The sequence below is a fragment of the Citrobacter youngae genome, from assembly GCF_003818115.1.
GTDB classification, from domain to species: Bacteria; Pseudomonadota; Gammaproteobacteria; order Enterobacterales; family Enterobacteriaceae; genus Citrobacter; species Citrobacter youngae.
In genome coordinates, this window is the sequence record NZ_RPOI01000005.1 from 57672 (window position 1) to 168909 (window position 111238).

130 protein-coding genes, 2 pseudogenes and 1 riboswitch (2 of these 133 only partly in view) are annotated in these 111238 nt (G+C 48.7%); of the genes and pseudogenes, 39 read left to right on the top strand and 93 right to left on the bottom strand.

Features of this window, described 5'->3' with window-relative positions; translation table 11 throughout:
- Together sdaA and EHN13_RS04200 are read left to right on the top strand one after the other, a co-directional pair.
- On the top strand, window positions 1–383 hold the 3' end of the coding sequence (gene sdaA / locus EHN13_RS04195) for an L-serine ammonia-lyase (RefSeq protein ID WP_048211407.1). Its footprint begins 982 nt before the window's first position; only the last 383 of its 1365 coding nucleotides appear in the window; the start codon falls outside the window, past its left edge; its stop codon occupies window positions 381–383.
- Window positions 384–513: 130 nt separating this feature from the next.
- Complete coding sequence (locus EHN13_RS04200; RefSeq protein WP_048211406.1) at window positions 514–2115, top strand: EAL domain-containing protein; 1602 nt, start codon at window positions 514–516, stop codon at window positions 2113–2115.
- Between the two features lie 6 nt (window positions 2116–2121).
- On the opposite strand, the gene yoaE is transcribed toward EHN13_RS04200, so the two are convergent.
- Window positions 2122–3681 carry a CNNM family cation transport protein YoaE gene (gene yoaE, locus EHN13_RS04205; protein ID WP_048211405.1) on the bottom strand — a complete coding sequence of 520 codons (1560 nt, stop codon included), beginning with the start codon at window positions 3679–3681 and terminating at the stop codon, window positions 2122–2124.
- Window positions 3669–3878, bottom strand: coding sequence for a protein YoaL (locus tag EHN13_RS24520; protein WP_071887353.1), 210 nt, complete (start codon window positions 3876–3878; stop codon window positions 3669–3671). Before EHN13_RS24520 ends, yoaE begins: the two co-directional genes overlap by 13 nt.
- 263 nt (window positions 3879–4141) lie before the next feature.
- On the opposite strand from EHN13_RS24520, the gene manX reads away from it, so the two are divergent.
- The 5 genes from manX (at window position 4142) to mntP (ending at window position 8344) form a co-directional block, all read left to right on the top strand.
- The gene (gene manX, locus EHN13_RS04210; RefSeq protein WP_005122176.1) at window positions 4142–5104 is read left to right on the top strand and encodes a PTS mannose transporter subunit IIAB; all 963 of its coding nucleotides are present in this window, start codon (window positions 4142–4144) and stop codon (window positions 5102–5104) included.
- A gap of 58 nt (window positions 5105–5162) precedes the next feature.
- The gene (locus tag EHN13_RS04215; RefSeq protein ID WP_003021004.1) at window positions 5163–5963 is read left to right on the top strand and encodes a PTS mannose/fructose/sorbose transporter subunit IIC; all 801 of its coding nucleotides are present in this window, start codon (window positions 5163–5165) and stop codon (window positions 5961–5963) included.
- 12 nt (window positions 5964–5975) lie between these two features.
- Complete coding sequence (locus EHN13_RS04220; RefSeq protein WP_003833769.1) at window positions 5976–6827, top strand: PTS mannose transporter subunit IID; 852 nt, start codon at window positions 5976–5978, stop codon at window positions 6825–6827.
- 60 nt (window positions 6828–6887) lie between these two features.
- Window positions 6888–7346 carry a DUF986 family protein gene (locus tag EHN13_RS04225; RefSeq protein WP_124020945.1) on the top strand — a complete coding sequence of 153 codons (459 nt, stop codon included), beginning with the start codon at window positions 6888–6890 and terminating at the stop codon, window positions 7344–7346.
- A 196-nt stretch (window positions 7347–7542) separates the two neighbouring features.
- A riboswitch (yybP-ykoY riboswitch) is annotated at window positions 7543–7646 on the top strand.
- 131 nt (window positions 7647–7777) lie between these two features.
- Window positions 7778–8344: a manganese efflux pump MntP gene (gene mntP, locus EHN13_RS04230; protein ID WP_115602405.1), complete on the top strand. Its 567-nt coding sequence runs from the start codon at window positions 7778–7780 to the stop codon at window positions 8342–8344.
- Here the strand turns inward: mntP and rlmA are convergent.
- The 6 genes from rlmA to mgrB all read right to left on the bottom strand — a co-directional run bounded on the left by rlmA (window position 8341) and on the right by mgrB (window position 12684).
- Entirely contained in the window at window positions 8341–9150 is an 810-nt protein-coding gene (gene rlmA, locus EHN13_RS04235; RefSeq protein WP_124020946.1) for a 23S rRNA (guanine(745)-N(1))-methyltransferase, read from the bottom strand. The two genes, mntP and rlmA, sit on opposite strands and share 4 nt — an antisense overlap.
- A gap of 63 nt (window positions 9151–9213) precedes the next feature.
- Entirely contained in the window at window positions 9214–10959 is a 1746-nt protein-coding gene (ftsI, locus tag EHN13_RS04240; protein ID WP_101742622.1) for a peptidoglycan glycosyltransferase FtsI, read from the bottom strand.
- A 219-nt stretch (window positions 10960–11178) separates the two neighbouring features.
- The gene (cspE, locus tag EHN13_RS04245) at window positions 11179–11388 is read right to left on the bottom strand and encodes a transcription antiterminator/RNA stability regulator CspE (protein ID WP_001062678.1); all 210 of its coding nucleotides are present in this window, start codon (window positions 11386–11388) and stop codon (window positions 11179–11181) included.
- 12 nt (window positions 11389–11400) lie between these two features.
- The gene (locus EHN13_RS04250) at window positions 11401–11544 is read right to left on the bottom strand and encodes a DUF2627 domain-containing protein (RefSeq protein ID WP_003034983.1); all 144 of its coding nucleotides are present in this window, start codon (window positions 11542–11544) and stop codon (window positions 11401–11403) included.
- Between the two features lie 637 nt (window positions 11545–12181).
- Entirely contained in the window at window positions 12182–12466 is a 285-nt protein-coding gene (locus tag EHN13_RS04255; RefSeq protein WP_101742621.1) for a YebO family protein, read from the bottom strand.
- A 74-nt stretch (window positions 12467–12540) separates the two neighbouring features.
- Window positions 12541–12684, bottom strand: a complete 144-nt coding sequence (mgrB, locus tag EHN13_RS04260) for a PhoP/PhoQ regulatory lipoprotein MgrB (RefSeq protein ID WP_003034977.1) — start codon at window positions 12682–12684, stop codon at window positions 12541–12543.
- 164 nt (window positions 12685–12848) lie between these two features.
- Between mgrB and EHN13_RS04265 the strand changes: the two genes are divergently transcribed.
- Entirely contained in the window at window positions 12849–13088 is a 240-nt protein-coding gene (locus tag EHN13_RS04265; protein WP_061068061.1) for a YobH family protein, read from the top strand.
- A gap of 106 nt (window positions 13089–13194) precedes the next feature.
- Here the strand turns inward: EHN13_RS04265 and kdgR are convergent, their stop codons facing one another.
- Window positions 13195–13986: a DNA-binding transcriptional regulator KdgR gene (gene kdgR / locus EHN13_RS04270; protein WP_005120190.1), complete on the bottom strand. Its 792-nt coding sequence runs from the start codon at window positions 13984–13986 to the stop codon at window positions 13195–13197.
- A 175-nt stretch (window positions 13987–14161) separates the two neighbouring features.
- Between kdgR and EHN13_RS04275 the strand changes: the two genes are divergently transcribed.
- Window positions 14162–15529, top strand: coding sequence for an MFS transporter (locus EHN13_RS04275; protein ID WP_124020947.1), 1368 nt, complete (start codon window positions 14162–14164; stop codon window positions 15527–15529).
- A gap of 65 nt (window positions 15530–15594) precedes the next feature.
- Here EHN13_RS04275 and EHN13_RS04280 read toward each other — a convergent pair whose 3' ends face one another.
- The 19 genes from EHN13_RS04280 to EHN13_RS04370 all read right to left on the bottom strand — a co-directional run bounded on the left by EHN13_RS04280 (window position 15595) and on the right by EHN13_RS04370 (window position 32537).
- Window positions 15595–15801 carry a hypothetical protein gene (locus tag EHN13_RS04280; RefSeq protein ID WP_101742618.1) on the bottom strand — a complete coding sequence of 69 codons (207 nt, stop codon included), beginning with the start codon at window positions 15799–15801 and terminating at the stop codon, window positions 15595–15597.
- A 9-nt stretch (window positions 15802–15810) separates the two neighbouring features.
- Window positions 15811–17526 carry an IpaD/SipD/SspD family type III secretion system needle tip protein gene (locus EHN13_RS04285; protein ID WP_124020948.1) on the bottom strand — a complete coding sequence of 572 codons (1716 nt, stop codon included), beginning with the start codon at window positions 17524–17526 and terminating at the stop codon, window positions 15811–15813.
- 30 nt (window positions 17527–17556) lie between these two features.
- Window positions 17557–18237 (bottom strand): LuxR C-terminal-related transcriptional regulator, encoded by a 681-nt coding sequence (locus EHN13_RS04290; RefSeq protein ID WP_101742616.1) that lies wholly within the window; start codon window positions 18235–18237, stop codon window positions 17557–17559.
- 138 nt (window positions 18238–18375) lie between these two features.
- Window positions 18376–19032, bottom strand: coding sequence for a lytic transglycosylase domain-containing protein (locus EHN13_RS04295; RefSeq protein ID WP_232034698.1), 657 nt, complete (start codon window positions 19030–19032; stop codon window positions 18376–18378).
- Window positions 19016–20152, bottom strand: coding sequence for an EscU/YscU/HrcU family type III secretion system export apparatus switch protein (locus EHN13_RS04300; protein ID WP_124020949.1), 1137 nt, complete (start codon window positions 20150–20152; stop codon window positions 19016–19018). Before EHN13_RS04300 ends, EHN13_RS04295 begins: the two co-directional genes overlap by 17 nt.
- Before the next feature lie 5 nt (window positions 20153–20157).
- A complete protein-coding gene (sctT, locus tag EHN13_RS04305) occupies window positions 20158–20919 on the bottom strand; it encodes a type III secretion system export apparatus subunit SctT (RefSeq protein WP_101742614.1) in 762 nt (253 codons plus the stop codon).
- 10 nt (window positions 20920–20929) lie between these two features.
- Complete coding sequence (gene sctS / locus EHN13_RS04310) at window positions 20930–21190, bottom strand: type III secretion system export apparatus subunit SctS (protein WP_101742613.1); 261 nt, start codon at window positions 21188–21190, stop codon at window positions 20930–20932.
- A gap of 2 nt (window positions 21191–21192) precedes the next feature.
- Window positions 21193–21882, bottom strand: coding sequence for an EscR/YscR/HrcR family type III secretion system export apparatus protein (locus EHN13_RS04315; protein WP_101742612.1), 690 nt, complete (start codon window positions 21880–21882; stop codon window positions 21193–21195).
- 9 nt (window positions 21883–21891) lie between these two features.
- Entirely contained in the window at window positions 21892–22812 is a 921-nt protein-coding gene (locus EHN13_RS04320) for a FliM/FliN family flagellar motor switch protein (protein ID WP_124020950.1), read from the bottom strand.
- Window positions 22809–23084: a hypothetical protein gene (locus tag EHN13_RS24210; RefSeq protein ID WP_232034695.1), complete on the bottom strand. Its 276-nt coding sequence runs from the start codon at window positions 23082–23084 to the stop codon at window positions 22809–22811. The genes EHN13_RS04320 and EHN13_RS24210 overlap by 4 nt, the downstream gene beginning before the upstream one ends.
- Window positions 23085–23189: 105 nt before the next feature.
- Window positions 23190–23732 (bottom strand): hypothetical protein, encoded by a 543-nt coding sequence (locus tag EHN13_RS24215; RefSeq protein WP_249039289.1) that lies wholly within the window; start codon window positions 23730–23732, stop codon window positions 23190–23192.
- Window positions 23720–24169: a hypothetical protein gene (locus EHN13_RS04330; protein ID WP_124020951.1), complete on the bottom strand. Its 450-nt coding sequence runs from the start codon at window positions 24167–24169 to the stop codon at window positions 23720–23722. The genes EHN13_RS24215 and EHN13_RS04330 overlap by 13 nt, the downstream gene beginning before the upstream one ends.
- Window positions 24159–25460: a type III secretion system ATPase SctN gene (gene sctN / locus EHN13_RS04335; RefSeq protein ID WP_101743314.1), complete on the bottom strand. Its 1302-nt coding sequence runs from the start codon at window positions 25458–25460 to the stop codon at window positions 24159–24161. The genes EHN13_RS04330 and sctN overlap by 11 nt, the downstream gene beginning before the upstream one ends.
- Window positions 25460–25864, bottom strand: coding sequence for an InvB/SpaK family type III secretion system chaperone (locus EHN13_RS04340; protein WP_115643296.1), 405 nt, complete (start codon window positions 25862–25864; stop codon window positions 25460–25462). Before EHN13_RS04340 ends, sctN begins: the two co-directional genes overlap by 1 nt.
- A 4-nt stretch (window positions 25865–25868) precedes the next feature.
- A complete protein-coding gene (locus EHN13_RS04345) occupies window positions 25869–27899 on the bottom strand; it encodes an EscV/YscV/HrcV family type III secretion system export apparatus protein (protein ID WP_124020952.1) in 2031 nt (676 codons plus the stop codon).
- A 317-nt stretch (window positions 27900–28216) separates the two neighbouring features.
- Window positions 28217–29344, bottom strand: a complete 1128-nt coding sequence (locus EHN13_RS04350) for an HrpJ domain-containing protein (protein ID WP_124020953.1) — start codon at window positions 29342–29344, stop codon at window positions 28217–28219.
- A 3-nt stretch (window positions 29345–29347) separates the two neighbouring features.
- The gene (gene sctC, locus EHN13_RS04355; protein WP_124020954.1) at window positions 29348–31096 is read right to left on the bottom strand and encodes a type III secretion system outer membrane ring subunit SctC; all 1749 of its coding nucleotides are present in this window, start codon (window positions 31094–31096) and stop codon (window positions 29348–29350) included.
- A 203-nt stretch (window positions 31097–31299) separates the two neighbouring features.
- Window positions 31300–32082 (bottom strand): helix-turn-helix domain-containing protein, encoded by a 783-nt coding sequence (locus EHN13_RS04365; RefSeq protein WP_124020956.1) that lies wholly within the window; start codon window positions 32080–32082, stop codon window positions 31300–31302.
- Window positions 32083–32096: 14 nt separating this feature from the next.
- Complete coding sequence (locus EHN13_RS04370) at window positions 32097–32537, bottom strand: hypothetical protein (protein WP_232034693.1); 441 nt, start codon at window positions 32535–32537, stop codon at window positions 32097–32099.
- Between the two features lie 173 nt (window positions 32538–32710).
- On the opposite strand from EHN13_RS04370, the gene EHN13_RS04375 reads away from it, so the two are divergent.
- The 6 genes from EHN13_RS04375 (at window position 32711) to EHN13_RS04400 (ending at window position 36667) form a co-directional block, all read left to right on the top strand.
- On the top strand, window positions 32711–33988 hold the full coding sequence (locus tag EHN13_RS04375; protein ID WP_101743352.1) for a PrgH/EprH family type III secretion apparatus protein: 1278 nt from the start codon (window positions 32711–32713) through the stop codon (window positions 33986–33988).
- Window positions 33989–34014: 26 nt separating this feature from the next.
- Window positions 34015–34302 (top strand): type III secretion system needle filament subunit SctF, encoded by a 288-nt coding sequence (gene sctF, locus EHN13_RS04380; protein ID WP_101743353.1) that lies wholly within the window; start codon window positions 34015–34017, stop codon window positions 34300–34302.
- A 78-nt stretch (window positions 34303–34380) separates the two neighbouring features.
- Window positions 34381–34692 (top strand): type III secretion system inner rod subunit SctI, encoded by a 312-nt coding sequence (gene sctI, locus EHN13_RS04385; RefSeq protein ID WP_217438228.1) that lies wholly within the window; start codon window positions 34381–34383, stop codon window positions 34690–34692.
- A complete protein-coding gene (gene sctJ / locus EHN13_RS04390) occupies window positions 34689–35420 on the top strand; it encodes a type III secretion system inner membrane ring lipoprotein SctJ (RefSeq protein WP_124020957.1) in 732 nt (243 codons plus the stop codon). Before sctI ends, sctJ begins: the two co-directional genes overlap by 4 nt.
- Before the next feature lie 58 nt (window positions 35421–35478).
- Window positions 35479–36015 (top strand): hypothetical protein, encoded by a 537-nt coding sequence (locus tag EHN13_RS04395; protein WP_124020958.1) that lies wholly within the window; start codon window positions 35479–35481, stop codon window positions 36013–36015.
- Window positions 36008–36667, top strand: coding sequence for a type III secretion protein HrpE (locus tag EHN13_RS04400; RefSeq protein ID WP_101742242.1), 660 nt, complete (start codon window positions 36008–36010; stop codon window positions 36665–36667). The genes EHN13_RS04395 and EHN13_RS04400 overlap by 8 nt, the downstream gene beginning before the upstream one ends.
- A 77-nt stretch (window positions 36668–36744) precedes the next feature.
- Here EHN13_RS04400 and EHN13_RS04405 read toward each other — a convergent pair whose 3' ends face one another.
- Genes EHN13_RS04405 through EHN13_RS04415 form a run of 3 tightly spaced genes read right to left on the bottom strand, consistent with a single transcriptional unit; the run spans window position 36745 to window position 39876 of the window.
- Window positions 36745–37536 carry an IpaC/SipC family type III secretion system effector gene (locus EHN13_RS04405; protein WP_124020959.1) on the bottom strand — a complete coding sequence of 264 codons (792 nt, stop codon included), beginning with the start codon at window positions 37534–37536 and terminating at the stop codon, window positions 36745–36747.
- Between the two features lie 26 nt (window positions 37537–37562).
- Window positions 37563–39362 (bottom strand): type III secretion system translocon subunit SseC family protein, encoded by a 1800-nt coding sequence (sctE, locus tag EHN13_RS04410; protein ID WP_124020960.1) that lies wholly within the window; start codon window positions 39360–39362, stop codon window positions 37563–37565.
- Complete coding sequence (locus EHN13_RS04415; protein WP_101742239.1) at window positions 39343–39876, bottom strand: SycD/LcrH family type III secretion system chaperone; 534 nt, start codon at window positions 39874–39876, stop codon at window positions 39343–39345. The genes sctE and EHN13_RS04415 overlap by 20 nt, the downstream gene beginning before the upstream one ends.
- A 207-nt stretch (window positions 39877–40083) precedes the next feature.
- Between EHN13_RS04415 and EHN13_RS04420 the strand changes: the two genes are divergently transcribed.
- The gene (locus EHN13_RS04420) at window positions 40084–41133 is read left to right on the top strand and encodes a hypothetical protein (protein WP_101742238.1); all 1050 of its coding nucleotides are present in this window, start codon (window positions 40084–40086) and stop codon (window positions 41131–41133) included.
- Window positions 41134–41231: 98 nt separating this feature from the next.
- Here the strand turns inward: EHN13_RS04420 and htpX are convergent, their stop codons facing one another.
- The 4 genes from htpX to EHN13_RS04440 all read right to left on the bottom strand — a co-directional run bounded on the left by htpX (window position 41232) and on the right by EHN13_RS04440 (window position 45654).
- Window positions 41232–42113 (bottom strand): protease HtpX, encoded by an 882-nt coding sequence (gene htpX / locus EHN13_RS04425; RefSeq protein ID WP_003034964.1) that lies wholly within the window; start codon window positions 42111–42113, stop codon window positions 41232–41234.
- 192 nt (window positions 42114–42305) lie between these two features.
- The gene (gene prc / locus EHN13_RS04430; protein WP_115601881.1) at window positions 42306–44354 is read right to left on the bottom strand and encodes a carboxy terminal-processing peptidase; all 2049 of its coding nucleotides are present in this window, start codon (window positions 44352–44354) and stop codon (window positions 42306–42308) included.
- 19 nt (window positions 44355–44373) lie between these two features.
- Entirely contained in the window at window positions 44374–45060 is a 687-nt protein-coding gene (gene proQ / locus EHN13_RS04435; RefSeq protein WP_003833781.1) for an RNA chaperone ProQ, read from the bottom strand.
- Between the two features lie 96 nt (window positions 45061–45156).
- Window positions 45157–45654, bottom strand: coding sequence for a GAF domain-containing protein (locus EHN13_RS04440; protein WP_048211393.1), 498 nt, complete (start codon window positions 45652–45654; stop codon window positions 45157–45159).
- A 127-nt stretch (window positions 45655–45781) separates the two neighbouring features.
- Between EHN13_RS04440 and yebS the strand changes: the two genes are divergently transcribed.
- The 4 genes from yebS to EHN13_RS04460 all read left to right on the top strand — a co-directional run bounded on the left by yebS (window position 45782) and on the right by EHN13_RS04460 (window position 51564).
- The gene (gene yebS / locus EHN13_RS04445; RefSeq protein WP_124020961.1) at window positions 45782–47065 is read left to right on the top strand and encodes a membrane integrity lipid transport subunit YebS; all 1284 of its coding nucleotides are present in this window, start codon (window positions 45782–45784) and stop codon (window positions 47063–47065) included.
- Entirely contained in the window at window positions 47034–49667 is a 2634-nt protein-coding gene (locus EHN13_RS04450) for a PqiB family protein (RefSeq protein ID WP_167469979.1), read from the top strand. Before yebS ends, EHN13_RS04450 begins: the two co-directional genes overlap by 32 nt.
- 138 nt (window positions 49668–49805) lie before the next feature.
- Window positions 49806–51227, top strand: a complete 1422-nt coding sequence (rsmF, locus tag EHN13_RS04455) for a 16S rRNA (cytosine(1407)-C(5))-methyltransferase RsmF (RefSeq protein WP_269149345.1) — start codon at window positions 49806–49808, stop codon at window positions 51225–51227.
- 100 nt (window positions 51228–51327) lie between these two features.
- Window positions 51328–51564 (top strand): YebV family protein, encoded by a 237-nt coding sequence (locus EHN13_RS04460; protein ID WP_101742234.1) that lies wholly within the window; start codon window positions 51328–51330, stop codon window positions 51562–51564.
- Window positions 51565–51591: 27 nt separating this feature from the next.
- Here the strand turns inward: EHN13_RS04460 and EHN13_RS04465 are convergent, their stop codons facing one another.
- Complete coding sequence (locus EHN13_RS04465; protein WP_124020964.1) at window positions 51592–52830, bottom strand: MFS transporter; 1239 nt, start codon at window positions 52828–52830, stop codon at window positions 51592–51594.
- 69 nt (window positions 52831–52899) lie between these two features.
- On the opposite strand from EHN13_RS04465, the gene EHN13_RS04470 reads away from it, so the two are divergent.
- Together EHN13_RS04470 and EHN13_RS04475 are read left to right on the top strand one after the other, a co-directional pair.
- Window positions 52900–53817 carry a LysR substrate-binding domain-containing protein gene (locus tag EHN13_RS04470; protein WP_124020965.1) on the top strand — a complete coding sequence of 306 codons (918 nt, stop codon included), beginning with the start codon at window positions 52900–52902 and terminating at the stop codon, window positions 53815–53817.
- Window positions 53818–53889: 72 nt separating this feature from the next.
- On the top strand, window positions 53890–54081 hold the full coding sequence (locus EHN13_RS04475) for a YdfD/YebW family protein (RefSeq protein ID WP_048211387.1): 192 nt from the start codon (window positions 53890–53892) through the stop codon (window positions 54079–54081).
- On the opposite strand, the gene pphA is transcribed toward EHN13_RS04475, so the two are convergent.
- From pphA to yobA, 5 genes are all read right to left on the bottom strand, one after another.
- A complete protein-coding gene (pphA, locus tag EHN13_RS04480) occupies window positions 54082–54723 on the bottom strand; it encodes a protein-serine/threonine phosphatase (RefSeq protein WP_061068066.1) in 642 nt (213 codons plus the stop codon). It lies immediately after the preceding gene.
- A 245-nt stretch (window positions 54724–54968) separates the two neighbouring features.
- Entirely contained in the window at window positions 54969–55751 is a 783-nt protein-coding gene (locus tag EHN13_RS04485) for an HNH endonuclease (protein ID WP_124020966.1), read from the bottom strand.
- 623 nt (window positions 55752–56374) lie between these two features.
- On the bottom strand, window positions 56375–56713 hold the full coding sequence (locus EHN13_RS04495) for a YebY family protein (RefSeq protein WP_124020967.1): 339 nt from the start codon (window positions 56711–56713) through the stop codon (window positions 56375–56377).
- Between the two features lie 16 nt (window positions 56714–56729).
- Window positions 56730–57602, bottom strand: coding sequence for a copper homeostasis membrane protein CopD (gene copD, locus EHN13_RS04500; RefSeq protein ID WP_124020968.1), 873 nt, complete (start codon window positions 57600–57602; stop codon window positions 56730–56732).
- A 3-nt stretch (window positions 57603–57605) separates the two neighbouring features.
- Window positions 57606–57980 (bottom strand): CopC domain-containing protein YobA, encoded by a 375-nt coding sequence (yobA, locus tag EHN13_RS04505; RefSeq protein ID WP_044711069.1) that lies wholly within the window; start codon window positions 57978–57980, stop codon window positions 57606–57608.
- A gap of 142 nt (window positions 57981–58122) precedes the next feature.
- Here yobA and EHN13_RS04510 point away from each other — a divergent pair, with 142 nt between their 5' ends.
- From EHN13_RS04510 to exoX, 3 genes are all read left to right on the top strand, one after another.
- The gene (locus EHN13_RS04510) at window positions 58123–58353 is read left to right on the top strand and encodes a DNA polymerase III subunit theta (protein WP_005120732.1); all 231 of its coding nucleotides are present in this window, start codon (window positions 58123–58125) and stop codon (window positions 58351–58353) included.
- A 106-nt stretch (window positions 58354–58459) separates the two neighbouring features.
- On the top strand, window positions 58460–59116 hold the full coding sequence (locus EHN13_RS04515; protein ID WP_124020969.1) for a carbon-nitrogen hydrolase family protein: 657 nt from the start codon (window positions 58460–58462) through the stop codon (window positions 59114–59116).
- Window positions 59117–59138: 22 nt separating this feature from the next.
- Window positions 59139–59801 carry an exodeoxyribonuclease X gene (gene exoX, locus EHN13_RS04520; protein WP_061068071.1) on the top strand — a complete coding sequence of 221 codons (663 nt, stop codon included), beginning with the start codon at window positions 59139–59141 and terminating at the stop codon, window positions 59799–59801.
- Between the two features lie 2 nt (window positions 59802–59803).
- Here exoX and ptrB read toward each other — a convergent pair whose 3' ends face one another.
- The 4 genes from ptrB to yebG form a co-directional block, all read right to left on the bottom strand.
- Window positions 59804–61858 (bottom strand): oligopeptidase B, encoded by a 2055-nt coding sequence (gene ptrB / locus EHN13_RS04525; protein ID WP_197724093.1) that lies wholly within the window; start codon window positions 61856–61858, stop codon window positions 59804–59806.
- An 86-nt stretch (window positions 61859–61944) separates the two neighbouring features.
- Window positions 61945–62604, bottom strand: coding sequence for a tellurite resistance TerB family protein (locus EHN13_RS04530; protein ID WP_124020971.1), 660 nt, complete (start codon window positions 62602–62604; stop codon window positions 61945–61947).
- A 94-nt stretch (window positions 62605–62698) separates the two neighbouring features.
- Entirely contained in the window at window positions 62699–63052 is a 354-nt protein-coding gene (gene yebF, locus EHN13_RS04535) for a protein YebF (protein ID WP_003034909.1), read from the bottom strand.
- Between the two features lie 121 nt (window positions 63053–63173).
- On the bottom strand, window positions 63174–63464 hold the full coding sequence (yebG, locus tag EHN13_RS04540) for a DNA damage-inducible protein YebG (RefSeq protein WP_048211378.1): 291 nt from the start codon (window positions 63462–63464) through the stop codon (window positions 63174–63176).
- Window positions 63465–63595: 131 nt separating this feature from the next.
- Here yebG and purT point away from each other — a divergent pair, with 131 nt between their 5' ends.
- Window positions 63596–64774: a formate-dependent phosphoribosylglycinamide formyltransferase gene (purT, locus tag EHN13_RS04545; RefSeq protein ID WP_124020972.1), complete on the top strand. Its 1179-nt coding sequence runs from the start codon at window positions 63596–63598 to the stop codon at window positions 64772–64774.
- 102 nt (window positions 64775–64876) lie between these two features.
- Here purT and kdgA read toward each other — a convergent pair whose 3' ends face one another.
- The 3 genes from kdgA to zwf form a co-directional block, all read right to left on the bottom strand.
- Entirely contained in the window at window positions 64877–65518 is a 642-nt protein-coding gene (gene kdgA, locus EHN13_RS04550) for a bifunctional 4-hydroxy-2-oxoglutarate aldolase/2-dehydro-3-deoxy-phosphogluconate aldolase (RefSeq protein ID WP_003034901.1), read from the bottom strand.
- A gap of 34 nt (window positions 65519–65552) precedes the next feature.
- Window positions 65553–67364, bottom strand: a complete 1812-nt coding sequence (gene edd, locus EHN13_RS04555) for a phosphogluconate dehydratase (RefSeq protein ID WP_124020973.1) — start codon at window positions 67362–67364, stop codon at window positions 65553–65555.
- Window positions 67365–67597: 233 nt separating this feature from the next.
- On the bottom strand, window positions 67598–69073 hold the full coding sequence (gene zwf / locus EHN13_RS04560) for a glucose-6-phosphate dehydrogenase (protein ID WP_061068076.1): 1476 nt from the start codon (window positions 69071–69073) through the stop codon (window positions 67598–67600).
- 367 nt (window positions 69074–69440) lie between these two features.
- Between zwf and EHN13_RS04570 the strand changes: the two genes are divergently transcribed.
- Both EHN13_RS04570 and pyk read left to right on the top strand, forming a co-directional pair.
- Window positions 69441–70310, top strand: coding sequence for a MurR/RpiR family transcriptional regulator (locus EHN13_RS04570; RefSeq protein ID WP_003034893.1), 870 nt, complete (start codon window positions 69441–69443; stop codon window positions 70308–70310).
- Window positions 70311–70429: 119 nt separating this feature from the next.
- Complete coding sequence (gene pyk, locus EHN13_RS04575) at window positions 70430–71872, top strand: pyruvate kinase (protein WP_048211374.1); 1443 nt, start codon at window positions 70430–70432, stop codon at window positions 71870–71872.
- An 86-nt stretch (window positions 71873–71958) separates the two neighbouring features.
- Here pyk and lpxM read toward each other — a convergent pair whose 3' ends face one another.
- The 3 genes from lpxM to znuA all read right to left on the bottom strand — a co-directional run bounded on the left by lpxM (window position 71959) and on the right by znuA (window position 75331).
- Entirely contained in the window at window positions 71959–72930 is a 972-nt protein-coding gene (gene lpxM, locus EHN13_RS04580) for a lauroyl-Kdo(2)-lipid IV(A) myristoyltransferase (protein WP_124020974.1), read from the bottom strand.
- Window positions 72931–73051: 121 nt separating this feature from the next.
- Window positions 73052–74371 (bottom strand): murein DD-endopeptidase MepM, encoded by a 1320-nt coding sequence (gene mepM, locus EHN13_RS04585; protein WP_071887356.1) that lies wholly within the window; start codon window positions 74369–74371, stop codon window positions 73052–73054.
- 15 nt (window positions 74372–74386) lie between these two features.
- The gene (znuA, locus tag EHN13_RS04590) at window positions 74387–75331 is read right to left on the bottom strand and encodes a zinc ABC transporter substrate-binding protein ZnuA (RefSeq protein ID WP_005120703.1); all 945 of its coding nucleotides are present in this window, start codon (window positions 75329–75331) and stop codon (window positions 74387–74389) included.
- Window positions 75332–75409: 78 nt separating this feature from the next.
- Here znuA and znuC point away from each other — a divergent pair, with 78 nt between their 5' ends.
- Window positions 75410–76165 carry a zinc ABC transporter ATP-binding protein ZnuC gene (gene znuC, locus EHN13_RS04595; protein ID WP_048211371.1) on the top strand — a complete coding sequence of 252 codons (756 nt, stop codon included), beginning with the start codon at window positions 75410–75412 and terminating at the stop codon, window positions 76163–76165.
- The gene (znuB, locus tag EHN13_RS04600; protein ID WP_048211370.1) at window positions 76162–76947 is read left to right on the top strand and encodes a zinc ABC transporter permease subunit ZnuB; all 786 of its coding nucleotides are present in this window, start codon (window positions 76162–76164) and stop codon (window positions 76945–76947) included. The genes znuC and znuB overlap by 4 nt, the downstream gene beginning before the upstream one ends.
- Window positions 76948–77038: 91 nt before the next feature.
- Here the strand turns inward: znuB and ruvB are convergent, their stop codons facing one another.
- From ruvB to aspS, 6 genes are all read right to left on the bottom strand, one after another.
- Entirely contained in the window at window positions 77039–78049 is a 1011-nt protein-coding gene (gene ruvB / locus EHN13_RS04605; protein WP_048211369.1) for a Holliday junction branch migration DNA helicase RuvB, read from the bottom strand.
- 8 nt (window positions 78050–78057) lie between these two features.
- Window positions 78058–78669: a Holliday junction branch migration protein RuvA gene (gene ruvA, locus EHN13_RS04610; protein ID WP_124020975.1), complete on the bottom strand. Its 612-nt coding sequence runs from the start codon at window positions 78667–78669 to the stop codon at window positions 78058–78060.
- 80 nt (window positions 78670–78749) lie between these two features.
- A complete protein-coding gene (gene ruvC / locus EHN13_RS04615) occupies window positions 78750–79271 on the bottom strand; it encodes a crossover junction endodeoxyribonuclease RuvC (protein ID WP_003034867.1) in 522 nt (173 codons plus the stop codon).
- A gap of 34 nt (window positions 79272–79305) precedes the next feature.
- Complete coding sequence (locus EHN13_RS04620; RefSeq protein WP_003833836.1) at window positions 79306–80049, bottom strand: YebC/PmpR family DNA-binding transcriptional regulator; 744 nt, start codon at window positions 80047–80049, stop codon at window positions 79306–79308.
- 28 nt (window positions 80050–80077) lie between these two features.
- Window positions 80078–80521, bottom strand: coding sequence for a dihydroneopterin triphosphate diphosphatase (nudB, locus tag EHN13_RS04625; protein WP_040232398.1), 444 nt, complete (start codon window positions 80519–80521; stop codon window positions 80078–80080).
- 1 nt (window position 80522) lies between these two features.
- A complete protein-coding gene (gene aspS, locus EHN13_RS04630; protein ID WP_048211367.1) occupies window positions 80523–82295 on the bottom strand; it encodes an aspartate--tRNA ligase in 1773 nt (590 codons plus the stop codon).
- A gap of 287 nt (window positions 82296–82582) precedes the next feature.
- Between aspS and EHN13_RS04635 the strand changes: the two genes are divergently transcribed.
- From EHN13_RS04635 to EHN13_RS04645, 3 genes and pseudogenes are all read left to right on the top strand, one after another.
- Window positions 82583–83149 (top strand): hydrolase, encoded by a 567-nt coding sequence (locus EHN13_RS04635; protein WP_061068080.1) that lies wholly within the window; start codon window positions 82583–82585, stop codon window positions 83147–83149.
- Window positions 83146–83241: pseudogene (locus EHN13_RS24220) on the top strand (hypothetical protein); the annotation flags it as partial. The gene EHN13_RS04635 and the pseudogene EHN13_RS24220, both read left to right, overlap by 4 nt.
- Window positions 83242–83502: 261 nt before the next feature.
- Window positions 83503–83742, top strand: coding sequence for a DinI family protein (locus tag EHN13_RS04645; RefSeq protein WP_000497460.1), 240 nt, complete (start codon window positions 83503–83505; stop codon window positions 83740–83742).
- An 85-nt stretch (window positions 83743–83827) separates the two neighbouring features.
- Here EHN13_RS04645 and EHN13_RS04650 read toward each other — a convergent pair whose 3' ends face one another.
- Together EHN13_RS04650 and EHN13_RS04655 are read right to left on the bottom strand one after the other, a co-directional pair.
- Window positions 83828–84238: a hemerythrin domain-containing protein gene (locus EHN13_RS04650; protein ID WP_124020976.1), complete on the bottom strand. Its 411-nt coding sequence runs from the start codon at window positions 84236–84238 to the stop codon at window positions 83828–83830.
- Between the two features lie 191 nt (window positions 84239–84429).
- Window positions 84430–84762, bottom strand: a complete 333-nt coding sequence (locus EHN13_RS04655) for a hypothetical protein (RefSeq protein WP_003841689.1) — start codon at window positions 84760–84762, stop codon at window positions 84430–84432.
- Between the two features lie 78 nt (window positions 84763–84840).
- Between EHN13_RS04655 and EHN13_RS04660 the strand changes: the two genes are divergently transcribed.
- From EHN13_RS04660 to EHN13_RS04670, 3 genes are read left to right on the top strand one after another with little or no spacing between them, the layout of a single operon-like run.
- Entirely contained in the window at window positions 84841–85083 is a 243-nt protein-coding gene (locus tag EHN13_RS04660; protein WP_072667354.1) for a DinI-like family protein, read from the top strand.
- A 29-nt stretch (window positions 85084–85112) separates the two neighbouring features.
- Entirely contained in the window at window positions 85113–85454 is a 342-nt protein-coding gene (locus EHN13_RS23985; protein ID WP_124020977.1) for a gp53-like domain-containing protein, read from the top strand.
- Window positions 85451–85852, top strand: coding sequence for a tail fiber assembly protein (locus EHN13_RS04670; protein ID WP_124020978.1), 402 nt, complete (start codon window positions 85451–85453; stop codon window positions 85850–85852). Before EHN13_RS23985 ends, EHN13_RS04670 begins: the two co-directional genes overlap by 4 nt.
- On the opposite strand, the gene EHN13_RS04675 is transcribed toward EHN13_RS04670, so the two are convergent.
- The 24 genes from EHN13_RS04675 to EHN13_RS04790 form a co-directional block, all read right to left on the bottom strand.
- Entirely contained in the window at window positions 85824–86228 is a 405-nt protein-coding gene (locus EHN13_RS04675; protein ID WP_124020979.1) for a tail fiber assembly protein, read from the bottom strand. The genes EHN13_RS04670 and EHN13_RS04675 overlap by 29 nt on opposite strands.
- Window positions 86229–86232: 4 nt before the next feature.
- The gene (locus EHN13_RS24630) at window positions 86233–87186 is read right to left on the bottom strand and encodes a glycine-rich domain-containing protein (protein WP_249039290.1); all 954 of its coding nucleotides are present in this window, start codon (window positions 87184–87186) and stop codon (window positions 86233–86235) included.
- Window positions 87187–87237: 51 nt separating this feature from the next.
- The gene (locus tag EHN13_RS04685; RefSeq protein ID WP_124020980.1) at window positions 87238–87831 is read right to left on the bottom strand and encodes a YmfQ family protein; all 594 of its coding nucleotides are present in this window, start codon (window positions 87829–87831) and stop codon (window positions 87238–87240) included.
- The gene (locus EHN13_RS04690) at window positions 87828–88970 is read right to left on the bottom strand and encodes a baseplate J/gp47 family protein (RefSeq protein WP_124020981.1); all 1143 of its coding nucleotides are present in this window, start codon (window positions 88968–88970) and stop codon (window positions 87828–87830) included. The genes EHN13_RS04685 and EHN13_RS04690 overlap by 4 nt, the downstream gene beginning before the upstream one ends.
- A 1-nt stretch (window position 88971) precedes the next feature.
- The gene (locus EHN13_RS04695) at window positions 88972–89409 is read right to left on the bottom strand and encodes a phage GP46 family protein (protein ID WP_001279799.1); all 438 of its coding nucleotides are present in this window, start codon (window positions 89407–89409) and stop codon (window positions 88972–88974) included.
- Entirely contained in the window at window positions 89406–89990 is a 585-nt protein-coding gene (locus tag EHN13_RS04700; protein WP_023568807.1) for a phage baseplate assembly protein domain-containing protein, read from the bottom strand. Before EHN13_RS04700 ends, EHN13_RS04695 begins: the two co-directional genes overlap by 4 nt.
- Window positions 89987–91072 carry a phage baseplate assembly protein gene (locus EHN13_RS04705; RefSeq protein ID WP_001548480.1) on the bottom strand — a complete coding sequence of 362 codons (1086 nt, stop codon included), beginning with the start codon at window positions 91070–91072 and terminating at the stop codon, window positions 89987–89989. Before EHN13_RS04705 ends, EHN13_RS04700 begins: the two co-directional genes overlap by 4 nt.
- On the bottom strand, window positions 91069–92472 hold the full coding sequence (locus tag EHN13_RS04710; RefSeq protein ID WP_001139208.1) for a DNA circularization protein: 1404 nt from the start codon (window positions 92470–92472) through the stop codon (window positions 91069–91071). The genes EHN13_RS04705 and EHN13_RS04710 overlap by 4 nt, the downstream gene beginning before the upstream one ends.
- Before the next feature lie 343 nt (window positions 92473–92815).
- Window positions 92816–94744 carry a hypothetical protein gene (locus tag EHN13_RS04715; RefSeq protein ID WP_124020982.1) on the bottom strand — a complete coding sequence of 643 codons (1929 nt, stop codon included), beginning with the start codon at window positions 94742–94744 and terminating at the stop codon, window positions 92816–92818.
- Window positions 94745–94885: 141 nt separating this feature from the next.
- Window positions 94886–95164: a phage tail assembly protein gene (locus EHN13_RS04720; RefSeq protein ID WP_000807719.1), complete on the bottom strand. Its 279-nt coding sequence runs from the start codon at window positions 95162–95164 to the stop codon at window positions 94886–94888.
- A 1-nt stretch (window position 95165) separates the two neighbouring features.
- Window positions 95166–95537: a phage tail tube protein gene (locus EHN13_RS04725; RefSeq protein WP_000896638.1), complete on the bottom strand. Its 372-nt coding sequence runs from the start codon at window positions 95535–95537 to the stop codon at window positions 95166–95168.
- A 3-nt stretch (window positions 95538–95540) separates the two neighbouring features.
- Entirely contained in the window at window positions 95541–97043 is a 1503-nt protein-coding gene (locus EHN13_RS04730; protein ID WP_124020983.1) for a phage tail sheath subtilisin-like domain-containing protein, read from the bottom strand.
- The gene (locus tag EHN13_RS04735) at window positions 97040–97237 is read right to left on the bottom strand and encodes a DUF2635 domain-containing protein (RefSeq protein ID WP_000497745.1); all 198 of its coding nucleotides are present in this window, start codon (window positions 97235–97237) and stop codon (window positions 97040–97042) included. Before EHN13_RS04735 ends, EHN13_RS04730 begins: the two co-directional genes overlap by 4 nt.
- A gap of 3 nt (window positions 97238–97240) precedes the next feature.
- Window positions 97241–97786: an ATP-binding protein gene (locus EHN13_RS04740; protein WP_124020984.1), complete on the bottom strand. Its 546-nt coding sequence runs from the start codon at window positions 97784–97786 to the stop codon at window positions 97241–97243.
- Complete coding sequence (locus tag EHN13_RS04745; protein ID WP_000537794.1) at window positions 97783–98142, bottom strand: head-tail joining protein; 360 nt, start codon at window positions 98140–98142, stop codon at window positions 97783–97785. Before EHN13_RS04745 ends, EHN13_RS04740 begins: the two co-directional genes overlap by 4 nt.
- Window positions 98143–98146: 4 nt before the next feature.
- Complete coding sequence (locus EHN13_RS04750; protein ID WP_001118869.1) at window positions 98147–98527, bottom strand: hypothetical protein; 381 nt, start codon at window positions 98525–98527, stop codon at window positions 98147–98149.
- Window position 98528: 1 nt separating this feature from the next.
- Window positions 98529–99578, bottom strand: a complete 1050-nt coding sequence (locus EHN13_RS04755) for a major capsid protein (RefSeq protein ID WP_001472190.1) — start codon at window positions 99576–99578, stop codon at window positions 98529–98531.
- 97 nt (window positions 99579–99675) lie between these two features.
- On the bottom strand, window positions 99676–100080 hold the full coding sequence (locus tag EHN13_RS04760) for a head decoration protein (RefSeq protein ID WP_001472189.1): 405 nt from the start codon (window positions 100078–100080) through the stop codon (window positions 99676–99678).
- Window positions 100080–100670 carry a hypothetical protein gene (locus tag EHN13_RS04765; protein ID WP_124020985.1) on the bottom strand — a complete coding sequence of 197 codons (591 nt, stop codon included), beginning with the start codon at window positions 100668–100670 and terminating at the stop codon, window positions 100080–100082. The genes EHN13_RS04760 and EHN13_RS04765 overlap by 1 nt, the downstream gene beginning before the upstream one ends.
- Before the next feature lies 1 nt (window position 100671).
- On the bottom strand, window positions 100672–101538 hold the full coding sequence (locus EHN13_RS04770) for a S49 family peptidase (protein ID WP_001052909.1): 867 nt from the start codon (window positions 101536–101538) through the stop codon (window positions 100672–100674).
- The gene (locus EHN13_RS04775; RefSeq protein WP_001045359.1) at window positions 101535–103172 is read right to left on the bottom strand and encodes a phage portal protein; all 1638 of its coding nucleotides are present in this window, start codon (window positions 103170–103172) and stop codon (window positions 101535–101537) included. Before EHN13_RS04775 ends, EHN13_RS04770 begins: the two co-directional genes overlap by 4 nt.
- The gene (gpW, locus tag EHN13_RS04780) at window positions 103172–103435 is read right to left on the bottom strand and encodes a gpW family head-tail joining protein (RefSeq protein ID WP_000483309.1); all 264 of its coding nucleotides are present in this window, start codon (window positions 103433–103435) and stop codon (window positions 103172–103174) included. The genes EHN13_RS04775 and gpW overlap by 1 nt, the downstream gene beginning before the upstream one ends.
- Before the next feature lie 8 nt (window positions 103436–103443).
- Entirely contained in the window at window positions 103444–105567 is a 2124-nt protein-coding gene (locus EHN13_RS04785) for a phage terminase large subunit family protein (RefSeq protein WP_072667360.1), read from the bottom strand.
- Window positions 105509–106078: a hypothetical protein gene (locus EHN13_RS04790; protein WP_000210383.1), complete on the bottom strand. Its 570-nt coding sequence runs from the start codon at window positions 106076–106078 to the stop codon at window positions 105509–105511. Before EHN13_RS04790 ends, EHN13_RS04785 begins: the two co-directional genes overlap by 59 nt.
- Before the next feature lie 290 nt (window positions 106079–106368).
- On the opposite strand from EHN13_RS04790, the gene EHN13_RS04795 reads away from it, so the two are divergent.
- Window positions 106369–106872 (top strand): hypothetical protein, encoded by a 504-nt coding sequence (locus EHN13_RS04795; RefSeq protein WP_032652440.1) that lies wholly within the window; start codon window positions 106369–106371, stop codon window positions 106870–106872.
- 10 nt (window positions 106873–106882) lie between these two features.
- Here EHN13_RS04795 and EHN13_RS04800 read toward each other — a convergent pair whose 3' ends face one another.
- A complete protein-coding gene (locus tag EHN13_RS04800; protein ID WP_072667361.1) occupies window positions 106883–107521 on the bottom strand; it encodes a hypothetical protein in 639 nt (212 codons plus the stop codon).
- Between the two features lie 198 nt (window positions 107522–107719).
- On the opposite strand from EHN13_RS04800, the gene EHN13_RS04805 reads away from it, so the two are divergent.
- Complete coding sequence (locus EHN13_RS04805) at window positions 107720–107938, top strand: DUF1883 domain-containing protein (protein ID WP_232034713.1); 219 nt, start codon at window positions 107720–107722, stop codon at window positions 107936–107938.
- Here EHN13_RS04805 and EHN13_RS04810 read toward each other — a convergent pair.
- The 8 genes and pseudogenes from EHN13_RS04810 to EHN13_RS04840 all read right to left on the bottom strand — a co-directional run bounded on the left by EHN13_RS04810 (window position 107919) and on the right by EHN13_RS04840 (window position 110733).
- Window positions 107919–108146, bottom strand: coding sequence for a hypothetical protein (locus EHN13_RS04810; RefSeq protein WP_088902172.1), 228 nt, complete (start codon window positions 108144–108146; stop codon window positions 107919–107921). The genes EHN13_RS04805 and EHN13_RS04810 overlap by 20 nt on opposite strands.
- Window positions 108147–108263: 117 nt before the next feature.
- Window positions 108264–108428 carry a YnfU family zinc-binding protein gene (locus EHN13_RS24530; protein WP_213090494.1) on the bottom strand — a complete coding sequence of 55 codons (165 nt, stop codon included), beginning with the start codon at window positions 108426–108428 and terminating at the stop codon, window positions 108264–108266.
- 441 nt (window positions 108429–108869) lie between these two features.
- The gene (locus tag EHN13_RS04815) at window positions 108870–109043 is read right to left on the bottom strand and encodes a GnsA/GnsB family addiction module toxin (protein WP_001100119.1); all 174 of its coding nucleotides are present in this window, start codon (window positions 109041–109043) and stop codon (window positions 108870–108872) included.
- 204 nt (window positions 109044–109247) lie between these two features.
- A complete protein-coding gene (locus tag EHN13_RS04820; protein ID WP_000756041.1) occupies window positions 109248–109478 on the bottom strand; it encodes a hypothetical protein in 231 nt (76 codons plus the stop codon).
- A gap of 73 nt (window positions 109479–109551) precedes the next feature.
- Window positions 109552–109740 carry a cold shock small protein YmcF gene (gene ymcF / locus EHN13_RS04825; protein ID WP_057069020.1) on the bottom strand — a complete coding sequence of 63 codons (189 nt, stop codon included), beginning with the start codon at window positions 109738–109740 and terminating at the stop codon, window positions 109552–109554.
- Between the two features lie 10 nt (window positions 109741–109750).
- Window positions 109751–109963, bottom strand: a complete 213-nt coding sequence (gene cspG / locus EHN13_RS04830) for a cold shock protein CspG (protein ID WP_000066494.1) — start codon at window positions 109961–109963, stop codon at window positions 109751–109753.
- A gap of 379 nt (window positions 109964–110342) precedes the next feature.
- Window positions 110343–110507 (bottom strand): annotated as a pseudogene (locus EHN13_RS04835) (DUF2514 family protein); the annotation flags it as partial.
- Between the two features lie 28 nt (window positions 110508–110535).
- Window positions 110536–110733 (bottom strand): hypothetical protein, encoded by a 198-nt coding sequence (locus EHN13_RS04840; protein ID WP_024174517.1) that lies wholly within the window; start codon window positions 110731–110733, stop codon window positions 110536–110538.
- A gap of 141 nt (window positions 110734–110874) precedes the next feature.
- Between EHN13_RS04840 and EHN13_RS24230 the strand changes: the two genes are divergently transcribed.
- Window positions 110875–111048 (top strand): YnfU family zinc-binding protein, encoded by a 174-nt coding sequence (locus EHN13_RS24230; RefSeq protein ID WP_213083834.1) that lies wholly within the window; start codon window positions 110875–110877, stop codon window positions 111046–111048.
- Between the two features lie 75 nt (window positions 111049–111123).
- On the opposite strand, the gene EHN13_RS04845 is transcribed toward EHN13_RS24230, so the two are convergent.
- A protein-coding gene (locus EHN13_RS04845) for a hypothetical protein (RefSeq protein WP_000990801.1) crosses the window boundary here: on the bottom strand, window positions 111124–111238 show its 3' end. The gene runs 116 nt beyond the window's last position; only the last 115 of its 231 coding nucleotides appear in the window; its start codon lies beyond the right edge, outside the window — the gene reads right to left on this strand; it ends in the stop codon at window positions 111124–111126.

The following is a 111238-nucleotide window of genomic DNA, read 5'->3' on the forward strand; positions in this document are numbered from 1 at the left end:
TGAACGCCTCTATCTCTGGCGCCGAAGTAGGCTGTCAGGGTGAAGTCGGTGTGGCATGCTCCATGGCTGCTGCAGGTCTGGCTGAGCTACTGGGCGCGAGCCCTGAGCAAGTGTGTGTTGCTGCCGAGATCGGTATGGAGCACAACCTGGGCTTAACCTGCGATCCGGTTGCCGGACAGGTGCAGGTTCCGTGCATCGAACGTAACGCTATTGCGTCCGTGAAGGCGATTAACGCCGCACGTATGGCGATGCGCCGCACCAGCGCGCCACGCGTCTCGCTGGATAAAGTCATTGAGACCATGTACGAAACAGGTAAAGACATGAACGCCAAATACCGCGAAACGTCACGCGGTGGTTTGGCAATCAAAGTTCAATGTGACTAATACTTAATTTTCGCCCATCTGCGACGGATGGGCGAATTTGCCCCTTCTCGCTCGTCTACTGTAATTTTCCCCACTACACTTGCTCTGTTGCTGTTGGCTTCTGTGACCAACGGCTTATCGGGCGGCCCGCATGCAAACAGCACAACGGATCATTCAAAACTATCGCCGTAATCGCTTAATCGTCTGCACAATATGTGCACTACTGACGCTCATCCTCACATTAACGGTCCGATTTATTTCGGAGCGTAATATAAATCACCGTTACACCGTCACCTTTGCTAATCATGCCGTAGAGGCACTGGATGATGTGCTGCTCCCACTGCAGGCCGGGCGCGATATACTGCTCCCGTTGATTGGTCTTCCCTGCTCTGTGGCGCGTTTACCTTTGAGCAAGCATGCTGCCAGGCTACAAACAGTGCGCTCTATCAGTCTGATTCAGGGGGGGATTCTTTATTGCTCCAGTATCTTTGGCTATCGCAATGTGCCTATCCGCCAAATTCAACCTGAATTACCGAGCCGGGAGGCGCAACTGCTGTTGTCCACCGACCATTCGCTGATTAAAGGTAGTCCCATTCTGACGCAGTGGTATCCGGCCTCCGCGGATGGCGAAAATGGGGTGCTGGAAATCGTCAATATTGATTTATTATCGACCATGCTGCTGGAACCCCAGCCACCGCAAATCACCAACGCCAGTTTAACCGTCGGCAACCGCCACCTGCTCTACGGACAAGGTGTTGTCGAGACCTTGCCTGCACTGAACGATGAAAAACGTTATCAGCTTTCATCGCAACATTTTCCCTTCACGATCAGCGTCACCGGCCCTGGCGCCAGTGAATTGGCGATAAAACATCTGCCGACACAACTGCCGCTGGCGGTGATCCTGAGCCTGTTGGTGGGATACCTTGCCTGGCTGGCAACCGCCAGCAGAATGAGTTTTTCCTGGGAGATTAATCTGGCTCTCGCGGCACACGAGTTCGAGTTGTTTTGTCAGCCACTGCTGAACGCGCAGACCCAGCAATGTATGGGTGTAGAAATTCTGTTGCGCTGGAACAACCCACGTCAGGGCTGGATTTCGCCGGAAGTGTTTATTCCTATCGCCGAAGAGCACAACCTGATTGTCCCTCTTACCCGTCATGTCATCGCAGAAACCATTCAGCAACGACACGTTTTTCCGATGAGTAGCCAGTTTCATATCGGTATCAATGTTGCCGCCAGCCATTTCCGCCACGGTACGCTGTTAAAAGACCTTAATCAGTACTGGTTCAGCCAGCATCCCATCCAGCAACTGGTTATAGAACTGACCGAACGCGATGCCTTACTGGATGTGGATTATCGGATCGTGCGCGAGTTGAATCGCCTCGGCGTTAAGCTGGCGATTGACGATTTTGGTACCGGAAACAGCTCGCTTTCCTGGCTGGAAAAATTGCGCCCGGATGTGCTGAAAATTGATAAATCATTTACTTCGGCGATCGGAACCGACGCCGTGAATTCAACCGTCACAGACATCATTATCGCGCTGGGAAAAAGGCTGAATATCGAACTGGTGGCTGAAGGCGTAGAAACGCAGGCACAGGCGCAGCATTTACGCCGTCATGGCGTACATATCTTGCAGGGTTTTTTGTATGCCAAGCCGATGCCGCTTCGTGATTTTCCCAAATGGCTGGCGGGCAGCACGCCGCCACCCGCCAGGCATAACGGGCACCATATCATGCCCATTATGCCATTTCGCTAACCCCGTTTACTCGTCTTCGTCGTGAGCGGGTTGTTCTTTAACAATGCGAACTAAATCCACACGATAGTCATTGGCTTCGACAATCGTAATGCTCAGCGGTGCAACCTCAATAACATCACCTACACGCGGGATGTGACCGTTAGCCGCAATCACCAGCCCTGCTACGGTGGCGATGTCTTCGTCCTCATCCACCAGCGTATCCACGTCCAGCGCCTGTTGCAGCGCGTGCAGATCGGTTCCCCCTTTCACCAACCAGCCACCGGCGTCAGCAATGATTTCAGGGGTTTCGTCGGCGTCCGGGAATTCACCTGCGATCGCTTCTAATACGTCCAGCGGTGTTACCAGCCCCTGCACCACACCAAATTCGTTAGTGACGATGACAAAGCTACCGCGGGCACGACGCAGCACGCCTAGCAGATTAATCGGGTCGAGCGTTTCCGGGACGACAATTGCCGGCGAGGCAGACGCAATCGCTGCAACATCCACACCGTCTTCCAGCGCCACCAGCAGCTCTTTAGCACGCACGATACCGATAATTTCATCAAGTTCACCGCGACACACCGGGAACAGGCTGTGTGGAGAAGAAAGCAACTGTTCACGAATTTCCGCTACGCTCAGATCGGCGTCGACCCAACTAATTTCACCACGAGGTGTCATGATGCCGCGTAATGAACGGGATGCCAGTGAGAGAACACCGTTGATCATATAGCGTTCTTCTTCCACAAACGCGCCTTCCGGGACCGGAACAGGAACCGGATTGTCGGATTCCATCTGCACGCTGGCCTGACGTTTACCCCCCATCAGACGCAAGATTGCATCCGCAGTCCGCGCACGCAGCGGCAGAGTCGACTGGTGGCGAATAAAGTTACGACGGGCAATCTGGTTAAACAGTTCGATGATAATTGAAAAGCCAATCGCCGCATACAGATAGCCTTTCGGAATGTGGAAGCCAAACCCTTCGGCAACCAGGCTCAAACCGATCATCAGCAGGAAGCTCAGACACAGCACCACCACCGTCGGATGTTGGTTCACAAATCGCGTCAGCGGCTTCGATGCCAGCAGCATCACCGCCATCGCAATAACCACCGCCGCCATCATCACCGGCAGATGGTTGACCATACCGACTGCAGTAATGACCGCATCCAGTGAGAACACCGCATCGAGGATAACAATCTGCGTCACCACGACCCAGAAGCTCGCATAGCCTTTTGACTGCCCGGTATCATGTTCACGGTTTTCCAGCCGCTCATGCAGCTCTGTCGTAGCCTTGAACAAGAGGAAGATACCCCCCAGCAGCATAATCAGATCTCGCCCGGAAAACGCGTAGTCCATGACCGTAAACAGCGGTTTTGTCAGCGTCACCATCCACGAAATCACGGACAACAAGCCCAGACGCATAATCAGCGCCAGTGACAAACCAATGAGGCGCGCTTTATCTCGCTGTTTCGGTGGCAGCTTATCGGCAAGAATTGCAATGAAGACCAGGTTATCGATACCCAGAACAATTTCGAGAACAACAAGCGTGAGCAAACCCACCCAAATCTGCGGGTCCATTAAGAGTTCCATGACAAGCTCCTGCTTAAGGAATGATCAAACTGCGCCCTGAACATCTCAGGCGTTAAAGCAATATGCAGATAAAGTTTGTGGCAAAAAGTGCCAAACTGACAGGCTTGATACGGCCTAAAGGTGAAATGACGTCGGTGACGATCCATATGGTGGGCTACTGCCCTATACTCCTGAGTAATTAAACAGATGCTAAACATAACAGAGACAACCGGTTTTTAGCAAAGATTTACCTTCCTTTGCAATAAGTTGTTTCGGAGATATTTCACCCTTCGAAATTTCTTCTGATCGGAAGTTAAATTACGGATCTTCATCACATAAAATATTTTTTCGATATCTAAAATAATTCACGAAAATCATAGGTTTTTCTTTGTAACCCTTATCTGAATCGATTCGATTGCGGACGAGCGATTCAAAATGCATCTTCACGTTGATGTGTTAACGATAATAAAGGAGGTAGCAAGTGACCATTGCTATTGTAATAGGCACACATGGTTGGGCTGCAGAGCAGTTACTTAAAACAGCAGAGATGTTGTTAGGCGAGCAGGAAAACGTCGGCTGGATCGATTTCGTTCCAGGCGAAAATGCCGAAACGCTGATTGAAAAGTATAACGCTCAGTTGGCAAAACTGGATACCAGTAAAGGCGTGCTGTTTCTCGTTGACACATGGGGAGGCAGCCCGTTTAACGCTGCGAGCCGCATTGTTGTCGATAAAGAGCATTATGAAGTTATCGCAGGCGTGAACATTCCCATGCTGGTAGAAACCTTCATGGCGCGTGACGACAACCCCAGCTTCGATGAATTAGTCGCACTGGCCGTTGAAACCGGTAGCGAAGGCGTAAAAGCGCTGAAAGCTAAACCTGTTGAAAAAGCCGCACCTGCCCCCGTCGCAGCACCTAAGGCAGCGGCACCCGCGAAACCGATGGGCCCGAACGACTATATGCAGATCGGCCTCGCACGTATCGATGACCGTTTAATCCATGGTCAGGTGGCAACTCGCTGGACCAAAGAAACAAACGTAACGCGCATTATCGTCGTCAGTGATGAAGTTGCTGCTGATACCGTGCGTAAGACGTTGCTGACTCAGGTCGCACCGCCAGGCGTTACCGCACATGTGGTTGATGTCGCGAAAATGATCCGCGTCTATAACAACCCGAAATACGCCGGTGAGCGTGTAATGCTGCTGTTCACCAACCCGACCGATGTAGAACGCATCGTTGAAGGTGGCGTAAAAATTACCTCTGTTAACATTGGCGGCATGGCATTCCGCCAGGGGAAAACGCAGGTAAACAACGCGATTTCGGTGGATGAAAAAGACATCGAAGCCTTCAAGAAACTCAACGAACGCGGTATTGAGCTCGAAGCCCGTAAGGTTTCTACCGATCAGAAACTGAAAATGATGGATTTGATTGCCAAGGCGAAATAACCACCTGGCATTTACTTAGTTTTCACACTTAAGTCTGTATAGCAATAGGAGAAGTACAATGGAGATTACCACTCTTCAGATTGTGCTGGTGTTCATCGTCGCATGTATCGCGGGTATGGAGTCGGTACTCGATGAATTTCAGTTCCACCGTCCATTGGTGGCCTGTACGCTGATTGGTGCCGTTCTCGGGGATATGAAAACCGGTATTATCATCGGTGGTACCCTGGAAATGATCGCTCTGGGCTGGATGAACATCGGTGCTGCGGTTGCGCCTGATGCTGCACTGGCTTCCATTATCTCTACCGTTCTGGTTATTGCGGGTCACCAAAGTATCGGTGCAGGTATCGCGCTGGCGATACCACTGGCAGCAGCAGGCCAGGTTCTGACCATTATCGTTCGTACCATCACCGTAGCATTCCAGCACGCGGCGGATAAGGCGGCCGAAAACGGCAACCTGACGGCGCTCTCCTGGCTGCACGTTTCCTCCCTGTTCCTGCAGGCTATGCGTATCGCTATCCCGGCGGTAATCGTAGCGATTTCTGTTGGTACCAGTGAAGTTCAGAGCATGCTTAATGCCATTCCGGAAGTCGTGACCGGCGGCCTGAACATCGCAGGCGGTATGATCGTGGTGGTTGGTTATGCGATGGTCATCAACATGATGCGCGCAGGCTACCTGATGCCATTCTTCTACCTCGGTTTCGTCACCGCGGCATTTACTAACTTCAACCTGGTTGCTCTGGGTGTGATTGGCGCAGTAATGGCGATCCTCTACATTCAGCTGAGCCCGAAATATAACCGCGTAGCCGGTGCGCCTGCTGCGGCGGCTGGCAATAACGATCTCGATAACGAACTGGACTAGCAGGTGAGCGAAATGGTTGATATGACTAAAACTACCACCGAGAAAAAACTCACTCCGAGTGACATTCGTGGCGTGTTCATTCGTTCTAACCTGTTTCAGGGTTCATGGAACTTCGAACGTATGCAGGCGCTGGGCTTCTGTTTCTCCATGGTACCGGCTATTCGCCGCTTGTATCCGGAAAACAACGACGCCCGTAAGCAAGCTATCAAGCGTCACCTGGAATTCTTTAACACCCATCCCTATGTAGCGGCACCGGTTCTGGGCGTTACACTGGCAATGGAAGAACAGCGTGCGAATGGCGCAGAGATTGACGATGGTGCTATCAACGGTATCAAAGTTGGTCTGATGGGACCGCTGGCAGGCGTGGGCGACCCGATTTTCTGGGGTACCGTACGCCCGGTATTCGCCGCGCTGGGTGCAGGTATCGCGATGAGCGGTAGCCTGCTTGGGCCACTGCTGTTCTTTATCCTGTTCAACCTGGTACGTCTGGCAACCCGTTACTACGGCGTGGCATACGGCTACCGTAAAGGCGTAGATATCGTTAAAGATATGGGCGGCGGCTTCCTGCAGAAACTGACTGAGGGAGCGTCAATCCTCGGCCTGTTTGTCATGGGTGCCTTGGTTAACAAGTGGACGCACGTGAATATCCCACTGGTGGTCTCCACCATCACCGGTCAGGATGGCCAAACGCGCGTGACCACTGTGCAGACAATCCTTGATCAGCTGATGCCGGGCCTGGTTCCTCTGCTACTGACCTTCGCCTGTATGTGGCTTCTGCGTAAGAAAGTGAACCCACTGTGGATCATCGTTGGCTTTTTCGTCATCGGTATCGCGGGCTACGCTGTCGGCCTGCTCGGCCTGTAAGACTGTTGTACATCACCGGGGGCTTGCCCCCGGTTTTTCTATTTAGAGGGTTGAGGATTCATGACTATCACGGACCTGGTGCTGGTTCTATTTATCTTTTCGCTGCTGGCGTATGCCATTTACGATCAGTTCATCATGCCCCGCCGTAATGGCCCCACTCTACTTACTGTTGCCCTGCTTCCACGCAGTCGAGTCGACAGCGTTATCTTCATCGGTTTGATTGTTATTCTGATCTACAACAACATCACCAGCCACGGCGCGCAATTTACCACATGGTTATTATGTGCACTGGTGTTAATGGGGTTGTATCTGTTCTGGATCCGTACGCCTAAAATTATTTTCAAACAAAAAGGTTTTTTCTTCGCCAATGTCTGGATTGAATATGACCGGATTAAAGAGATGAATTTATCAGAAGACGGTGTGCTGGTGATGCAATTAGCGCAAAGACGATTGCTTATTCGCGTACGAAATATAGACGACCTGGAGAAGATATATAAACTTCTCATTTCAAACCAATAAGTTACAAATATAGCCTGAACTATGTTTTTTATATCTCAGTGAAAAACAAACATAGCTAAGGCTATATTTCTCCGCCCATATGTTATTTAATTTAACGTTTTATCTATAAATAAATCTAAATGAAAATTATTTTCATTTAGAAGTCAAATAATATTTCTGCGTTTCTTGTTTTATATTCCAAAAATATGTTAAGGTTGCGCCCGTCGTTGGGGAGTAGCCGATTTCCAGACTCCGGAAATGTACGTGTCAACATACTCGTTGAAAAACGTGGCACGTACGGACTGAACATCACGTTTAGTCAGGCGAGACCATAGGCACATCAACTGCAATGCATATTTGAATGGCTCTGTATAGACAATGGGTCCGCTCATTGTGCATGGTTACTGGGGGCAGTGATGTGTTTTATGGAATACCCCGGTCAGGACGCTGTTATGAATATCACCGCAACTGTTCTTCTCGCTTTCGGCATGTCGATGGATGCTTTCGCAGCATCAATTGGCAAAGGCGCCACCTTACATAAACCTAAATTCTCTGAAGCTCTGCGTACCGGCCTTATCTTTGGCGCAGTCGAGACCCTTACGCCACTGATTGGCTGGGGAATGGGGATGCTTGCCAGCAAATTCGTGCTGGAGTGGAACCACTGGATCGCCTTCATTTTGCTGATCTTTTTAGGCGGCCGAATGATAATCGAAGGCTTTCGTGACAACGATGATGAAGATGAAGAGCCGCAGCGCCGCCACGGTTTCTGGCTGCTGGTCACCACTGCCATTGCGACCAGTCTCGACGCGATGGCCGTCGGGGTGGGTCTGGCCTTCCTGCAGGTCAACATTATTGCCACTGCGCTGGCCATTGGCTGCGCCACGTTAATTATGTCCACGCTTGGCATGATGATCGGTCGTTTTATTGGCCCGATGTTGGGCAAGCGAGCTGAAATTCTGGGTGGGGTAGTCCTGATTGGTATCGGCGCCCAGATCCTCTGGGCACACTTCCACGGTTAATTCAGACGCTGCCAGATATGAATACTAAAGTCAGTCTGGCAGTCAAACTTCGTTTTCCCCGCTAACGTTTCCCACACTTCCGGCTTTGCCCGCCAGGCGAACGGCGTCATTTGCAATAACGCAATGGCCTCGCTGCCCTTAAGCTGCATCTGATACCCCAGCGCAATACTCTGTTGCAGAACAAAACCGTCCAGTTGCTCTGTGTGTGGCGCATGTAAACGCACCTCATCATAAATCAGCCCTTTAAGTTCCATTAAATGACGCGGACCCGGCGTGGCGGTGATTACCCATCCACCCGGTTTCACCACGCGGGCCAACTCTTCGGCTTTGCAAGGCGCGTAGATCCTGATAATGGCGTCCATTGACGCATCGGCAAACGGCAGACGATGGCTGGAGGCAACGCAAAAGGTCACCTGCGAATAACGTCGGGCCGCGGCCTTAATCGCCACTTTAGAAACATCAAGCCCAAAGGTTGTACTGCCCGCCAGCACATCGGCAAACGCGTGAGTGTAGTACCCTTCCCCACAGCCGATATCCAGGATCGTCGCATCGTCTGAAATCAGCATCTGCTTGAGCGTATCCACAATCGCATCGCGTAGCGGCTGATAGTGACCAGCATCAAGAAATTCCCGGCGCGCCTGCATCATTTCCGCACTGTCACCCGGATCGCGCGACCGCTTATGCTGAACCGGCATCAGGTTAACATATCCCTCTTTCGCCACGTCAAACTGGTGTCGCTCCGGGCAGACAAAACTGTTATTCGCTTGAGTAAGAGGCTGGTGGCAAAGAGGACAGGAAAACGACATGACAACTCCGGCAGGTGGCTTAAGGGCGCAAGTGTAACGCGAATTGCGCCCAGGGAAAATAACTTACAGCGACGGCGAGGATACGCTGCTGCCGTGCATCACCAGCAGATGATCGGAGTCAGCAGGCATGCCGTCCGGTTTGACGTTTTCCAGACGCAGGACATCGCCCATAATCTGGCTGAAGACCGGCGCGGAGACGGCTCCCCCATAGTAAGCACCGTTTTGCGGGTTATTAATCACCACGACCAGCGCGAATTTTGGATCGCTCGCTGGCGCAACCCCTGCCGTATAAGCCACGTATTTATCGACATATTTACCATCATCACCAATTTTCTTTGCCGTCCCGGTTTTCACCGCAACACGGTAATCCCTCACCGCAGCCTTGGTCCCACCGCCGCCGGGTAGCGCGACGCTTTCCATCATATGTTCAACCTGATGCACCAACGCCTCCGGCATCACCCGCGTACCTATCACTGGCGGATCGATACGCGTAATAGAAAGGGGGCGGTAAATACCAAAACTGCCGATGGTGGCATAGACATGCGCCAACTGGAGCGGCGTCACCATTAACCCGTAACCGAATGCAAAGGTCGCCCGGTCCAGATCGCTCCAGTAACGTCGCTGAGGCATTAAACCGCTACTTTCTCCGGTTAGCCCCAGCCCGGTTGGGTCGCCAAAACCAAAGCGTTTATAGGTATCCAGCAGTTTCTGTACCGGCATTGCCAGCGAAAGGTGCGACACACCGGTATCGCTTGATTTCTGCAAAATACCGGTAAGCGATAGCTCCGGGTAAAATCCGACATCTCGGATGCGATGTCCATCGAGATTAAAAGGATGGGTATCAATGACGCTATCAGGCTGCACAATCCCTTGCTGCAGAGCAGTCATGATCACCAGCGGTTTAACGGTTGAACCGGGTTCAAAGGTGTCGCTAATTGCACGGTTGCGAAAATCATCCAGCACCGCGCCATCACGGTTATTGGGATTGAAGTCGGGAAAGCTTGCCATCGACAGGATTTCGCCGGTGGCAATATTGACCAGCACCGCGGCTCCAGATTCCGCTTTATTCCATGTTACGGCATTATCCAGCGCATCTTCAGTCACCGTCTGCAAGCGCTCATCAATACTGAGCTGCAATTCGTGCGCGGGGACCGGCATCACTTCCGTGATATTTTCAATCACATGCCCGAACTTGTCTTTGCGCACAAGGCGAGAGCCGGGTTTACCCATCAACTGGCTGTTGAAACTTTTCTCCAGGCCTTCAATACCTTGTCCATCAATGTTCGTAAAGCCGATAAGATTTGCCGCCACATGACCTGCGGGATAGAAACGGCGGGATTCTTCGCGCAGATTAATCCCCGGGAGATTAAGATCATCGACCCACTGCGCCTGCTGAGGAGAGATCTGGCGCGCCAGATAAATAAAGCGGCCAGCTGGATTGCTGTTAACACGTTCAGCCAGCGTGCTGAGTGAAATATGCAGGGTCTTCGCCAATGCCTGCCAGCGTTCGTTATAGCCAACGCCACCTTTGCTGACAATCGTCTTCGGATCGGCCCAAACTGCATTCACCGGCACGCTTACTGCGAGAGGACGTCCTTCTCTGTCGGTAATCATCCCACGCGGTGAGGCGATTGTGACTTCACGTAACGAACGCATATCCTCCTGCTTGACCAGGCTCGTTGGGGTGACAATTTGTAACCACGCAACCCGACCAAGCAACAATCCCAGACTCAACAGTATTGCCACACAAAGCAGGGCAAAACGTACGGGAGTAAAATTGCGCGCATCGCCGTCGTTTTTCTTTTTCACCGGGGCTCCAGCAAGATAGTTTTTCAGGTGACTGATTTAACGGGAATTGCCGGGAGAAAGCGGGAAAAACAATGCTACGAACATCGCGCCTTTGCAACAAAGCGCTAATGGAGAGGCATTCAGAAATATTTTGACGTAATTTGAATTAAAAAGCCCCGCATAAGCGAGGCTTTATATCTGAATTGGTTGCGCCTGAGCGCTTCAAATCAGTGGTATCGATCAGATAGCTGTTACGTTAACAGCAGCCGGACCTTTCTGGCCGTCCTGAATTTCGAACTCAACGTTCTGGCCTTCAGCCAGAGTTTTGAAGCCGTTACCCTGGATAGCGGAGAAGTGTACGAACACATCTTTGCTGCCATCAGCCGGGGTAATGAAACCAAAACCTTTAGACTCGTTGAACCACTTAACTTGACCTTTAATCTTTGCCATTTGCAAAATTCCTTAGAGTATTTTCTTCGCCCGCAGGCATAACATAGATAAAACTGAGACATTACTGCTTGAGGCACTAATATAAGGTTCGGCAGAGAAGCGGTATTCAACGTCAACGTGTTTACTCAGGACTTCTTTACTGAAAATGCCACACATAAACAGAACTGTACCTCGTTTAACCCAAACCGTGTTATCACATACAACGTTAATAATGGCAAGCCATTTTTAAACGTGTCTCGATCGGTCGCACAAATCCCGCAGTTCATCAAACAACAACTGCACAGTTATGCGCCAGGCCGAGTAGAGATATATCCTCGCCTCTCTCCCCTTGCCCCGGCTGGCCTGCGCCGTAGCATGGACTTTCTACCATAGCTCATCAGGTTCAACTGTTCCAGATTATCTGTCACAGCCTCTGCCAGATATCATTTTTTATGCTTAGTAATGCATAAAATATCACAAGCGTAAAAATGAGATCGGCATTCTGGTTTTGCACCAAAATAATGAAAGAATGATGACAATGCACAAAAAAAGTAAGAGAAACGTTTCGCTGATAATAAAACGATCGGTATCACAAAAATGACACAATCATATTATTAATCTATGGATAATTATATTTATGTCAAACCAGAGATAAGATATTAATTGGTCAGAGCATCTGGAAAAATGCAGGTTCCACGTGTGTCGGCGCAGTAATTGCCGGATTGTTGCAGAAGAAAATAATCTGATATCGTTGACGACAGGATGAAGCATCTGAGAATAGCATCTACAGACTCTCACCCTGTCTTTCTGTTTACTACCGTTCGGCTACCAGACGAATGATGTCATCATCTTCATCCTGAGTTTGCACCGCGGTAGGCTCTTCTGCTTTTTCCGGTTCGTTAGCTTCACAAAGACGACGGAGCAATGCGTTCTGTCGTTTTTGCTGATCCAACAACGCCTCAAGCAGTTCAATCTGCTCGTTAGTACGCGAACTTGCCCGATTGATGAAAAACCACAATACAAGCCCGATTACCAGAACCACCACCGATACCACTAAAGACGCAAAACTCAACGCGCCAGAATTCAAAACTTCGTTCATTTCACCACCTCAATGTAGACAGCGTAGTTTACCATTGCCGCACAAGAAGGTAATCAACTGTTACTGAAATGCGCTTACCAGGGAATAAATTTATTGATGGCGCAAATTCCGCTGAAAAATTGTACGTCCTGATCGCACATGATGTTGAACACCTGCGCCCACATCAGTATGCATACCAGCACGACAACTATCAGGACCACCCATCGAATTTTTTTCACTCCAACTCCACTCTCCGAATCTACAGCCTATGTTGATAAATTATCATGAGTTACCTAAACCCTAAGTTAACTGTAACGGCATTAAATGTTTTTAGGAATGATTCACTTGTTTCATCCCATGTACAGGCTAATCTAATAATAACGAGAAAAGATAAGAGGTTGTAATGCGTTTGATTATCCGCGCTATTGTGTTGCTCGCTCTGGTTTGGATCGGTTTATTACTGAGTGGCTACGGCGTTTTGATAGGAAGTAAGGAGACTGCGGCAGGTCTGGGCCTGCAATGTCAATATCTGACCGCCCGCGGGACCAGCACCGCGCAATACGTCCATACCAACAGCGGCATCATTGGCCTGTCAGATTGCCCCCTGTTGAGGAAAAGCACCGTCGTTATCGATAATGGTTAATATAGCAGCAAAAAAATCAGTACGTTATTCGCTCCGGCGACGACGGCAGATCGTAAAAAACCCGATACGCCGTATCGGGTTTTCTGTGTATCGCAACACGTCAAAATTAGAACGGGTAATCGTTATAACCCATTTGCTCTGAAATCTTACGCGCTGCGGTGTGCAGCATTTCGACATATTCGTGCAAACGTTCTTCAGAAAAACGCAGCGTCGGGAATGAGATGCTCAGACCCGCAATGACCACGCCGAAACGATCAAACACCGGTACCCCGATACAGCGCAGTCCTTCTTCCTGCTCTTCGTTGTCTTCGCCATAGCCCTGCTCACGGACTTTATCGAGTAATACCAGCAATTCATCAGTGTTAGTGATTGTCCGATCTGTACTGCGTTTGTACTCAATACCATCCAGAATTTGCTTCACTTCATCGCGGTCGCGCCATGCCAGCAGCACTTTACCAATGGCGGTGCTGTACAGCGGATTACGACGACCCACGCGGGAATACATGCGCAAATTGTACATCGAGTCGATTTTATGGATGTAGACAATGCTGTCTTCATCCAGCGCACCGAGGTGTACTGTTTCCTTGGTCAGACGTGAAAGTTCGCGCATCTGGATGTCAGCGCTACGGATCAGATCAACGTTCTGTAATGCACGCGCACCCAGTTCAAATAATTTCAGGGTCAGGGAATACTTCTCAGACTCGCCTTCTTGTGCCACATAGCCCAGCGTTTTCATGGTCTGCAAAAAGCGATAAACGGTGCTTTTTGACATCATGACGCGTTGTGACAATTCGGTAATACCAATTTCGCGCTCTTCACCCAGCGCCTGCAGGATGCCAAAAACCTTCAGCACGGAAGATACAGAATCGGGTTGTTTATCCAGATCTGCGATAGCCATTTACCACCTCATTGCGAGTGTTTTATAAAAATCAGAACCGGTTTTTATTATAATTTCACGTACCTGCCGTCGCAATCTGTCTTTGCTCACTTAGTTACAAATCTGCGACCTAACGCCTGAATATCAATGCTAAAATTATTATTCTCATCATATTTTCCGACAAAATTGACTTCCTATGGAAAAAATTCAGGCCGATGGCCTGCCATTGCCCCAGCGATACGGTGCAATTTTAACCATTGTTATTGGCATCTCTATGGCAGTACTGGACGGCGCAATTGCTAACGTTGCCCTGCCGACGATTGCCACCGATCTTCAGGCCTCCGCGGCCAGTTCAATCTGGGTCGTTAACGCCTACCAAATTGCGATTGTCGTATCACTCCTGTCTCTCTCATTTCTGGGTGATATGTTTGGCTACCGACGCATATACAAGTGCGGACTGGTGGTATTTCTGCTCGCATCACTTTTCTGTGCCCTCTCCGATTCGCTTCACATGCTAACACTGGCGCGTGTGGCTCAGGGTTTCGGCGGAGCGGCATTGATGAGCGTGAATACAGCACTCATTCGCCTGATTTATCCGCAGCGTCAGCTTGGACGAGGCATGGGAATCAACTCCTTTATCGTGGCGGTTTCCTCAGCAGCAGGCCCGACGATTGCGGCAGCGATCCTGTCAATTGCCTCGTGGAAATGGTTGTTTCTGATTAACGTGCCACTGGGTATTATCGCATTGCTGCTGGCCATGCGCTTCCTGCCACCTAATACACCGCGTAGCAACAAGCCACGTTTTGATCTTCTCAGCGCGATGATGAATGCGTTAACGTTTGGCTTGCTAATCATCGCACTTAGCGGTTTTGCACAAGGACAATCGCTTAAGTTAATTGGTGCCGAGCTCGTAGGGCTCATCGTGGTCGGTTTCTTCTTTATCCGCCGTCAGCTCGCGCTACCGGTACCATTATTACCGGTTGACCTGCTGCGCATTCCGCTGTTTTCACTCTCGATTTGCACGTCAATCTGTTCATTTAGCGCGCAAATGCTGGCGATGGTTTCCCTGCCCTTCTTTCTACAAACGGTGCTCGGTCGTAACGAAGTAGAAACGGGCCTGCTATTGACCCCATGGCCGCTGGCAACCATGGTGATGGCGCCACTGGCCGGGTATCTTATCGAACGCGTCCACGCGGGGTTATTGGGTGCGCTGGGTATGACCGTGATGGCAAGCGGGTTGTTTTCGCTGGTGCTGCTGCCCGCTTCGCCCTCCGATTATAATATCATCTGGCCGATGATATTGTGCGGCGCAGGCTTTGGTCTATTCCAGTCACCGAATAACCACACCATTATCACCTCTGCGCCGCGTGAGCGCAGCGGCGGGGCGAGCGGTATGCTGGGAACGGCGCGCCTGTTAGGGCAAAGTACCGGCGCAGCGCTGGTGGCATTGATGCTCAATCAGTTTGGCGATAACGGAACACATATATCTCTGATAACTGCGGGTATACTGGCAACGGTTGCTGCCATAGTGAGCGGCCTGCGTATCACGCAGCCGCGTGCATAAACGCCAGGGCCGGCAACACTTCGCCGGGCCTGGCGTCATTTATTATTCGCGTAACGATTCCGATGTCACCACTCCGGCTGGTACATAGGATTGGACGGATCGTCGGTATCTCCCATTATACAATCTGAAAAAAACTCCAGACTAAATCCTGAAGTGGCTAACTGCATCAATTTACGCTGCTCATCCGTTAAATTCGCTGTTGGGTCGAGTTCTTCTGCTGAAACAGCATCATCTGCAGAAACTGGCGTTGAGCTGATGTTCATGTCGCTCATGATAAATACCTATTTCAGGAACTCTTTTTGGGTTTCCAGTAGAGCTTCTATCGTCGACGACAATACCTTGGTCAGGTTATTGAAGATGGTATTAGCCTGGCTTAATTTTTCTGACATAACTTGTGACTGGCTTTCTACTGTACTGGACATCGTGTTCATCGAGTTTTCCCACTCGTTAAACATTCCGCTGCTGATAGTGGCAGATTCATCCGCGCCGTGTCCTTCAAAATCCCAGGTCGATGCGGGAGAAACATAAATATTCGCTTTATCTCCTCCCGTCCCATTCATATCATATGCCTGATCTATAACAACAACACTTTCTGTAACATGCACACTAGTATTACTATCACCAGCATCACTATTAGTTTTTGCTGGATCCAACATTGACGTTGGAATCAAAAAACAATCATATTCATGATAATCTTCAGTGGCCGTTGATGTTATGAGTGTATAGCCCTCCGGGATATAAAATCCTTTATCGCCTATTTTGCCTTCAGGGACAATAACCATCTCCTTAGACGTTGGAATAATAGAATATGATTTATTCCCCCCTGTATTTCCAGAATATCTTGGATCGACAAGAGGTAAACCAATCTCAGCTGCAGTGGGAGCTTCAGCCGAAGTCGATGATCCGGCGTCTGAGAGATACCCCAACAGGCTAAACGTTGCCTCTTCGGCATCTCGTACTGGCTGGAGATCAGGGTAGACATACAGGGTATAAGTACCATCAGCCTCCATTACCAAATAAAGTCGACAGTCCTCTTCTGGAGGTTCATTAAGATTAGCAACCGAATCGGCTACCGTAATATTATCTATATCATCTCCAGGGTTACCTGTATTCATTTTCCCATCAGATCCTGCCTCTTCATGCGTTGCAATAACAATCTGATCGGTTAACTCCAGTTGTGTAGCCCAATAATAGACTCCCTGGGCATCTAATCCGCGGATAGCCACAGGTCCGCGTTCAGGATAGGGTCCGGAAGTCGTTTCAGGGTTAATGGGCGTCAGGTTGATATTACCGTTAGCATCATATATTCCCCACCCAGCAATAATAGCGTCAAGTTCATCTAGCACGCCACCGACATCGATTTTCATTTTATCTTCATCGCTGGAGATATATGTCACCATCCGCGCTTTAAAGCTGTTAACATCATTGAGAAATTCAACGCTTTGATTAGCAAGATCGGTATATACATCCATATAATCCGTTTGCAGCCCAGCAAGCTCAGTACTAACATCCGCATAAATTTCCCAGTCACTCTCGGGATAATTCACCCCATTGCCATGATCGTTATCATTTGACCAGATAGAGGTGCTGAAATCGATATCATCATCAATCTTGCCATCACCGTCCTTATCCATGTTTTTGTCGAAAGTGATGTCCCAGAGTGCCCCCCCAGCAGCGGAGTCCTCTAAAGATTCTCCCACGCTCTTTTCGCTTGAAACACCAGTGCTCATGAACCGAGAGAGAGACGATTTCAATACGGCCTGTGCAGGAGCCGTATCGATAAGGATCCCTTTGTTGAGCAGCTGATGATACTGTTCAGAATAGACTGCCAGTTTTTCTGTCAATATATCAATTACCTGCTGGCGTCGCGTACCCGTTTCTGCAGTGTTGGCAGTTGTCGAAGCTTGTACCACCTCAGGCGATGAAGAAACCGCATCCGTGGTTGTACATAGAGTTGAAAATGAAATTTGTCCTGCTGTTGTGATACTTGTAGACATCGTATCTTTCCCTGAAAGGTGTGCAACGTTTTAGCTACCTGACATCCCGGCAAGCGTATCCTGAGATTGCACATAATGAAGCAATTGTATGTTGCTGGTAATTGCAAGTTTCTGCATCGCGTTGTGCTTATGTACCGCAACCGTACAGACTGAACGCTTGAGAAGGTTTGCAATCTCCTTTACCCGCATGCCTCGTGCATACAGGCGAATAATTTCGAGTTCTCTCGAAGTTAACTGGGACTGCTGTTGAGCATAACCAGTAGTTATATCCGTCTGTTGGATCCGCGGAGAAGAATAAAAGCGCTTTGCCACCAAATCAGATAATGCTTTTGGCAGACAACGTTCCAAATCATCTTTCTTGCTGATTAACGCGTGTACCCCTGACGCCCGGAGACGGCGGAGCGTGGGAGTAAACGTGTAGTTTTCACTTACCAGCGCAATCAGCTTGAGTTCCGGTGCTACCTTTTGAATTCTCGAGATATAGTGACTGGCATCATTATTATTTTGACAGTCAAAAGATACATCAACAATCAACACTAAATTTTTATCATCGCACTTGCCTGATAACGCGTGAATCAATTCATTTCGCGAATGAGTTACAAATGCAATATCCGCATACCCGGCAAGCAAGCTGCGTAATCCTGTAATAACAATCGGTTCATCACTGGCAACCGCAACGGAGAGTCGGGAATGTAGGAATTTATGGGACATACTCGATTCCTTCTTATGCAAACGCTAATCAATCCTTAATTAGCTAAAAATAAATTATTTACGATAATTTCATGCAGTGCAACGCAACTCAAATTATTTATTCTAACTTTAGAATTAAAAACACATTAAATCATTTCATTAATGAATAGCTTTATACTCATTTATCACATTTTTAATATATTTATGTGTCTCATTAAACGGAGGGATTTGATTGTTATACTTTGAAACGTTCCCCTCTCCCGCATTATATGCGGCCAGAACCAGTTTGGGATTACTTCTATAGCGTTTCGTCAATTCCGAGAGCAAATAAGTGCCAAGATGAATATTCATCTCAGGATCAGATAATCTATGCTTTTCGAGAGAATAGCCCAATGCTAAAGACAGGCGATTCGCTGTATCAGGCATCAATTGCATTAAACCCACAGCGCCTTTTGCCGAGATAATGTCCGGATTAAATCCGGACTCAACGGCCATAACCGCCTTAACGAGATACGGATCGACACCATACTGCCTGGCATAGTGGCCGATAACCTTATCGTAACGACCATTTGCCATCTGTGTCGTAAACTGACGCCGCGGTGAGGAACGTGATATGCGAATGGCGGAATTGGCTTTCGTGGCCTGCCAGCGTTGCACGGCATCATTTTTAGCGATAGCGCAACGCCGCCCCTTGTTTGATGTTCGTTGCTGTTCGACATACATGATTCCCTGAGCATCTTCATAACACCACTGCGCTGCCATCGCAGGAGGCATGCAACAACACAGTAAAACAAATATACTATGGCGCATTTCCATCCCCTTCCTTGTTTATTTCCGCATTTTCTTTATCGCATTTAACATCAACCGCCATCTCTCCTGGCGCGTCATTCTGAGGAATATCATCTTTCCATGCTTGTTCCATCTGCTCTAGCCAGGTCAGTAAGCGCATTATTTCATCAATACTGCTGCTATCAATAAAAGTATAAATTTTTGCCGTCTTAAAAATTCTTCGTGCCAGCGAAATATTGCGAATAACAGGGATATTGTTTTTTTCCGCGAAAGCAATAACCGCAACAGCACGAGAGTTTTTCTCGACAACTGAAATAAAAGGCAAGCCAATTACCGTGGGATTAAAATAAATTCCCAATGCGATATGCGTCGGGTTAGCCAACACCATTTTTGAAGTCAATATATTTGCTTTAGTCTGTTCAGAAAGCAATTCACGATGCAACTGCTTACGCGCGCTTTTAATGTGTTGATCACCTTCATTATTTTTATACTCTTGCTTTATTTCTTGTTTGGTCATCATCAAATCTTTAATATATAAATAAAAATCAACCAAAGCATCAAACGCCATAATAATTAAAAACGGCAACAAGGTATAACAAAAAAGCAATGGCATCAGCCCACGCCACACATTAATAAAATGCTGGATCCCGCCAGTCGGTATAGTAAATAATCGAGCATGATATTTTATAATATAAACACTAAACCCAGTGAGTGCTACCCCAAGATACAAAATAGCTTTTACACTGTCTTTCAGCCCCCTGATACTGAATATTTCTTTAAATCCTTTTATTGGATTAATAGCATTCAGATCCAATCGAATCGCCTCCGACGCCATTTTAAAACGTGTTTGTATCAATGTCATCAGTGCCGAAGTGAAAACAGAAATCAGGGCAATACCAGAGATAATTTTAAACGCTGTTGTAAATACCAGTCGCGCATATTCTCCCGTTGATAGCATGAAACCACTACTGACGAATAAATCAAAATAAAATGTCAACTCCCTCGCATTGATGGTCATCCATACAAAAGATGAGACCGCAATTAACGTAAGTAGCCCTACAAAATCTCGGCTAAGAAACATCTGTCCCTTTTTAGCAGAATCCTCTTTCTTCTTATGTGTTGGCTGTTCTGTTTTTTCTTCACTCATTATACTTAACTCTTCGGTAAAAAATCACTCAGTCGTAATCCTGCCAACTGGGTGATAAGTAATGGTGTTAAATAAATCAACAGAACAAAAATGGCGATAACACTCTTTAACGTTAATGCGACAGAAAAAGCATTCAATTGTGATGCGAAACGTGAAAGTAAACCAAGCGCGCATTCTGTGACAAATAAAGCGACGACGATAGGCCCTACCAAAATTAAAGCCTTCAGCATTAACTCATTAACAAGATGAACCACTTGCAATGCTAATGCTTTATCAAAGTGAAAGGATTGTGCTACCGGAAATATTTGATAACTTTTTTTTATCGCCTCACAAAGCGTAACCATTCCGCCACTTAGCATAAAAGTCGCGCCATAGAAATAGTTCATAAAACTGGCGAAAACAGAAGTTTCAACCCCTATACCTGGATTCATAGTACTACTAATAGTTGCTCCGCGTTGGTTGTCAATGACCTCACCTACCACCAAAGCAATCCAGAATGGCACTGACAGGCAAATACCGCATAGTAAACCAATAATCGCTTCCCGAACGATAATTACCATTGGTGCCGCCGCCGGCGCCAGTGGAAACTGTACACTCAGCAGAGGCAAAAAACCAAGAAGCATAAAGCACGTAATCACATTTTTGGCTAACATGCCCCCTAGCACCTGGCTGTTAAACCAGGGTAAGAAAAATGTTATTGGCAGAAGTCTGGCCATCCCGATAACAATCAACAGGATATATTCATGGTAGAGCACATAAACATTCATAGGCGACTCATTAGGGTATCTGGAATGCCAGGGCCAACACTTCGGCAGAGAAATTTTTCAGGCTGGAAACAAACCAGGGTGCAGTCATAAAAAGCGCGGCACATACTGCCAGCAATTTAATACCAAATGGCAAGGTCTGTTCCTGAATATGAGTAATTGCCTGAAGAATGGCCACAACTATCCCCACCACCGTTGCGACAATAACCGGAACTGAAGATAATATTAAGACCATATATAGTGCTTTATTGCCTATATAAAAGATACCATCCATTGTTATCCCGCCGTTTTCCATAACGTTGCGTACTGCATGACCATGCCGGTCGCAATCTTAGACCAGCCATCAATGGCAACAAAAAGTACCAATTTTATTGGTAATGATATTGTTACAGGGCTCATCATCATCATGCCGAGAGCCAGTAATACGTTGGAAACTAACAGATCCACTACAATAAAAGGAAGATAAACATAGAAGCCTAAAACAAAGGCGCTTTTTATTTCACTCAGCGAATAAGCCGCTAACAGCGTAAATAACGAGCTATTTTCAACTGTTGGTTTAACCCCAACAACCTGATGATCATCAGTTACGGGATATTGCTGCTGATAGATATTACTAAAAAATGTAAGGAGTTCTTTATCAGAAAATCGGTATAAATAATTTTTATACCCAGAAATGCCGTTATCGATGAAGTTTTGCACTGACTCAACATTGTCGAAAGAGACACCTTCCTGGCGATAATATTCATAGCCCTGCAGGGCAACTGGCGACATGACAAAAGCAGTTAATAGTAGTGATATACCATTCAAGGTCATATTGGATGGCGCCTGCTGTAAGCCTATGGCGTTGCGTATCAATGAAAAAACAATAGAGAATTTAATAAAACACGTTCCGCCCGCAATGAAAAATGGCAAAAGTGTCGCAAGACTCAGAATCCCTACCAAACCAATGCTGTTATAATCCGTCATAATTTCATCTCACAATGTGTTGTAAACTTCCTCTATTTCCACCGCCAGGCGATCATTCAGTAAAACAAGTTCTCCCTTTGCTAACGTTTGTCCCTGAACCCGGAGTTCAACATCAACTTTATTGTCTCCCAGACCAATCTGGGCATCTAATACATCGCCGGTTTGTATTTTACTAATTTCTGCTAATGTCATGGTTGTTTCACTGAGTACAAACTCAATGTTTAGTTTGAGTCCATCTGCCGTCCATAACTTATCAACAAGAGCATTATTTGTTTGACTATCCATAATATCCTCACTTACAGTAAAACTGTGTTGTTCATATTGAATCGCACAATATTCTATGTTTCCGACATAAAGGTAAATCTGAACATTTGTAATCCACAAGGCATCACCAATGGTCAAATTTTCGATATCACTCACAGGTAACGATGTGAATCCGAGAGATACTTTGATGGGACAAAGCAAATGCTGGCAATCGTTTACTGTTTCCGTAACCAGCACATCTAATGAGGTTAGGGATGTTTTTGGAAACCAAACAAAACCAGCATCATCACCGGCACTGTAGAATTTTTCATGCAGAGGAATCTGACATTCTGGGTCCTCAATAACAACTTCAGCAATAGGTGCTGAAAACCACTCAGTCCCCAAGGAGAGATTAAATAACAGCTCACCGTACAATGTAGAAATAAATTTGTTTCCCATCTGCTGAACAGAAAATCGAGCATCCTGCATGCCATATTTCTGCAAAAGCGTTTCTGCAGAGACAAAAAAACATATCTCCGTTCCGGCGTGAACACCGCTACAGCGAATGAATGCTCCCTGCATTCGTTTCTGATTTGTCAGCAACGCGATAGAATTGCGTGCGCAGTACTGCATGATCAGGTTTTCTGTGACATCCAGGTGCCGTAAACACGAAAGAATGGTATTCACGTCTCCTCCTCTTCGTCATTTAAAACATCCTGGTTTGCCTCATTCTGCTGCTGTGAGTTTTGCTGATTCTGTAGATAGTCATTCGCCGTCGACACGGCACCATCTACACGCAATCCGTGCAAAGGATATTGCTGTTGGAAATTTACCAGCTGTTGTTCAGTTTCAATGTCCGATGGCATAATTTGTATTTGCGTATCAGATTTATTCTGTGCGTGTTCTATGCGTACCTGGGCCGTTTGTTGAGTAGGAAAGGTCCAGCTCACTTCGGTCACATTCGATTTCGTGTTTACTGCAAGCGCTACATCTTTGGCAGACTTTAATTGCTGCTGAATAACTGTCTCCTTTCCGTGTTCTCCAGATAATAGCTTTTCCGTTACCTATCCAGATTCAACGATAGCCTTGTCAGGGACTGGCATTGCAGACAGAACTGTTACCTCTGAAGATTCATTTTTTTTCTTATCAGATTTCTGAGTATTCTCTTGATGTTGCGGAACCGCTGCGGTAAAAATTGCTGCCGATCCACTGTGGATCAGGGCTTGTTCCTTTAATCGCCCTACATCAACGCTGGCATGTTGGCTAATATTCCCGGCAGAAATACGTGTCGGCACATTAGATACAGACTTATTGCCCGTACTATTCGCTTGTAGCTGCTGCACGAATCTGGCCGACAGAGACGATGATAGCGTTTCCCCAGCTAATATTACCGATACCGCAATCTGATCAGTTTGCTCGGTGCCCTTATCTCCTTTTTTCTCATCTTTGTTACCGTCAAAATCCTCAATCTTAGTATTCTTTTTCCACTTGGTATCAGTATCATTCAATAATTTCTGAATAATAAAATCAATAGATTGCACACTGTCACAAGAACCTATGTTTTCTGATAAATGCGCTTCTACTGATGATGATCTTATATTTTCCATGCAATACATTCCTCTATAGAATATTCTTCCAGAGCAATTTTTTTGACACTACGCAGGCGTTTAACTTTTTGTTGGCATAAAGACCACTTACGCTTTTTTCGTTCATAGCTGGCGCGTAATTGCAACAGACGCGACTTTTCATCTTCTTGTTCATGCTGACTTGCAATTAATTCATCTTTTTCCGCATCCAGACGATATAAAACTGAGAGCAGCAATGATTCTTTTCTTTTAATAGCATATATATTGTCTTTCGCTACTTCACTTTCGGTAACTCCATGCCATAAAGTGATGATACAGTCATTAGTCTCCTTATGACCTTCAGCATTAGCAATCAGCAAATTTTTTAATCGTTCAATTTCGCGTTCAATACGTGTCACTTTCAGAACAAGGCTATCGCAGTACGTTGAATACAGATTTTCCATACTTTTATATGGCATACAGTGACTCCAACATTTGTGTAAATGATGTTTTATCTTCCATCTTTTGCTGGAGAAAATTCTTTATAATGTCAGTTTTCCCAACAATTTTATCTGTGGCTGGATTTTCACCTGGTTGGTATTCACCTAATTCAATCATCAGCTTCAACTCGTCCAGTTTTGACAAGTAATTTCGAAATAAAGATGCAGCTTCACGCTGCTCATCAGATGATACTGCACGCGTTACACGACTGACGCTACGTAATACGTCAATTGCCGGATAATGCCCTGTACCAGCCAGTTTTCTGGAAAGATAAATATGCCCATCGAGAATCGAGCGCACTTCATCACCGATGGGGTCTACTTCCTCTTCTTCTTCAAGCAGTACCGTATAGAACGCTGTAATGCTGCCGAATTGAGTTTTACCACTTCTTTCCAGGATTCGTGGCAAATTATCAAAAACAGATGATGGGTAACCGCGTCTTGCAGGCATTTCTCCAGCGGAAAGCGCGACGTCACGAAGCGCACGGGCATAGCGTGTCATTGAATCAATCATCAGCACAACATTCTTGCCGGCATCACGAAAATATTCAGCAATAGTGGTGGCAATAAGCGCTGCATTCCGCCTTTCGACAGCGGGCCGATCAGAAGTAGAATAGACGACAATAATTTTATCACGCTTATCCTCCGGGATCCCTTCAGCTAAAAACTCGGTAACCTCCCTGCCTCGTTCACCAACCAGTCCAATAACGTAAACATCTGCAGATGAATGGCTAATGATCATTGTCATTAAGGACGTTTTTCCGGCTCCAGCCCCAGCAAAGATCCCTACACGTTGACCTATACCGCAAGTTAATAACCCGTCGATAGCTCTGACACCTGTCGCAAATAAGCTATCGATTGGCCGCCGCTCACTGTAATCTGGCGGAGATTGCATAATGGTTCGAAACATCGGTAAAGATGCGTTGTCAGGGGGTGGTGACGCAAAACGTTCACAAATCTCGCCTTGTGCATTAATAACTGTACCCAGCGTGTCCATCGATACTGAAAGAGAAAAAGCAGTACCGCCCGGAACAATAATATTGGAACATGAAATACCATCAGATCCGCCCAGCAGGCACAGCACAGCATTGCCCTGGCTAAAACCGATAGTCTCTGCTTGTCCAATGACACGAGGATCGCTCAGAGAGCGATAAATACGACATCGTTCCCCAATAAAAGTATGGCGCAACGGTGCAGTAATGATCGTCCCCTGAATCGATGTTATCCTGGCGTTACAATCAAAAATATCACTAAGCAAGATTTCCTGCATTATTTTAGCGCCTGGCTAAATTCATCTACGCGCTCATAAAACTGGTTCAATACATCCGCCAATGACTCACCTTGTTCAATTACATTTTCACTTAAAAATACTCTTAAAACAAAACTTCCATCATCTTCAACTAGCTGTAGCTGGCCTGTAATGCTCCAATCACAAGTTGCAACTAATGATTCGATAAGTTGTGGAGCAGCATTTAATAAGGCATGACTATCATATTTTGCAACAGCACTCCAAAGAACCACAACACCGTTAACAGTACTAAACATAATTGACGGTTTTTCACCAAAACTAAGCTCGATTGTGGAATGATGATCTATATCAGAGATCAACGATGGATCGCATCCCATTACCTCAAGCGCCTGTTTGAGAATATCTACAATTTTTGAAACATCCATTTAATTAATCCACCATTTTGATTACGTTAACTTTAACACTTTCTGATATTTCGCCAAATGAAATGACATCCAGATCAGTAAATTGCGACATTATCAAACGTTTAGTATAGCGTCTGATATCAACTGCAGTTAGAAATACAACATCCTTTCGTGAAAGGTTCAATAAATGATGCTCAAACCTGTCAATAACAAACTCATTATCTGCCGGTTCCATATTAATAAATGATCCAGAAGCAGATGTTTTAATTCCCTTACGGATTTTATTTTCAATCTCAGGTGATAACACCATAACTGACAATACATTTTCAGTAGAAAACTTATCTGAAATATAGCGAGCTAACGCACTGCGCACATGCTCTACCAACTGGATCGTATCTCTCTCTTTCCCGCCCCACATCGCCAACGCTTCCAGCACTGCTTTCATATTTCTTACTGAAATACGTTCACTTAACAAACGCTGTAAGACTTCAGATACTCGCTGGACAGTACAATGCCTGTAAGTTTCCTTTAATAACTCAGGATACTGGCGTTCAAATTTATCCATAATATTTTTGGTTTCCTGGATACCAAACAGCTCAGGGATCTGTGCGGTCACCAGCAACTGAAAAGAAAGCATCATTTCATCTTCTGCCGAACGCAACGTAAATCCCAAAGATGAACATAACTCCTGGCTCTGTTCGGCGACCCAGTATTCTTTTTCATTTCCATATTCAGTGGTGATTACATCAATGCCGGGTAAATCAATAATACCGTCAAGATTCAAAAGTTTGAAATGCCCAAAGTTAATTGGAAATACACCTGCAGTAACTTCATTGATCAGGACAACAACATGGTTCAACTGTACGTTTGGGCTCATTACCACACTGACTTTCGGGAGTTCAATGCCATAGTTAAGGTAAAAATCCTGTGAAAAACGCATGCCAAAATGTTCAAGATCCAGATTGTTAAAATCTTGCTCTGGAAGCATTACCATCAACGGTACAGTTTCAGGTATAATACTTGCTGTGGGTAAAAGAGTATTTCCTTCACTACCAAAACTTCCCCCTGAATTCGTTTTTATACTCCCCGAAGACGTTGCCTGCTTTTTAGCTTTCATCATACGATTAATATAAACCGCAAGAATAATACCAGCTATAAACATAAAAATTATCAATGGAAATCCCGGAAGGCAACCAATTAAAATGGCTACAATTACCGTAACAATCAAAACAAAATCACGCTGGAAAATCTGATCAATGATATTGTTACCCAGATTTTTTCCATCCTCACTAACCCTTGTTACCACAAAGCCGGTACCAATGGAAATAAGCAAAGCCGGAATCTGAGCGACCAAGGCATCACCAATTGTTAAAATCGTATAGACATCGGTAGCCCCACTAAAGGACATACCATGACGCCCCATGCCAATAGATACGCCACCAATGAAATTGACAAAGATAATCACAATGCTGGCAATTGCATCACCCTTGATAAATTTCATTGTGCCATCTAATGCACCATACAGTTGGCTCTCCTTTTCCAGCATGGAGCGTCGCCGTTGGGCATCATCAGCATCAATATTTCCCGCTCGCAGGTCGGCATCAATACTCATCTGTTTACCGGGCATGGCGTCCAGAGAAAAACGTGCACTAACTTCTGCGACACGCTCTGAACCTTTTGTTATAACAATAAATTGAAAAAGTGTAACAATTGAAAAAATGATAAAACCAACAATAATATCCCCAGCAATAACGAAGTTACCAAATGTTGTAATAATGTGTCCTGCATCAGCTTGCACCAGTATCATACGGCTGGTACTGATAGATAACGCAAGACGAAAGAGCGTTGTAATGAGCAAAAGTGAAGGCAATGCAGAAAATTCCAACACTTTCTGTATATAAAATGTGCCAATAAAAATTAAAATAGAAAATGTAATATTAAAAGCTAATAGTATATCAATAAGCCATGTTGGTAGTGGTATAATCAACATGGCTAATATTAATATCATCAACACAACCAAAAATAATTCTGGTCTCTGCGCTATTTTTTGCCACATATGTATCTCAGACTACGCTATAATGTTAATTACACTCTATATACTTTATAAATCTCTCGTATATAAGAGCTATATCTATTTTTTTCTGCAATACACAATAATAGACTTTATCGTGATGCGATAGAACTTGCTCATTGTGACTAAGCATTTCACTGTTATTATATATCCATGCAGAAAGATCGATCACACCTATGGGCATTTCCACCATTACAAAGTACCATACTCCATATCGACAGCAGCGGAATAAACTTCCCTTGAATGTAACAGAGATTTCTTCTCCGGCTAGCAAATTGCATACCTCATCTTCCAGTCCGCTATTAACCATATGTCCTTCTGATATGAGTAAAACGAGAAAACCCGTCGATAATCATTGCAAGAGTATTCTCAACACTCATTTTCATTTTTTCAGCATCGGCCAGATCATCTGCAAAGATCCCGAATGGAAGTGGCTTAATAGCAGAATAAACTTGTTGGACAAAGTTGGTTTTATCGCTACCTGCATAATATTTCATACAGTTGTTAATCAGTTCAAGCGTTAAATTCTTAGTTTCATCAGGTTGCAAAACAATATGAAAGAAGAAATCAAGCAATCTGAAATCTCTTTCATTTGTTGATGGAATATACTCACCTTCATTCATCTTCGACATAAACATCTTATCGGCAGAACGAAGTATATTCATTCTAAAATTTGCTTCAAGCAAAGTGCCAAATTCAAGTGCGCTGCATGAAGGGTCGTAACTATTAATATCACAATGCAGTGCCTGGGAATAGTAATCCAGCACAGCGTAGCGATTTTCAATGCCAAATTTCTCAATCGACATCTGGTATATTTCTAGTGGATCAAGGTCCTGCGTAAGAAACCCCTCATAAGCTTTACGCAATGACTGTTCGTTTTGTTTTAGTTGCAAACTAAATTTTCTTGCTGTATTTGCACTGTTAATGCCTGCTTTTATCTTTTTCCTGTCAGGTCCCTTCATTAGATTTTCAAGAGCAGACTCCAGAATATCCAAAGAAATATCAGGCAACTCATCATTTTCTTTTTTCTTCTTTTTCATCAAGATAAACGTGTGAAGAAGTAAAGCAATTTCTGTCGGGTCGGCGAGTAACTGATGCAGATAATTTAATAATTGTTTTGCCGTCATTGCTCCGCCTTTGGCAAAATCATTGATTTTCATCACACAGTTTGGCGTTTTCTCCTTTATTGAGGCTTCACACTCTTCAGCAATACTTTCTGGTGATGAAGGTTTTGCCTTCGCCGCACGATTATTCTGCAGAAAAGAACTCAATAACGCTGACATATCATCGGCCATAGTCATCGCAACTGAAAAAGAACCTTTCTCCACCTTCACTTCAGCATCATCCTGCATCTTAACAAGGACGTTGCTTAAATCGCCAATCCCTCCCGCACTTCGGACACTGGCCATTGGCAAAGATTCTAATGCCATATTCTACCCCTGATGAGTTGGTGTTATAAAAGCATCTTGATTAATTTTTTGCGTCTTATTCTGATAATTTTTAATGGCATCCCATCCATCATTAATGTAACCATCAAGCGCATCTTTGTGGCTAAAATCATCTTCTAGTATCCTGGGCTGAATCAAAAAGAGTCTTACCGCCTTCGAGGAATTGTTTGTCTTTGTTTTAAATAAATTACCGATAAATTGAATATCGCCAAGCAATGGGATTTTAGTAACACCATCAGACAACTGATCGCGTGTATAGCCACCAATTAAAAGATTCTGACCGGCAGTCACCCGAGCCATGGTGCTGATAGCAGTATTTCCCACAACCGGTAACTGATCTACCGTTGCAGTATCACCTTGATCATCTTCCACAGTATTTCCATCTGTAATGTCAATATTCATCTCAACGAGTTTATTATCATCTGAAATCATTGGAATAACGTTGATGGAAGTACCATAGGTTACTGTCTGGAGCGAAACTTCTCTTTCCCCCATCAATTTGACATAAAAACTACGCGAATTATCAAAGATAGCCGGAATATTATCCTGAGCCAGGATGATGGGGCGTGATACAATATTCGCCTTATTCCTCTGACTTAACGCATTAACGGTTGCCAAAAACATATCACTTTGCGAGCTTGTTAAGATACTTGTGGCATTAAAAAATGTCTGGATGCTCGAACCGACTTTATATTGCCCTTGCCAATTTACGCCTATTTGTTCTAAATCATCCTTATTAATATCAATAATCCAAAGTGAAAACTCGACTTGTTTACGAGGAACATCAAGGCGTGCAATAAGATCTTTTATCATGTTAACTTGATCTTGCGTGCCTTTAATAAGCAAACTGTTACGACCTGAAAATGGCAATACTTTAATTTCACTGCCAGAAAATCTGCTATTATCGTTAAATTCTGCACGCACGCCAAATTCAGATTCTTCGAGAATCTCTGTTTCAGCTGTAGACTCTGGCTTAATTTGCTTTTTGACTGCAACATTACTTTTTCCTTGAACTCCATTATCAGAAAACAAGTTGTTGATTGTGGTGGCAATGCCTTGCATCGTTTTCGTTTGCCCGCGATAGCTATAAGTACGATCATCCACGAACACATGCCGCAGTTTTACTTTATCAATGACTAATTCGCTGTTAGATGATGAATATCCCTCTCCCATAAAACCAGCTATACCAACTACGATTTCAATATATTTTGGTGGCCCTGAGATATAAAGTGTATTGGATGGCATATTCATTTTAAGTGGATATCGAGAATTATACATACCATTGCTGTGCAAGAAATCCTCCAGATCTCTATAGCTTCTGGCTGGAAAATGAATGATTGCAGTTTTAGCTTCTGAGGCTTCATATATATAATATATTGAACCATCAAAGTACCAAATTAACCCTAAGTCATGCGTAATGCGCTCGACCATTTCCATTGGTCTGTTAAGATCGAAACGGCCTGTCACCGAATATTTTTTTGCGCGTGAACTTACAATGAATGGTTTATTAGTTTGTGATGATATCGCTTTAAAAACAAAATCAACACTCTTATTATTGGCAGTAAAACTATTAATTGGTGCCGTTAAAGTGACATCGTTACTGGGGATCGATTGGCGAATGCCATTACTTGTCAAATTATCCTCAACAGCAGAAACCGCTCCACTATAGCTTAGTACACCCAATACAATGAGTGTACTTAAATTTTTTATTGCGGCTTCAGTCCTGAAAAACATTGATATATCCATCCATGAAAGACGTGAGAAATTCCATATTCGAGCATTCAAGTGGAAACAAACAAACCCAGCCGTCATTAATACTAATTCCACACGCAAAAAATTGATTCAATTTCATCACTAACATTGAGAGAACGGCATACTTATCAATAAAATATTCGTCGGTTAGCTGGAACAACACATACTGTTCAGAATGGCAGATACTATAATTTTTCATTTATCTTCCTCAATGAGGACGGTGTCATACCGAAAGAGGATAAGATAACCTGGTTCAAATGAGACTGTGAGCTAAATCCATTGCTCATTGCTATATGAGTAAGGCTTTCTTTTGTCTCTACAATATCCAGCATTGTTTTTGTCAATCGCCATGCCTGCATTCTGGTTTTTACTGTATCACCGAAATATAGTTGTGTTTTTTTTCTGAAATTCGAGTATGACAAACCGTAACGTTCACTCAAGTTAGTAACATTGCTAATATCATTATTGATATAATTTCCTATAAGATAGTTTGCGATCATATAAGACTCTTGCTGTCGTATAAATTCACATAATGAAGCAAAGTCAAAATCTTCAATTCTTTGAATATATCTAATAATAAATAATTGTTCTAGTTCTGAATATCTTAAGCATATATTGCCATTATGCTTATGTTGAGTATTAGAATTCCAGTACGTATTTATGTCAGAATAAACCTGATACGCAGCATCAAGAAATGCAAGCAATTCAGAAAAATACCCTACATTTACAGTACCCGTTAAAATCCGTGACTGCTGGTGATAATCTCTGATCTGGCGGCCGTAGATTAAATGCTGTGAAAATCTTCCCTGTTCGCCAATCGTCCAGATATGGTTTTCACACCGCACATTCCCTGGGCATTGATTCAATTTATTTTCAGTGTTTAGTGAAACGCATAGCAAAAATTTTTCAGATAACTGTCTGCGGCTAATTTTATTCCCTGGATACCATTTAATTCCTTTAACATTCATGGCCTACATCCGTTTTATTCAAAACTCTGGTTGGCAGAAATTGTCATACTTCCACTATCGTTAACATCAGCCATCATTGCCACGGTGTCCGTTACACAGATTTTTAAGAAATGTTCCAGATTTTGGTCAGCGCTATTGATCGTTAAGGTTTTTGACTGAAGATTCCATTGAATTTCAGCATCTGGATGTTGAGTCTCGGCAAGATACTGCGTTGCACAGTATACAAGCTGTTGCCTGAATAAACGCGTAGAATGCGTAATATGTCCATCAGGCACCAATGCGATGTCTCTTTCTAACGGTTTTTTAACTGTGCAGCCGAACAGCACAGTTGATAAAATCATTACAGCAATAAATGATAAAGGCCCCTTATACATATAATGTTTATTCATATTTAAGTTCCCTTCCTTGGGAGAAAACGCCTCTGCCGTTTTGCTATTGAATGCCCCTTTAATCATCAGGAACCTTAGCTTTGACATAGGCTAGTGTCTTTCATAAGAATATTACATAAATTTTTATTTATTTTTTCTATTTTCTTTTTTGTTGAATAAATAAATATTTATTCTTTTCATTTTTTATATCCCCTAGACTACTTAGGTGCATAGTAACCTTGTTTTTGTACGGGATTTTTATGGAAGAGAATTCGCAGCGTGCAGGTATGGATTGCCTGCCCCACTATGTCATGAAGGTGCTTTCTGGCTCGATGTATGGAGTAGACATTCCATTACCTCACAGCGAAAACGTGCATGTCCGCTTCATGTCACAGGAACAGTTATTAACTGCGGAACAAAGTGAACAGCAGTCTATTTTTAGCAGCGTCAACACTGTTGTCGTCCCAGCCCCTACAGACCAGAGCACCTGCTTTCTGTTGTCGTTTATAACCTCTGCTGAAAGTGAAACAGTGGCTGTATCTTGCCAGGTACTGTCCCTCGCCGGAGAAGACCCCCTTTCTTCGGAAAATGACGGAGAGACTTCAGTTCGAGCTTTAAACCTGAACAGCCCAGTTAAGATTGGCCTGATAACTATTGCCTTAAAAATCAAGGGTGAATACTGGAATCAGGCCGTTGTAAACTATTCCAGAGAGCCGCTTTCTTCTCTGAATCAGGATGAAAGCATTACCGATCCTTCATTTGCTAAAGTATCAACCGATAGATCATACTTTCGTCGCCAACTTTTTTGGCTGATTTTTCTCAGCACCGTTATCCTTTCTGTCGCCGCCACTTCTTTCATCGGTTATTACGCTAAGGTGGATAACAGTGCTTCCGTACTGTCTTTATTGTCTCCTGTTGATCCTGATATCGTTAAACTTAAGGATGGCAGTATTTATGTCATTGTGAGGAACGATACCGACGCCGGCTGGGGCTGGCAGGAACTCAATAAAAGTAATGTTAATACAGAAAAAATTCACATTGTATCTCTTGAATCGGCTCGCCTTGATCTTTCGGCAATGCTCCACGAACTGAAGATCCCATTCCATAAAATTGAACTCGCTGATTCTTCAACTTTAGCAATAATATTTAGTACAGAACGTTGTACTAAAGATACGTGCAACAAACCCTTTAACACGTTGATTGTTAAAGATTATCCGTGGATAAAAAATACAGTCATTGGTTCATTTGCCGATCAAGAAATCATTGCATCTGCTAAGCATAAACTCAATGAATTAGGATTTCAGTTTACAACAGACATTACACCTTTAAGAGCGAGTTTTATTATTCATGGTGTTATCGATAGAGAACAGTATTCTGTTATCCAGAATTCGATAGACAGTTTTAGACAAAGGTTTGGCGGTGAATATGTTCAGTTTGATTTTGGACTGGACGAACCGGGGTTACGGCCATTGACCTATCGGAACGGTGATGACAGTTATGCCATCATCTCTGATTACCACTGGCTTTATCCCTATTAAATTAAATGGAATAAGAGGCAATTAGAATGGTCACATTTGATAATAAATCGCATGATGCAAGTACTGTAACCGACCTGGAGTTTGGTTCGGGATATATTAGCAATATGGCTTTAGGATTTGAGCAAGGTACACAAGACCTCAGACAATCGCTGGATGATGCATTAACGGTTTTACAAAAGGATCCAAGTAACCCCGCTAATCTGGCGGCATACCAATCTGCATTATCTGAGTATACTCTTTATAAAAATGCGCAATCGAACGTTGTTAAATCATTCCGTGATATTGACCAGGGCATTATTGCTAACTTTAAGTAAAAATGATGTGCGGCAAGGTAGGTCCACTGCTTTTGCCGCTATCGATTTATCCTAAGGACAGGGAGTACTAACGTGAGCATGTCTATTAATCAGATATCATTGCAGTCATTACAGACACCCACTTTTTCAGAATCACAACCCTCTTTAGTCACGGGTGATTTGGTTGATCTGGATACACGATTAGCTGAAGAAGTCTCCAGACTGGCAGCAGGTACCCAGGTTGAAAAAGACAAAATTACCGCCGCATTGAATAACCCAGCTGTCACTTCCGACCCTGAGCAACTCGTAATATGGCAAAACAAGCTGAGCGCTTATACTATAGATACCAGTTTATATAGTACGCTGGCTCGTAAGGGTGTTTCCGCAATCGAAACATTAATAAAAACATGATGAAATCATTGAATATAAAGACTGCGCTGATGCTACTTATGTTTCTACTTTGCGGATGTAATGAAAAATTAGCTGACCAATTATCTGAAAGGCAAGCTAACGAAATAATTACACTTCTGGAGTCGAATAATATCGATGCGTTCAAGGTTGACGGTGGCAAAGGAAAATATTCCATTCAGGTTTCCTCAGAAAGCCTGGCTTCAGCGACGGTATTACTGACTGCTTATAACCTTCCATCTGCTGAGGATATTGAAATATCGCAACAATTTCCTGCGGATGCTATGGTGTCGACCCCCCTTGGTGAAAAAGCACGACTGATCTCAGCTATTGAACAGAGACTGGGTCAGTCACTGCAAGAACTGGAGCATATTACCAACGCCCGAGTGCACTTGAGTTATCCTGGTATTAGCCCTGAAAATAATGATTCATCTTCAATGGTGGCATCAGTATTGATAACCTATCAGGGAACAATTGATGAGGCAGCATATTCAGATAAGATACGTCTATTTATAAAGAACGGATTGCAGGATATGCACTATGAAAATATATCTGTGGTTATGTTCCGCCAATCCGCGCCGCTTAAGTTAGTGAGTATCAGACCTTCACATCCGCTATGGGGATACACCGTTATCATTGCATGTTCAGTTCTACTATTATTTCTGATTTTGCTAGGTGTGTTCTGGCCCCGTATATCTCAACGTTTTATTTATAAGAAAGAGACAGAGTAATCAATCACAATATTTCATTAGCGACGATTTCTTTTCGTCGCTAATTATTGGATAAGCTATGAATGAGATAATTATGCTTAGCAAAATTGTGCTAATGCCGGCTGACTGGGCAAATATTACCAGAGTAGCTAAATTGCGCAATGTGCCACGTACTATTGTAAACAGACTTCTGTTGCCACATAACACTATTGATATTGACCTATTACAACTCTCTGAACAAAATATGTTTTTTATTTCTCGCTGGGACAAAATCTATAGTGCAGCGATGATGGCCGCATCACGGCAACTGGCTCCTATGTTCGTACGGTTTCCCGCCGCCCTCACGCTTTTAACGGCCAAACAGCGCGCTTTCCTTTATATTCCCTGGTTTTCATCTTTACCCATAAACGAGGAATATCGCCAACCTGATCTCGCTATGCTTGAACAGTATGCATGCACATTGTTGATAAAAGCAATGCACAATCGATTTCCCTCTCCTCTTGTCCCTCTACTGGCCTTATTTTTCTCTGATGAATGTCAAGAGCCTGATATCAGAGATGACCAAATCTATTCTGAAGAATACTTTCTTTTTTTGCAGGCCTTAGAATATGCTTAGACAAATCTCACTTCCGAAGCAGTATCATTTGCCAGATACCCCACTTATCAAAGCGAAATGGCTGAATTCAGCGACCAGTGCATCCAGACTTGAGCTGCTTGCCAGAAAGCATGCTCAACATATTCTCCGTGATGCAAGAAACGAGGCTGATGAATTGCGTTCTCTTGCCTGGATAGAAGGTTATACTCAGGGAATACAGAAGGCATCACAAACTGTAGTCGATTACGTCAGCAATGTTGAATCTGCAACATCACAGTTGTTGCAACGTTCGCAACTGCAACTGGAGAAACAGTTGCAGCAATTATTTGCCAGTGAGGCCGGTATAGAAAATATACTCGCACTTTTAGCTCATTATCTATCACGTGATGCTATTACGGACTACAAAGCTATCGTTTCATTCCCTGCTTATGCCATTCGCTCAGCCAAATCCATCAGTGACCATTTTAAGCAGTCCGGAATTGATGTTGAACTTCGAACATGTCAAGCTGAAGAGTTACGGGTAGAATATGGACAGGAAATATGGTGCTGTAATTTTCAGCGCCAGCCATCCCAGCTGGCTAAATTAGCTATTGCCGCGTCTTTTGCTACGCTGAATATTTCTGAACGCCTTGAAGAATATCGTCAGCAGGCAGTAGAGTCTGTTTTGGAATAATCGATTTAGCTCTCTGATTTTTAAGCACGTATAACGGCCCGAAACATATCGGGCCTTTTTTATATTTCGGTTAGCAATCAGGCTTTCAGATTGCTACTGACTGTAGAAACCAGATCTGCTGACGAGTGGCGTACATCAGCCATCAGAGAAAGAAGACTACTCATCACTTGCGCCGCTTTTTGAGCTGTTTCTTTGCTCATCTCCATAGTTTGATCCATCATTTTACTACTTGCCTGCAGGGATGTCTGCTCGGCTTCAGAATTTTTCGTCTCCATACCAAACGAGCCTTGTTCTGCCTCAGAAAGACCTCGTCCCAATCCCATAGCCCCTTGGCTAACAGCAGAAGCGTGCACCTGATTTTTTAAGAAACCCGTCCCACACCCCACTCCCGAAGCAACCATCTGGGTAGTACCGCTAGTAATACCCGATGACAAAGCCAATATCCCCTGCTCGCGTAATTCATCTGCCGCAGCATTGGTGAAATCCTGACTGATGACACCGAGCTCACCAGACATCTTATAACCCGCAATTGAAGATTCATTTTCTGATTCTATCATGGCAATCAACAGCGTCAGAAGCGAACTGGCTTTTGGCATTGAAACTGTTATCACATTACCTGTGCTGGTATCGCTGCTGCCTAAACCACTATGTAACTGACTAAGAAGTTGCTGAGCCTCATTACGTACTGCGGCTTTGTCTTCTTTAGTCCCGCCCACACCTTTGTAGCCATCGCTAACCAATTTCACTAACGTCTGGTAGACCTGCGTATCTTTAACGTTCTGCGTAGTTTCCTTCAGAACAATATCCGCATCATCACCCGCATTAAGATATACATTGCCCGTTACTACTGAATTAATCGATCCAACCATGCTATTTATCTCCGTTTCTATGATAATTACGCACGGGTATGTGCCAGAATTTGCTTACCCGCCTGCATAGACATACCCGTTGCTTCCGTTTCATTTTTGATAATCGCATTCATGGTTTTCATTGTATTGCTGTAGTTTTCCACGACCATATCCATAAATTTTTTGACAAAGTCATTATCTTTCATAATTTCGATCAGCTTTGCTGAAATATCATCGCGTTGTTGTTCATAAACACCGCTGGTAATTGAATAAGCGCCATTATTAATGCCGCTGGCTGCTAGCGAAGTTCTGAATGTATGTTTTGACACTATTTTTACAATGCGTCCAGCACCTGATTCTCCGTGATTTGACAAGCCTCGCAACACCGAGTTTGTCATATTGCTTGCGAATTTATTACCCAAGAATTTTGCCCCGCCCCCCAGCACTACCATAGCGACAATTGTTGTTAATAACATCGTTATTGATGCAAGAATAGAGGCAACAAGCTCATCCGCTCCCATAGCTTCAAACATTTTAGCAAATTCGCTCACAACGGCATTCATCGCTTTCGCCATAAAGGACTCACCCGTTGCTGCTTTCGTAATTTGATCCGATATCATGAGGGCCGTGCTGGCAACAAACAAAATTGCCATAACACCACCGGTAAATAGTGCTGAAATGGCACCGGCTATCATCGTCACACACATAATTATTTTACTGATAGCACCAAAAATCTTATGCATCCTTTTTTGTTTTTCCGCGATTTTATCTGATTTCTCAGTTTCCTTTGCCAGTTCAGCCTGTTTGGCTGACTGCTGACTTTTTGCCAGCTCCATATTCGTCTTTAAGGATTCTTCGTTACATTTACCTAAAATAGTCACTAACTGTGCCATCATAAGGTCAACTGAATTAATCCCGCCGGTATCACTGGCGTTGTTAACTTTACTGGTGTTGTTCATGTTCTGAATTTTAGCCGTCAGGGTGTTTAAGCGATCCTCCGCCGCAGCTGACGTCTGATTTGCCGCCACCAGCACTTGCTGCTTTTGCTCCATATTTGCGGTGGCAGATTTTACCGCCTCTCGCGCATTGTCTCTGGTATTCAGCGCCGTTTGGTACCCCTCCGAAGCCTTATCCACAGCCTGTTGCGCTTTCTTCACGCGGTCCTGGGCCTCGCTCAATTCATTGGGATCAATGGTAAAGCCCTTGACCGCCACCTGATAAATCCTCTCAGCATCTTCTTTCGCGTCAGCAAGCTCGCTATTTGCAGACTTCAGGGTCTGATCGGCACTTTCCAGCGCCTTTTCAGCTGCAGTCAACTTACTGTCAGCCTTTTCTTTCTCCCTGGCGGCCTCAGTGTAATCTGAGTTTGCCTGTGTAACTGCCTGCTGTGCATTCTCAACATCTTGTGAAGCCTGATTAAGTGCTGCGGAGGATCCTTTTCCCATCAACTGTGTCGCCGTAGCGCGAAACAGCTGCCCTACCACAGCTGAATCACCCAGTTTTACCGCTAACGTGGCCAAAACAACGGCGAGGGAATAGGTCGATGATTGTGCGCTCCCTCCAGTCATCGCACTATTGGTCTCACCTGACTGCGATTCAGCTTGCAGGGATGATCGCAGCGTCACACTTTCAGGGGAACGCAACGTTGGTTTCCATGATTCACTGGTCATAACCGATTTCTCTGCGCGCGTAACCAATTTTTCCTGGACTATTTTCTGCGCCGCATTTCCATCGCTGCTGCTTGTAGAACTAATGTCCTTTTTCGCGGTAGTTGCTCTTTCGACATCACCTTCACTGGTTACCTGCTGGGTAACCAGCGTGACAGGCTTATTTGTTATTCCGTACATGGTTATGATCCTCATCACTGTCGTTAATCTTTGTTAGCGCTTTAAGATACACTTCGGCACGCTTGACCAGCTCAGGATCCTTTTCGTGAGCCACGACCTCTTCAAATGAATCGCGTGCTTTCGAATAGTTATGCAAGTGCATATAGCATTGCCCTGCTTCAAAAATGGCGCGCAGATTGTCATCATCAAGCGCATAGGCAATTGCATAGATATCCAGTGCATGTTTGTAGTCCTGCTTTAGCTGATAAACGGCGGCCAGGCCAAATGCGTAATCAGGATTATAGAAGTCATACATCATTAAAAATTTAAAAAAGTGCTCCGCTTTATCAATTTCTCCTTTTTGGTAATACTCGTATGCACAGGCGTAGAAACCGTTCATCAGGCTATCTGGAATGCCATACAGTTGTTTGCGGGTAGCGCCAGACTCAAATAAATCTTCAATAAACTGTTCGCGATTTTCTTCAGAGATCTTGCTGAGAAGATCCTCCATCAACACATCATTTTCATTGTCCATAATAAATTCAGATCCATACAAATAATAGATAATTGTTTTCCTATAATTATCACCGCATTTATTGTTGAAATAAATAAATAAAAATTTAGAAGATTAGCACTCAGGTTGCCAAATAAAAATTGAGGCACTTTTTGAAAGAAATCCGTCAACAGTGATACCATCATACACGTGAAACTTGATGATTAACAAAATCATATGGAGATGTATATGCCAAGTGCAGTTAAAACATACTCACACAATGTTTATAGCCATTATAAAAGTGATTTTAACAGGCAAAGAGAAGTTAAGAACCATAATTTACTGTCCGCATGTTTATCAGCTATCGCTAATGTCCCTAAAAATATTAGCATTAGCAAAACCCTTCAAAAAACAACAGCAGATTTGGCGCGTAGTAATGCTAATCGTGTAGATATTCCGATACATTCGTTCAATAATAGAGGTATCATGACTCTAAATGAAAATCGTGTAAAATTTGAGGTAAACACAGCCTCAAATATGAATAGAGCCATAATAACCTTTGAAAATCGATACAAAACTGATTCCCTTAGCGGGAAAAATTTAGAGGCTTATAATGTTCTAAAAGACAAAATAAAGGAATTTAAAACCAATTTTGTTGCTCAGGTCGAAAATGGTAAAGCAGTTATTAACAGCGTAGAAACCTGTGCAGAAATGGTCGATGCTGATACAATAAATCCTGTTTTCAATGCAATGCTTAATAAATATACTAAATTGAATGAGTCACCGGTCAGACAGACTACAAATCTTGATGTTGATACTATCAGGACCTCTTTAGCTAACATATTGAACACCGAATATAGTACATCTGACATTAATATGGCAATTAGTGAGCAAGGTAATGCAGCAGGCCAAATTATCAAAAGATTTCTGTCGTCCTCTCGATCAGTGCATATCAGTGACGCTAGCATCGCCAGGCTTGAGCAACCTGCTTTTAATGAATATATGAATCAACGGCTTCAGGAGTTACCAGTAAGTGACCGCGAGCTGACATTATCCTTATATAAGGCTTTCACTACAAACTTAAATAAGAATATTTTGTTTGATAAGGATTTTACTTCTACTTTTTTCGGACAGGCTATTATAGTTGCAAATGATTTTGTAAAATCCTGTCATACTGAGACGGGCAGTTTTAAGGGGGAGGGCCGCGATAATTCAGTTAGAGTGGCTATTAATTCCACATATGAAAAATTTATTACATACGTTAAAACCACCTTCCCTGAAATTAATCCACCTGCATAGCATTTTCCTCGGGATATGACCATACTCCCACTATCGGCGGTAGTTTGGGGCTAATAAATAAAGGGTCACGATGTGACCCTTTTATCAATACAGGTAACTTACTTCAGGTATTCCCCACTGCGCAGCGCTTCAATACGTTTGTCCAACGGGGGGTGAGTCATAAACAGCTCACTCAACGATTTGGATTTACCGTTGATGCAGAACGCCATCATACTGGTCGCTTCCTGCGGCTCATAGCTGGTTTTCAGGCGCTGCAGCGCGGCGATCATTTTTTCACGCCCTACCAGTTTTGCAGAACCGGCATCCGCATGGAATTCACGATGACGAGAGAACCACATCGTAATAATGCTCGCCAGAATACCAAATACCAGCTCCAGTACCGTCGCTACCGCAAAGTAGATTAACGGGTTACCGTTGCTACCCTCTCCTTCATCGCGGTTACCGCCCATAAACCCAGCGGCAATCTGCGCCAGAATACGCGAGATAAAGATAACAAAGGTGTTCACCACACCCTGAATTAACGTCATGGTCACCATATCGCCATTAGCAATGTGGCTGATCTCATGCGCGATAACGGCTTCGGCTTCATCCGGGCTCATATTTTGCAACAGGCCAGTACTTACAGCCACCAGCGAGGCATCCCGGCGGGCACCGGTCGCAAACGCGTTAATATCTGGCGCGTGGTAGATTGCAACCTGCGGCATAGCGATCCCGGCCTGGCGGGCCTGATTCGCGACTGTATTCATCAGCCAGCGTTCTCTTTCATTACGCGGCTGCTCAATAACTTCCCCGCCAACGGACTTTAACGCCATCCATTTGGACATCAGCAGCGAAATGAAGGAACCACCAAAACCAAACAGCAGTGCCATGATCAACAAGCCTTGAACGCTGCTTGACTGGATCCCTGTCAGGCTCAATACCAGCCCGAAAACGACCATCACAGCCAGGTTCGTCAGCAGGAAGAGCGCGATTCGCATCATAATTTTCTTTTAACCTCAATTTAACAAAACGCACTATGCGATTACCCATATCGTATGGGTCTTACGGCTATTTTCAAGCATCCATAGGTGCTAAGTCACCAGAAAGACACAACTTTACATTTTATCGTATCAGACTGACGTCTTCATGCACTTGTTAAAAAAACAGGCACAATTTCTTGTGCCTGTTCGAGGTTATTGACTGGTTGCGGGCTGTTCCGCTGGCTTCTCTTTCTCAAGATGCGCCAGGTCGAGCGCGATTTTTACCGTTTCATCCAGGTACGGATCCGGCTCCTGGTAATCCTTCGGCAGATCGTCCAGTTTCTTCAATGGTGGTTTGCCTTCACGTTTAAACCGATCGTTGATACGCGCCAGACGCATTGCGTCATCTTCGTTATTCTCTTTTTCACGCTGAGCGTAATTCAGAGAAGCGATGTTGCGCTTATCCTTCATCGCATTGAAACGCGCAATGTCCTTCATGATGTACTGGAACTCAGGATCGTTCGCAATACGTGCATTGTGCTCTTTCAGCAATTCAGGTCCGAACGGCGTCAGATTATCTGACTTAGTGTAGGTCGCAGCATCAATGCTGTCCCACGGCAGTGCGTTATCTTCAAACTTCTCGCCAGTTTCAGTTTCTTCATTACCTGTCGGCATGATGATATCCGGCGTAACGCCCTTACGCTGCGTGCTGCCACCGTTTACGCGGTAGAATTTCTGGATCGTGTACTGAACAGAACCCAGCGCCGGCCATTCCGGACGCAGCATCTGATCGTAAATACGGTTCAGAGAACGATACTGCTGTACGGTCCCCTTACCAAACGTCGGTTCACCGACAATCAGTGCACGGCCGTAATCCTGCATTGCCGCAGCGAAAATCTCTGATGCCGAAGCACTGAAGCGGTCAACCAGTACCACCAGCGGACCTTTGTAGTAAACAACGCCATCAGTATCGCTGTCTTCGCGCACCTTGCCGTTGTTATCACGAACCTGAACCACCGGACCAGAAGGGATAAACAGACCGGAAAGCGAGACCGCTTCGGTCAGTGCGCCACCACCATTGGTACGCAGGTCGATAATCACGCTGCTGACATTCTGTTTTTCCAGTTTCTGCAGCTGAACTTTGACGTCATCCGTCAGGCCAACATAGAAACCAGGAATATCCAGTACGCCGACTTTTTCTTTACCAACGGTTTTCACCGACATTTTAACAGCGCGGTCTTCGAGACGAATGCGTTCACGCGTTAACGTGACGATGCGCGTCTTGGTTCCCTTACCGGCAGGCAGGATTTCGAGGCGAACTTTACTGCCTTTTGGTCCTTTGATCAGCGCGACAACATCATCCAGACGCCAGCCAATCACGTCGACCATACCTTTTCCGGTCTGGCCTACGCCGACAATACGGTCGCCAACACTTATCGCTTTGCTCTTGGCTGCCGGGCCGCCCGCAACCATGGAGTTAATGACGGTGTAGTCATCATCCATTTGCAGCACTGCGCCAATACCTTCAAGAGACAAGCTCATTTCCGTATTGAACTGTTCGGTATTGCGTGGAGAAAGATAGTTAGTATGCGGGTCGATTTCACGGGCAAAAGCCGTCATCGCCAGAGAAAACACATCTTCGCTATTGGTCTGCGCCAGACGGCGAATCGCAAACTTGTAGCGGCGCGTCAGCGTTTCGCGAATTTCAGCGTCGGTTTTACCGGTCAGCTTCAGGCTGAGTTCGTCAAATTTAACCTTGCCGTCCCACAGCGCATTTAGCTCTGCTTCGCTTTTCGGCCACGGAGCTTTACTCCGGTCGAGGTTAAAGTTGTCGTTACCGGTGAAATCCATTGGACGTGCCAGTACGCCTAATGCGTACTGATAACGTTCAAACCGGCGCTTTTGCGCCAGATTATAGAGATCGTAAAAGACATCCAGCTTACCGCTACGCAGTTCATCACCGAGGACGGTTTTCTTTTTTGCAAACTGTTCGATATCGCTCGCCAACAGCACGTTGTGGCTGTAGTCGAGCAGATTCAAATAGCGGTCAAAAATTTTCGCCGAAAACGCCTGATCCAGATCGAACTGGCGATAGTGTGAACGCGTAAAACGCGATGTCACACGTTCGCTTACCGTCGCATGCTGGGTTTCTTCCTTTAAAACGGGGATTTGATCGGCACGCGTGATGTCTTCCACAGCAAGTGCCTGGCCTGCAAATGCAAGCAGACCAGCTAACGCAGTAAGCCTAAAAAAAGTGTTCATGCCAGGCCTGGCCTCCGTTTCAGAACACCAGGTGTTCTGCGCGTACAATCAAAGACATACCCGAATTCAGCTGTACACGGACGCCATCTTTGGTGATTTCTAATACGGTGGCATCCATCGCATTATTACCTGCTTTCACCTTCAGAGACTGCCCTACCGTCAGCACTGAAATATCAGATACCGGAGTATGCTGTTCTTCACGAGGAGCACGCGGTGCTTTTGCTGCTGGTTTTTCAGCGCGAGGTTTACGCTCTGCGCCTTCCTTACGACGCGGAGCAGGACGCGGCTTGCGCTCGCGACGCGGTGCGTCTTCTTTTTCACCGGCAGCAGCGGCCGCTTCGCGTTTTTTCGCCTGTTGCTCTGCACGTTGCGCCTGAACGCGGGCTTTAGCTTCTTCCAGCTGTTTGCGTGCATGTTCAACGTGCTGCTCATCCAGCTCACCACAAGGGTTGCCGTCAAGATCGACACGCGTTGCGCCCAATTTAACGCCATACAGATAGCGCCAGCTTGAAGTATAGAGACGTAAGGCAGAGCGGAGCTGTGTCTTGCTGAGGTTCATTTCGCCCTCAACACGCTCTACCAGATCCTGAAAAATGCCAATTTTCAGTGGGCGCGCTTCGCCTTCCGCACTAAAACACTGCGGGAAGCGTTCGGCCAGAAACGCGATGACTTCTTTACTGCTATTCAACTTAGGTTGATTTTCCATGAAATTTCCTGATTACAACGGACGTAGCCAACAAGCGCAGGCATGAACAGGCGTCATTATAATGACGTCATCAGTAATTGCTACGTTATCCGTTGATTATCCTGCGACGGTCGCAAAGAATTTTTTGTAATCCGTCGTTGCAAGCACGGTTTCAAGCTGTGCCACAAGCGTCCGCAGACCCTGTTCATCTTCTTCTGTAAAGCGACCAAACGCTGTGCTATCAATGTCCAGCACGCCGATAATTTGATTCTCAACCGTAATCGGCAGAACGATTTCCGCATTGCTGGCGGCATCGCAAGCGATATGGCCATCAAAGGCATGCACGTCCTCTATACGCTGAACCTGGTTCTGCGCCACCGCAGTACCGCACACGCCGCGCCCTACCGGGATGCGTACGCAGGCGATTTTCCCCTGGAAGGGACCGAGCACCAGCGTAGTGTTCTCAAGCAGGTAAAAACCTGCCCAGTTCACTTCTGCAAGACGTTCGTACAATAACGCGCTGGTATTCGCCAACGTTGCCAGAAAACTGGTTTCACCTGCCATTAATGCCTGAAAATCACGGTTCAGATCCGTGTATAGCTCTATTTTGTTCATTATGTAATCACTTAGTTGTCTTACTTAAAACTGCAGCCTACTAAAATAAACATTAAATGCGTAAATGCTCAAGATCATTCCCATCATGGGTTAAGATAACATTACTTCAACACTTAATTCGCGATACATGGCCCTTACTCATCCACGCATCACGCCGACTAAAAAAATAGCGATCAGATCCATTGGTGAAGCGCTACCCCGTGCGCATTACCAACGATGCCCTGAATGTGACCTGCTGTTTAGCTTGCCGAAAATGCGTTCGCACCAAAGTGCATTCTGCCCACGCTGTGAGGCCAAAATTCGTGACGGCCGTGACTGGTCGTTAACGCGACTGGCAGCAATGGCTTTCACCATGCTGTTACTGATGCCCTTTGCGTGGGGAGAGCCGCTGCTGCACATCTATCTATTAGGCATACGCATTGACGCGAATGTGGTACAGGGCATCTGGCAGATGACCCGGCAAGGCGATCCGCTGACGGCATCCTTCGTGATGTTTTGCGTCATTGGCGCTCCCGTAATACTCGTTTCATCAATCGCTTATTTATGGTTTGGCAATATTCTCGGTATGAACCTGCGCCCAGTATTATTGATGCTGGAAAGGCTTAAAGAGTGGGTCATGCTTGATATCTATCTTGTCGGTATCGGCGTCGCCTCGATCAAAGTGCAGGACTACGCTTTTCTGCTGCCTGGAGTGGGACTCTATGCTTTTATTGCGCTGGTGATCCTGAGCATTTTGACGCTGTTGCACCTCAATGTTGAGCAATTATGGGAACGCTTTTATCCACAAAGGCCCGCACGCCGCCCCGACGGACAGCTTCGTGTTTGCCTCGGTTGTCACTTTACAGGTTATCCTGATGCCCGAGGCCGCTGTCCCCGTTGCCATATTCCATTACGCTGGCGCAGAAATCAGAGCATCCAAAAGTGCTGGGCAGCTCTGCTGGCCTCGATTGTCCTGTTGCTGCCTGCTAATCTGCTGCCCATCTCGGTAATTTATGTTAACGGTGCCCGCCAGGAAGACACTATCCTGACAGGCATCATGTCCCTGGCGAACAGCAACGTTGGTGTAGCAGCCATTGTTTTTATCGCCAGTATCCTGGTGCCCTTCACCAAAGTGATTGTGATGTTTACGTTGTTGTTCAGTATCCAGTTTAAATGTGAACAAGGGTTGCGCACCCGCATCCTGCTACTCCGTATGGTGACCTGGATTGGTCGCTGGTCGATGCTGGACTTGTTTGTTATCGCCTTAACCATGTCGCTGATAAATCGCGATCAGATACTTGCTTTTACTATGGGACCGGCTGCGTTTTATTTCGGTGCAGCGGTAATATTGACTATTCTTGCAGTGGAATGGCTGGACAGCCGCTTACTTTGGGATGCACATGAGTCAGGAAACGCCCGCTTCGCAGATTGAAGCGCAGATTAAAACAAAACGCCGTATCTCTCCGTTCTGGCTGCTGCCGTTCATCGCGCTGATGATTGCAGGATGGCTCATCTGGGGCAGCTATGAAGATCGTGGCAATACCGTGACCATCGACTTTATGTCCGCGGACGGTATTGTCCCAGGACGCACGCCCGTGCGCTATCAGGGTGTCGAAGTTGGCACGGTGCAGGATATCAGCCTGAGTAAAGATCTGCGCAAAATTGAAGTTCGAGTCAGCATTAAGTCCACCATGAAAGATGCCCTGCGCAAAGACACACAATTCTGGCTGGTCACGCCGAAGGCATCACTGGCGGGCGTTTCTGGTCTCGATGCACTGGTTGGTGGGAACTATATCGGGATGATGCCGGGCACCGGCGAGCCGGAAGATCATTTCGTCGCGCTCGACACGCAGCCAAAATATCGGCTGAATAATGGCGATTTGATGTTGCACCTGCAAGCATCCGACCTCGGTTCTCTCAACAGCGGTTCGTTGGTTTATTTCCGCAAGATCCCGGTAGGCCGGGTCTATGACTACACCATCAACCCCAATCATCAGGGTGTAACCATCGATGTACTGATTGAGCGCCGCTTTACCAATCTGGTGAAAAAAGGCAGTCGTTTCTGGAATGTGTCCGGCGTGAATGCGGATGTCAGCCTGAGCGGCGCAAAGGTAAAACTGGAAAGTCTGGCCGCGCTGGTCAATGGCGCCATAGCCTTTGACTCCCCAGAAGATTCACAACCTGCTGCCGCCGACGACACGTTTGGGTTATATCAGGATCTCGCCCACAGCCAACGTGGCGTGATCGTCAAACTGGAACTAACCAGCGGCGATGGCCTGAAGGCTGGATCAACCCCGCTGATGTATCAGGGCCTGGAAGTCGGTCAACTGACCAGGCTGGATTTGAATCCAGGCGGTAAAGTCACTGGTGAAATGACCGTCGACCCCAGCGTTGTAACGCTGCTGCGCGACGGCACGCGCATTGAGTTACAAAGCCCCAAATTATCATTAAACGATATGAGCCTGAGCTCGCTGTTAACAGGGAAAACGTTTGAACTGGTGCCCGGCGAAGGCGAGCCACGTAGCCAGTTTGTGGTGATCCCCGGTGAACAGTCCCTGCTTCATGATCCCGGCGTTATGACACTTACGCTGACCGCCCCGGAAAGTTACGGCATCGATGCTGGCCAGCCGCTGATCCTTCATGGCGTGCAGGTCGGTCAGGTTATCGAGCGTAAGCTATCAAGCGATGGCGTTTCATTTATCGTGGCTATCGAGCCGCAGCATCGTGCACTGGTGCAAGGTGACAGCAAATTCGTGGTTAATAGTCGTGTGGATGTCAAAGTGGGCATTGATGGCGTTGAGTTCCTTGGCGCCAGCGCCAGCGAATGGATAAGCGGCGGTATTCGCATTTTGCCTGGTACCAAAGGTGAAATGAAAAAAAGCTATCCACTGTATGCAAACCTCGAAAAAGCAATTGAGAACAGCCTGAGCGATCTGCCCACCACCACCGTCAGCCTGAGCGCCGAGACACTACCGGATGTGCAGGCCGGGTCAGTGGTGCTATACCGTAAATTCGACGTCGGTGAAGTCATTAGCGTACGCCCTCGTGCCGACGCGTTTGATATCGATCTGCATATCAAACCGGAATACCGCAATCTGTTAACCAGCAACAGCGTGTTCTGGGCTGAAGGTGGCGCAAAAGTTCAGCTTAACGGCAGCGGCCTGACCGTACAGGCATCTCCCCTGTCGCGGGCGCTAAAAGGGGCGATTAGCTTCGATAACCTGAGCGGTGCCAGCGCCAGCCAGCGCAAAGGCGACAAGCGTATTTTGTACGCGTCAGAGACCGCTGCACGTGCGGTAGGTGGACAGATTACTCTGCACGCATTCGACGCCGGGAAACTCGCCGCAGGGATGCCAATTCGCTACCTGGGGATTGATATTGGTCAGATCCAGACCCTTGAACTGCTCACCAGCCGTAACGAAGTGCAAGCCAAAGCGGTGTTGTACCCGGAATACGTACAGACCTTCGCGCGAAGCGGTACACGATTCTCGGTAATTACCCCGCAAATTTCGGCGGCAGGTGTAGAGCATCTGGATACTATCTTACAGCCATACATTAACGTGGAACCAGGGCGCGGTAACCCGCGCCGTGATTTTGAACTGCAGGAAGCGACGATTACTGATTCACGCTACCTTGATGGTCTGAGTATTGTGGTAGAAGCGCCAGAAGCAGGATCACTCAATATCGGTACTCCGGTTCTGTTCAGAGGTATTGAAGTGGGGACCGTCACGGGTCTGACGCTGGGTTCACTGTCCGATCGCGTGATGGTAGCCATGCGCATCAGTCAGCGCTACCAGCACCTGGTGCGCAATAACTCCGTGTTCTGGCTGGCATCCGGCTACAATCTCGATTTCGGCCTCACTGGCGGCGTCGTGAAGACCGGTACCTTCAATCAGTTCATTCGCGGTGGTATCGCGTTTGCCACCCCACCAGGTACGCCACTGGCGCCGAAAGCGCAGGCGGGTAAACACTTCCTGCTACTGGAGAGTGAGCCGAAAGAATGGCGTCAGTGGGGAACCGCCCTGCCACGCTAATCTTTTCCCTGCTCCGGCGTACTCGCGCCGGAGCGGTTAGCCTCGTCATACTTCAAGTAGGCGCGTAGTTGTCCTGCAACTCGAATTATTGAGGGTATATGCTACACTGCGCACCTGTTTTTTTGCCGGTGGTACCAAGTGGCTTATTTTCCTGACGCCTTTCTGACACAAATGCGTGAAGCAATGCCTTCCACGCTCTCTTTTGAAGATTTTCTCGCAGCCTGCCAGCGTCCATTACGCCGCAGTATCCGCATCAATACGCTGAAAATCTCCGTTGCTGATTTTCTCGACTTAACCGCGCCTTATGGCTGGTCACTCACTCCGGTTCCCTGGTGTGCTGAAGGCTTTTGGATTGAGCGCAACGATGAAGAGTCTGTACCGCTCGGCAGTACTGCTGAGCATTTAAGCGGTCTGTTTTATATTCAGGAAGCCAGCTCAATGCTGCCAGTCGCCGCGTTGTTTGCCGAAGGTAATACCCCGCAACGTGTCATGGATGTTGCGGCTGCCCCCGGTTCTAAAACCACGCAAATTGCCGCAAAAATGAATAATCAGGGCGCGATTCTGGCGAATGAGTTTTCCGCCAGTCGCGTCAAAGTTCTGCATGCCAATATCAGCCGTTGCGGGATAGCCAATGTCGCGCTCACCCATTTTGACGGCCGGGTATTTGGCGCAGCGTTGCCTGAATCCTTCGATGCCATTTTGCTGGACGCCCCATGTTCCGGCGAAGGCGTGATGCGTAAAGACCCCGATGCGCTAAAAAACTGGTCGCCAGAAAGTAATCTGGAAATAGCCGCAACTCAGCGCGAACTGCTCGACAGCGCCTTTCACGCTCTGCGCCCCGGCGGCACGTTGGTTTACTCGACCTGTACGCTTAACCGTGACGAAAATGAAAACGTCATGCAGTGGTTGATTGAGACTTACCCGGACGCCGTCGAGTTTCTTCCTCTGGGTGATTTATTTCCGGAGGCCGGACGCGCCCTGACACCTGAGGGATTCCTGCACGTGTTCCCACAAATTTATGACTGTGAAGGATTCTTTGTCGCGCGTTTGCGAAAAACAGCCCCTATCCCTGCACTGCCTGCGCCGAAATATAAGGTGGGAAATTTCCCCTTCAGCCCGCTGAAAAGCCGGGAAGCCGCACAAATCACCCAGGCTGCTACCGCCTGTGGATTGCAATGGCAAGACAATCTGCGCCTTTGGCAGCGTGATAAAGAAATTTGGTTATTCCCGACAGACATTGAACCGCTGATTGGTAAAGTCCGTTTTTCCCGCCTCGGGATTAAACTCGCTGAAACCCACAATAAGGGTTACCGCTGGCAGCATGAGGCAGTTATCGCCCTTGCTAACCCGGAACATCACAATGCGTTTGAACTGACGCTTGAAGAAGCGGAAGAGTGGTATCGTGGCAGAGATGTCTACCCACAAACCTCACCAACAACCGACGATGTACTGGTCACGTTCCAGCGTCAGCCGATTGGACTGGCAAAACGTATTGGATCACGGTTAAAGAACAGTTATCCACGCGATCTTGTCCGGGATGGAAAACTCTTTACAGGATAACGCACGTTTTTACTGGCGCTTTTGCCCACGTTGACTACGCTGAAAAATGGGCGGCTTAACTGGTCGTACCACAACCCGCAAATCAACGGAGAGCACGATGATGAAAACCAGTGTGCGCATTGGCGCTTTTGAAATCGACGACGCCGAGTTACATGGCGAATCGCCGGGGGACCGAACGTTAACCATTCCTTGTAAATCCGATCCGGATTTATGTATGCAACTGGACGCCTGGGATGCCGACACCAGCGTCCCGGCCCTTCTCAATGGAGAACATTCCGTTCTATTCCGCGAGCACTACGATCGTAAGTCAGATGCCTGGGTCATGCGCTTTGCCTGATTCAAAAAGAACCCGTCGCCAGACGGGTTATTTATTAGCGTTAAAACAATTGAATCTAAGTACGCAGGCGGAGAAGAAAGCGATGGTTCCCCCCGCAGCCAGCACGCTATAAGCGAGTTCCCAGCTTTGCGTTGAATCCATCACCACACCAAATGTTAAAGGCGCAAGAGACCCCACGCCAAATCCAAGCAGCGACCGCAATCCCATCACACTCCCCAGCTTTGCCTGAGGCACATTATCGGCAATCGCGGCAGATAAGACGCCTGAATCACCAAGAATGAAGAAACTCCCCATAAACGCGAACAATAATGTCCACCCCGCCCCCCAGGAAACCGATAATCCCATCAGGAGTGAACTCAACGCGCCAGCAGCGCCCATAAAAATCAACACCGATGCGCGATTAAAATAATCGGAGATTGCCCCTACAATCAGCGTCGAGAACATCCCCGATAAATGTACAGCACAGGCGACGATCAACCCGGTGGCCATCGGCTCCATCTGCCAGGCTTGCAGCGCATTCGTCACCAGGCTGGGGGTCCATGCCCAGCTCCCCAGTAACTCCCAGCAATGCGCAATATAACCTACCATCAGCAGTATTGCGCCGACCGACAGAACATGGCTCTTTGCCGATCCCCCCTGCTTCTGCGTCCTGTACATGTCTTCCTGATAGCCGGATAACGTCACTGAACCGGATACCGCGCCAACCAATGCGCCAGCGGCACATAAAGAGAACGCAAAGGAAGCTCCCCAGCGCAATGCTCCCCAGGCGGAGATAAATACAGACAGCAGGTAGCCAAACGAACCTGCGGCCAGGATCATCCCAACGGCAAGTCCACGTTTGGGCACGCTGTTCATGCCCATAGCCAACATCATCGCTGGCGTGTAGGCCCCACCCTGGGTCAATCCGACAAAGGCCATCATGACCAGAGCGGAGGAATAAGAGCGGGCAAAACAGGCAAAAAGCAATAAAGCGAGCACACCGAACCACGAGAAAATGAGATACACCTTGCGAGCCCCCAGATAGTCGCACAGCCAGGAGGCAGCAAATAAGGCGCAGGCGTTTGAAATACTAAATACCGTCTGTATTGTTCCCGCAGCGGCGGCGTCTATATGCCACTCTTCGCGTATTACCGGAAGTGCACCAGCAAAAGCCATTGTCCCCAGGCATGTTCCCGCCCGTCCAAGGCAAAACAAATTGAATGCTTTCACTAAAATTGCCTTCAGAAAAAGTGAATATCGATAATGAACCAGAGCGTTACGGGCCATGTTATGAGCAAGGGGAAGACGCTGACAAACGATCTTTATTGCGTCAATTGGTTGAGTTAAACTCAACCAATGACACGATTACTCTCGCTCCCCCATTTGCCGGCATTCGAAGCTGCTGCGCGTAGAAGCAGCTTCAGTGCGGCAGCTGATGAACTGTTTATCACCACAGGAGCAGTCAGCCGACATATCCGCGCACTGGAAGCACAACTGGGCGTACAACTGTTTTATCGTGCACACAAATCTGTCAGGCTGACGAGTGCCGGCGAGACCTTTTCCCGCGTTGCAACACGGTTACTCGATGAACTTGCGCAGGCAGAAAAAGAGGTCAGCGCTAACACCTTTTCGGGAAGGTTAACCATCCAGTGCCTGCCCACATTCGCCATGCACTGGCTAATGCCAAGACTGGCTGAGCTGAATGAAATCCACCCTGAACTCACCGTCGATGTCACCACCAGCATTGGTCCCGTTAGCTTCGCTTCTCCCTTTGATGTCGCGATTCGCCGGGATCCGGCACATTTTTCCGGGCTTAAACCTGTTCCATTTCTTCGGGAATCAAGCCTGCTGGTTTGTAGCCAGCAGTACCTGCACAGCCGACCTCTGGTCTCGCCAGATCAACTGGACGATCATATAAAAATTCAAATTCGTGCGCGTAACGATCTCTGGAAACGCTGGCATAGCCATTTCCCAAATGATCATAATGAAAGTAACCAGATTATCACGCTGGATCATACATTTGCGGCAATACAGGCGGCTGAAGATGGCTTGGGTTTGGCCGTAATGCCCTATTTATTCTGTGAAAAACACCTGAAAACAGGAAGGCTGGTTGCGCCATTTGGCGATTTGACTATCGATACCGGAACCTATTCTCTGCTGTGGAATGACAGGCAAGATGGGGCCGTAAGAAAATTTACCCACTGGTTACAATCTTTCGAATTGCCCGGTGAAACGTACCTGCCCTTCACGAATGAGTACACAGTGACGCGTTAACTTATTTCTCCCCGCCCCATTAACTGCAATTTCTTCTACACTATTGATACGGCAATACAATTTGAGGATGGAATGTTCACGCTGATTCTTTTTGTTTGCTACCTGGATGGCGGTTGTGAAGATATCGTGGTTGATGTCTACAATACAGAACGGCAGTGCTTAATTTCGATGGACGATCAGCGCATTCGCAACGGCGGATGCTTGCCGGCCGAAGACTATATCGACAGCTTCTGGCGTCCTGCTCAGGAATATAGTGATTTCTAATTATTGTAACTGCACCAACGTTAGCTCACCGCCAAATACCGCGCCAGTATCAATATAGTGCAGATTATCGCGATCAAGCCGATGGCGCAGGGGAGTATGGCCAAACCAAAAGTGATCTGCGCCATGAATTCCACTGCCTTTATTCATTAATCGCGCACGATCCCACAACACCCGTTGCAAATCGACCTCTTTTCGCCACAGATAAATATCATCCGGGTAATCGGCATGGGCAATCACGTGTACGCCATTCTGACAATGCAGTTCCAGAATCCACGGTAATTGCTGACAGGCTTCAAGAGCAAATCTTGCCGCGGGTTGTGCTGCCTGCGCAAACCACGAGCCCCCATTCATAAACCACAGCTGCAGATCCCCCGTTACCAGCGCATCCAACGCCATCTGCTCGTGATTCCCCCTGACCGCTATCATCCAGTTTCGGCGAAGCAACTGTAGACAGCGCAGACTATCAGGCCCACGATCGGTAACATCGCCGACAGAAACCAACAGATCGCGCCACGGATCAAACCGACACTGGCGCAATTTATCCATCAGCATAGAAAAACAGCCGTGAAGATCTCCCACGACCCAGATGTGACGCCAGTTTGTTCCTTCGACCCTCTGGTAGACGTTGTCAGACAGCCCCATATGACCTTCTACTCTCGGATATTGCCTGCCTATAACTTTAGCAATAGCGGCATGAAACGAGGAGTAAACCGCATACGACACGCGATGATTTGCGCAGGGTACGATTTGACATCACTACAAACTCTCTGCTGTCGATGTCATGCAGCCCAGAATAACTACGCTGTGGATGCTACCCACAATTCGCCTTTGCGATAGGGCTTTTTCACGTTTTAATAGTGTTACTATTATTCTGCCTGGTTGATCCGTTATTTCACTGATAGATCAACTGGTTTCAGTGGCTTCCGCAGTTCAGTATCATGAAAATCTTTATATCGTGGTTCGAGACGGGCAGATTCTGAAAGAATAACTCGATTATCCCGAAAGCTCAGATGGTCACTATCAAATAACTTATGAAAATCAGCAGCAAGTGCAATGCCATTTTCTACACTCGGTAAGCCTTTATTGGCATGGCTAATTATGTGGCAAGCTTCAACTGCCAAAGTACTGCCGGTAATTGCGCATTTATTGCCCCAATTCGACATCACCACTTTACGAAATTTTGCCTGCTCCCGGCGAATTTTAACCATGCGTAGACCGTCTTCCCTGCGAGCATATGTCCCCATTTGATAATCAGGTATTGCAATCAATAAACTGAGAACCGACACAATTTCTTCGCACAAAGGCGCTTCAAATGAAGCTCCCTGATGACAAAAATGTCGTTTAAAATTAGTCCATTCCTCTTTTCGCTTGCTGGGAGGGAGTTGTTCACCAACGAGCAATTCATCCACCGGAAGGAAAGTATCAAGAGTGGATAGGTCTTTCAGTTGAACTCGATATGGATAAGCGTTGTTTGGGTCCACAAAAGTATCAATAATTTCGAATAAGCCACACAACTGGAAGTCTCGCTTTCCAGAGAGTTTTTGAATAACAAAAAGGCGGTCACCAGGGGTCACTTGACGGGTTTTCCATTCCTGCCCAACCCCATACCCATTACTGTAGTCAAAATCTTTTGTATTTTTGGGTCCATGGTAAGCATAGAAATATTTCATCTTTTATTCCTTTTGAAATGCCAATAAAGAGTAATATCGACAATCCCACGATAAAACTTAACGTATAAATGCGGTACTGTGGACTGCTGCTGATGGCCGTCAACACCAGGGACATATCGACTGTTCTGGAAGGTTACGTACTCTGTCTGCAGGAAAGCATGGTCTCAAGTCTTCGCGCCAGAAAAGAGAACACAGAGGTTTTTGCTCAGAGACTGCTGGGGCAAAAAATTTAACAATAACCCAAAAATACCTGGACGCACGCGGTGCAGAATATGTTATGGTTTAGACAGGATATGGAAATTTCGAGTAATTTTCGTGGGATTTCGTGAAAGCACAGAAAAAACCCAACGAAAAACAAGCACATAAAAAGAGACCGAATACGATTCCTGTATTCGGTCCAGGGAAATGGCTCTTGGGAGAGAGCCGTGCGCTAAAAGTTGGCATTAATGCAGGCTAAGTTACCCTGCCATTTAAGAATAGATGACAGCGCCAGGTTTTCCAGTCCGCGACTAAAGTGGTCTGAAAAAAAGGGAGATTGTCACTCGCTACAATGTAAAAACCGCAAGTTCTCCTGTGAGATCCTTGCGGTTTTTTATTGGAAATCAGAGCACTACATCTGACAATTAACAGAGTTTTTCTGCGCGCTCGATAAACGGCGCAAGGCTCATTTTTTCGTCAGGTTTAGTCGGATCGTCAATCTGGATAACGTCGATCGGTTTTGCCGTGGTTTTACCGCTCTCAACCTGCTGTCTGGCAACATCATTCAGCGGGTATTGCACCAGCGTGCTGGGGTTGATGACATACAGCGCGTTGCCCGGACGGCAGGTCAGCATCACCTCTTCACGATTAAACGCCCATTTATCTTTGCCAACCTCAAAACGACTGACGGTAATAACCTGCGGCGCAGCCAGTGCCGCTCCCGAACTTGCCAGTAGCAATAAAGAGATAATGATTTTTTTCATACGTTTTGCCAGTCCATCAGAACGGTTCGAGGGTTGCAAACAGGCTGACAATTGCCAGCACAACAGCGCCTATACCCCATTCCAGCTTCGTCATCCAAATAAAATAGAGGGTCATGCAGCGGTTATCCTGCTGCATACGTGGAACAAGAACATACCGATTCACCAGCGCAATCGCCACCATTAGCATGACCAGGGCACATTTTAACAACAGCAGTCTCCCATAAGCCGCATGCCAGGGAACAGAAAAACCGACAATAAACAGCGCATTCATGATGCCGGTAAGCAACACGCCAATCACAAAAAGATGCCCATAGCGGGAGAAACGCATCATGGTGCTGATGGCCTGTTCTCGCCAGCGGCCATGCGCCATTCGCATACAGTAAAGTACGGGTAGCAGGCCACCGAACCAGGCGGCGGCGCATATCAGATGCAAGGCATGGTTAACCTGCTGGATTGCCCCAGTAATACCAGTATGCAGCGTCGCATGCCCGACGCCAGCCAGCAAAATAAACTGCGCAATCGTCAGCATTAACAGCCGTCGCGGCATGCTACGCGGTACGATAATAACCACCACCAGAGTGACCAGCGCGAGGATAATCTGCCATAACCAGACGCCGCCAAACTGCGTTTGCAACACCGCGCCCCATACATCTGTAGAGATAACATCCCGCCAGCCTGAGCCCATTAACCCACCCTGGATCGCCAGCATCAGCGTCGCGCTGATAAAGCTCCACGTTGCGGCATGCCGTTGCAGACGCAAAAAACGACGCATCATTAAACGGCGAACCGAAACGGGAGCCAGCCATGCGCCGTAAAGCGCACAACCAAACACCAGCATCAAAGTGGTAAAATGGATAAACCGTAATGCAACCCAGGTAAATGCCAGCATCGGTTATTTCACGCTAAAGGTATATTGCCCCTTCGTCTTGTGACCATCCACGGAAACAACGTGCCAGTCGACCGTATATTTTCCTGCTTCAAGTGTTTGATCAAGCGGAACAATCAGCTGTGTTTTGTCCTGCTCACTGCGTGACGCCTTGCCCGTTTTGATCTGCTCTTTGTTTGGACCTGTCAGCGTTGCACCGCTAAATCCTGGTTCCACGCCTTCAGAAAAATTCAGCGTCAACGCCTGAGGAGATGCCGCAACCTCGGCATTAGCCGCCGGGCTTTGTTTTGTGAGGTGGGCATGCGCCAGGGCGGCGGGCGTTGCCAGCACGCTGGCGAGTACGATGAGAGCGCTGCGAAGCATAGATGCAGATGAAGCCATTTCAACTATTCCTTTTTGTTATGTCTAATCTATAGAGAATAACCTTCTACAATGATCGAGTCGAGAATCATCATTTCAGGCTTGCCATTAATGCGCACTCTTAGTAACTTTTGCGCGCTAATGGAGAGATGAGGAAAAACGTATGAATATTAATCTGGCCAAACTTGAGCAAGCAGAAATGGATAAGGTTAACGTCGATCTCGCTGCGGCAGGTGTCGCATTTAAAGAGCGCTACAACATGCCTGTCGTTGCTGAAGTAGTCGAGCGTGAACAGCCTGCACATTTACGCGACTGGTTCCGTGAACGCCTGATCGCGCACCGTTTAGCTTCTGTTTCCCTGTCACGTTTACCTTACGAGCCTAAAGTTAAATAAACCTTATATTAAGTTACAATTCCTTACATGATGCCTGCTACAGTATAAGTACATTCTTAATCTACTATTTAAGGATGGTTGTAGACACTATGAAAAGGAAATCATTATGTCACACTGGAAAATTGCTGCAGCGCAGTACGAACCACTTCAACGATCATTAAGCGAACACGTCGCCCATCATTTGCAGTTCATTCAGGCAGCGGCTAAATGCCAATGCGAATTGTTGGTTTTTCCATCATTGTCCCTGTTGGGATGTGTGGACGAAGACGACGCTCTCCCAGCCCCACCTGATGAAGAGTTATTGCACCCCCTCGCCCACGCTGCGGCCACGTATCGTATGACCATCATTGCCGGGTTGTCGGTAGAGCATCACGATCGCTTTGTGAAGGGAATAGCGCTTTTCTCTCCCTGGATGACCTCGCCGTTAATGTTTCATCAAAGCCATGGCGCCTGTATCGCCAGGCAACAAAATGCCATCAGCGTTGTCGACAGTCAGCCGGAAGGTATTGATATCGACCCGACATTTTCGCTATTCACAACCTGTCAGTCCGTCAGCGAACCAGAACTGCTCTCTTCCGCTTCGCGCCTGCAAAGTTTTTCACATAAATTCGCCATTGCGGTGCTGATGGCCAATGCACGTGGCAGCAGCGCGTTGTGGGATGAAGGGGGTCGGTTAATTGTACGCGCAGACAGCGGTTCGTTACTGTTAACCGGACAACGCACGCCACGGGGTTGGCAAGGTGATATCATTCCATTACGCTAGTCGTTTTGGTCTGGAGCCCGGCATGTTGCGCATAATAGATACAGAAACCTGTGGTCTGCAGGGAGGCATTGTTGAGATTGCGTCTGTCGATGTCGTTGACGGAACGATCGTCAATCCCATGAGCCATCTGGTGCGTCCTGACCGTCCCATCAGTCCACAAGCCATGGCTATCCATCACATCACTGAAGCGATGGTAGCGGATAAACCGTGGATTGAAGACATCATCCCGCAGTATTACGGCAGCGAGTGGTACGTGGCGCATAACGCCAGTTTTGATCGGCGTGTGCTGCCCGAAATGCCAGGAGAATGGATTTGCACCATGAAGCTTTCCCGCCGTCTGTGGCCGGGGATCAAATACAGCAATATGGCGCTCTATAAATCCCGCAAGCTGAGCGTCCAGACGCCGTCTGGTCTGCACCACCACCGCGCGCTTTATGACTGCTACATCACAGCGGCACTGCTGATCGACATTATGAAGACGTCCGGCTGGACCCCGGAGCAAATGGCCGATGTCACCGGTCGTCCTGCGTTGCTAACCACATTTACCTTCGGAAAATACCGCGGGAAACCGGTATCTGAAGTCGCTGAACGCGATCCGGGCTATTTGCGCTGGCTGTTTAACAACCTTGACAATATGAGCCCGGAATTGCGCCTAACGCTGAAACACTATCTGGATAACGCCTGAGTTTACGCTTGTCCAGGCAGTGTTCCCTGCGCCAGCCCAATCAAAAACGCGTATTCCAGGGCCACACCTTCGTAAGATTTATAACGTCCGGATTTACCGCCGTGCCCGGAATCCATATCCGTGCAGAGTAACAGCAGATGGTCGTCCGTTTTCAGCTCACGCAGTTTTGCCACCCACTTTGCCGGTTCCCAGTATTGCACCTGGGAGTCGTGCAAGCCCGTTGTCACCAGCAGATGCGGATAAGCCTGCGCGGTAACATTGTCATACGGACTGTAGCTTTTCATGTAGGTGTAATACTCTTCCTCCTGCGGATTACCCCACTCTTCAAACTCACCAGTCGTCAGTGGAATTGACTCATCCAGCATTGTGGTCAGCACATCGACAAATGGCACCTGTGCAATGACGCCATGAAACAGTTCGGGGCGCTCATTGATGGCAACACCCATTAACATTCCTCCGGCGCTTCCTCCCATGCCATAACATAGCGAAGGCGCGCCATAGCCCATTTTTAGCAGTGCATCGCAGACGTCGAGATAATCATTGAAGGTATTTTTCTTATGCAGAAACTTACCGTCTTCGTACCACTGTTGCCCTAACTCACCGCCGCCACGGACATGGGCAATGGCATAAACAAAGCCGCGATCCAGCAGGCTCAAGCGGCTGCTGCTGAAATCGGCGTCCATGCTGGCGCCATACGAGCCATAGCCGTAAACCAGTAACGGATTTTTTCCTTTCAGGAAGTACTTTTGATGGTAAACCAGCGAAACCGGAACCTCGGTACCATCCCGCGCGGTGATCCATACGTGTTCGCTGCGGTAGTTCGCCGCATCAAATCCGGGAACCTCCGTCTGCTTGAGCACGCGACGCTCTCCGGTGTCCATATCCAGTTCAAACAGCGTATCCGGGGTGGTCATGGAGGAATAGCCATAACGCAGGCGCGAGGTCTCCGGCTCAGGGTTATAGGCAAGCCATGTCACATACGCCGGATCGTCAAAGGCGATACCGACCACTTCGCGCGTTTTACGATTGATCTGACGCAGACTGGTTAAGCCCCGCTGGCGCTCTTCCACCACCAGCCAGTCTGTGAACAGCGTAAACCCCTCCAGCATCACGTTGTCACGCGGAGGGATCAGCGTCTCCCAGACTTGCTCATCACGAACACGGGTACGGTACAGGCCGAAATTTTTCCCCTGACGGTTGGAGCGCAGATAAAAATTGTGCTGATAGTGATCGAGACTGTATTCGTGGTCTTTGCGTCGCGCTAAAAAGACCAGTGGCTCTGCATCAGCCAGTTCTGCATCAATGAGCAGAACCTCACTGGTGGTTGCACTCGCAATATGAATAACAACATAGTGCTGTGAGGTGGTTTTATGCAGACTGACATAAAACATATCATCGGCTTCTTCATATACCAGCTCATCCAGTGATGATGGCGAGCCTACGGTATGCCGCCAGACCTGATACGGCAGCAATGTGGTTTCATGCTTGCGGACATAATAGAAAGTCTGCGAGTCGTTGGCCCAGACTAATTCCGGCTCGACGTTTTCAAGTACCTCCGGGTACCAGTTACCCGTTTGTAAGTTGCGAAAACGCACGCCATATTGCCGGCGGGACAGATAATCCTCAGCCAGCGCCATAATGGTGTTATCCGGGGATATCGCCAGTCCTCCCAGCGTATAAAACTCACTGTGGGCCGCGCGCTGGTTACCATCCAACAAGGTGTCCCATTCATCCCACTCTTCACTGAAGGCAGACTGACGTTGATAAATGGCATATTCGCACCCCGGTTCATAGAGATGGCGATAGCGGTACCCATTTTTCACATACGGTGCAGACACATCCTGAGGGGGAATACGGTCGATAATCTCTTTCAGAACACGATCCTGCAAAGCTTGCTGCGAAGCCATCACCTGGCGGCCATATGCATTTTCTTGTTGCAGGTAATTCAGTACTTCTGGTTGCGAGCGGGTGTCATCTCGCAACCAGTAATAATTATCAACGCGGGTGTCGCCATGCTGCGTCATGGCGTGGGGAATACGAGGAGCTTTAGGTAGCATGTCATTGTTCTTTTGCTTAATCATCCTATAAGGGTGGCAAAAGTCAGCAATGATGCAAGCGAAACATGCGCCTTGGCGGTAACTATTTAACCCGGCAGGGCCTGTTTTTGTTCCTTAAGATCCTGCTCAATCCCTTCACGAACATCCTGCGGGATCTTCAACGCATCACCCAGCGCATTGAGATAACTGCGTTCCATAAAGTGGTCGATATCAATCGCCGTACAGCTCAGGAAGTAAATTTCTAGCGCTTCTTCTTCGTTACGGATCCCCTGAGCCAGACGCTGAGGATCGAGTGGTTGTTCAATCGCACGTTCAATCAGAATGCGGCCCTGCTCTTCCACGCCCGCTTCACGGAGCTGCTGCTCAATAGCGCTACGTTCTTTGGCATCAATATGGCCATCGCTTTTCGCCGCAAAAACCAGCGCCAGAATCAGGCGTTCGGTTCGCTCATCCAGCGGCGAGCTCTGCGCGCCAAACTGCGGCTCATCCTGATGCGCTGCGCGAACTTTATCCTTGTACTTGTTCCATAACACAGTCCCGGCAACCGCACCGCCGCCCACCAGAAGCGCGCTGGTGCCGTATTTACTCAGTAATTTACGAGAAGATTTGTTGGCAACCAGTAATCCTGCCAGACCGCCTAACGCGCCTGGAACGAGAAGTTTACTCAGCCCTTGCTCGCCAGAAGATGACGCGGAGGAACCCTTTTGCCCAAGAAGAGATTGTAGTTGATTTAGCCAGTTAGCCATTTTGCCCCTCAAGTACAGACGAATAATCATCAAAGCGTACCCGAGGGGATGTCAGGAAGTGTTCAGGTCATCAAAAGATGTGCAAATACCTCCGTTACTGCGGCTGATACTCCGCTGTTCCGGCTTTGCAGTCGACTTTTACCTGATAGTGAATATCCGCACTTTTACCGCGAACAGTCAGGGGTACTGACCATTTCCCGTCTTTGCCCGTAATATCGGGCGTGTTTACCCAGGCGACAGGATCGGCTTGCCCGACGCGCTTTTGATCGTCAGCCCAGCGCGCGATGCGATTTTGTTGATAATCACGTTTCACGCTCGCCGCAATACCGTTAGCGTCCAGTCCCTCACACTTGGGGAACTGGACGTTTTTGCTTTCCATATTTGCCGCAAATACAGATACGCTGGCAGACAGCAGCAGCAGGCTCAATAACGTTCTTTTTTTATACATTCTTTTCTCCTTAATCTCCCCTTCGTCATTCAGATTGCCTGTAGCAACGGGAAATAACGTCAGGGATTGCACAATGATTCAGGGAAAAGCATGGTACAAAATATCAGGAGCGCAAGTCGCTTCAGGCCGCCTGGGTATCATCCTCAGCGTGCGCGTCGTTGTCGACCACCTGTGGAGAAGGCAGCTTGCCGTTTTTGAGGATGGCGCTTAGCACATCTTTTTGCTCAGCCAGCCACAGGGAAAGCGCTTCGCGCTGCTCGTCTTCAAGCGCTACCGGCGATTGCTCCAGCCATGTATCGAGCAAATCCGCTGTATCCAGCATTTTGTCATACGCATCGGCTTCCTTTTTGCTGGTAAACGACATTTTTTCCTCACCTTCCCGAATGACTACGTATTTAACTTCAACCGCCATTTTGCAGCCTCTTAAATTACCTGTATTTATGTACAGTATATTCTTTTTAAGCCCTGAAATCAACCTGGTAATAAAGACAGACGCAAACGTTTTCGTATATACTGCACCCAGATAAAACAGGGGATTAATTTATGACGTTATTAGGCACAGCGCTGCGTCCAGCAGCAACGCGAGTGATGTTATTAGGTTCGGGAGAACTGGGTAAAGAGGTGGCAATTGAATGTCAACGCCTGGGTGTGGAAGTCATTGCCGTGGATCGTTACCCCGACGCGCCAGCGATGCACGTTGCTCATCGTTCCTACGTCATCAACATGTTGGATGGCGAAGCATTACGCCAGCTCGTCGAGCGTGAAAAACCACATTATATCGTGCCGGAAATTGAGGCGATCGCCACGGATATGCTGGTAAAACTGGAGCAGGAAGGCCAGCGTGTTGTGCCATGTGCAAGAGCAACGCAACTGACCATGAACCGGGAAGGAATCCGTCGCCTCGCCGCCGAAGAATTGTCTCTACCGACCTCTTCTTACCGCTTTGCTGACAGTGAAGTCCGCTTTCGCGAAGCCGTCGCTGAAATCGGCTATCCCTGCATCGTGAAACCGGTAATGAGTTCATCCGGTAAAGGCCAGAGCTTTATCCGTTCAGCCGAACAGCTCGCTGCAGCCTGGGACTATGCTCAACAGGGCGGTCGGGCTGGTGCCGGACGCGTTATCGTCGAAGGCGTAGTGAATTTTGATTTTGAAATCACACTGCTTACCGTCAGCGCCATTGACGGCGTACATTTCTGCGCACCGGTTGGACATCGTCAAGAAGATGGCGATTATCGTGAATCCTGGCAACCGCAGCAAATGAGTGAACTGGCACTGGCGCGCGCGCAGGAGATTGCCCGTAAGGTGGTGCTGGCGCTGGGAGGCCACGGACTGTTTGGGGTCGAACTGTTTGTCTGCGGTGATGAAGTGATTTTCAGCGAAGTCTCCCCTCGCCCTCACGACACGGGTATGGTGACGCTGATTTCTCAGGATCTGTCCGAGTTTGCCCTGCACGTGCGTGCATTCCTTGGTCTTCCCGTTGGCGCAATCCGCCAGTATGGGCCGTCAGCATCAGCGGTGATCCTGCCGCAGCTAAGCAGCCAAAACGTTACCTTTGATAATGTGGATGCTGCCGTTGGCGCGGGTTTGCAGATACGTCTGTTTGGTAAACCCGAAATCGACGGTACGCGTCGTTTAGGTGTCGTACTGGCAACTGCAGAAAGTGTTGAAGAAGCTGTTGATCGCGCAAAAAACGCGTCTTCACAGGTAAAAGTGACAGGTTAAAACCGGAGCCGTAGACCGGATGAGGCAGTAAAACCCCATCCGGCAAAGCCCGATATCGGCGCTAACGCCTCTTATCGGGCCTTCGGTTTACACGTTGATAGCTTACTGCTTCGCGCCTTCAACCGCTTCGCGAGCCAGTTTGGTGATACGATCGTAATCACCCGCTTCCAGCGCATCCGCCGGAACCAGCCAGGAACCGCCAATGCACAGTACGCTTTTCAGTGCCAGGTAGTCGCGGTAATTCGCTGGAGAGATACCACCGGTTGGGCAGAAACGGACCTGTGAGAACGGACCTGCAATCGCCTGCAGCGCTTTCGTACCGCCGTTCGCTTCAGCCGGGAAGAATTTGAACTCTTTCAAACCGTAGTCCATACCCAGCATCAGTTCAGAAACGGTGCTGATACCCGGGATCAACGGAATAGTGCCTTCAGTTGCGGCTTTCAGCAGCGGCTCGGTCAGACCCGGGCTGATGGCGAACTGTGCACCCGCTTCGGTGACTTCAGCCAGCTGTTGTGGATTCAGTACGGTACCCGCACCAACGATAGCATCCGGAACTTCTTTGGCGATCGCGCGAATGGCATCCATCGCACACGCGGTACGTAACGTCACTTCCAGAACGCGCACGCCCCCTGCAACTAACGCTTTTGCCATCGGCACAGCGTGTTCCAGTTTGTTAACCACAATAACCGGTACAACCGGGCCAGTGGTCAGGATTGCTTCTGCACTTGTCTTCCAGTTTTTCATCAGAGTTTTCTCTCGCCTGATTACAAATTAAGTCTTAAAAAGTGATACAGGTTGCGCCCTGCTCCGCACCGGACAGCTTTTCACGCAACGCGCTGAACATTTCACGCCCGGTACCCACGCGCGAAGCGCTAAGGTCAGGGATGTGAGGCTGACGGGAAGCAAGTTCCTCTTCATCAACCAGCAGCGTTAATTCACCTGTCTGTCCATTCACACGAATGATGTCGCCATCGCGCACTTTCGCCAGCAGCCCGCCATCGTAAGCTTCTGGAGTTACATGGATTGCTGAAGGCACTTTACCTGAAGCACCTGAAAGTCGTCCATCGGTAACTAACGCAATTTTGAAACAACGGTCCAATAATACACCAAGTGGCGGCATGAGTTTATGTAATTCTGGCATTCCGTTCGCTTTTGGTCCCTGATGGCGCACAACGACCACACAATCCCGGTCAAGCAGACCCGCATCAAACGCCGGTAACACATCATGTTGACTTTCGAAGACCACGGCAGGCGCTTCAATCGCCTGATTTTCAACTGGAACAGCTGAGGTTTTCATCACCGCACGCCCCAGGTTACCACTCAGTACTTTAGTGCCGCCGTGATGGGAGAATGGCTGATCAAAGGCGGCAATCACATTGCTGTCCAGTGATTTTTCCGCACCTTCGCGCCAGTCCAGTTCACCATTGTTGAGCCACGGCTCCAGGGTGTAGCGCGATAAACCGAATCCAGCGACAGTGTTCACATCTTCATGTAACAGACCCGCATTCAGCAGTTCACGCATTAATACAGGCACACCGCCAGCAGCCTGGAAATGGTTAATGTCTGCCGGGCCATTCGGGTACAGACGCGCCATCAGCGGCACGATATCGGATAGATCGGAGAAGTCGTCCCAGTTAATCAGAATACCGGCTGCACGCGCCATGGCTACCAGGTGCATCGTATGGTTGGTTGAACCGCCGGTCGCCAGCAGTGCCACAATACCGTTCACAACCACTTTTTCATCGATCATTTTCCCGATCGGCATCCACTCATTACCGTTACCGGTCAGACGTGTTACCTGACGGGCCGCCGCTGCGGTCAATGCTTCACGCAGTGGTGCATCCGGGTGAACAAAAGAGGAGCCTGGCAACTGCATGCCCATGAACTCCACTACCATCTGGTTGGTGTTAGCGGTGCCGTAGAACGTACAGGTACCCGGCGCATGATAAGACGCAGCCTCGGATTCGAGCAGTGCCATACGATCCACTTTGCCTTCGGCATACAGTTGACGAATACGCACTTTCTCTTTGTTCGCCAGACCACTCGTCATCGGGCCTGAAGGGATGAAGATTGAAGGCAGATGACCGAAGGAAAGCGCCGCCATGACCAGGCCCGGGACAATCTTGTCACATACACCGAGGAACAACGCACCGTCGAACATATTGTGTGAGAGCCCCACAGCCGCTGACATCGCAATGACTTCACGACTTAGCAGAGAAAGCTCCATACCGTCCTGGCCCTGGGTCACACCGTCGCACATCGCAGGTACGCCACCAGCAACCTGGCCCACCGCATTGGCTTCATGTAGTGCTTTGCGAATGATGGCCGGATAGTGTTCATACGGCTGGTGTGCGGAAAGCATGTCGTTATAGGAGGTAATGATCGCGATATTGTTACGCAACATGCTTTTGAGCGAGGCTTTATCCTCCGGCTGACAGGCGGCAAAACCATGCGCCAGATTGCCGCATGCCAGCTGTGAGCGATGGACGGTAGTCGTTTTAGCCTGTTCGATTCGAGCGAGGTAGGCGGAACGCGTGTCCCGGGAACGTTCGACGATACGTTGTGTTACGCGTAACAAATTCGGATTCATAGAGGCTCCTAAAATTTATCTGTCAGAGCGGTTGGGTAAACAATGTATTCAGCATTACTAAATATAGCTGAATCGCTTGTTAGCCGTAGCTCAGGGGCAAAATCGTTTCAGGCAGTGTAATAAAAAAAACCTCGCGGGTGAATCCACGCGAGGTTTAAAAGTGCAAAAATTATTCTACAATCTGTGTTAGATCATGTTACCGGTAAAATAACACCTAATGGCTAGATGATCTTTTACTCGAATTCGTTCCAGGAACGACCGTCACGGGTAATCATGGCCACAGACGCAACCGGTCCCCAGGTTCCTGCCTGATAAGGCTTCGGCGACTCGTTATCCATCGCCCAGGCTTCAGTAATTGAATCCACCCACTTCCAGGCCTCTTCGACTTCATCGCGACGCACAAACAGAGCCTGAATACCGCGCATGGTTTCCAACAGCAGGCGCTCATAGGCGTCGGCCAGGTGCGTTTGGTTGAAGGTTTCTGAGTAGCTCAGATCCAGCTTAGTGATCTGCAGATTATGTTTGTGGTCCAGACCCGGCACTTTGTTCAGTACCTGGATATCAACCCCTTCATCAGGCTGCAAACGAATAGTCAACTTGTTCTGCGGCAGATCCTGCCAGGATTCTTTAAACAGATTCAGCTCAGGTGTTTTGAAGTAAACCACCACTTCAGAGCACTTGGTTGGTAAACGTTTACCGGTACGCAGGTAGAACGGTACACCCGTCCAACGCCAGTTATCGATATCGACGCGGATCGCCACAAACGTTTCCGTATTGCTGCTCTTATTCGCGCCCTCTTCTTCCAGGTAACCCGGTACCTTTTTACCCTGGGCAAAACCAGTGGTGTACTGGCCGCGAACCGTTTTTTCACGCACGTTCGAGCGATCGATGCGACGCAGCGATTTCAGGACCTTCACTTTCTCATCGCGAATGCTGTCGGCGCTCAGATCAGCCGGAGGGGACATTGCGATCATGCAGAGGATTTGCAGCAAGTGGTTCTGGATCATATCGCGCATTTGACCGGCCTGGTCAAAATAGCCCCAGCGGCCTTCAATACCGACCTCTTCAGCCACGGTAATTTCTACGTGATCGATAGTGCGGTTATCCCAGTTGTTCACAAACAGGGAGTTGGCAAAACGCAGTGCCAACAGGTTCAGGACCGTCTCTTTCCCGAGATAGTGGTCAATACGATAAACCTGACACTCTTCGAAGTACTCGCCAACCTGATCGTTGATTTCACGGGATGTCGCCAGAGACGTGCCCAGCGGTTTTTCCATCACCACGCGAGCGGGTTTAGCATTCAGCTTTGCTTCACCCAAGCCTTTGCAGATCGCGCCAAAGGTGCTTGGCGGCATAGCGAAATAGTTAATCGTGGTACGTGATTTTTGATCCAGCATCTCGCCCAGACGGCTAAATGCGGCGGTGTCATTGACGTCCAGGTTACAAAACTCCAGACGGCCACTGAGAGTTTCCCATAAACTTTCATCAATTTTTTCTTTCATGAAAGTTTCGAGCGCTTCGCGTACAACCTTGGTATAGGCAGCTTTGTCCCAATCAGCACGCCCAACCCCAATGATACGGGTTTCCGGGTTAATCTGACCGGCCTTTTCCAGTTGATACAGGGAAGGCAGCAATTTCCGTCGCGCCAGGTCACCCTTCGCACCGAAAATGACCAGGTCACATGCCTGGGCTGTTTGCGTTACCGCCATGTCATTCTCCTCAATTAAGTGCCTGGTGCTTTTGCCAGACACTGGTTGTAATTTTATTACAGTGCACTGTACTGCTTTTACGTGAATCCGGAAACCGTAAACGCTTATCCAGCCGTGCTGTTACCGCGAACAGCCGCTTTATTGGCGTATAACCCATCAAAATGGATAAAAAAGTCGTATTTTTCGTACCCATGACGAAGTATGAAAATCCGACTCCGATCATGTAATGAAAAAAAACAACAACTATTCTGTCCATTTTGCCCCGTTGCTGCATTAGCAGGGGTAATATCTATACACTAAATTGTGTATCGGTTTCCCCGTATCGCTGAAATCGTTTTTGCCCATGACCCATGAGTCTACCTACATCATGAATATGCTGGAAAAAATCCAGTTAAAACTGGAACATTTGAGCAAGTCAGAGCGTAAAGTCGCCGACATTATTCTTGCCTCTCCCGAGCGGGCAATCCATTCAAGTATCGCCGCACTTGCTGTAGAAGCGAATGTCAGCGAGCCAACGGTGAACCGTTTCTGTCGCAGCATGGACACCCGCGGCTTTCCTGATTTTAAACTGCATCTGGCGCAAAGTCTGGCAAATGGTACCCCTTATGTTAATCGCAATGTAGATGAGGATGACAGCGTTGAATCTTACACGGGGAAAATCTTCGAGTCAGCGATGGCAAGCCTCGACCACGTTCGCCAGTCGCTGGATAACGCGGCGGTAAACCGGGCAGTAGATTTATTAACCCAGGCGAAGAAAATTGCCTTCTTTGGTTTAGGTTCTTCCGCCGCGGTAGCACATGACGCGATGAATAAATTTTTCCGCTTTAACGTTCCGGTTATCTATTCCGACGACATCGTACTGCAACGCATGAGCTGTATGAATTGTAGTGATGACGATGTCATTGTGCTCATTTCACACACCGGAAGAACCAAAAGTCTGGTGGAACTGGCACAACTGGCAAGAGAAAACGATGCCATGGTGATTGCCCTGACATCTCCTGGTACTCCGCTGGCACGTGAAGCAACGCTGGCAATTACCCTCGATGTACCGGAAGATACTGACATTTATATGCCTATGGTCTCTCGACTTGCTCAACTTACCGTGATAGATGTGCTGGCTACGGGATTTACTTTGCGCCGTGGGGCAAAATTTAGAGATAACTTGAAGCGTGTCAAGGAAGCGCTCAAGGAATCGCGTTTTGATAAAGAATTACTCATCAAGAGTGATGACCGCTAAAAGCAATAACAATGTTCTACCCTTTTATCATCCGGGTCGTTCATTTTACCGTTTATGTTCGAGAACGGCCGGATTAATGTTCACGCAACACCAAGTTGTTTCAGTCAACGGAGTATTACATGTCCAGAAGGCTTCGCAGAACCAAAATCGTTACCACCTTAGGCCCGGCAACTGACCGCGATAACAACCTTGAAAAAATTATCGCCGCTGGGGCGAACGTTGTACGTATGAACTTTTCGCACGGCTCTCCAGAAGATCACAAATTGCGGGCGGATAAAGTCCGTGAGATTGCCGCCAAACTGGGACGTCATGTAGCTATTTTGGGTGACCTGCAGGGACCTAAAATCCGCGTATCGACCTTTAAAGAAGGTAAAGTATTTCTCAATGTTGGCGACAAATTCCTGTTAGACGCCAACCTCGGTAAAGGTGAAGGCGACAAAGAAAAAGTCGGCATCGATTACAAAGGCCTGCCTGCTGACGTTGTGCCGGGCGATATCCTGCTGCTGGATGATGGTCGCGTACAGCTCAAAGTGCTGGAAGTTCAGGGTATGAAAGTCTTCACCGAAGTCACTGTCGGTGGCCCGCTCTCCAACAACAAAGGCATCAACAAACTTGGCGGTGGCCTTTCTGCTGAAGCTCTGACGGAAAAAGACAAAGCAGACATCATTACTGCAGCGCAAATCAGCGTTGACTATCTGGCGGTTTCTTTCCCTCGCTGTGGCGAAGATCTGAATTATGCCCGCCGCCTGGCGCGCGACGCTGGCTGCGATGCGAAAATTGTTGCCAAGGTAGAGCGTGCTGAAGCCGTCTGCGACCAGAATGCGATGGATGACATCATCCTTGCCTCTGACGTGGTAATGGTTGCGCGTGGTGACCTGGGCGTGGAAATCGGTGACCCGGAGCTGGTTGGTATTCAGAAAGCGTTGATCCGTCGCGCACGTCAGCTGAACCGTGCGGTTATTACCGCAACGCAGATGATGGAATCAATGATCACTAACCCAATGCCGACGCGTGCGGAAGTCATGGACGTGGCAAACGCCGTGCTGGATGGGACTGATGCCGTCATGCTGTCTGCCGAAACTGCGGCAGGCCAGTACCCGGCGGAAACCGTCGCAGCTATGGCTCGCGTATGTCTGGGTGCAGAGAAAATCCCGAGCATCAACGTTTCTAAACACCGTCTCGACGTACAGTTTGATAATGTCGAAGAAGCTATCGCCATGTCAGCGATGTATGCCGCGAACCATCTGAAAGGCGTTACCGCTATCATCGCCATGACCGAGTCCGGTCGTACTGCGCTGATGACATCACGCATCAGTTCTGGCCTGCCAATTTTCGCGATGTCTCGTCATGAGCGTACGCTGAATCTGACCTCTCTGTATCGTGGCGTTACGCCGGTCCACTTTGACAGCGAAACTGACGGTGTAATGGCTGCCAACGAAGCGGTCAATCTGCTGCGCGACAAAGGCTACCTGGTGTCAGGCGATCTGGTGATTGTGACCCAGGGTGATGTCATGAGCACCATCGGCTCCACCAACACCACACGTATTCTGACTGTAGAATAACGACTCTGCTGACTGCCTGATATTACTCGCTTATCAGGCGCACAGGTCGCCTGATACAAAAAAGCCTCTCGAACGAGAGGCTTTTTTTATTTCTTCGGATAGAGATCTTTGCGCTTATAGGGCTCAATCTCGCCGGGTTTGCGGGTCTTTAGCAGTTTCAGAATCCAGGTGTATTGTTCAAGATGTGGGGTGACAAAAATCTCCACTTCTTCATTCATCCGTCTGGCAATTGTATGGTCATCGGCCGTCAGAATGTCATCCATGGGGGGGCATACCTGAATCGTCAGGCGATGCGTTTTACCATCATACACCGGGAATAGCGGTATTACGCGTGCATGACAAACCTTCATCAGGCGGCCAATCGCCGGTAACGTTGCCTTATAGGTCGCGAAGAAATCGACAAACTCGCTGTGCTCCGGGCCGTGGTCCTGATCCGGTAAGTAATATCCCCAGTATCCCTGCCGTACCGACTGAATAAAAGGTTTAATACCGTCGTTACGTGCATGTAAACGACCGCCGAAACGTCGACGTACCGTATTCCAGACATAGTCAAATACCGGATTGCCCTGGTTATGGAACATCGCTGCCATTTTCTGGCCTTGAGCTGCCATCAGCATTGCCGGAATATCAACACCCCAGCCGTGAGGGACGAGAAAAATCACCTTTTCCTCATTACGTCGCATCTCATCGATAATTTCCAGGCTCTGCCAGTCAACGCGGTGCTGGATTTTCTCCGGACCGCGCATGGCTAATTCTGCCATCATAACCATCGCCTGAGGCGCAGTCGCAAACATCTCATCAACGATGGCCTCACGCTCGGTTTCGCTGCGCTCTGGAAAACAGAGGGATAAATTAATAAGCGCTCTACGACGCGAACTTTTCCCCAGCCGTCCGGCAAGCCGCCCCAGTTTCGCCAGAACGGGATCGCGAAATGACGCGGGCGTTAATGCAATCCCTGCAATCGCTGCCACGCCAAGCCAGGCGCCCCAGTAGCGCGGGTGACGGAATGATTTTTGAAACTCAGGGATATACTCAATACTCTTTTTTTTCGTTTCCATGCTCTTCCAGTATCGGGGGCCGCGAAAAAGTAAATCTGCTGATAGTGTAGCGGCGCACCGTGTCCCGTACAAAATAAAAAAAGCCGGCACGCTTAGCGTACCGGCTCTGTCAGTGTATTTATTAATCGAAGCGTAACTGAGGCAGAACCTCTTTCACCTGAGCCAGGTACTCGGTACGATCCGAACCGCTCAGCCCTTCCGTACGCGGCAGTTTTGCCGTCAACGGGTTCACAGCCTGCTGGTTGACCCATACTTCGTAGTGCAGGTGCGGGCCCGTAGAACGCCCGGTGTTACCTGACAGCGCAATGCGATCGCCACGTTTCACTTTTTGCCCCGGTTTAACCAGCAGCTTACGCAGGTGCATGTAACGGGTGGTGTAAGTACGACCGTGACGAACAGCAACATAGTATCCGGCCGCGCCACTCCGTTTCGCGACAACCACCTCACCATCACCGACTGACAGCACTGGCGTACCTTGCGGCATCGCAAAGTCGACACCTTTGTGCGGTGCAACGCGCCCGGTTACCGGATTCAGGCGACGCGGATTGAAGTTTGACGAAATACGGAACTGCTTCGCCGTAGGGAAACGCATAAACCCTTTAGCAAGCCCGGTCCCGTTACGGTCATAGAATTTACCGTCTTCAGCACGGATCGCGTAATAATCCTTGCCTTCAGAGCGCAAACGAACGCCCAGCAGTTGGCTTTGTTCGCGTTTACCGTCCAGCATCTCGCGAGACATCAAAACGGAGAACTCATCGCCTTTCTTCAGCTTGCGAAAGTCCATCTGCCATTGCATTGCTTTAATCACTGCGCTGATTTCAGAGCTGGTGAGGCCGGCATCTCTTGCACTGGCGACGAAACTACCGCCCACCGTACCGTTGATTCGGCTGTTGACCCAGTCGCCCTGCTGCATTTCGCTGCTCATTTTGAAACCCGTTGCTGTACGATCATAAGTACGAGTTTCACGGCGGGAGACTTCCCAGGTCAGGCGCTGCAAATCACCTTCCGAAGACAGTGTCCAGGAAAGTTGCTGGCCAATTTTCAGATTACGTAGATCTTTATCAGATGCGGCAAGCTGGCTGATATCGCCCATATCAATGCCGTACTGGTTCAGAATACTGCTCAGCGTATCGCCGGTAGAGACAACATACTCGTGAACCCCGGCCTCGCCAGAGGTCTTGTCATCAAGTTCGTCCTGAGGGATAGCTTCATCTTCCTGAGCGGCTTGATCGATAGGTTCGCTGGCCTCTGGCAACAGTGAACGTATCTCGCTTTTTTCCAGCTCAATGGTTTTAACGATGGGTGCAGAGTCGGGATGGTATACATAAGGCCGCCAGACTGCGACGGCCAATGTCAGAACAGTAAGCGACCCCAACATAACACGATGGGGTCGCGGCAAATTATTAAACGCCAGAGCGACAGAGCGGGCTATCTGTTGCACGTATTCACTTCCTCATTAATCTCCTTTCAGGCAGCTCGCATACTGGTTGGCTAATTGGTTCAGAAACGCTGAATAGCTTGTTTTACCCAGTTTGATATTCGTTCCGAGGGGATCCAACGTTCCCATTCGAACGGATGTCCCTCTCGCTACGGCTTCAACGACCGCTGGCCTGAACTGTGGCTCAGCAAAAACGCAGGTTGCTTTTTGCTCAACCAACTGTGTTCTTATTTCATGTAAACGCTGCGCACCAGGTTGAATCTCAGGGTTCACGGTAAAGTGACCAAGCGGTGTTAGCCCGTAGTGTTTTTCGTAGTAGCCATAGGCGTCATGAAAAACGAAATACCCTTTACCCTTGAGCGGTGCGAGCTCGTTACCTACCTGCTTATCGGTTGCGGCTAATTGTGCCTCAAAATCCTTCAGGTTGGCGTCAAGTTTGGCTCGACTTTGCGGCATAAGTTCCACTAATTTATCATGGATTGCAACCGCTGAGGCCCGCGCTATCTCTGGGGAAAGCCAAAGATGCATGTTGTAATCACCATGATGGTGATGCTCGTCACTTTTTTCGCCGTGAGCGTCGTTATGCCCATGATCGTCATCATCATCGTCAGCGCCTTTCATGAGTAACGGTTTCACGTCATTGAGCTGCGCAATCGTTACCTGTTTTGCGTTAGGAATATTCTTGACTGACTTTTCCATAAACGCCTCCATTTCCGGACCTATCCAAACAACTAAGTCCGCGTTCTGTAAGCGTTTTACGTCTGAAGGACGCAGCGAATAATCGTGTTCGGAAGCCCCGTCAGGCAACAGAACCTGGGTGTCTGTAACCCCATCTGCAATCGCTGAAGCAATAAAGCCCAACGGCTTAAGTGACGCCACTACAGCAGCATTTGCTGCCTGAGTTGCACTACCCCAAAGAGCAGCGGATAATGCTGCGAAAAGAAGCGTATTTTTATGTAACATAATGCGACCAATCATCGTAACGAATGTGAGAAATGTGATATTATAACATTCTATAACTTCTGCAAGACTAAAATTGATATGACGACTTTGGTTTCACTGGAAAATGTCTCGGTCTCTTATGGTCAACGCCGCGTCCTTTCTGACGTATCGCTTGAACTTCGACCCGGCAAAATTTTAACGCTTCTTGGCCCGAATGGGGCCGGAAAGTCTACGCTGGTGCGCGTTGTATTGGGGCTGGTAGCGGCTGATGAAGGGGTTATCAAGCGCAACGGGCATTTGCGGATTGGCTATGTACCGCAAAAACTCTACCTCGATACAACACTTCCGCTGACGGTGAGTCGCTTTTTGCGCTTACGTCCTGGCACAAAGAAAACCGACATTCTCCCTGCGCTGAAGCGTGTTCAGGCCGGGCATCTGATGGATGCGCCGATGCAAAAACTGTCCGGCGGGGAAACACAGCGTGTCTTGCTGGCCCGTGCGTTGCTAAATAAACCACAGCTCCTGGTGCTCGATGAACCGACTCAGGGCGTGGATGTGAATGGTCAGGTTGCACTGTACGATCTTATCGATCAGTTGCGACGTGAGCTGGATTGCGCCGTGCTGATGGTATCCCATGACCTGCATCTGGTCATGGCAAAAACCGACGAAGTCCTGTGTCTGAACCACCACATTTGCTGCTCCGGCACGCCAGAGGTGGTTTCTATGCACCCTGAATTCATTTCTATGTTCGGGCAACGCGGCGCTGAACAACTCGGAATTTACCGTCACAACCATAATCATCGCCACGATTTACAGGGTCGCATTGTTTTACGCCGGGGAAATGGTCACTCATGATTGAATTATTATTACCCGGTTGGTTAGCCGGGATCATGCTGGCCTGTGCTGCTGGCCCGCTTGGCTCGTTTGTAGTCTGGCGTCGAATGTCTTATTTCGGCGATACGCTGGCTCATGCGTCGCTGCTGGGGGTCGCCTTTGGCCTGCTGCTGGATGTAAACCCTTTCTATGCGGTTATCGCCGTCACCCTGTTGCTGGCCGCAGGCCTTGTATGGCTGGAGAAACGCCCGCATCTCGCGATTGATACCCTGCTCGGTATTATGGCGCACAGTGCGCTGTCATTAGGGCTGGTTGTTGTTAGCCTGATGTCCAACATCCGTGTGGATCTGATGGCCTATCTGTTTGGCGATCTGCTCGCCGTCACCCCAGAAGATCTGGTGGCCATTGCCATTGGCGTGGTTATCGTTCTGGCGATATTGTTCTGGCAGTGGCGTAACCTGTTGTCGATGACTATCAGCCCGGATCTGGCATTTGTCGATGGCGTGAAGCTGCAACGTGTCAAGCTATTGCTGATGCTGGTCACTGCACTCACTATTGGTGTGGCGATGAAATTCGTCGGGGCACTGATTATCACCTCACTGCTGATAATTCCTGCGGCTACCGCACGTCGTTTCGCCCGTACACCCGAACAGATGGCCGGTGTTGCCGTGGGCGTTGGGATGATAGCGGTTACAGGCGGGCTGACCTTCTCAGCGTTCTATGATACGCCAGCAGGACCATCCGTGGTGCTTTGTGCTGCACTGCTGTTTATCTTCAGTATGATGAAGAAGCAAGCGAGCTGAGTGGTATTTCGCCGGATGGCGGTTTCACCTAATCCTGCCTACATCATACCGTAGGCCTGATTAGCGTAGCGCCATCCGGCATTATTGGGGCTTAAGGCATTGCCGGCGGCGTGATCCCGAAATGGTTCCAGGCCCGTACCGTTGCCATTCTTCCGCGCGGCGTACGCTGCAGAAAACCTTGCTGAATCAGATACGGTTCCAGCACGTCCTCAATGGTTTCACGTTCTTCGCCGATTGCCGCCGCCAGGTTATCCAGTCCTACCGGACCACCGAAGAATTTATCGATAACCGCCAGCAGCAGCTTACGGTCCATATAATCGAAGCCTTCCGCATCCACATTGAGCATATCCAGTGCCTGGGCGGCGATATCCGCCGAGATGGTGCCGTCATGCTTCACTTCAGCAAAATCGCGTACCCGACGCAATAAACGGTTGGCAATACGCGGCGTACCACGTGCCCGCCGCGCCACTTCCAGCGCGCCTTCATCACTCATCTCCAGCCCCATAAAGCGGGCACTGCGTCCAACAATATGCTGCAGGTCAGCCACCTGATAGAACTCCAGGCGCTGCACAATCCCAAAGCGATCACGCAGTGGAGACGTTAACGACCCCGCGCGGGTTGTTGCGCCGATTAGCGTAAACGGCGGCAGATCGATTTTAATTGAACGCGCAGCCGGGCCTTCGCCAATCATGATATCCAGCTGATAGTCTTCCATTGCCGGATACAACACTTCTTCCACCACCGGTGACAGACGATGGATTTCATCGATAAACAACACATCGTGTGGTTCAAGGTTGGTGAGCATTGCCGCCAGGTCGCCTGCTTTTTCCAGTACCGGACCGGACGTAGTACGCAGATTAACGCCCATTTCATTGGCAACAATATTGGCAAGCGTGGTTTTACCGAGACCCGGAGGACCGAAAATCAGCAGATGGTCGAGCGCGTCACCGCGCAGCTTCGCCGCCTGGATAAAAATCTCCATTTGCGAACGCACCTGCGGCTGACCAATGTACTCTTCCAGCAATTTAGGGCGGATCGCACGATCCACCAGATCTTCAGGGGTCGTGCTGACAGCCGAAATCAGACGGTCTGCTTCAATCATCCTCTACCTCACAGCGCCGCGCGAAGCGCTTCACGAATCAGGGTTTCACTGCTGGCATCAGGGCGGGCAATTTTGCTCACCATGCGGCTGGCTTCCTGTGGTTTATAGCCCAACGCCACCAGCGCAGCAACCGCTTCCTGCTCGGCATCGTCCGTTGCCGGACTTGCCGGCGAGGTCAGGATCAGATCTGCCGCCGGGGTAAAGAGATCGCCATGCAGTCCTTTAAAACGGTCTTTCATTTCGACGATCAATCGCTCTGCCGTTTTCTTACCGATGCCCGGTAATTTCACCAACGCGCCAAGCTCTTCGCGCTCAACGGCATTGACAAACTGCTGCGCAGACATACCGGAGAGGATCGCCAGCGCCAGCTTCGGCCCCACACCGTTGGTTTTAATTAGCTCTTTAAACAGCGTGCGCTCTTGCTTATTGTTAAAGCCATACAGCAGCTGTGCGTCTTCGCGCACCACAAAATGCGTGAAGATGATCGCTTCCTGCCCGGCTTCCGGCAGCTCGTAGAAACAGGTCATCGGCATATGCACTTCATAGCCTACCCCGCCCGTTTCCAGAAGGACCAGCGGGGGTTGTTTTTCAAGAATGATGCCTCTGAGTCTGCCTATCACATGACGCTCCTGCGTTAAGGGCTAAAAGGTAATGCGCTATCATAAAAAAAGGCTGGATAGATATCCAGCCTCATTTGTCACTAACGTAACCTACCGCGCGCTAAATTCAACCTCGACTCACTCATTTGCATGGCGTTCTGGCTGACATGGCAGTGGGTAATGGCAATCGCCAGCGCATCCGCAGCATCCGCCTGAGGGTTAGCCGGGAGTTTGAGCAGCGTACGCACCATGTGCTGTACCTGGCTTTTTTCCGCGCTGCCGATACCGACGACGGTTTGTTTAACCTGTCGGGCAGCATACTCAAACACCGGAAGATCCTGATTGGTCGCAGCAACAATCGCCACGCCGCGCGCCTGCCCCAGCTTAAGCGCCGAATCGGCGTTTTTCGCCATAAAGACCTGCTCGATGGCAAAATAATCCGGCTGGAACTGGGTGATGATTTCCGTCACCCCCGCGTATATCAATTTCAGGCGTGACGGGAGATCGTCAACTTTGGTGCGAATACAACCACTGCCGAGGTAGGTCAACTGTCTGCCGACCTGACGGATTACGCCATAACCGGTAATGCGCGACCCCGGATCAATGCCGAGAATGATAGACATCACGCATCTCCTGTTATTTTATGGCTTAACCACATCATTCTAACGTAGCTGCAACCTCATCGGAGATTTCGCCGTTGTGGTAAACTTCCTGCACGTCATCGCAATCTTCCAGCATATCGATCAGACGCATCAGTTTCGGCGCTGTTTCTGCATCCATATCCGCTTTGGTGGATGGGATCATAGAAACTTCAGCCGCGTCTGCTTTCAGACCCGCCGCTTCCAGCGCGTCACGCACTTTACCCATCTCTTCCCACGCGGTGTAAACGTCAATCGCGCCGTCGTCGAAGGTTACAACGTCTTCAGCACCGGCTTCCAGTGCCGCTTCCATGATGGCGTCTTCGTCGCCTTGTTCAAAGGAGATCACGCCTTTCTTGCTGAACAGGTATGCGACAGAACCGTCGGTACCGAGGTTGCCGCCTGTTTTAGTAAATGCGTGGCGCACTTCCGCAACGGTACGGTTACGGTTGTCAGACAGACATTCAATCATAACGGCTGTACCGCCAGGACCGTAACCTTCATAGATGATGGTTTCCATATTGGAATCTTCATCACCACCCACACCGCGCGCGATTGCACGGTTCAGAGTGTCACGTGTCATGTTGTTTGCCAGCGCTTTATCAACCGCTGCGCGCAGACGCGGGTTAGCATCCGGATCGCCACCACCCAATTTAGCCGCCGTCACCAGCTCACGAATGATTTTGGTGAAGATCTTACCGCGCTTAGCATCCTGCGCTGCTTTACGATGTCTGGTGTTGGCCCATTTACTATGACCTGCCATAAATAATCTCTCCAAAAAGCGCGCCTTCTCAGGCGACGTTAATTACAAACTCTTCAATCGCCTGCCGGTTACTCCACGACTTGGTTAACTGTGCCGCCTCATGCGCATTAACCCAACGGTAGGTCAAATGTTCGGTGAACACGATCTCTCGTTCAGTGGGCAGTGCCAGGCAAAACCAGGACTCCGTATTACGTACAATTCCTGGCGCATAGCGATGACGTAAATGACTAAAAATCTCAAACTCCACCGTGCGCTGGCAGTCAATTAAGGTCAGTTGCTCACGCGCAACATCAATGGCGACCTCTTCCTTTACTTCGCGCAGGGCGGCTTGCGACGCGGTTTCACCTTCTTCAAGGCTGCCGGTGACCGACTGCCAAAAATCAGGATCGTCGCGTCGCTGTAACATCAGCACTCTCCCGGTGTCCTTTGCATAAATCACGACTAACACCGAGACAGGCTGTTTATATGCCATATCAGTTATTCTCGGCCTTCTTAACAACCTGAATGCTCAGTTCCGCCAGCGCAGCTTCATTGGCCAGGCTCGGCGCTTCGGTCATCAGACACGCGGCAGCCGTCGTTTTCGGGAAAGCAATAACGTCACGGATGTTATCAGTACCGGTCAGCAGCATGGTCAGACGATCCAGACCAAACGCCAGGCCCGCGTGCGGCGGTGTACCGTATTTTAACGCATCCAACAGGAATCCGAATTTCTCGCGCTGCTCTTGTTCGTTGATACCCAGAATACCGAATACGGTCTGCTGCATATCACCGTTATGGATACGTACAGAACCGCCGCCTACTTCGTAGCCGTTGATAACCATATCGTACGCATTGGCAACCGCATCTTCCGGCGCAGCTTTCAGCTCAGCTGCCGTCATGTCTTTCGGCGAGGTGAACGGGTGGTGCATCGCGGTCAGACCGCCTTCACCATCGTCTTCAAACATTGGGAAGTCGATAACCCACAACGGCGCCCATTTGGATTCGTCGGTCAGGTTCAGGTCTTTACCCAGTTTCAGGCGCAGAGCCCCCATCGCGTCGGCAACCACTTTCTTGTTGTCGGCGCCGAAGAAGATCATATCACCGTCTTGCGCGCCAGTACGTTCCAGAATGGCTTCAATGATTTCAGCATTCAGGAACTTGGCCACCGGGCTGGTTACCCCTTCCAGACCTTTCGCACGCTCGGTGACTTTAATGTATGCCAAACCTTTCGCGCCGTAGATCTTAATGAAGTTACCGTAATCGTCGATCTGCTTACGGCTAAGTGCAGCGCCGCCAGGTACGCGCAGAGCCGCTACACGCCCTTTCGCATCGTTAGCCGGACCAGAGAACACGGCGAATTCAACAGATTTCAGCAAATCAGCAACGTCCACCAGCTCCATCGGGTTACGCAGATCCGGCTTATCGGAACCGTAACGACGCTCAGCTTCGGCAAAGGTCATGATCGGGAAATCACCCAGATCCACACCTTTTACTTCCAGCCACAGATTACGCACCAGCGCTTCCATCACTTCACGCACTTGCGGTGCGGTCATGAAGGAGGTCTCAACATCGATCTGAGTAAATTCAGGCTGGCGGTCAGCACGTAAGTCTTCGTCACGGAAGCATTTTACAATCTGGTAGTAGCGGTCGAAGCCAGACATCATCAGCAGCTGTTTGAACAACTGAGGAGACTGTGGCAGCGCGTAGAATTTACCTTTATGTACGCGAGACGGTACCAGGTAGTCACGCGCACCTTCTGGCGTCGCTTTCGTCAGCATCGGCGTTTCGATGTCGAGGAAGCCATGGTCGTCCATGAAACGACGCACCAGGCTGGTAATTTTGGCACGCGTTTTCAGGCGCTGCGCCATTTCAGGGCGACGCAGATCGAGATAGCGGTACTTCAGACGAGCTTCTTCAGTATTTACGTGGTTAGAGTCGAGCGGCAGTGAATCTGAACGGTTGATAATGACCAGATCGGAGGCCAGCACTTCAATTTCGCCAGTCGCCATATCAGCGTTGACGTTTTTCGCGTCACGCGCACGCACGGTGCCCGTTACCTGAATGCAGAACTCATTACGCAGTTCGGAGGCCAGCTTTAACGCGTCCGCACGGTCCGGATCGAAAAATACCTGCACGATACCTTCGCGGTCGCGCATATCGATAAAGATCAGGCTACCAAGATCACGACGACGGTTGACCCAACCACACAGAGTCACCTGCTGCCCCTCGTGGGACAGACGTAGCTGTCCGCAATATTCTGTACGCATGAGATATCCCTTAACTTTGCCGCAGGCGGATTGTCATCTGCCCGGCAGATGACGAAGTCGCAGCTTTAGCTGAATGTCACAACTGAATGAAAAAAGGCGGCTATTATACTGGAAATTCTGCCGCACGATAAGAGCCTACTGGGATAGACTCTCAGTCCGGTACTGACTGTACGCGTGTTTCCTAAGCGGGTATTGCGTAATCTCACAAAAAATAACAAAAATTGTCACCCCTTTCACACAGATTCGCGATTAAGGTGTAACGGAAATCTTTTTTTACTGGAGTCACCATGCTGGAACTGAACGCAAAAACAACCGCTCTTGTCGTCATCGATCTACAGGAAGGGATCCTGCCTTTCGCGGGTGGGCCTCATTCGGCAAACGACGTCGTCGCCCGCGCGGCACAACTGGCGGAAAAATTCCGTACTAACGGTTCACCAGTGGTGATGGTTCGCGTCGGCTGGTCTGCGGATTATGCCGACGCACTAAAACAACCGGTTGATGCCCAAGCGCCAGCCAAAGCATTACCCGACAACTGGTGGGAATACCCACAAGCGCTGGGAAAGTGTGCGACAGACCTGGAGGTCACCAAGCGCCAGTGGGGAGCATTCTACGGTACTGACCTGGAACTGCAATTGCGCCGTCGTGGTATCGACACCATCGTCCTGTGCGGTATCTCCACCAATATCGGCGTCGAATCCACCGCGCGTAACGCCTGGGAGTTGGGTTTTAGCCTGATCGTTGCTGAAGACGCCTGCAGTGCCGCCAGCACCGACCAGCATAAGGGCAGCATGACGCATATTTTCCCACGTATTGCCCGCGTACGCCGCGTGGACGAGATCCTGCAAGCGTTATGATCTATATCGGCTTACCCCAGTGGTCGCACCCAAAGTGGGTGCGTCTGGGGATCACCAGTCTGGAAGAATATGCCCGCCACTTTAACTGCGTGACGCGGTAATTTTTAAAATCACTAAAGAACGCCCAAGAGCATGTGTTTTCTTTAGGTTAATCAGTGCATTATAAGACGCCTCCATATGAGATTCGGTTAAGTTCATATGAGTTAAAATGTCCCAACCATGCCCCAAAACTGGCATTTATGCCCCATACATGCCCCAAAAACCTTCCTTAAAAAGCTACGTGCCCAACCGTTGACGCTGTATAAATAAACAGTATAAATTGCGTGCAAAATCATTGTTGCTTTGGAGGCGGTATGTTCGTTGAGTTGGTGTACGACAAACGGAATGTTGAAGGATTAACAGGTGCCAGAGAAATAATTCTGAATGAGTTAACAAAGCGAGTGCACCGGATCTTTCCGGATGCAGAAGTGAAGGTTAAGCCGATGCAGGCGAACGGCTTAAACAGCGATGCCAGCAAAAGCGATCGGGAGAAGCTGAACCGCATGCTGGAGGAAATGTTTGAAGAATCCGATATGTGGTTAGTTTCGGAGTAGTGCCAGCTTTTACCAAGTCCTTTTCATACCTTTCTGGATACGGGAAACCAAATTCCCGTATTGGATGAACCATTGCCGCCCTTTTTTAAAGCTGCTCTACCAGCGGATAAAAATTATGATCCTCGCGCTGCATTCGTTCATGCACCTTGCGCAACACTACATTCGCGTCGCGGCGAAATGCCTCGTCACAATTGATAAGCTTATTTGCCGTATTCCAGCGACGGGAAAACTTTTCATACTCGGCAACAATATCAGCCATCTCGCGCTGAAAATTTACGCTCATTGTTTTTAGCTTTTGATCGTTCACCTTTTCCAGATAAGGATATAAAAACTGATCTTCGGCAGAAAGGTGTACTTTAATCACAGAACTCATACTGATAACGGTTTGAGCGATTTCTTGCGCATGAGCCGTCACACCCTCCCGGCTAAGCTCCCTGAGGCGGCTAATTTTATGGATAATCTCGGCATGCTGGATCTTCATTTTATCAATATTCACTGGGGAATCCCTTAATGAGCTTTGCAACTTATAACATATATATTAAATGCATCTTTAAAAATAAGCAATCTGAGTTGTTTTTATTAAATTTTATAGATTTACGTTATGTAAATACATAATAAACAAAATTTGAATGCAAATATAAAGAGATCTATTGCCAATCTTCGGAATTTTTCTATCGTACATATGTCTCAAAACTGCGCCAATGCCGCCTCAAGAGATATCGCAGCATCAGTGCTGTTGATAAAGTGCGTCACCCGCCTCATAACCTCAGCCTCTTCAGCTGCATCACCTTCGATCGCTTCGCCGTCATCCGTGATTAACGCTTTCCCCCTAAGCTTCGCAAACTGCGTCCGACCTCCGGACAGAATCAACAGCGCATCACCCTGCTGTGGGCGCGTGACCGGGACGATGATCGCATAACCCGCCGACGTCTCGAGGATGCGACTGTCGGGAGTCATGCAGACACTGGCTGGCGTAACCCGCTGCTCTATATAGTCGGTAGCTGGTGAAGGAAAGCCCATGTTTACGCCCTCTCTTGAATACCGGATAAAAACACAGTATAAATACTGTATATCCATCCAGTAAAGGAGCAATAAGCAATGTTCGTGGAACTCGTTTATGACAAAAGGAATTTTGATGGTCTGCCTGGTGCAAAAGATATCATTCTGGGCGAGTTAACTAAGAGAGTTCACCGGATCTTCCCCGATGCTGATGTTCGGGTTAAACCGATGATGACACTGCCGGCGATCAACACTGACGCCAGCAAGCATGAGAAGGAACTGATAAGCCGTACTGTTCAGGAAATGTTTGAAGAGGCTGAATTCTGGTTAGTGAGTGAGTAAAGATTTTCAATGCCCGCCACAGTTACGTCTTGATTACGCTGTGGCGGATATTCATTTTCGTAAACGTTGGTCTGCGAGAAAGCATTTCTGAGTCTGGTTCTTTCCAGTTAGGGGATTTTCAAATTGTGTGGGGGCGCGGTTCAACGGGCAGCAACGGTACAGGCAATGTTCAGTTTCAACGTGCTTTTGTTGACACACCATATCTGGTTATGCCGTCGGATATTTCTTCAGGTCCTGAAGGGGTGAATGCTGTCGGGTGGGATTTATCAAATAGCACGGCAGCGGGGGCCAGAATTTTTTCTGCTGACTCTAAATCTTCGGGTATCGCTACCACTTTTTCTTATATCGCAATCGGTAAGGGGGTTGTATGAAGTATTGCGCGTTGAATAACGGATTTTATGGCGACAACACTCCCGATGAAAAAATTCCGGGGAGTGTTGTGCACATCAGCGACGACGAAGGCCAGCGAATTTTAGACAGCCAAATTAATGGTCGGATTCAGCCCGAAAATAATGGTTTTCCTGTTCTGGTGCCGTACCCTGAATTAACTCAAGATGAGCAGCAAGAACTCGCTGAGAAGAAACGACAAACACTGAAATCAGTTGCTGATACCGAAATTTCATGGCGACAGGATGCTGTTGATGCAGGGATAGCGACGGAAGAAGAAACCGCCGCTTTAACTGAATGGAAGAAGTACCGTGTGATGTTGATGCGGGTTGATACGTCAAATCCTGACTGGCCTACACCACCGGAGGAACAGGCCAGTTGATGTTCGGTGCGGTGCTGGTATCTATTGCTGTCACCGCATCGATATAGTCCATCCAGGCGTTAAGGCTGGCGGATTCATCATCCGTTAGCTTACGCCCCATCAGCAGCTTGGTTTGCCAGACGACAATTCGGCTGGTTGCCACATCAATACGGGCGCGTTTACCCGCTTCAGCCTCTGCAACTAATTCATCGTGAGATTTTACCGGCTGTGGTATATCTGGAGCCGTAAACACCCCCTCAGCATATGACCAGCCAATACCTACACCATCAGCAGCAGGTATTGCGACACCATTATCAGGCGACCATTCTGATTCACCATCCCATAAGACTACGTTTACGACGGTGTTATTTTTAATTACTGCGTATGTTGTACTCATCGCATCACCACTCAATTATTACAATACCAGAGGCCCCTTTACCGCCGACGCCACCATTAGAACCGCCGCCACTTCCACCATATCCACCTCCGGCACCGCTGCCACCAGAGCCATACCCATAGGCATCTTTCCCGTTAACACCGAATGAGCCTGATCGCGAGCCACCTGCACCACCACCAAAAAACGAGTTGGCTCCATTGCCACCACAGCCATTTCCAAGAATTCCATTGACTCCATCCTGACCATCCTGTCCAGCAGGATAACCATTGGCTCCTGAGCCACCACCTGGCAATATCGATCCCCTAAATGACTCACCGCCACGACCACCATCACCGCCTTTTAACGTCAGCAATGATCCGATAACTGTGTTTCCGCCTGAGCTACCATCACCACCATCTGTTGATGGACCGCCAGCCACACCACCATCACCACCGGCACCGATAGTGACGTTAATCGTGGAGCCGGGCACAACTGTAAATTTTCTTTTGACGACAGACTCACCTGCGCTGCCCCCCTGGCCTCCGGCACCAGTACCAGTCATATTCACAGAACCGCCGCTACCGCCACCGCCACTACCGCCCGCGCTCGCTGTTACATAAATCTCTGTTACCCAGTCAGGAATGGTTATTGTCTGGGATGAGGTCACGACAGCAAATCGGGATTTGCTTAAACCAAGGTTTGTGAGAGCCGTAGAAATCGCCGCTGCACCATCTGATTTGATATCGGCAAATGGGTTTGCACGGCTCAGTGTGAGTTTTTGAATGGCTTTTAAAACCTGAGTCATATTGTTAATGTCGAGCGCCAATCCTGCTGACTCTACGATATGCGCTAACTCTTCCTGCATGGCGTTAAACGCTGCTGCCCGCAGCCTCGTTGCGGCAATACCACCAGCAACACTTCCATCAGTATATTTGCCATCCTGCGTTGCAGTGGCTTCGACTTGCCCGATTCGGAGCATAGTTAATCCTCACTTAGCGTTAAGCGATAAAATCAGAGGGGGAAATATCAGTTATGAATAATTGAAAATGATGTTCAGATGGGATGGGGCAATTTTGTTGATTGAACACTCCAGTTGTTTATTGCCCCACGATGCGAGCGGATCTCCGCAGTAGGACGCGCCAGCAAGCGAATACTTGATCGTTGTTTGTGGCGCATTTATCCGCCAGGTAAATGGCCACTCGTCACCGTTAAGCGCATCACCGCATACTGACATGCCACTCATAGCGGGCCGGAACTGTGTGATAGTGATGGTATAACCAAGAGCTGCAGCCACCCGGATGTAATAATCGCGGTTCAGGCCGCCGGTGCTGATTAACTTTGCCACCACGGCGCGCTGGCGATCGCTGACGCCACCGGATTCACCAATCGCACAATCATCTGGTAACCCCAGAGAGCTTTCCCATTCTGACAACATTACCGTCGCTGTAGGGGGAAAAGCACCAGTAATCAGGCTTTGCGCATCGTTGTCAGAACGCTGAAACGCGCTGCCCAGTGCCCGTAATTCCGCAGCCTGTACCGTTTTTTGCGATCTGGGCCACGCCCTGCCCGTCGGCAGCAACGCGCCAAGCGCACCGGCATAATCATTTTTTGAAAAGAGGCTCATACAAAATTCACCCCACCAAGCACCGGAATTTCGCCAACAGCAAAGGTGATATTGGCCATCGGAGAGTTAAGGATATAGCCCGTCGTGCCACTAACACCGCCGATACTCCCGTTAATATCAGAGAGGTAAACTTTCCCGGAACCATCAGGGTTAGCCTCATCAAAAAACAGCGCCGTCAGCGCGTCTTTTATACCCTGAACTGTGGTGCTGTCGGCATTTTTGATACCAGAGATTTCAATATTGATGACTTTCTTGATCGGGGAACATACGAAAACAATGGCAGTGTCTGTCTGCTGCGGATAGATGTGGTCGGCGACAGCGAGCTGGTCTCCGGTGGCTTTAACAGCCCCCCAGTCCTCAAGTTGGGATATTCCATCGGTACCGACCGGAAACCCACCATTGTCATTCCGATCACACATGATATACACGCCAACGGTCCCGGCCCCGTTCAGACGCCGCTTTACCCACGCGCGGGTGACGCCCGAAACCTCAAGCGCCCATTTTTTATAATCGGCGTCGCTTCCACCCTGAGGCGGATTCTGCCATGCCAGCAAGCCACGACTGCGAAAGTCCTCTTCCGTTTCAATATCGGCTCCGCCGGTCGCAGCGGACAGTAACGTTACCTGTGGATCCACGCCAGCAATATTCGCGTCCAGGGTCATTATGGTCCCGGCATCAGCGTTACCGCGCGCGCCTCCACCCGTTACATCACTGGTAATATCCGGCAGTATGGCCGTCACCGCGACGATACCAAATCCATCTGCCTGAATTTTAAGATCTGCATCCGTCCGGTACTGGTATCCGTCCCCGCGGTTAATGATCGAGCCAACAGGGATAATACTGTCAACACTGCCACTAGCCTGTACCGCAGGCGACTTCGCCGCTGCAGCTGGTTTTCTGAATACCTTCTTAAGGGCCATCCACCCGGCGAGATACTCATCGGTAGAGGTAAACGGGTTTGTCTGCAGGGCAATATAGTCAAGGTAGGCGTAATGCAGATGCCCCATCCCCGCATCCATGTCAGCCAGTACCTTCAGTTTCGCGAAGCGCAGGAGCGCACCAACATCCTCAAGCTCCGCCTGCATAAATTTCCGGTTTCCGTCGCGGAGTTCGCTCAGCGTCGGTCGTTTAAACGGCATATTAACGTTGCTCCCATATCCAGTAAAACCTGAATTCCTGCCAGTCCTTCCCCGGTGCCTGATAGCGGATAATGAGATTGAGCCGGTCAGGCAGGACGATCCTGGCAACAGGAATAACCTCGCTGACAACGCCATCAACCTTTAACCAGTTGAGCGCTTCACTCGAGTATTCCTCCGCTTTTTTTGCTACATCCGGGGTCAGTTTTTTCCGCCGTAGCAGCCACAGCCGGGATCCCAGTTGGGATTCCTCCCCGGAATCCCCCCACCAGCCGCGGCGATCGCTATCCTCATAATCATCGTCAGCGCGCGCCAGCCTGTCGGTAAACAGGCTGTCCAGTATTGCAGTCTGTAAATCGTTCCCCGTGGTGAGTTCACCCAGCCCTTTCTGCCAGTCAGCAAACATCTCATCCACATTCCAGAATGAAGCGATGTCACTCATGTCACCTGATCCTCTGTTTTTTGGCTGCGGATATTGTCATTGCCACTCTGGGCATTTTTAACCACATGATCATGGTCATTATGTGCATCCCGCAGCTCTTTCAGTGTTCGGGTATTGGTTTCACAGTTATCAACAATGTCACCCGTGCACCTCAGGATCGGGGTATTTGCAAGGATCCCCTGGCTGGCATTGATGGTCACGTTAGTGGCGTTATTGACCTCAACATTCTGGCCCTTTGCATCCAGGAAGATCCCCTTCTCCGTCAGGAGAATATTAAGGCCCCACTGGTTATACATGACCGTTTCGCCCGCTTTCAGGCCTGTATGACGGAACCCCTGATGGTTGGACGCAATTACCACCGCGCTGGAACGATCACCGCCAATAAAAGCCAGAACCACGTCAGTCCCTGACGGCAGGCCGGATGAAAAGCCAAATTCTGCCATCCGCGGAGCGCTGGCCACCTCCAGCGGAGTCTGGTACTGGATAGACTGCACCACCCCACCATCTTTCATAGCCGTGATCCGGCCAATCCCCAGCATGCCGGCGATCCTGGTCGCTGCATGTTTAAATAGTTGCTTCATGTATTGAATCCCGCCAGGTTCTGGTAGAAGGCATATGGCTGAACGGAGAATGCTTCAGGCGGCATCAGCGTCATGCGTGCATGGGTGCCGTAGTCATCGCGCATATAGGTGACTTCTGCCAGTAGCAATTCAGTCTTCGGCAACCGTAAGGTGGGAAGATCAACGGGGATCAATGTGTTTGGTTCCCACAGTTTCCCGTCTTTATCCCGCCAGGAATCGATGGTTACCGAGAGCTGTTTTGAACGTCCGTACCGCCGGTTCATTTCCCAGTCGATCGCACTTTGTGCCTGTTGAGTAGCCATCAGGGTACTTTCCACAATCGATATATGTTTTCGGTACCGCATGCGGGCGGCCTCCGGATCTCTCGCCGTTGCCAGAGTCACAGCGTCATAGGCCGTATCAGGCGAATACCCTGCAATTGGAGAAACGCTCATTGATACACCGACATAATCTGAAAACCTGTCAGCCATCGATTTGCGGTAGTATGCCTGCTCGACATTTACCCCTTCGGCTATCCCACTTGCCGCACGACGTGTTCCCACCCGGGTCAGTAACAGGTTTCCATCGGGCTGATCGTAGTAAAGCAGAGCAGACCATCTGGCCACCCGATCGATGACTTCTTGCGGAGACTCACCCCAGTTCAGAGTGAACTGGGGTACCTTCACAAGTTCATCAACATCCGTGGTTACGGTGATGCCGTAGTAGGATGCCAGGCGAGAAGCAATTTCAAGCGCATTACTGGCATTGATGACGTTGTTAGGCCACTCGGCTGAGCAATCCACCAGGTCCTGACATTTGCTCCTGCCCGTGGCGCGGACCTCATGGCGGGAGCGCGATAGTGCGGGTTCCCAGTCATCAACATATCCCGTCAGTGTCAGATCATCTCCGATACGAACTTCACAAGACATTCCCTCTTCAACGAGTTGACGATCTTCGTTGCCAGGGAAGTAATCCATTAGCCCAAGATCGAAATCAGAGGGAAAACGCTCAATACCCCGCGTTACCCGGACAGAATCCCACCCCTCGATGATTTTGCCGTCGACCGTCAAAGAAACAACATCCAGATCGCTGTCTGCATTCATTGCCTCAGTACTTTCATGGTTGTCGGCATAAACGCCGGATGCGGTACGCGCGCTTCCTGTACCAGTTCATCTGCACGGGTGGCATCCTGGTATAATCGGTTTGCCAGCGTCAGCGCCGGAAGCGGCTGAGCGGTAGTAACCTGCAGAAGCTCGCTCAGACCAGAAGCACGCTCACTCATCGTAGAAAGGAATGCCGATCTGACGGCGAGAAGCGCGTTATACATATCATCGTCCGCGCGGTCTCCAGCCAGAACCAGCGCCGTATCAAGTTGCACAGAAACTCGTTGAGTTAACTCTTCTGCCTCGTCTGTACTGGCTGGTCTGGAGTCCGCAGCGGCACTGGTCATGGCACCAGTACATAGCACAACAATCAGCGTGTTCATGGTCGCCGAAATCGCTTTGCTGCTGTCGGACTGCTGGTACTCCGTGCTGATTGAATTAGCCAGTTTTTCCAGCGCTGTGATTCGGTCATTAACGCTGCCGGCGCTGTTAAGAATTGCGTTTACCACGTCGGCGACGCCCTGGACAAACTCATCAGGTGTGTTGGAGCTGCTAAGCTGGCTCGACCTGTCGGTAACATTTTTCCGGTCCATTACCGACTGGGCTGTTACCTTGTCAGCCAGTGCTCTCTCATCATCCACATCAGCAACTGACGATTTGCCAGCAACAGCAGAGGAACTACCGCCCACAGAGCCTTTACTGTAACGTCCGTACCGGGTATTCCCGAACGTGGAGTTCAGGACATTGCTGAGATTCGTGACCTGACTGATGGTGCTGTCAACCATGTTAGTCCAGAACGTGACCGTGCCTCTGATGGTGTTTATAGCCTGTGTGACACCGCGGATTTCACTCTTAACTCTGGCAATCGTGCTCAGCACAGCAGTGCTGACCAGTTTCAGATAGTTGGTTTTCACCGTGGCGCCTGCAACGGTACTGCCCGTGACAGCAAACACTTTAAGCCCTGATTCAATTGCCATCAGGGTAAATTCAAATACTCGCCCGTTCTCCATCGAACCGGAAATACGCAAACCATTCTCAGGGATGGAAACCGTTAATTCGCCCAGTGTCGGATGGACAAGCGTACCGCTACCTTTTTGTTCACAGGCTTCAATCAGTGACTGGCGCTGCGTGATAGCATCGCCGCCGCCGTAAACCTGGCTGTTCTGGATCAAGAAACCGCGAATAACAAATCGCCGTGTTGCCCGCCCGATATCCTCTATCCAGGCTGTATCACGGTAGGGATATTCATGTACCGCCTGGCGTCGGCCGTGGCTCCCTTCCTCAGCAACAATTGCAAATGGCACACCTCTGAATGAGCTGGGCCGTAACTGCCCCTGCCAGTCATCGCTGGTATCTCCCCCCAAAAGAGAAGTTATTGCGTCCTGGATAATTGACGGCATCACGCCTCCGGAAATAAAAAAACCGCCATGTCGGCGGTTTACATATGCACTGAAATGACTTATCTATTTATCGCTGGATCCATTACGGTCAAGAGATTCGGCGATCCTGTAAAGATGCTCAGTCGCCTTGAATGAGTTCATTAGGAACTCATAAAGCACACGTAAAAGCAATGCACTTACCACCGATATCGTAATCGCCGTGAAATTCATTGAGACAACAGAAAAAACGAGGAAAATGCCAATTACCAGGTAAACAAGCGCAAAAACCTTTGGAGTCTAAATGGCTTTTGCTCCAAAAACTTTTTCATTCATAACTTCTTCCTTAACGAAATGACGACAGTGATCAGTAATTCATGGCCGTTGTTATTCTGCCATTATTTTCCGCATTATAGGTTTTTCGCTCACCCTTATCATTAACCATTGTGATTTCGAGCTTAAGTGGTTGTTCTGACATTGCCTCTTTAAGAGACTTAGCCAGATTGTCGCCGAGTACACTTTCATCACTTTTCTTACCCGTATCACTCAGAATGATGGATTCCCGATTTCTGTTCTGCGAGCCTGAGAGAATATCAGTTTCATCACTCGGGTTACTAAGAGTGCTGGAGTCACGATTTCCAGTTTGCGAACCTGAGATAATATCATATCGCTGTTGAGCCAGCACATCCGGATTTCTCTTCCCTGACCACCGATCATCAGTAATGGCGGTCTGGATGGCGTTTAGCAGTTGTTCCTCAGTATAAGGTTGTGCGCCATTCTCATGTTTAATCATGGCTGCCATTATCGTTTTTAATGTTTCCGGATCGTGCAGATTTACTTGCTCTTTGGCTCCATATCCAGTGGCTTTTGAGACGGAGTCAATATATGCACGAGTTTTATTCTCTGATTGCGGAGCATAGGTATGAATAATCCCATCCAGAGTATTATTCCCCCTGTCACCATACAACATCAGCTGTCTCGCCATTGCAGCTCTTCCGTCGGCATCATTCGCAAAGGTAGAAAATCCGCCATTTTTACCCGTTGCGTTTGCTGCAGCCCTCAAATTACCGGGATTATTATTTCTGAAGCCAATTGCGTTATTCCTTGTTTCCCCGTAAGGAACATTGCCGCGTGCAACGTTGGATTGTGGCTGGCTGATAGCGGATAAGTCATTCTGCAATTGAATCGCAGAATCGGTCGCGCGGTAATTCGCATCGTACCGCTTTCTTACAGCATCAGTCATGAAACCCGCGTCAACCTGCCCACGTTCACTGCGGGGTAAGCTGTTATAAAGTTCCTTATCGTTCTGAATGCGCCGTAGTTTCTCAGCATCATTGCTGTTGATAAAACCGAGAGCATGAGACAGCCCAGTAAAATCACCATTAGTGAACAGATCGGTAACACCTTCAAGGCCGTCTTTGACTGAACCATCCGAAAGAATGGTCTTAAGTGCCTTGTTTTTTGAACGTTGCCACAGACCATCCCAGGATGCGCTGAGCTCATTCATAGTGCCGTTCACTTCACTCAATTGCTGATTTAGTGCCGGATCCACAGTCAGACCAAACTCATCAGATTTAGCCAGCAGCGTTTTCATGCGCTCACCTTCACGCATTAACGCCAACATTTCTGGCGTCAGCCCAAGAGCATCCGCTACGGACTTTTGTTGCTCAGGCCGCAACGAAGGGAAGACACGAGCAATCTCCTGTAATGTTTTTAGCGTATCAACAGAACCATCATTATTTTTCTGTATCTGAACACCGATCTGTGCGAGCGCACCAAGTACCTGCCCATTCGCGCCACTGGCGGCTTCTTTCAGCGTTTTCGCCATACCATCGATAGAAGCATTGGCACTTTCACTATCAGCGCCAAGGATGCGCATCGCTCCAGCAAGACGGGAAAAATCGTCTACACGCATACCGGCATTCTTTGATGAAACGTCCAGGTTATACGCTTCCCTGGACGCTTCGCGAAAACCGTAGGCCACCTGTTTAAGCCCGTACCCTGCAGCACCAGCAATACCGAGTGAACCCAACTTACCAGATAGCTCCCCAACCATTTTCAAGGGAGGAACCATATCCCCGATAAGCTGCACGTTGTCCCTGGCCGTTTTAGACAGATTTTCAAAACGTGAAATAAAGCCATTCAGCCCATCAACTGTTTCCTGCCCACCTAACTGAAGCCCTTCTTTCGTTCTATCGAGTTTAGGTTCAAGCCCACGGATAGCTTCATTGATACGGTCAATAACATCACTGACCTGATCATTTGCCACCAGCTCAAAATCAAAGACATTACTCATCGTCTTCAGGTTTCCTGAGTTTGTTGATCCGGGATGCCTGGGCTATCCACCATTTCAATCGGGCGCGGGTCATTCCCCACGCCCTATCTTCTGTCCATCGAAAGTAAAACGTGACGTCAGCGGCTGCTTCTTGCCAGGCTGTCAGGGCTTCCAGGTCAAAAAACTGAGCAGATACTCCTCACACTTACGGAAGTCGAGAAAATCCATCGGCTGCAGTACGCTTTCACGCGTACCGGAAACCAGCGCAATAAGCAGGCGCATCGCCGCGAGCGACGTTGACGCAGCCTGTTTCTCATAAAACTGCTCAGCCTGGCTTAGCGTGGGTGCTTTCAGCTCCAGCTGCGTATAAGTGGTCTTCTCCGCAGCATCATCCAGCGCTACGGTTAATGGAATGGTTTTAACGCGTTCAATCTCAGCCATCTTAGTTCTCCGTTACGTCGCGGCCTTCCCAGCGAACATCAAATACTGCATCTTCGCTTTCCACTTCCTGGACGTTGACCGTCCAGAGTGAACGGCCAATGATAGTTTTCCCGTTAGCCAGCTCGGCGATCACGTTGACGTTCGTCTGCTGGTTAAAGCCCTGCACATTCGTTCCGCCACTGTCACGCAGTCGGGCAGAAATGTATGGCGCCACAGGTTTTTCCTTATATCCGTGCACACCATCCATCCCTGTCAGGGTGGTACGGTTTACGGTGGCAGCCTGGTATTTAAACGAGCCCTCCACCATTACCGTCACACCGTTAACAGTGACATAGGCGGTTCCCGCCAGGCGGTTAGTAGTATCACCTGCCATCGTTTAAGCTCCTGTTGATTCAGCCCGAGTGCGGAACTGATTGAGCAGCGCGAAAATGCGCAACTGGTTCATGAGGGTTCCCGGCCACAGCACATCGACGCGGTTCGGATTTTTGGCGTTCTGCTCGACGATGATATTTTTTGCGAATGCCTCCGCATCCTGCGCATAACCGTTCCATACCAGAGTCTGGTACTCGGCAATCTGATCGGCCTTGATAATGTTTGGCGTGACGATCACCGCGCCAGGTGCAAATCGGGTTCCATCCGCAGCAAGCTTCATACGGCCAAACTTGCTGGTCACCGCTGTGCGCAGGTAGCGGGTCACAAACATCAGGCTGAACAGCGTCTCCACTTCCAGATAACTGTCATCTGCATCGCCATAGCTGTTTTTCTGGTAGGTGGTGATCAGGTTTTCAATGCGCACCGTGCCATCGTCATCGACCGTAAATGTCGAAATGCCGCTGTACAGCAGATTGTTACGCTCGGTCAGCTCAAAGCGATCCTGCAGTTCTGGCGCAAGCACCCCCTGAACAGCGAGCGACTGTAGCGGGCGGCCGGGGTCATTACGCAGACTCACCGCAGCTGCGCCGGTGTAAGCTGCAGACCATGCCCAGGAAGGGGACGGCGATTTATTTACGCCCAGCAGGGTCTCATGCTGGTTATTGCGCAGCTCACCTTTGGTACCGAGCTGGGCGTAAGTCCCGGTGGTGGTACCAAAGGAATGGCCATAAAGCTGCTTGTCCCATGCCCAGCGACCGCCAGTGTCTGACAGGAACTCCTTCATCACATTCAACGAGGTTGTATCGTCGTAAGGGTTGATGATGAAATCGAATGTTCGATCCTGCAGGTTTGCCAGCGCGCCGGTAATATCCGGAGCCCCGACTCCGTTAGACATAGCAGTAATCGTCAGTTCCAGGCCTGCAGGTGTGGACTCGCCTCCAGGTAAGCCGAGGAAGTTCAGGCGAATGTCGATCCCATTACCCGTAGCACCAAGATTCTTCGCGGTCAGGGTTACGGTATCCGTAGTCGCACTGGCGGTTACAGGTAGCGTGGTTTTTGCGTTAATCGCCGCGGCCAGAGAGGTGGCGATCGCTGCCACCGTATCTGTTGCTACAACGGTCAACTGAATGCGCTCACCAGCAATATAAAGGGAGATCACTCCGGTTGCCGTCGGTGCGCTGCTCACTTTAATGGTGCCGGTTGCAGCCACCATGGAATCGGAGTCTTCCTCCAGCGGCAGGATCCAGACTTCGGCTGCGGTATCATTTTTCTGATACGCCGCCATCATGGCCTGCAGAATTCCCCCTTTTCCTGTCAGCTCACCGACGGTATCCGAAGAGGAAACTCGCTGCGGAATACCAGGGGGGGTTGAGCCGGTACTGAGCATCCCACCGATAAGCAGGGTGCGCTGCGTGGCAGTGGCGTTATTCGCCATTGAGTTATCAAACTCAACGAAGAAAAGCCCTACCCGCAGGTTATCGGGAACACGAGCGAAAGGTACGGTCATTCATTTTCTCCCGCTTTTTTAGGTAATGATTGTTTCTCTGGCGCGCCCTCATCCTTTTTAGAGAGGATCACGTCCCCATCGCTCAGACGGCGACGCCAGAAAATATTGTCAGGTACTTCAGCACCCTCTTTAGGCAATGGGATGCCCTTGACGGGGCAGCGAACGCTGAGCCCGTTGTTCGGCTTAACAAACATGGATTACTCCTGAAGATTGAGGCTGATACCCGGTTTAACTGTGCCGTCTGGCATGTCGACCGCAATATCCATGCCCTCAAGGGGAACCGACTGGACAGGATAAAAATCTTCCGGCCCCTGGTAATGCTCTATGTCGATCTCGAAAAGAAGCTGCCCCATATGGGCCTCTCCTTCTGAATCAACATTGATGGCTGAACGAACTTCCGCGTATTTCTGAATATTCCGCGTCAGTTCGTAGCTGTTGATCACCGCGCGCTCCACCTGCTCGCGAAGGCTTTCAAGCGCCAGCTCTGCCCGCATGGCTCCATCATCCACTGTATCGCCGTCATACTCCTGAACGCGCCCAGTGATCCTGACAGTGGTGAGGGTGGTAAAAGCAGGGGTATTACGCCCCTGTGATTTTTTCTGTTCAAAAGGCGTCTGAACCAACAACACAGGATACATATCTGGTGAAGTTGACCAGTCGCGTGGAGAGAATACGCGGTCGCCCGCGCTGGTTGTCCCGGTTAGTGCAGTGACAACCATTTGCCGTATCGCTGCTGAATTCATCGCGGTTTTACCACATTGAGGACAAGACGAGATCCGCCATGACTGTCGGGTTCGACGTTTGACACAACAAATAACTGATTGATGATGTGACCACCGACCGTCTTTATAAATACCCGGTCAGATACAGCAGGTTGCGATTTACCCAGCTTGCGAAATTCAGCATCGCGCACACCCAACATCGGGCTGGAGGTGTTAATTTCTGAATCGCCATCAAGGTTTTCAGCAACCTGCGCATAACCACGGTCAAAAATCCCGTTAATTGTAAAAGGAGTACCGTTACGTGGACGGTACTCGTGCTCATCGCCAAAGACATCATGCAGCGGACTCAGAAGATGAGAATCCCAGTCCACGCCCATGTCATTACCCTGTCGTAACTGAAACTGATGGCTGAGAAGCAAGAACTCGCTTACGAAGCACATCAACATCAGCAATAACGCCGGACTGCAGAAGACGCTCAGCATCTTTGCCGGTTACAGGGATGCGCATATTTTCGCGGTACATCTCCCCGTCATGACGAATGCAATTCCCTTTCAACACCACATACTCCTGCGATTCAGTGTCTCCGGATTTTTCGTCACCACCATCGTCATCAACAGACAATTCGGCATCATCTGTTTTGCTCAAAGGCTGTTTTTCCTGGGTGTTATCGCCAGCATTCAGGTCGTCAACGCTCAGGCCGTCTTTGGCAGATCCTTCTGCATTCAGATCATCAGCCAGCCCGGTATTAGGTTGTTTTGCCATATCAGACCACCGTTGCGCAGAGGGATGCATTTACCCGGCTCGGAATAACCAGCGGGGAGGATTGCATCAGGATAAGACGCTGGGCTGGATCTTCTTTCACCCAGGATTTTGGCGCATAAGCCAGCGGACCGTAGTTGAAAGCCGGGTCCAGGATAACGCCAAAGGCGCGGGTACCCATCAGATCGGCACCACTCATAATGACAGCGCCATCGGGGATCATAGGCTTCTCGACGTTGTCCAGCGGGTCAATAAACCAGTCGTTATATAACCAGAGGTCAAAGTTACCCCAGCGCCCTTTATAAATTGCGCCCTTCATTACCTGTGGGCCGGCGTTAATCTGGTTACCAAACGGGCTCAGCGCCGGGAATGTAATGGCGTTATCCTTGATGGTGGTATCCAGTCGGAATGCACGCCATGACTTATTCGTAAAGACCAGATCCGTGGCGACAGAGCCGGACTCTTTCAGGAAAGTAGTCTGCCAGATTTCAATGTCATCTGATGGCTGGGTATTGGTAGCGCCAGCTGCAACGGTCAGTGGCCATTTATCCGAGCCGCTAAGAGTGATGGTCAGATCCGAAGCACGCCCGAAATCCACCACCTTAGTTTCATAGCCCTCCCCGGCGACGGTTACGGTCCCAGACACCAGCGCACTCGCCGCCATCCATTCCAGACGACGGTTGATCATGTCAATCTGGTCAGTCATTTCAAACTGAAGGTTCAGCATTTCGCGCTCGGCAGCGGTATATTCCCCGCCAATACGCTCACCAATCTGGCGGCGGATAGGTTTGCGCAGGTCCGGCGCGCGCTTATCTTTGATGTATGCCGGTTTGAAGGTATTGGTCTGGTATTTACGGGATTCGACCAGCTTACCTTCCACCAGCGGGGAGACGAACGGCGCCATACGACGCAGGCCGACATCAACATCAATCGCCACTTCTTCAGTCTCGTAAGTCACGACATTCGGGAAGAAGCGATCGAGCAGCCAGTTCTGACTGGTTTTCAGGTTAGGAACAACCTGCACCAGCACGCTGGTATCAAAAATATTTTCCATATTCAGTCTCTTGATAGTGCCAGCCGCAGCTGGCAAAAAATTTAAACGAGCCAGCCCCTGCCGGTTAAAGCATTCGTCAGGAGAGCCGTGGGGAAAATCAGGAGGTGGTTACAGGTGCCTGGTCACTGTCTTTCAGGAAGATAGCCAGCGGTCGGAGCGCTTTTTTCAGGTCAGCGGTCGTCCAGGAGTTATCAAAAATAATTCGGTGCTGGTTGAATTCCCCCATCAGATACAGGCCGCCGTTCTGATCGGAAGACGATGCATCAACATCATCAACCAGAATAGCAACGGGTAACTGACTGCCATCTTCAGCCGTTTTCACACATTGCGTGTATTTCCCGCTGGCAGCCACCAGGCCCAGGACAGTACCACGCTTAAAGGCACCGCCCGTAATGATCCCGGTGTCAGTCACCAGCTGGAGCGTGCCAGCGACAAGCTGATCCGGAACAAACAGCGCGCTCTTCATGCCAGGCGCAAACGCATTCTGACCAAACTGATCCATTATTTCTCTCCTCTTGTGGAGTTGTAGAGGCCGGTCATTTTACTTACCAGCGCAGACTTTCCGGTCTCTTTCTGTCCGCTATCCGGATTAAGCCGGACCTGGTGGCTTTCCTGCATACGCTGATCGAGAGAGCGTTTACGGGATGGCTGAGATGCGGCTGTGGCCGGAGCAGAAGAGGCTAGGACATTAATTGCTGCCGCAGAACTCATCCCGGTATTGAAAGCCAGTGACGCGGCCAGTGAAGGATTCGCAGCTGCATGCTTACTGCCGAAAATACGGGCGCAGCGTTTACGCTCAGCAGCGCGTGCATTTTTTACCGCCTTACTCTCTTTGCGATCGTCGTCGCCGTCGTCTTCAGAATCATCATCTTCTGACGCATCCGGATCATCGCCGTCATCTTCAGTATCATCGTCGCGTTCGTCTTCTTCCGCGTCGTCGTCGCGCTCATCATCATCGGCATCATCTTCGCGCTCGTCCTCTTCCGCGCGACGGGCTTTCGCTTTTTTGGCTTTTTTATCCTCTTCTTCCTCAGAAGCGGAAGGGCCAAGACCAATGAGGTGAGCAAAACTAAACGTCTTTTTCTTTGCCATTTCAGGCTCCTGTTTTTTCAAGTAAGTTTTTGAACGCAGCGTCAGGAGGACACACCTCATCAGCCAGTCCAATTTCAACGCCATCAGCAGCCATAAAACAGGCGGCCTGGGTACTTTTTATAACCTTTGCGCTAATCCCCCGGTTTCTGGCAACAGTGTTCACAAACAATTCGCCCATGGTGTTAATGTCCTGCTGGATGGCGGCCAGCGCTTCATCTGACAACTCTCTCAGCGGCGAACCTTCAGCCTTGCGGGATCCATAGGTGATGATCGTAACTTTAAGACCGTCATCTTTAATCCGCTGCGTCCAGTCAAGGTGCATGGTGATCACACCCACAGAACCCACTCCGCCGGTGCGCGGAACAGAAATCCGGTCCGCTGCACTGGCAATGGCATACGCAGCGGAATAAGCGCTTTCCGTCAGAATGGCATGGATAGGCTTTTTCCCCCGGGAGCCGTAAATGACATCAACCAGATCGAAGCATCCAGCGACCTCGCCGCCGGGTGAGTCGATATCCAGGCAAATGCCCGAAATGTCGGGATCTTCCATCGCAGTAAGAAACGCCTGACGAATGCCGTCATACCCTGTCATTCCACTGTACGGACGCAGACTGCCCAGTTTTTGCACCAGCGTTCCGCATATCGGGATGACGGCGACACCCAGCACATTGTCATAACCCGGATCACTACGGGATTCACGTCCCCGGTTATCGTCATATCCGTACCAGTCATCCTCCATGGCAAGAGAAGATTCGATTTTACTGATACCAAATCGGTCCATTACGGATGCCATGATGACTTCGGCTTTACTCGGGTGCAGCGCCAGCGGGGTGTTAAATAATCGCTGGGCCAGATGGGGTAGATTCACTTTTCCTCCGGATCGGTAATGGTCTGGCTCGCAAACTGGTCAGCCTGTGCCCAGCTCGGAAGCGGTAATCCGCGTTTAAGACATGACTCAATTTCTCTCTGGCGCTGATCAAGCACTTCTTCCCAGTCTTCACCGACGTTTTCACCCACCTCAATCTCGAGGGTGGAAAGTCCGGCATCCAGACCAAGAATGGCGCCTTTTTTCTCTGCAACCGGATCCACCCAGCCGCGCCCTGGCCCCATCCAGCGCGCGCGAGAATACGCGGCTCTGGCGTCAACAAAATCAGGTGCGCCTGCGGGCAGGGGTAAATCCTCATTGTCGTGAACTTCTTCAACAAAGGCGGTGAGAATGGGCTGAGCGAAGCCGGTAGAAAAATCGTCCCGGCGGCGAGTCAGTGTTTTCCATGCCTCCAGCAACGAGGAGCGTGCAGAACTGTAGTTAACGTCAGACCAGTCCTGGGTGACCTGCTGTGGGGACAACCCTGTTCCTGAAGAAAAATTACGGAGAACAGCAGATTCGAAGACTTCAAAATTGCTGTAAGGCCGCGCCGCGTTAACCGTCGTGATTTTCTCACCAGGATAAAGAATGGGCATTCGGGCACCATTCTGAAGTGTCAGACGCCGATCGTTATGGAACTCAACACGCCCGTCCTGATAAGTGCCTAACTCCGACTCGTCATAGGTCTCGCCCAGGGCAGACTGAACCATCGCAGGGTCATAGGGTGACTCAATGTAAGCGGCGAATATGGCATTAAGAATTGCTGCCTCAAGCTCACTCTGGTCATACTTCACCAGCATTTTCAGACGCTGAATAACCGGAGTCAGGATGCCGTTACCGCGGTGCTGCGCGCCACGCTCATGATCAAAATCGTGAACCACATGCGGGCGGCCCCAGTCAGTTTCACGCGGGATACGCTGCCACGTCATGGTTTTAGCCCCGCTCCACCAGTCACCGATATGGGCCTCCCTGATGTGGTAAGCAACCGGCGCACCGTCCGCATCAATTTCAACGCCACCACGGACATTTGGCATATCGAAATTCTGCTGAGGATTACTGAGGCGGTCAGGATCGACAATCTGTACCGTGGTGGCGTAACGCCCTCTTCCGGGACCAAGCCTGTCAGTTCTGTACTGGAGAATGGCCAGAGCATCCCCGTCAATAAGCTTGTGACGAAATCCCAGGCGTAACATCTGCGACACGGTGAGTTTTCGTTCAACATCACAATACCGGCCAGGATCGTTACTCCAAGTCCGCCAGTGCCCGTCCAGTGCTTTTCCGTACTCTTCCGCCCAGGACGCATCAAACGCCTTGTTTCCGGTGATCATTCTGAGAACACGGTAATCGGGTTTCATGATGGGGCGGAAGTTGGCACCAACCGCATTATCCAGCAGACGTGTGACCGCACCGTTTGCCCAGCCGTCATTACGGACCAGATCGCGTGCGCGGGACACGATGCGATCCCGGTAAATGTTAATTTCATTGTCCGGGGACCACAGCGCGGGTTGCCAGTTCGCCAGTTGATCGCTGAAAGAGTCAGCTGCGTCATAAGGTACGCGGCTCCCCCCCACCAGCATAGAGGGACGCTGCTGTCGCAACGGCTGCCCATCAGAGCCCAGTATCTGTACTTTATTCATCAGAATCTAAACCTCGCTGGTTTCCGGGGACGAGAGATAATCCCCAGTTGCGCCTGCAGAAGTTGAATCAGGGCCAGCAGATCAGCCAGGGTGCTTTGCTGATAGGACACTGATCGCGTCCCGTCTCCCTGCGTATAGGAAAACGAAACACCGTGGCTCCCGGTTGCTAAATCAATGTACGCCTGCTGAGCTTTCGCAAGCGCATCCCTGAGCTGATCGTCAGTCATTGCGCCGGCAAGCAGGCTGGTGTTCCGGTTGAACATGATTTTCCTTATTTCGGCAGGAGTTGCGATATTCGCTTACGTTTGACCGGCGCTGGTTCTTCAATAACCGCACCCGGCAGCTCGTAATTGATTTTTTCTTCCTGTACAACTGGCGCTGGCAGGAACTTATCCGGATCGGCTTCGAGGTTGGCGGCCCGGACGTTGAGTTTTAACCCCATATGTTTGAGACCGCACAGCGCGGCATAGCTGTAAACGAGGCAGTCAAGCGCTTCGTTAGCTCGTCCTGGTATTGCTTCCCAGATACTGTACCGCTGCCCGGAAATGACTTTGTAAACCAGTCGCTCCGCCAGCAGCTGATTGAAGTACCCGAGATCGCGATCGTCAGGAAAATGCATATAACCCGCAGCGGCGGCGCCAGGTTTGGGTGGCTCAAGATGCAGGCGACCGCGTATCACGTCTTTCGCTGAGTTAACCCCCAGAATGACAGGGCGGAAACTGGCTTTGCTTTTCGATGATGGTCGTTTGGTCGGCCAGACAGGATTGCGTTTGCCTCCCTGTGCAGACTCCCCCTTAATTGCCCAGACACGACGGCCAAGACGCTCTTTGGCGAATTCGTATACCTTCTGCGTATGGTGGCCGCCGGAGTCCATGCACGTTGCCATGATATTCAGGCCGCGCCCGTCACCACGTCGCCAGATCTGTTTCAGGTATGCATCCAGTCGCTTCCAGGGTTCTTCCGTCTCAAGGTCACCATAAATAACGTCATGCGCGACCGACCACGATTCTTCATCTCTCCCCCAGCCGGTGATCGTAATTTCGAAGCGATCGTCCTGGGTATCAACTCCAGCTGTTAACAATGCCACCCCGTCCGGAACGACGGCCGGAAATATTTCCCGGCGCGCCAGCAGAACATCAACAGGGAGCTGTTTCCCATGATTAGGTCGGTGCGGAAGCCCCATCTGGGTATTCCACCACGCCTGTTCCTTATCCGGATCGCCCTTCGCATCGATATATTTTTTCGCAATATCCGACGGCTTATCTTTTTGCCAGGGGCTGAAAAGCTTGGATGCCTGGTACCCCGCGTGGTGGTTATCGACTGCCTCCTTTCCACAGGAGGGGCAGATTGCGCGATAGACCGCATGCCGTTCCGACTCTGACCATTGCCAGACCTTTTCAACGCTGCCCTCGTCTGCCGCCCGCCAGGCAAGGTCATAATCCATCAGCGGTGAGTGCCGCTCCCCGCAGCACTCAAATGGGCGCGTCTGATGCCATCGAATAGTGTGCAGAGCTCTGAGGCGCTGTCCTTCGGACCAGCCACTACCACAGCATTCGCAATAGAGCATCGCCGATTTAGTCAGGTGTTTATCTCCCTCTTTCGGCCACTGAACGTGTTTGAAAAAGTCGGGGAACTGGCGGTGGCCACAGTGCGGGCAAACCACAGATGCCCGGCGCTGATCGGAGTCGGCGTAGCTGTCAGCAATGCGGCTCTCATCCTCCACCGTCGGCGAACAGGCGCGTACAGACAGCCAGGTCAGGCCAAATGTCGCTGTACGCTCTTCGGCCAGCGCAATTGGATCGCCTTCGCGGGTTATCGGGTACTTGTCCACTTCATCCGCCAGCAGGACACGAATCGGACGACGCGCAAGGTTATCAGGGCTACCAGCACCCGCCAGCGCCAGAAATCCGCCAGTGAATGCCTTGTAAAGAATGGTTTCTTTCGAGCTTTTCTGTTTCGAATCACCGATGATTTTACGCAGTACCGGCGTCACCCTTACCAGCGGGCTAATACGCTCTTTCGAAAACTGTTCAGCGGCTTCTTCTTTCGGCTGCAGCAGCAGTATCGGACAAGGATCGAGGTGGGCAAAATAGCCAAAAAGGTTTTCCAGCAGTGCTGTCTTCATCAACTGGGTACAGCACATTACAGTGATGATATGAACCCCGGACTCCGTCGCGGCAAGCATCGGTCCGCGGGCAATTTCTACCGTCGATGTTTCCCAGTTTCCCGAAGTGCTCCCAGCCTCTTTTGCCAGCTTACGATAGTCATCTGCCCACTGCGGCACACTGATACGCGGCGGGGGTGTCCAGCCTTTGCGGACGCTTAATTCAAGACGCTCAATCTTCTGCCGGGTTAAACTCTGGCTCTCCGAGGACTGAGATGTGTTTGTGGACATGTTCAATCAGCACCTCTGTCATCCTGTCCGCCGGTACATCCAGATCAGCAGCCATTAGCGGCGCCACCCTGGACGGCCAGTTAAGCCAGGCATCACGCTGTTGGCGAAAGGCGTTGAATAAAACCTCCTCGGCTGCTGTCAGCTCAATAAGCTGGCCGCTGTCTTTTTCATACTGCAGCTTTGCCTGCAGGGCCATGTAATTCTCGCGGATACGTCCCGCTTCCTCTCTCGAAAGATCTGCCCCTTCAGTGAGCATTATCTGGCGGACAGTTTTATTGATTTCATCACCGTCATCATCGTTATCGCTAACGACGGGAGTTTTCTTTTTCTTCGCGTTCGAGGCGCGCGGGTCTTTGCCATCGCGGTTTTTCTTCAAAGCCGCATCGCTGGCCTCTACGTCAATCAGGTCTCCGTCCATCACAATGAAGCGCCCGGCTTTAATCCACCGACCAATTGTTTTGCGATCCACACCTGAATGTTGTGCGTACTGACTCTGGTTCATCGTGGTCATGGGACATCACCTGGGACATTTTCTGGGGTGGGACATTCGCCTGGGACATTTTTGCCATGTCCCACCAGAATGTCCCACTGGAATAAACTGGAATAGCCAGAGCTGGCGAGGTGTCCGTAATGATCGCCAGAGGTGGGGCATGGGACACAAATCTGAAAGTTGTAGCTAGGAAAACACCGCGGCGCGCAATGCCCGTGCCTTACAAAAGTCTCAGGAAGGACCCATTTTTTTAATGGCTTCGACCATTCGCTCCGACTATGATTATTCCTATTCAATACAAGGAGAATGTAATGGGTAACAATATAATCAAAATAACTTTCGTAGCCGCAGTGCTGGCATCACCAATTGCTCATGCCCAGTGGGTAACTAATACTGAAGATGACCTTTTCTCTGGTGGTAAGAAAGCAATGATGCTTGGCGAGGTTTCATCCGACAATGGCGCCATTGTGTTTGACTGCACTAAAGAAAAGCTATCGGCGGCATACGTTGAAATGGATAAAAGCACCGAATCACTATCAGAGGTACCAATGGACCTGATAATGAAGGTCGACGGGAATACCGCAGTGAAGCTCGATGCTACCCTTTCAAGACGTAATGTTCAGAGCCTCCAGATTCAATCGGATGACACGGACCAACTGAAAACAGTGCTTAAGCAGCTTCAGGGGGCGAAATCCAAAGTGTTAGTTGGTGTGCAAACAAAGGATGGCGGAAACCAGCATTCCATGTCAGCCAATGTTTCTGGATCGACAACTGCAGTAAACAGCTTCATAAAAGCTTGCGAAATTAACTTATAAGTTACTGCTTTTATTTTGCCGTCCTGATGGCTTCTGCTATCGCCTGATTTAAAGCAGACGGTAGCAGTGCGTTCGCCATGGTACGGGCCCTATCCATATACCCCAGCACTGGAGTCACAGGTAGCGCATCACCAAACCGGATCAAAAGCTTTGGAGAACGCTGTTTGCGTTTCGGTCTTCGCGTCCCGTTAGCGGAACGTTTGGCCCGTCGCTTCTTAGCTTTCATCGGCTTCTTACGCTGCCAGACAGCGTTAACGCCATCAACCTCACCTACGAATACATTTTCCTTTGCTTTAAGCTGTGAGAGCTTATTACGCGGCATGTTGCCGTATTTGTTTAGCTTAACGTTCTTGGGATTTAATAGAGCCTGGCTATTGAGCTTGTGCTCTCCGCCAAACTCGAATGGTTCCAGATAACCAGCAGCGGTATCACGGACAAAAACCTTTGCGGTCAGATTGTTCTTTCTTGCCGCCACCGAACCAACTGATTTAACGGTAAACGGCGTGGGGCTCTCCAGATGTCGTTCGAATGCCGTCTTCTGAGCCAACTCAATCTGGCGTACAACTTTTGTCATCGCCTGAGCTGTGGCAAACGGGATTTGCTTTTGCAGTTGCTTTAACTGGTTTGATAAATCCTTCAGTGTTGCCATATCAGTCACCTGTATTTACTGCCTATTCTTCAGCATTATCGATTACAGTTACTGTCTGAATATCAGGATGTTACTTATCGTTGAGTCTGGGTAAGGTAATGGCTCAGCCCGTCAGCGGTGGGACGTTGGCGTACCAGCCTTGAGAGGAGTGCTGATTGCCTCTTGATAAGGAGACTTATGCAATTTCTTCACAAACGAATGCACCTGAATGCAGGTGATGTCGTTGTTGTTGACTGCTCGCACCAGTGCAACATCCTTCTCACTACCGACAGTAACTTCAATAGTTATAAAAATAACCGGGGTTTTCATCATCATGGTGGTGGTGGTTTCTTCGAGAGACTTCCGACCCGGTTGGTTGCGCCTCAGCCTGCAGGGCCAAGAGATATCTCAGATGAGATTAGGGACATGCTTCATTAATTATTTTAGTAATATCTGCGGCTAACTTATTCAGCCAACCTGAATTAATCCGAATGCCAGCCATCACATTTGCAGATGTGGTGGCTTTTTTATTTCGCTTATGTCTTTTCATTTTTTCCCTTTTTTGTATCGCCCCTTTCAGGCCGGCCTTCGGTGTGCGCGGTGGCATATTCACTCCGATAAAAATATTGAGCATTATCGCAGGCACTCAGTAATTCCTGCTGTAATACCCGTCGTGATGACCATTAAAAAAGCCACTCGAAAGTGGCCTTTGTGATGGCAATAAAAAACCGCCCGTAGGCGGTTATATTCAGCAGGTCGCATGTTATCTGTGAATGACAAACAGCGATTTACATTTAGGGCAAAGTAACGCCTGTTGTTGGCGTACTTTCGTGGTCGAGTGTGTGGATTTATGTCCGCATATCGGGCACATGACAGTCGTATTGGCTGCAAGCCCAACACGCTGCATTGCATAATCGAAAAATGACATGGTGGTTAACCTTTCAATGAATGGGGCTTATTATACCATGCATAGCTCAATTATTAATCAATCATCATCGCATGCTTGATGCCATTTAACTTTGTCGCAGGCACTCAGTGAATGTCTGCTGTAATGCCTGCTCAGCCAAGTTGAAGCACACCGTGTTCTTTTGAATCAGAGAATGCAACAAACCCAGTGTATTCGGGGATAGTGTTCCGTCATCAGCATCAAATGCTGAAATGGTTGCGTGAAGAATCAAAAATGCTCCAAATCCCGCGCCGCTGCTGCCCCTCGATGGTCAGAATCGTCAAGGAGGACCCGTTAAAAGGTAAGCAGAAAATCTGTGGTTAGAAGTGAAGGCTTTGACAACGTTCTAAATTTTATGACAGAAATAAAAAAGCATTACCTTTCAAGATAATGCTTTTTCACTCGAACTGAGTCTTATCACAATTAGATTAATGTGATTTTAATATCATAGCTTTCAAGCCCAGTCATTTTTTCACGAGCATTAAACTGGATATCGGAAACTTCTTTTCCTGTCTTTTTTTTGAGTTCAATAATTTTTTTTGTGATGAATTCAGAAATATCCGCTTCAGTTTTTCTTTTTAAATCTTCGACGTTCATTGTTTACCTCTCTTGATCTCTAACGTATCAACGCCAGGCATGTTACATTCCCCGTAGAGCACTTGTATAAGCGCTGATATGTTTAAAAGATAGAATAGAAAGACTCAATTATCAATAGTTTGCAGTACAATCTTCATGCAAAAGAGCTCGCGACCACACAAACCACTGTACTAAAATCCGGGTCGGTCACGAAACAACCAGATCTCATTTCAAAAGCTTCGAGGCTGCCTCGAGGATCTCTTCTGAACTGACATCACGATCAGAGGCTACATAAACTATTTTATGGTCTCCTGTCAGAGATGGAAATCCCGCTGACATCACGGGTAGGTGTGCTTTTTCCCCATTGGGAAACTCACGCATTATCGTAGTAATACCTTTCATTACGGTTACAACAACTGCTGGTTCTGCATTAAAAAAAACGATGACTTTTTTCATAATTTTACCGTGATGTCTCTTACAGAGATTGTCGGTTCAGCATACAAAAAAGGCTCCATAAGGAGCCTGAAATTTATTTTCTGAATTCTAACGAAGACTGACCTGAACGAATGTACAGTGCAATATTATCAAATGTAATCATTGTTGATTTGCAAAAAATACATTTTGCTCCGAAAGGATTTTTTTCAGTAACATCAAAGTTTGACGTTCGGTACTGAGATCCGTGGCAACACGGACATCTGAAGTGAATATTATTAGTAATAACAGTTACCTTATACAGCCACGACATTAACTGCCGTGGGGCCTTTAGGTCCCTGTTCAACACTAAATTCAACTTCCTGATTCTCATTCAACGTCTTGAAATCATTACTCTGGATAGCAGAGAAGTGAACAAACACATCTTTACTACCATCTTTTGGAGTGATAAAACCAAAACCTTTTTCAGGATTAAACCATTTAACTAAACCAGTCATTTTATTAGACATAAACATTACCTTTATTGAGTAAGCCCTTGGGCAGAATGGTCCGAAAAAAAATTATCAGAGAGAAAAGCTAACAAGGAAATCTCAACAGGAACAAGGAATAAAATTATTACAGCGACTGCTTCAGATAAATTCGTTACAAACCAGACATTCATTAACGCATGATTAACCAGACATAGCAAGGTTTAGTTTTGTAAGTAAATCTCAGTGGGTTTTGATCTTAAAAATTAATTTAAATAGCTTAAATCGAAAATTATGTCATGCTGCGTAAGACCTTTATCTATCACCCTAAGTTGTCAGGGATTTTGACTCAAGGAAGAGTCGTATTTCCTTCATAGTAAAAATTCACAAATTTATCCACGAAAACCGTCAACATCTTAATTTATAGAGCTATTATTTTTCCTCTACGGTTCATTGTTAGTATTTTTACGGACTCATAAATCCGCTCACATGTCATTCCTGCTCGGTAGTTTTCATCAGCGCGTTCAGCATGGTATCGAGCTTCTTCTGCCAGGCTTCCTGGCATGTCTACGAGCATTGTGGTGTCATGGCGGATGGAAAGTTATGTTGATTCGTTAGTTATCGAGCTGTAGAACGCTATGCTCTAGCGACTCGGAATAGGCAATCAGCCCGGTGTACTCAGGGATAACCTCGCCATCATCCGCTTCGAACTCAGGGATTGTTCCGGTAGTGATGGTATATTGTGGCTGGCCATCTTCTTTTGCGAAGGCAGCCAGGTCTTCAATCTGCTTAGCTGTAAGAACTACTGTAATGCTCATTCCTCAGTTGTTAAAAAGCCCCGCTATTGCGAGGCTTGATTGATTATGGCTAACGACTACATCGTAACGGTTATAAAAGAAGCTATTAGCCAACATGTGGTGTATGGTTGTTAACCGCCCACCAGGACAATCAACATGTCGATACTCAAAGATATCAAGATGCGTACTTTACGCCATGTGAAAAGTACTTGTCCTCATTGCTCCCGCCAGTCAAAGCACAGTCTGTCGAGAATAAAAAACAATATAACGTTAATTTGCCCCTTCTGTGGAAACATCTATCTTCCATCGGAAAGCAAACCAATAAAGTAACTGATTGACTACCAAATAAAACTCATACTCTCAGAATGTGGCAAAGCAGACATAACCTTTTATTGTTGTTCTCATTTAAGAGAATGTAACACCCAGAGTGGAGAGGTTTTTTTTCTTCTCCACAATACGGCGATCAAGTTCAGCCACTGCATGCGGGCGTATGGCATCAAGAAAGGCGTTATCCTGATAG

What these genes read in the sequence shown, in the direction of transcription:
- EHN13_RS04200 (WP_048211406.1), top strand. Translation starts at nt 514, where the DNA reads ATGCAAACAGCACAACGGATCATTCAAAACTATCGCCGTAATCGCTTA.
- yoaE (WP_048211405.1), bottom strand. Translation starts at nt 3,681, where the DNA reads ATGGAACTCTTAATGGACCCGCAGATTTGGGTGGGTTTGCTCACGCTT.
- EHN13_RS24520 (WP_071887353.1), bottom strand. Translation starts at nt 3,878, where the DNA reads ATGTTTAGCATCTGTTTAATTACTCAGGAGTATAGGGCAGTAGCCCAC.
- EHN13_RS04215 (WP_003021004.1), top strand. Translation starts at nt 5,163, where the DNA reads ATGGAGATTACCACTCTTCAGATTGTGCTGGTGTTCATCGTCGCATGT.
- EHN13_RS04220 (WP_003833769.1), top strand. Translation starts at nt 5,976, where the DNA reads ATGGTTGATATGACTAAAACTACCACCGAGAAAAAACTCACTCCGAGT.
- EHN13_RS04225 (WP_124020945.1), top strand. Translation starts at nt 6,888, where the DNA reads ATGACTATCACGGACCTGGTGCTGGTTCTATTTATCTTTTCGCTGCTG.
- mntP (WP_115602405.1), top strand. Translation starts at nt 7,778, where the DNA reads ATGAATATCACCGCAACTGTTCTTCTCGCTTTCGGCATGTCGATGGAT.
- rlmA (WP_124020946.1), bottom strand. Translation starts at nt 9,150, where the DNA reads ATGTCGTTTTCCTGTCCTCTTTGCCACCAGCCTCTTACTCAAGCGAAT.
- cspE (WP_001062678.1), bottom strand. Translation starts at nt 11,388, where the DNA reads ATGGCAAAGATTAAAGGTCAAGTTAAGTGGTTCAACGAGTCTAAAGGT.
- EHN13_RS04250 (WP_003034983.1), bottom strand. Translation starts at nt 11,544, where the DNA reads ATGTGTGGCATTTTCAGTAAAGAAGTCCTGAGTAAACACGTTGACGTT.
- EHN13_RS04255 (WP_101742621.1), bottom strand. Translation starts at nt 12,466, where the DNA reads ATGAACGAAGTTTTGAATTCTGGCGCGTTGAGTTTTGCGTCTTTAGTG.
- EHN13_RS04265 (WP_061068061.1), top strand. Translation starts at nt 12,849, where the DNA reads ATGCGTTTGATTATCCGCGCTATTGTGTTGCTCGCTCTGGTTTGGATC.
- kdgR (WP_005120190.1), bottom strand. Translation starts at nt 13,986, where the DNA reads ATGGCTATCGCAGATCTGGATAAACAACCCGATTCTGTATCTTCCGTG.
- EHN13_RS04275 (WP_124020947.1), top strand. Translation starts at nt 14,162, where the DNA reads ATGGAAAAAATTCAGGCCGATGGCCTGCCATTGCCCCAGCGATACGGT.
- EHN13_RS04280 (WP_101742618.1), bottom strand. Translation starts at nt 15,801, where the DNA reads ATGAGCGACATGAACATCAGCTCAACGCCAGTTTCTGCAGATGATGCT.
- EHN13_RS04285 (WP_124020948.1), bottom strand. Translation starts at nt 17,526, where the DNA reads ATGTCTACAAGTATCACAACAGCAGGACAAATTTCATTTTCAACTCTA.
- EHN13_RS04290 (WP_101742616.1), bottom strand. Translation starts at nt 18,237, where the DNA reads ATGTCCCATAAATTCCTACATTCCCGACTCTCCGTTGCGGTTGCCAGT.
- EHN13_RS04295 (WP_232034698.1), bottom strand. Translation starts at nt 19,032, where the DNA reads ATGGAAATGCGCCATAGTATATTTGTTTTACTGTGTTGTTGCATGCCT.
- EHN13_RS04300 (WP_124020949.1), bottom strand. Translation starts at nt 20,152, where the DNA reads ATGAGTGAAGAAAAAACAGAACAGCCAACACATAAGAAGAAAGAGGAT.
- sctT (WP_101742614.1), bottom strand. Translation starts at nt 20,919, where the DNA reads ATGAATGTTTATGTGCTCTACCATGAATATATCCTGTTGATTGTTATC.
- sctS (WP_101742613.1), bottom strand. Translation starts at nt 21,190, where the DNA reads ATGGATGGTATCTTTTATATAGGCAATAAAGCACTATATATGGTCTTA.
- EHN13_RS04315 (WP_101742612.1), bottom strand. Translation starts at nt 21,882, where the DNA reads ATGACGGATTATAACAGCATTGGTTTGGTAGGGATTCTGAGTCTTGCG.
- EHN13_RS24215 (WP_249039289.1), bottom strand. Translation starts at nt 23,732, where the DNA reads ATGGAAAATATAAGATCATCATCAGTAGAAGCGCATTTATCAGAAAAC.
- EHN13_RS04330 (WP_124020951.1), bottom strand. Translation starts at nt 24,169, where the DNA reads ATGCCATATAAAAGTATGGAAAATCTGTATTCAACGTACTGCGATAGC.
- sctN (WP_101743314.1), bottom strand. Translation starts at nt 25,460, where the DNA reads ATGCAGGAAATCTTGCTTAGTGATATTTTTGATTGTAACGCCAGGATA.
- EHN13_RS04340 (WP_115643296.1), bottom strand. Translation starts at nt 25,864, where the DNA reads ATGGATGTTTCAAAAATTGTAGATATTCTCAAACAGGCGCTTGAGGTA.
- EHN13_RS04345 (WP_124020952.1), bottom strand. Translation starts at nt 27,899, where the DNA reads ATGTGGCAAAAAATAGCGCAGAGACCAGAATTATTTTTGGTTGTGTTG.
- EHN13_RS04350 (WP_124020953.1), bottom strand. Translation starts at nt 29,344, where the DNA reads ATGGCATTAGAATCTTTGCCAATGGCCAGTGTCCGAAGTGCGGGAGGG.
- sctC (WP_124020954.1), bottom strand. Translation starts at nt 31,096, where the DNA reads ATGTTTTTCAGGACTGAAGCCGCAATAAAAAATTTAAGTACACTCATT.
- EHN13_RS04365 (WP_124020956.1), bottom strand. Translation starts at nt 32,082, where the DNA reads ATGAATGTTAAAGGAATTAAATGGTATCCAGGGAATAAAATTAGCCGC.
- EHN13_RS04370 (WP_232034693.1), bottom strand. Translation starts at nt 32,537, where the DNA reads ATGATTAAAGGGGCATTCAATAGCAAAACGGCAGAGGCGTTTTCTCCC.
- EHN13_RS04375 (WP_101743352.1), top strand. Translation starts at nt 32,711, where the DNA reads ATGGAAGAGAATTCGCAGCGTGCAGGTATGGATTGCCTGCCCCACTAT.
- sctF (WP_101743353.1), top strand. Translation starts at nt 34,015, where the DNA reads ATGGTCACATTTGATAATAAATCGCATGATGCAAGTACTGTAACCGAC.
- sctI (WP_217438228.1), top strand. Translation starts at nt 34,381, where the DNA reads ATGTCTATTAATCAGATATCATTGCAGTCATTACAGACACCCACTTTT.
- sctJ (WP_124020957.1), top strand. Translation starts at nt 34,689, where the DNA reads ATGATGAAATCATTGAATATAAAGACTGCGCTGATGCTACTTATGTTT.
- EHN13_RS04395 (WP_124020958.1), top strand. Translation starts at nt 35,479, where the DNA reads ATGAATGAGATAATTATGCTTAGCAAAATTGTGCTAATGCCGGCTGAC.
- EHN13_RS04400 (WP_101742242.1), top strand. Translation starts at nt 36,008, where the DNA reads ATGCTTAGACAAATCTCACTTCCGAAGCAGTATCATTTGCCAGATACC.
- EHN13_RS04405 (WP_124020959.1), bottom strand. Translation starts at nt 37,536, where the DNA reads ATGGTTGGATCGATTAATTCAGTAGTAACGGGCAATGTATATCTTAAT.
- sctE (WP_124020960.1), bottom strand. Translation starts at nt 39,362, where the DNA reads ATGTACGGAATAACAAATAAGCCTGTCACGCTGGTTACCCAGCAGGTA.
- EHN13_RS04415 (WP_101742239.1), bottom strand. Translation starts at nt 39,876, where the DNA reads ATGGACAATGAAAATGATGTGTTGATGGAGGATCTTCTCAGCAAGATC.
- EHN13_RS04420 (WP_101742238.1), top strand. Translation starts at nt 40,084, where the DNA reads ATGCCAAGTGCAGTTAAAACATACTCACACAATGTTTATAGCCATTAT.
- htpX (WP_003034964.1), bottom strand. Translation starts at nt 42,113, where the DNA reads ATGATGCGAATCGCGCTCTTCCTGCTGACGAACCTGGCTGTGATGGTC.
- prc (WP_115601881.1), bottom strand. Translation starts at nt 44,354, where the DNA reads ATGAACACTTTTTTTAGGCTTACTGCGTTAGCTGGTCTGCTTGCATTT.
- proQ (WP_003833781.1), bottom strand. Translation starts at nt 45,060, where the DNA reads ATGGAAAATCAACCTAAGTTGAATAGCAGTAAAGAAGTCATCGCGTTT.
- EHN13_RS04440 (WP_048211393.1), bottom strand. Translation starts at nt 45,654, where the DNA reads ATGAACAAAATAGAGCTATACACGGATCTGAACCGTGATTTTCAGGCA.
- yebS (WP_124020961.1), top strand. Translation starts at nt 45,782, where the DNA reads ATGGCCCTTACTCATCCACGCATCACGCCGACTAAAAAAATAGCGATC.
- EHN13_RS04450 (WP_167469979.1), top strand. Translation starts at nt 47,034, where the DNA reads ATGAGTCAGGAAACGCCCGCTTCGCAGATTGAAGCGCAGATTAAAACA.
- EHN13_RS04460 (WP_101742234.1), top strand. Translation starts at nt 51,328, where the DNA reads ATGAAAACCAGTGTGCGCATTGGCGCTTTTGAAATCGACGACGCCGAG.
- EHN13_RS04465 (WP_124020964.1), bottom strand. Translation starts at nt 52,830, where the DNA reads ATGGCCCGTAACGCTCTGGTTCATTATCGATATTCACTTTTTCTGAAG.
- EHN13_RS04470 (WP_124020965.1), top strand. Translation starts at nt 52,900, where the DNA reads ATGACACGATTACTCTCGCTCCCCCATTTGCCGGCATTCGAAGCTGCT.
- EHN13_RS04475 (WP_048211387.1), top strand. Translation starts at nt 53,890, where the DNA reads ATGTTCACGCTGATTCTTTTTGTTTGCTACCTGGATGGCGGTTGTGAA.
- pphA (WP_061068066.1), bottom strand. Translation starts at nt 54,723, where the DNA reads ATGGGGCTGTCTGACAACGTCTACCAGAGGGTCGAAGGAACAAACTGG.
- EHN13_RS04485 (WP_124020966.1), bottom strand. Translation starts at nt 55,751, where the DNA reads ATGAAATATTTCTATGCTTACCATGGACCCAAAAATACAAAAGATTTT.
- EHN13_RS04495 (WP_124020967.1), bottom strand. Translation starts at nt 56,713, where the DNA reads ATGAAAAAAATCATTATCTCTTTATTGCTACTGGCAAGTTCGGGAGCG.
- copD (WP_124020968.1), bottom strand. Translation starts at nt 57,602, where the DNA reads ATGCTGGCATTTACCTGGGTTGCATTACGGTTTATCCATTTTACCACT.
- yobA (WP_044711069.1), bottom strand. Translation starts at nt 57,980, where the DNA reads ATGGCTTCATCTGCATCTATGCTTCGCAGCGCTCTCATCGTACTCGCC.
- EHN13_RS04510 (WP_005120732.1), top strand. Translation starts at nt 58,123, where the DNA reads ATGAATATTAATCTGGCCAAACTTGAGCAAGCAGAAATGGATAAGGTT.
- EHN13_RS04515 (WP_124020969.1), top strand. Translation starts at nt 58,460, where the DNA reads ATGTCACACTGGAAAATTGCTGCAGCGCAGTACGAACCACTTCAACGA.
- exoX (WP_061068071.1), top strand. Translation starts at nt 59,139, where the DNA reads ATGTTGCGCATAATAGATACAGAAACCTGTGGTCTGCAGGGAGGCATT.
- ptrB (WP_197724093.1), bottom strand. Translation starts at nt 61,858, where the DNA reads ATGCTACCTAAAGCTCCTCGTATTCCCCACGCCATGACGCAGCATGGC.
- EHN13_RS04530 (WP_124020971.1), bottom strand. Translation starts at nt 62,604, where the DNA reads ATGGCTAACTGGCTAAATCAACTACAATCTCTTCTTGGGCAAAAGGGT.
- yebF (WP_003034909.1), bottom strand. Translation starts at nt 63,052, where the DNA reads ATGTATAAAAAAAGAACGTTATTGAGCCTGCTGCTGCTGTCTGCCAGC.
- yebG (WP_048211378.1), bottom strand. Translation starts at nt 63,464, where the DNA reads ATGGCGGTTGAAGTTAAATACGTAGTCATTCGGGAAGGTGAGGAAAAA.
- purT (WP_124020972.1), top strand. Translation starts at nt 63,596, where the DNA reads ATGACGTTATTAGGCACAGCGCTGCGTCCAGCAGCAACGCGAGTGATG.
- kdgA (WP_003034901.1), bottom strand. Translation starts at nt 65,518, where the DNA reads ATGAAAAACTGGAAGACAAGTGCAGAAGCAATCCTGACCACTGGCCCG.
- edd (WP_124020973.1), bottom strand. Translation starts at nt 67,364, where the DNA reads ATGAATCCGAATTTGTTACGCGTAACACAACGTATCGTCGAACGTTCC.
- zwf (WP_061068076.1), bottom strand. Translation starts at nt 69,073, where the DNA reads ATGGCGGTAACGCAAACAGCCCAGGCATGTGACCTGGTCATTTTCGGT.
- EHN13_RS04570 (WP_003034893.1), top strand. Translation starts at nt 69,441, where the DNA reads ATGAATATGCTGGAAAAAATCCAGTTAAAACTGGAACATTTGAGCAAG.
- pyk (WP_048211374.1), top strand. Translation starts at nt 70,430, where the DNA reads ATGTCCAGAAGGCTTCGCAGAACCAAAATCGTTACCACCTTAGGCCCG.
- lpxM (WP_124020974.1), bottom strand. Translation starts at nt 72,930, where the DNA reads ATGGAAACGAAAAAAAAGAGTATTGAGTATATCCCTGAGTTTCAAAAA.
- znuA (WP_005120703.1), bottom strand. Translation starts at nt 75,331, where the DNA reads ATGTTACATAAAAATACGCTTCTTTTCGCAGCATTATCCGCTGCTCTT.
- znuC (WP_048211371.1), top strand. Translation starts at nt 75,410, where the DNA reads ATGACGACTTTGGTTTCACTGGAAAATGTCTCGGTCTCTTATGGTCAA.
- znuB (WP_048211370.1), top strand. Translation starts at nt 76,162, where the DNA reads ATGATTGAATTATTATTACCCGGTTGGTTAGCCGGGATCATGCTGGCC.
- ruvB (WP_048211369.1), bottom strand. Translation starts at nt 78,049, where the DNA reads ATGATTGAAGCAGACCGTCTGATTTCGGCTGTCAGCACGACCCCTGAA.
- ruvC (WP_003034867.1), bottom strand. Translation starts at nt 79,271, where the DNA reads ATGTCTATCATTCTCGGCATTGATCCGGGGTCGCGCATTACCGGTTAT.
- EHN13_RS04620 (WP_003833836.1), bottom strand. Translation starts at nt 80,049, where the DNA reads ATGGCAGGTCATAGTAAATGGGCCAACACCAGACATCGTAAAGCAGCG.
- nudB (WP_040232398.1), bottom strand. Translation starts at nt 80,521, where the DNA reads ATGGCATATAAACAGCCTGTCTCGGTGTTAGTCGTGATTTATGCAAAG.
- aspS (WP_048211367.1), bottom strand. Translation starts at nt 82,295, where the DNA reads ATGCGTACAGAATATTGCGGACAGCTACGTCTGTCCCACGAGGGGCAG.
- EHN13_RS04635 (WP_061068080.1), top strand. Translation starts at nt 82,583, where the DNA reads ATGCTGGAACTGAACGCAAAAACAACCGCTCTTGTCGTCATCGATCTA.
- EHN13_RS04645 (WP_000497460.1), top strand. Translation starts at nt 83,503, where the DNA reads ATGTTCGTTGAGTTGGTGTACGACAAACGGAATGTTGAAGGATTAACA.
- EHN13_RS04655 (WP_003841689.1), bottom strand. Translation starts at nt 84,762, where the DNA reads ATGGGCTTTCCTTCACCAGCTACCGACTATATAGAGCAGCGGGTTACG.
- EHN13_RS04660 (WP_072667354.1), top strand. Translation starts at nt 84,841, where the DNA reads ATGTTCGTGGAACTCGTTTATGACAAAAGGAATTTTGATGGTCTGCCT.
- EHN13_RS04670 (WP_124020978.1), top strand. Translation starts at nt 85,451, where the DNA reads ATGAAGTATTGCGCGTTGAATAACGGATTTTATGGCGACAACACTCCC.
- EHN13_RS04675 (WP_124020979.1), bottom strand. Translation starts at nt 86,228, where the DNA reads ATGAGTACAACATACGCAGTAATTAAAAATAACACCGTCGTAAACGTA.
- EHN13_RS24630 (WP_249039290.1), bottom strand. Translation starts at nt 87,186, where the DNA reads ATGCTCCGAATCGGGCAAGTCGAAGCCACTGCAACGCAGGATGGCAAA.
- EHN13_RS04685 (WP_124020980.1), bottom strand. Translation starts at nt 87,831, where the DNA reads ATGAGCCTCTTTTCAAAAAATGATTATGCCGGTGCGCTTGGCGCGTTG.
- EHN13_RS04690 (WP_124020981.1), bottom strand. Translation starts at nt 88,970, where the DNA reads ATGCCGTTTAAACGACCGACGCTGAGCGAACTCCGCGACGGAAACCGG.
- EHN13_RS04695 (WP_001279799.1), bottom strand. Translation starts at nt 89,409, where the DNA reads ATGAGTGACATCGCTTCATTCTGGAATGTGGATGAGATGTTTGCTGAC.
- EHN13_RS04700 (WP_023568807.1), bottom strand. Translation starts at nt 89,990, where the DNA reads ATGAAGCAACTATTTAAACATGCAGCGACCAGGATCGCCGGCATGCTG.
- EHN13_RS04705 (WP_001548480.1), bottom strand. Translation starts at nt 91,072, where the DNA reads ATGAATGCAGACAGCGATCTGGATGTTGTTTCTTTGACGGTCGACGGC.
- EHN13_RS04710 (WP_001139208.1), bottom strand. Translation starts at nt 92,472, where the DNA reads ATGCCGTCAATTATCCAGGACGCAATAACTTCTCTTTTGGGGGGAGAT.
- EHN13_RS04715 (WP_124020982.1), bottom strand. Translation starts at nt 94,744, where the DNA reads ATGAGTAATGTCTTTGATTTTGAGCTGGTGGCAAATGATCAGGTCAGT.
- EHN13_RS04720 (WP_000807719.1), bottom strand. Translation starts at nt 95,164, where the DNA reads ATGGCTGAGATTGAACGCGTTAAAACCATTCCATTAACCGTAGCGCTG.
- EHN13_RS04725 (WP_000896638.1), bottom strand. Translation starts at nt 95,537, where the DNA reads ATGGCAGGTGATACTACTAACCGCCTGGCGGGAACCGCCTATGTCACT.
- EHN13_RS04730 (WP_124020983.1), bottom strand. Translation starts at nt 97,043, where the DNA reads ATGACCGTACCTTTCGCTCGTGTTCCCGATAACCTGCGGGTAGGGCTT.
- EHN13_RS04735 (WP_000497745.1), bottom strand. Translation starts at nt 97,237, where the DNA reads ATGTTTGTTAAGCCGAACAACGGGCTCAGCGTTCGCTGCCCCGTCAAG.
- EHN13_RS04740 (WP_124020984.1), bottom strand. Translation starts at nt 97,786, where the DNA reads ATGAATTCAGCAGCGATACGGCAAATGGTTGTCACTGCACTAACCGGG.
- EHN13_RS04745 (WP_000537794.1), bottom strand. Translation starts at nt 98,142, where the DNA reads ATGGGCGTGGACTGGGATTCTCATCTTCTGAGTCCGCTGCATGATGTC.
- EHN13_RS04750 (WP_001118869.1), bottom strand. Translation starts at nt 98,527, where the DNA reads ATGGCAAAACAACCTAATACCGGGCTGGCTGATGATCTGAATGCAGAA.
- EHN13_RS04755 (WP_001472190.1), bottom strand. Translation starts at nt 99,578, where the DNA reads ATGGAAAATATTTTTGATACCAGCGTGCTGGTGCAGGTTGTTCCTAAC.
- EHN13_RS04760 (WP_001472189.1), bottom strand. Translation starts at nt 100,080, where the DNA reads ATGGATCAGTTTGGTCAGAATGCGTTTGCGCCTGGCATGAAGAGCGCG.
- EHN13_RS04765 (WP_124020985.1), bottom strand. Translation starts at nt 100,670, where the DNA reads ATGGCAAAGAAAAAGACGTTTAGTTTTGCTCACCTCATTGGTCTTGGC.
- EHN13_RS04775 (WP_001045359.1), bottom strand. Translation starts at nt 103,172, where the DNA reads ATGAATAAAGTACAGATACTGGGCTCTGATGGGCAGCCGTTGCGACAG.
- gpW (WP_000483309.1), bottom strand. Translation starts at nt 103,435, where the DNA reads ATGTTCAACCGGAACACCAGCCTGCTTGCCGGCGCAATGACTGACGAT.
- EHN13_RS04785 (WP_072667360.1), bottom strand. Translation starts at nt 105,567, where the DNA reads ATGTCCACAAACACATCTCAGTCCTCGGAGAGCCAGAGTTTAACCCGG.
- EHN13_RS04790 (WP_000210383.1), bottom strand. Translation starts at nt 106,078, where the DNA reads ATGACCACGATGAACCAGAGTCAGTACGCACAACATTCAGGTGTGGAT.
- EHN13_RS04795 (WP_032652440.1), top strand. Translation starts at nt 106,369, where the DNA reads ATGGGTAACAATATAATCAAAATAACTTTCGTAGCCGCAGTGCTGGCA.
- EHN13_RS04800 (WP_072667361.1), bottom strand. Translation starts at nt 107,521, where the DNA reads ATGGCAACACTGAAGGATTTATCAAACCAGTTAAAGCAACTGCAAAAG.
- EHN13_RS04805 (WP_232034713.1), top strand. Translation starts at nt 107,720, where the DNA reads ATGCACCTGAATGCAGGTGATGTCGTTGTTGTTGACTGCTCGCACCAG.
- EHN13_RS24530 (WP_213090494.1), bottom strand. Translation starts at nt 108,428, where the DNA reads ATGTCATTTTTCGATTATGCAATGCAGCGTGTTGGGCTTGCAGCCAAT.
- EHN13_RS04815 (WP_001100119.1), bottom strand. Translation starts at nt 109,043, where the DNA reads ATGAACGTCGAAGATTTAAAAAGAAAAACTGAAGCGGATATTTCTGAA.
- EHN13_RS04820 (WP_000756041.1), bottom strand. Translation starts at nt 109,478, where the DNA reads ATGAAAAAAGTCATCGTTTTTTTTAATGCAGAACCAGCAGTTGTTGTA.
- cspG (WP_000066494.1), bottom strand. Translation starts at nt 109,963, where the DNA reads ATGTCTAATAAAATGACTGGTTTAGTTAAATGGTTTAATCCTGAAAAA.
- EHN13_RS24230 (WP_213083834.1), top strand. Translation starts at nt 110,875, where the DNA reads ATGTCGATACTCAAAGATATCAAGATGCGTACTTTACGCCATGTGAAA.